The organism is Micromonospora sp. NPDC000121 (assembly GCF_042899165.1).
Lineage (GTDB): Bacteria > Actinomycetota > Actinomycetes > Mycobacteriales > Micromonosporaceae > Micromonospora.
The window spans coordinates 107,470-219,610 of the sequence record NZ_JBIAZP010000002.1 but is presented as its reverse complement, the minus strand read 5'-3'; the positions used below and the strand labels follow the sequence as shown (position 1 = coordinate 219,610).

The window sequence follows — 112,141 nt, the reverse complement described above, 5'->3', positions numbered from 1 at the left end:
TGGACCGGCGGCAGGCGGTGAGCGCGGAACGGGCCCGGATGGCCCGGGAGCTGCACGACGTGATCGCCAACCACCTGAGCGCGGTGGCCATCCACGCCACGGCCGCGCTCTCCGTGCCCGGGCTGGACCGGGCCCAGGTCCAGTCGGCGCTGCGGGTGATCCGGGAGAACAGCGTGCAGGGCCTGGCCGAGATGCGGCAGATGATCGGGCTGCTCCGGGAGCCGGCGGAGGGCGGGCCCGCCGTCGACGCCACGGACGAGACGACCCGGGCCCGGCTGAGCGAGGTCGACGGGCTGGTCGACCGGGCCCGCGCCGCCGGGCTGGCGGTCCGGGTGACCCGGCGCGGCGAGCCCCGGCCGCTGCCGGTCGGGGTGGACCTGGCCGCGTACCGGATCGTGCAGGAGTCGCTGACCAACGCGCTCAAGCACGGCGCCGGCGAGGCCGACCTGCTGGTCGCGTACGAGCCGGCGGGGGTGGTGGTGGGCGTGGAGAACGCGGTCGGCGCCGGCGGTGGCGCGCCGGCCGGCGCGGGCGCCGGCCTGATCGGGATGCGGGAGCGGACGGCGCTGCTCGACGGCCGGTTCTCCGCCGGCCCGGCGCAGGGCCGCTGGCGGGTACGGGTGGAACTGCCGACGGGCGGGGCGGCGTGAGGGGACGGGACGTGTCATGGCCGAGGTGATCCGGGTGCTGCTCGCCGACGACCAGCCGGCGGTGCGGGCCGGGCTGGCCCTGATCCTGGGCGGCGCGCCCGGCGTAACCGTGGTGGGCGAGGCCGAGGACGGCGCGGAGGCGGTCCGGCTCTGCCGCGAGCTGCGGCCCGACGTGGCGGTCATGGACGTGCGGATGCCCCGGCTGGACGGCATCTCGGCCACCCGGGAGATCGTCGCCGACCGGCTCGCCGACGTGCTCGTGCTCACCACCTTCGACCTCGACGAGTACGTCTTCGGCGCGCTGCGGGCCGGCGCGGCGGGCTTCGTGCTCAAGGACACCGACGCCGAGGGGCTGGTGGCGGCGGTGCGGACGGTCGCCCGGGGCGAGGGGTTCATCGCCCCGGCGGTGACCCGCCGGCTGATCACCGCGTTCGCGGCGACCGCCCCGGCCACCTCCGGGGCGACCCGGGCGGCGGTGGACGCGCTGACCCCCCGGGAGCGGGACGTGCTGGCCTGCCTCGGGCTCGGGCTGTCCAACCAGCAGGTCGCCGAACGGCTGGCGATGGCGGAGAGCACCACCAAGACCCACGTCAGCCGGATCCTCGCCAAGCTGGACCTGCGCAGCCGGGTGCAGGCCGCCATCCTGGCCCAGGAGCTGGGGCTCCCCGCTCCTGCGCCCGCCCGGCCCGACAGGCCGGGCCCCGACGTCCCGCCGAGCGCGGGCCGCCCGGCGTGAAGGTGCAGGTCGGGGCGTGTCAGGCTGGAGCGGTGAGCGAGCCGGGCGGTACGGAGCTGTCGGCCACCCTGCGCCGGATCGAGCGGGCGGCGGGGGCGCTGGCCAGCGCCAGCGTGGCCCGGATGGACGAGACCCTGCCCTGGTTCCGCGACCTGCCCGCCGACCACCGCTCGTGGGTGATGCTGGTGGCCCAGGCCGGCGCCCGGTCGCTGGTGCAGTGGCTGCGCGACGGCGGCGGCACGGCGGACAGCACCCAGGAGGTCTCCGACGAGGTCTTCGCCACCGCGCCGCAGGCGCTGGCCCGCTCGATCAGCCTCCAGCAGACGGTGGCCCTGATCAAGGTGATGATCGACGTCGTCGAGGAGCAGGTCTCGCACCTGGCCGCGCCGGGCGAGGAGCAGCAGTTGCGCGAGGCGGTGCTGCGGTTCTCCCGGGAGATCGCCTTCGCCGCCGCCCGCGCGTACGCCCGGGCCGCCGAGTCCCGCGGCTCGTGGGACGCCCGGCTGCAGGCGTTGCTGGTGGACGCGCTGCTGCGGGGCGACTCGCCGGACGTGCTGGCCAGCCGCGCGGCGGCGCTCGGCTGGGCGGACGCCCCGCCGGTGGCGGTGGCGGTCGGTCGCTCCCCCGGCGGCGAGGTCTCCGCCGTGCTGCACACCGTGCACCGGCAGGCCCGGCGCATCGGCGCCGAGGTGATCGGCGGGGTGCACGGCGACCGGCTCGTCATCGTGCTCGGCGGCGCCGCCGATCCCGTCGCGGCCACCGGCAAGCTGCTCGGCGCGTTCGGTGACGGGCCGGTGGTGGTCGGTCCGGCCGTGCCGAGCCTGGACGAGGCGACCGAGTCGGCCCGGGCGGCGCTGGCCGGCTTCCGGGCCGCCCCCGCCTGGCCGACCGCGCCCCGGCCGGTGCCGGCGGGCGACCTGCTGCCGGAACGCGCGCTGGCCGGTGACGCGGAGGCGCGCCGGCGGCTGCGGCACGACGTCTACGCGGCGCTGGTGCGGGCGGGTGGCGAGTTGCTGGAGACCCTCGACGCGTTCTTCGCGGCCGGCGGGACGCTGGAGAGCGCCGCCCGCGCCCTCTTCGTGCACCCGAACACGGTGCGCTACCGGCTGCGGCGGGTCGCCGACGTGACCGGCTTCTCGCCGCTCGCCGCACGGGACGCGTTCGCCCTCCAGGTGGCGCTCACCGTGGGCCGGCTCGACCCGGTGGTCCCAGTGGTCCCGACCCAGACAATGACCCCAGCCGTCAGGAAAACATCACAGTCGGGTGACGATCACCGCCGATCTTTGTAGGAACCCTCCAAAGGTCCTAGTGCGGTTTGGTCGGCAGCCGCACAGCGCTACCCGCGCGTATCCGGGAGAGTCATAGACGTGCTCGCAGTACTCTCTCCCGGCCAGGGTTCCCAGAAACCCGGCTTCCTGACCCCCTGGCTCGACCTGCCCGGCGCCGAGGCGCGGCTGCGGTGGTGGTCGGCGATGGCCGGGGTCGACCTGGTGCACCTCGGCACCGCGGCCGACGCCGACGAGATCAAGGACACCGCCCGCACCCAGCCGCTGCTGGTCGCTGCGGCGCTGCTCGCCGCCGAGCACCTGCCGATGTACGACGTCACGGTCACCGCCGGCCACAGCGTCGGCGAGCTGGGCGCGGCGGCGCTCGCCGGGGTGCTGCCGGCGGAGGCGGCGATCACCCTCGCCGGGGTACGCGGTCGCGAGATGGCCGCCGCGTGCGCGCTGGAGCCGACCGGGATGGCCGCCGTGCTCGGCGGGGACTCCGACGAGGTACTCGCCGCGATCGCCGCGCACGGGCTGCACCCGGCCAACCGCAACGGCGCCGGCCAGTTCGTCGCCGCCGGCGCGGTCGAGGGGCTGGAGAAGCTCGCCGCCGAGCCGCCGACCAAGGCCCGGGTGATCCGCCTCAAGGTGGCCGGCGCCTTCCACACCCCGTACATGGCCCCCGCCGAGGCGGCGCTCGCCGCCGTCGCCGCCGGGATCACCCCCGCCGACCCGACCCGGATCCTGCTGTCCAACATCGACGGCGCCGCGGTCAACCACGGGCGCGACATGGTGCAGCGCCTGGTCCGGCAGGTCACCGCGCCGGTGCGCTGGGACCTCTGCATGCGCACGCTGGCCGACCTCGGGGTGACCGGCGTGATCGAGCTGCCCCCGGCGGGCACCCTCGCGGGCCTGATCAAGCGGGAGCTCAAGGACAGCGGCCTCCCGGAGATCGTCACCCTGAACACCCCGGACGACCTGCCCGCCGCGCGGGACCTGACCGCCCGGCACGGAATGGCGCCGAGTCACGAGCCGACCATGCAGTTCCGCGTGGTGGTGGCCCCGTCGGCCGGCACCTTCGAGCCGGCGGAGGACCTGGCCGAGGGCGCGACGCTCGACGCCGGGCAGATCGTCGGCCACATCGCCACCCGGCAGGGCCCGGTCGAGGTGACCGCGCACGACAGCGGGGTGCTCACCGAGTGGCTCGCCCACCACGACGACCCGGTCGCGCCGGGCCAGCCGCTCGTTCGCATCGGAGGTCACGCATGACCGGCAGCCGGATCCTTGCCATGGGGCACTACCAGCCGTCCCGGGTGGTCACCAACGACGAGATCGCGCAACTGGTGGAGACCAACGACGAGTGGATCCGCGACCGGGTCGGCATCGTCACCCGGCGGATCGCCGACGGTGAGTCGGTCACCGACATGGCCGCCGCCGCCGCTGGCAAGGCGCTGGCCAACGCCGGGCTCAGCGCCGCCGACATCGACCTGGTCGTCGTGGCCACCTGCAGCGCCGTCGACCGCAGCCCGAACGTCGCCTGCCGGGTCGCCGCCAAGCTCGGCATCACCGCGCCCGGGGCGTACGACATCAACACGGCCTGCTCCGGCTTCGCCTACGCGCTCGGCACGGTGGACCACGCGATCCGGGCCGGCGCCTCGCGCAACGCCCTGGTGATCGGCGCGGAGAAGCTCTCCGACATCGTCGACTGGACGGACCGCTCGACCTGCATCATCTTCGCCGACGGCGCCGGCGCCGCCGTGGTGACGGCCACCGCCGAGGACGAGCCCGCCGGCATCGGCCCGGTGGTCTGGGGTTCCGCCCCGGAGAAGAGCGACGCGGTACGCATCGAGGGCTGGCGCCCGTACATCCAGCAGGAGGGACAGTCGGTCTTCCGCTGGGCCACCACCGAGCTGGCGCCGCTGGCCCGGCAGGCGTGCGAGCGCGCCGGGGTGGACCCGTCGGAGCTGGCCGCCTTCGTGCCGCACCAGGCCAACGCCCGGATCATCGACGGCATCGCGAAGCGGCTCGGCATCCCGAACGCGATCATCGCCAAGGACATCGTCGAGTCCGGCAACACCTCGGCGGCGAGCGTGCCGCTGGCCCTGTCCAAGCTGGTCGAGCGGCGGGAGGTGCCCTCGGGCGCCCCCGTGCTGCTCTTCGGCTTCGGCGGTGGCCTGACCTACGCCGGTCAGGTCGTCCGCTGCCCCTGAAAGCCCCTCCGGCGCGCCAGCGCCGGGGAGTGACGGCCGGCGTCGTCGGCCGTCGAGTGAAACCGATGAGAGGAACCCAACCGCAATGACCCGTGACGAGATCACCGCCGGCCTCGCCGAGATCCTCGAAGAGGTTGCCGGGGTGAACCCGGACGACGTGGCCGAGGGGAAGTCCTTCACCGACGACCTGGACGTCGACTCGCTCTCCATGGTGGAGGTCGTGGTGGCGGCCGAGGAGAAGTTCGGCGTCAAGATCCCGGACAACGAGGTGCAGAACCTGAAGACCGTCGGGGACGCCGTCAGCTACATCGAGGCGCAGTCCTGATCATGGCGCACACCGACGTCGTCGTCACCGGGCTCGGCGCGACCACTCCGCTGGGCGGGGACGTCGCGTCGACCTGGGACGCCATGCTCGCCGGCCGCTCCGGGGTGAGTGCGCTCACCCCGGAGTGGGCCGAGCAGCTGCCGGTCCGGATCGCCGCCCAGCTCGCGGTGGATCCGGCCGGCCTGCTCGACCGGGTCAAGCTGCGCCGGCTGGACCGTTCCGAGGCGATCGCGATCATCGCGGCGCAGCAGGCCTGGGCGGACGCCGGCCTGGCCGACTCCGGGCTGGACCGGGAGCGGCTGGGCGTCAGCGTCGGCTCGGGCATCGGCGGCGCGCTCACCCTGCTCGCCCAGGACGACATCCTGGAGGCGTCCGGGCCGCGGCGGGTCTCCCCGCACACCATCCCGATGCTGATGCCGAACGGCCCCGCCGCCTGGGTGGGGCTGGAGCTGGGCGCGAAGGCGGGGGTGCACTCGGTGGCCAGCGCCTGCGCGACCGGTGCGGAGGCGATCGCGCTCGGCCTGGACATGATCCGCGCCGGCCGCGCCGACGTGGTGGTGGCCGGCGGCACCGAGGCGGTCATCCACCAGCTGCCGATCGCCGGCTTCAGCTCGATGCGGGCCATGTCGACCCGCAACGACGAGCCGGAGCGGGCCTCCCGGCCGTGGGACAAGGGCCGTGACGGCTTCGTGCTCGGCGAGGGCGCGGGCATCCTGGTGCTGGAGCGCGCGGACCACGCCGCCGCCCGGGGCGCCCGGGTGTACGCGCGCCTGGCCGGGGCCGGTATCACCTCCGACGGCTACGACATCGTGCAGCCGCACCCGGAGGGGGAGGGCGCGATCCGGGCCATCGCGAAGGCCATCGCGGACGCGGACGTGGCCAAGCAGGACGTCGTGCACGTGAACGCGCACGCCACCTCGACCCCCGTCGGCGACGTGGCGGAGATCACCGCACTGCGGGCGGCGCTCGGCGACCACCCGGTGCTGACCTCCACCAAGTCGATGTCCGGTCACCTGCTGGGCGCGGCGGGCGCGCTGGAGTCGATCGCCACCATCCTGGCGATCCGCGACGGGGTCGTACCGCCGACGATCAACCTCGACGACCCGGACGACGGCCTCACCCTGGAGGTGGCCGCCAACAAGGCGCGCCACATGGACATCCCGGCCGCGCTGAACAACTCGTTCGGCTTCGGCGGGCACAACGTGGCTCTCGTCTTCACGCGGGCCTGAGACCACAGCCTTGGAGGCTCACGTGAGCACCACCGCCGTTGGCGCGGACACTTCGTCCGCCGTCGACTACCGGGATCCGGAGTTGCGGCTGCGGGCCCTGTTCGACGCCGGTTCGTTGCGGCTGATGGTGCCCCGGGACGCCTCCGGCGTCCTGTGGGCGCGGGGCGAGATCGACGGCACGCCGGCGATCGCGTACGCGACCGACGCCACCAGGATGGGCGGGGCGATGGGCACCGAGGGGTGCCGGCACGTCGTGGACGCGATCGACACCGCGGTGCGGGAGCGGGTGCCGGTGCTGGGGTTGTGGCACTCCGGTGGGGCCCGGCTGGCCGAGGGCGTGGTGGCGCTGGACGCGGTGGGTCAGGTGTTCGCCGCGATGGTGCGGGCGTCGGGCCGGGTGCCGCAGATCTCTGTGGTGCTGGGTCCGGCGGCCGGCGGCGCGGCGTACGGGCCGGCGTTGACCGACATCGTGGTGATGAGCGGGGCCGGACGGATCTTCGTGACCGGCCCGGAGGTGGTACGCAGCGTCACCGGTGAGCAGGTCGACATGGAGCGGTTGGGCGGGCCGGAGCCGCACGGCCGCCGCTCCGGGGTGGTCCACGTGACGTGCAAGGACGACGAGACGGCGCTGGTCGAGTCGCGCAAGCTCGCCGCGCTGCTCGGGCGCCAGGGCCGGCTGTCGCCCGACGACGTGGCGGTGGAGGGTGACCAGGGGCACGACCTGGCGGCGAAGATGCCGGTCGAGACGAACCGGGCCTACGACGTCAAGCCGGTGGTCAAGGCGCTGCTGGACGCCCCCGGGGTGGAGCTGCACGCCAAGTGGGCGCCGAACGTGGTGACCACGCTCGGCCGGTTCGCCGGCCGCACCGTCGGGGTGATCGCCAACAACCCGCTGCGCCTGGGCGGCTGCCTCGACGCCTCGAGCGCCGAGAAGGCGGCCCGGTTCGTGCGGATGTGCGACTCCCTCGGCGTGCCGCTGATCGTGCTGGTCGACGTGCCCGGCTACCTGCCCGGCCTCGGCCAGGAGTGGGACGGCGTGGTGCGCCGCGGCGCGAAGCTGCTGCACGCCTTCGCCGAGGCCGTCGTGCCCCGGGTGACCCTGGTTACCCGCAAGGCCTACGGCGGGGCGTACATCGCGATGAACTCCCGCTCCCTGGGGGCGACCGCCGTGTTCGCCTGGCCCCACGCCGAGGTCGCCGTCATGGGGGCCAGCGCGGCGGTGAACATCCTGCACCGCAAGAAGCTCGCCGCCGCCCCCGCCGAGGAGCGCGAGGCGCTGCGCGCGCAGCTGATCGAGGAGCAGACCCGGGTCGCGGGGGGCGTCAACCGCGCCCTGGAGATCGGCGTCGTCGACGACGTCATCACGCCCGCCGAGACCCGCCGCCGCATCGCCGAGGCCCTCGCCGCCGCCCCGGCGGCCCGGGGCGCGCACGGCAACATCCCGCTGTAGTCGCACGTACCGTCGAGGGGCCCGCGCTCGCCGAGCGCGGGCCCCTCGCGTCGGTCGGCCCCCGTTGCGAGGTGCCGGCGGGCGGTTGCCCGGCGGTGGTTGCCGGTCCACCGGGCCATCACGAGCTGCGGGTCGTCGGCGACCTTGGCCGGGCGGCGGAGTTCCTCGCCGAGTCCGTTGGCGCGTCAACGGGTACGAGCAAGTTCTTCGACTTCTGCGAAGGTCACGACCTGGTCGCACTCCTCGGGTGTCAGTTTGTTGATCAACGCTTTGCCTGCTTGGGCATGCTTCGTGGTGGGCAGGTCACCGGCGACGAGGGAGGGCAGGACCAGTTCGTAACCGACCCTCGCCCGCGCGCTGTAGCGCGTGCGGCTGCGGGCAACGGCGAAGCTGACACGGATGGCGTGCTCGTTGCCGGCCGGCACGTTCGGCCGATCCACCTCTCGGGCGGCGAAGCGCACTTCGTGGTAGTACGTGCACCGCTGACAGGAAGCCGGGCCCCTGGTCAGGGTGGATCCGCACTCCGTACACATCAGGCGGTCGAGGGCGGCATCGACGATGCGCCAGTCATGCTCTTCGGGATTGTCGATGACGAGCCAGCTCAACGCCGTCTCCTCTGGCGAACCGCAGGCGACGTCCCACTCGCCGAGCAGGCGCGCCCAGGCCAGGTCGAGTTCTGCCTCGATCTCGCCAATGGTCTGGGCCAGGGACGGGCTGCGCCATGCCCGCACGGTGTCAGCCATGTAGTCAAGCATGGTCCATCAGCGAATGCCGCGATACCGGGTTTGTTGCCCAGCCAGACGTGTGGCCCCGCCCGCGAGGACGGCGACCTGGACCGGGCCGTCGCGTTGTCCTCGCTCTACGACCCGATCGTGCTGAGCCTGAACGCCCCGGACCCGGAGGACCTGCTGCCGGCGTACCAGTTGGTGAAGCAGTCGGCCCGGATCAACCGCGAGTGAGGTGGTCAGCCGGCGCAGGTGGTGGCGGGCAGGCCGGGCACCGGCACCGGGGACCGCCCCTCCGGCCGCGCCTTGCCGGCCAGCACCCCGGCGAGGGCGGTCATCGACGCCCGGCTGGACGAGTACGTCGCCAGCAGGGTCGGTGACTTCGCCTTCGCCAGCACGTACGGGGTGTCCATGGCGACCGTGACGGCGGCGTCGGCGCGCAGGTCGCCGGCGCCGTCGCCGTACCCGACCAGGTGCACCACCGTGCCGCCGCTGGGCACCACCTTGACCCCGGCCGCGGTGAGCGCCTCGGTCAGCGCCGCCCGGGTGTGGTCGCGCCCGCCGGAGGAGGTGACGGTCACCGGGCCCCGGACCCCGCCGCCGCAGGCGCCCCGGAACACCGTCACGGCCGCCGCCGCCAGGTCCTCCGCCGCCTTGCGGTGCGCCGGGCCGCCCAGCGTGGACAGCTCCGGGGTGGGCCGGTCGGCGAGCTTGAACTTCATGGTCAGCACCCGGGTCGCGGCCTCGACGAGGCGGGCCCGGGGCAGCGAGCCGTCGCGGAGCGCGGCGAGCAGCCCGTCGTACGCCTGGCCGACGTGCGGCGTCATCAGGATCAGGTCGTTGCCCGCCTGCAGCGCGCGCACCGCCGCCTCCCCCGGCGACCAGCGCTTCGCCGGCGGCATGTTCATCCCGTCGGTGATCACCACGCCCTGGAAGCCGAGCTGGCCGCGCAACACGTCGGTGAGCAGCTTGCGCGAGAACGTCGCCGCGGTGCCGGGGTCCACCGACCGGGCGTCGAGGTGGGCGGACATGACGGCCATCGCGCCGGCGTCGATGCCGGCGGAGAACGGCGGCCAGGCGCCGGTCTCCAGCGCCTTGCGGGACTGGTCGAGCACCGGCAGGTCCTTGTGCGAGTCGGTGGCGCTGTGCCCGTGGCCCGGGAAGTGCTTGACGGTCGCGGCGACGCCCGCCGCCTGCAACCCGCGGACCGCGCCGGCCACCTGTCCCGCCGCCACCTTCGGGTCCGCCCCGTACGACCGGGAGCCGATCACGGTGCTGCGGGTGGCGAGCACGTCGGCGACCGGGGCGAAGTCGAGGTTGATCCCCATCGCGGCGAGTTCGGCGCCGGCCGCCCGCCACGCGGCCTCGGTCAGCTCCGGCTTCCCGGCCGCGCCGGCGGCGAGGGCGCTGGGCAGCAGGGTCACCCCGTCGGTGATCCGGGTGACCACGCCGTACTCCTGGTCGGTGCCGATCAGGAACGGCGCCTGGCCGGCGGGCAACCGGCCGGCCGCCTCGCGCAGGCCGGTGGTGAGTTCGCGGACCTGCTTCGGGTTGTCGACGTTGGTGGTCTCCTGGTTGCCCTGGGTCGGGTCGTCGGCGCTGAAGCCGACCAGGATCAGCCCGCCGAGCCGGTACTTCGCGATCATCTCGGCGGGGGTGTCCACCCCGGCGAGGGCCTGGTTGCCGGCCTTGGAGCCGGGTGAGACCCGGGTGGCCGAGTCGCCGTAGGCGTAGGGCATCAGCACCTGGCCGACCAGGTCCTCGTCGGCGAGCGTGCCGACCAGGGCGGCGGCGCGGGCGGCCGGGTCGGCGGCGGGCAGGCTCGCACCAGGTGTCGGGGTGGCCGGGGCGGCGCTCGTCGGCGTCGGATCGGGGCGGCGGTCCGCCGGCCCGGAGCACCCGGAGACGAGCAGCGCGGTCAGGGCGGCGAGCGCGACGCCGGCACGTCGCGGGGTAGTCGACACGCGGCCCATCCCACCAGTTCACCCCTTATCGGGGCAACTTGACCTCCCCGCCGGATCGACCGGACGTGGGGCGTCAGCCGACGCGGGTGAGCAGGGTCACCGGAGCGCCGTCGCCGGCGTGGCGGTAGGGCTCCAGCTCGGCGTCCCAGGCGGTGCCGAGCGCCTTGTCGAGCGCGTGCGCGAGGGCCTCCGGCGCCCGCGCGCCCGCCATCAGGCTGCGCAGCCGGTCCTCGCCGAGCTGGATGTCGCCGGCCGCGCCCACGGTCGCCCGGAACAGGCCCCGCCCCGGGACGTACATGAAGCGCTCGCCGTCGGCGCCGGCGCTCGGCTCCTCGGTGACCTCGAAACGGATCATGGGCCACTGCCGGAGGGCAGCAGCCAGCTCGGCGCCCGTCCCCGGGCGACCGGTCCACCCGCACTCGGCCCGGCGGGCGCCGGGGTCGACGGGCTGAGCCGTCCACTGCAGGTTGACCGGCGCGGCGAGGACGCGCGCGATCGCCCACTCGACGTGTGAGCACACGGCGAGCGGGGTCGAGTGGACGTATACGACGCCACGCGTTGGCACGGTGACCTCCCGGAGAGCGAGGTGCGTCTTCCCCTACGACCTCGTTCACCCGAGTGGTTTCTGGAAACACATGATGACTGGTGTGACGGATGGTGCGCCAGGGAATCGGAAAATTCGCCGGACGGAATAGTCGGACGGGTGACCGCCGTTGACCCCTCCAGACGCGATGACCAGCCAGGGATCGTGGTCGTGTACAGTTCCATCGGCGGCCTGTGCCGCGCACATCTTCCGCGGACCCACTCACCAGGTGCCGTCCGCACAGCCCCCGGACGTTCCGTCCTCCCGTACGTCTTGCAAGGAGTACCTCCGTGGCGAGCAACACCTCTAAGACCGCGCGCGCGTCAGTCCGGGCCGGCCAGGCTGGCCAGGGTGGCGCCCTCAGCGTGCTGGGCGAGTTCAAGTACCTCATCCCGCTCAACGGCGGTAAGCACGCCTACGTGCGGAACCTGACCAACGGCAAGACCGCGCACCTGCGCACCGACTCCGAGGCCTTCGTCGAGGAGATCCGGGCGCTGGCCGCGGCCGGCCACGCCGCCAAGATCCGGGCCGAGATCAACACTCTGAACGCCGCTCACCCGGGCGACGGCTGGGACGCCACCGAGAAGCGCCTCGTCGAGGCCGGCGTCTTCGAGGGCTGAGCCCTCCCCCACGCGACACCTGAACCGCCCGTCGGGATCACCCCGGCGGGCGGTTCTTCTCATGCGCGCGCCTAGGTGTAAGGAAGGGCCCCTTCCTAACGCCTCACCCCTCCAGCAGGGCGACCTCGCCGGTGGCCAGGTCGTAGAGGGCGCCGACCACCGCCAGCCGGCCGGCGGCGACGGGGCCGGCGAGCAGGTCGTCGGCGCGCAGCGTGGCGACCGTCCGCAGCACGTGCCGGCGGACCGCCAGCGGGTGCGCCCTGGGGTCGTCGACGCCCACCTCGGCCACCGCCGGGGCGATCTGTTCGACGAGGTGCGCCAGCGCGCCGCCCGGTGACCGCCCGCCGCGCAGCGCGTCCACGGCGGAGGCGACCGCGCCGCACCGCTCGTGCCCGAGCACCATCACCAGCGGTACGCCCAGCTCAGCGACCACGTACTCGATGGAGCCGAGCACCGCCCGGTCGAGCACGTGCCCGCCGGTACGGATCACGCAGATCGAGCCGAACGTCTGGTCGAAGATCGCCTCCAGCGGCACCCGCGAGTCGATGCAGCCGAGGAGCACCGCGTACGGCTGCTGGTCGCCGGAGGCCGCCGCGGCCGCGGCGGTGACGTCGTGGCCGTGGACCGGCTGGCCGCTGACGAATCGGCGGTTACCGGCGAGCAGTTCCGCCAGGGCGGCCCGGGGCGTGCCGCCGGCCGCACGCCCAGCCGGCGCAGGCCCCGACGACGCGGGCCGGGACGACGCGGGCCCGGACGACGCAGGCCCGGCCGGCGATGCCTGCGGCGACCCCATGTCCCCAGCTTGGCCGGCACGGCCGGCGCCCGGACCGGGTTGCCAATCTTCTCACCGGCACGGTTGCCGTGGTGTCATGACGGGTAGCCGGTGTTACCACCGGGTATCCCCGGTGTTGCGGACCAGCGCGGCCTGGGGAGGTGGCGATGCCGGAGCACGTCGAGGTACGTCTTCCCGACGACGTACGTCTGCACGTCGAGGCGACCGGGCCGGCCGACGCCGAGGTCACCGTGGTGCTGCTGCACGGCTGGACGCTGGACGGGCGGGCCTGGCACCGGCAGCTCGCCGACCTGCGGGAACAGTTCGACGCGGTACGGGTGGTGAGCTACGACGCCCGCGGGCACGGCCGGTCGAGCTGCATGGCGCTGCCCACCGCCACCCTCGCCCAGCTCGGCGACGACCTCGCCGCGGTGCTGGACGAGGTGGCCCCGAGCGGCCGGGTGGTGCTCGCCGGCCACTCGATGGGCGGCATGACGATCATGGAGTACGCGCACCGGCACCCCGAGCACTTCGCCGCCCGGGCCGCCGGGCTGGTCTTCGTCTCCACGACGGCCGAGGGGCACACGCACACCGTCTACGGCCTGTCGCCCCGGATCGCCCGGTTGATCCGGCTCGCCGAGACCACGGGGGCCGGCGTGCTGGCCCGGTGCGGGTCCTGGCGGCCGCCCCGGGCGCTGCTGCGGGCCCTGCGCCCCAGCATCCGCTGGATGCTCTTCGGCGACCGCTGCGACCCGTACGACATCCGGCTGGTCACCTCGGCGGTGGCCCGCGCCTCGCTCCGCTCGATCGGCGGGTTCCGGGCGTCGATCGGGGCGCAGCACCGGCTGGACACCCTCGCGCGGCTCGCCCACCTGCCGGCGGCCGCGCTGGTCGGCGACCGGGACCGGCTCACCCCGCCGCCGTGCGCCGAGTCGATCGCCGCCGCGCTGCCGGCGACGGAGCTGACCGTCTGCCCGGGCGCCGGGCACATGCTGATGATGGAACGCCCCGCCGAGGTCAACGCGGCGCTGGGCGGCGTGCTCCGCCAGGTGCTCGCCGGCGCCCGCTCCGCCGCTCCCGCCACCACCCGGCAGGGGTGACGCGGGCAGCCCGGAAGGGGGCACGCGGGCGAGGGCGGAAGGGGGCACCCGGGCAGCCCGGAAGGGGGCAGGCGGGCAGGGCGGGCAGGGTGACGTGGGCTCCTTTCCCGCACCTCAGGCGCGGCTGGTTGCGCGCGGGCCGTACCCTCTTGCGGTTGGCCTGGCGCGGTTCGCGCGGTTCGCGTCGCCCGCCGCCGACGTCAGGAGGAGCGACCGTTGACCGACCAGACCACCCTGGCGCAGGAGACCGCCGTCGAGCAGCGGCACCTCGACCGGGTGTACGCCCGGCTGGCCGAGCTGCGCCGGTCGGCGGTCCGCGCCGAGAAGGAGGGCTACCGGCTCGCCCGGGTCGGCAACTTCGGGGCGCTGGTCGAGCGGGACGCGATGGTGTTCCACGCCGCGCAGCGGCGGCACGTGCTGGACGCCGAGCACGAGGGGCTGGTCTTCGGCCGGCTGGACCTGCGCGACCGGCAGGTGCTGCACGTCGGGCGGCTCGGCATCCGGGACGAGGACGCGACCACCCTGGTGGTCGACTGGCGGGCCCCGGCCGCCGCCGCCTTCTACCAGGCCACCCCGGCGGAGCCGCTGGGCGTGGTGCGGCGGCGCATGATCCAGTCCTCCGGTGAGCGGGTCACCCGGATCGAGGACGACCTGCTCGATCCCGCCGCCGCGCCCGCCGACATGGCGGTGGTCGGCGACGGCGCGCTGCTCGCCACGTTGTCGAAGGCCACCGGCCGGGGCATGCGGGACATCGTCGCCACCATCCAGCGGGAGCAGGACGAGGCGATCCGGTCCCCCGGTTCCGGGGTGACGATCGTGTCCGGCGGGCCGGGTACCGGCAAGACGGCGGTCGCCCTGCACCGGGCCGCGTACCTGCTCTACTCCGACCGCAGCCGGTACGCCGGCGGCGGCATCCTGGTGGTCGGCCCGTCCTCGGTATTCGTCGAGTACATCGCCTCGGTGCTGCCCTCGCTCGGCGAGGACACCGCCACGCTGCACTCGCTGGGCGCCCTGTTCCCGGGCATGAGCGCCACCCGCACCGACCCGCCGGCCGTGGCGGCGGTCAAGGGCTCGCTGCGGATGCGCCGGGTGCTGGAACGGGCGGCCCGGGACGCGGTGCCGGACGGCCCGGCCGAGCTGCGCCTGCTCTACCGGGGCGAGCTGCTCCGGCTGGACCGCCGCGAGTTGGACGCCATCCGGGAGCGGGCGATGCCGCGGGGCGCCCGCCGCAACGAGGTGCGCCGGGCCGGCTTCGACGGCGTGTTCGCCGCGCTCTGGGCGCAGGCCCGCCGGCTGGGCATCGGCCGGCTGCCCGAGCAGCGCGCCTTCGAGGACGAGATCGCCGAGCGGCCGGAGTTCCGGGAGTTCCTCAAGGCCTGGTGGCCCCGGCTGCACCCCCGGCACGTGCTGGGCTGGCTGGCCCGCCCTGACCGGCTGCGCCGGTACGCCGGCGGGATCCTCTCCGGCGCCGAGATCCGGCTGCTGACCGACGCGTACCGGAGCCTGGACCGCGCCGGGCTGACGATCGCCGACATCGCGCTGCTGGACGAGCTGGACGCGCTGCTCGGCAAGCCGATGAAGCCGGCCCGGCCGAAGCGGGACCCGTTCCGGCTGGCCAGCGGGGTCCGCGAGCTGAGCACGTTCGCCGACCGGCAGCGCGCGGCCCGCGAGGCGGCGCGGCAGCGCCCGGAGGACTACCGGGAGTATGCGCACGTGGTGGTCGACGAGTCGCAGGACGTCTCGCCGATGCAGTGGCGCATGATCGGCCGGCGCGGGCGGCTGGCCTCGTGGACGGTGGTGGGCGACCCGGCGCAGACGGCATGGACCGGCGACCCGGAGGAGCTGGCCCGGGCCCGGGACCAGGCGCTGGGCCGGCGCAAGCGGCACCACTTCACCCTGACCACGAACTACCGCAACTCGGCGGAGATCTTCGCGGTGGCGGCGGCCGAGATCCGCCGGCTGCACCCGGATCTCCCGCTGCCCAGGGCGGTGCGTTCCACCGGCGTCGACCCGGTCGAGCTGCTGGTGTCGCCGGCGGAGCTGGAGACCACCGTGGTGGCGGCGGCCACGGCGCTGCTGGCCGAGGTCGAGGGCACCGTGGGCGTGATCACCCCGGTGCCCCGCCGGGACGAGGTGGCCGGGTGGCTGGGCGGGCTGGGCGCGCCGCGCCTGCAGGTGGTGACCAGCCTGGAGGCCAAGGGCATGGAGTACGACGGCGTGGTCCTGGTGGCCCCGGGCGAGATCCGAGCCGACCCGGGTTCGGGCGTACGGACGCTCTACGTCGCGCTGTCGCGGGCCACCCAGCGGTTGACCACCGTCGACCCGACCGGCTGACCCGTACCGGCCGCCGCCGGATTCACTTGCACATATTGCGATGTGAGCATAGATTGAACCGGGTCCGGACGGGTGACGGAGGGTGGGCGCGTGGGCGCAGGTCATGACCACCACCACGGGTCGGTCGCGAACGCCGCGCACCGCCACCGGGGCCGCCTCTGGGCGGCGTTCGCGCTGCTCGGCGCCCTGATGGTGGTGGAGGCGGTGGCCGCCTTCCGCACTGGTTCGCTGGCCCTGCTGAGCGACGCCGGGCACATGTTCACCGACGTGCTCGGCATCGGCATGGCGCTCGCGGCGATCACCGCGACCCGGCGCGCCGGCGCGGACCCGCAGCGCACCTTCGGCCTCTACCGGCTGGAGGTGCTGGCCGCCCTGGCCAACGCCGTCCTGCTCTCCGGCGTCGCGGTCTACGTGGTCGTCGAGGCCGTACGCCGGTTCGGCGACCCGCCGGAGGTGCTCGCCGGACCGATGCTCGCGGTCGCCGTGCTCGGCCTGCTCGCCAACGTGGCCGCCTTCGCCCTGCTGCGCTCCGGGGCGAAGGAGAGCATCAACCTTCAGGGCGCGTACCTGGAGGTGCTCGGCGACCTGCTGGGCTCACTCGGCGTGATCGGCGCGGCCCTGCTGATCGCCATCACCGACTGGTGGTGGGCCGACCCGCTGGTCGCGGTGGCGATCGGGCTGTTCATCCTGCCCCGCACCTGGCGGCTCGGGCGCGCCGCGCTGCGCATCCTGGTGCAGGCCGCGCCGGAGCACCTCGAGGTCACCAAGGTGCACGACCGACTGGCGGCCGTGCCCGGCGTCGCCGAGGTGCACGACCTGCACGTCTGGACGCTGACGTCCGGGATGGAGGTGGCCTCGGCGCACCTGACCATGGAGCCGGGCGCGGAAATCGGCGCGGTGCTCACCGCGGCCCGGACGGCTCTGCACGAGGACTTCCAGATCGAGCACGCGACGTTGCAGATCGAGCCGGGGGCGGCGCCCGGGGCCTGCGGGTCGATTGAGTGGTAATGAGCACAACCTTAAATCTGGGAGAGTATTGTTGCCTTATGCCGGATTTGACGGTAAGCGGGCAGACACCCTCAGTCACCTGCGCTGCACCAGTCACACCGGCACCGGTAGGCTCGGTTCCGGCCTCCGCCAGGCGGCACCCACCGGTGCCGGCGGTGGCCGCCGCCTAATCGCCCAGCGGGGCGAACCGGGGAACCATGTTCGTGGGGTGCATCCGCGTCAGCGGTAGGGATCTTCCGTCCCGAACCCGTCAGCTAACCCGGTCGGCGGCTGACGGAAGGACACGTGTATGCCAGTGATGGCACCTGTACGACGACGCGCCGCCCGGTTGGCGGCCCTGATCGCCGCGACGCTCGCCCTCGGCGCCGCGGTCGCCCCCGTCACCACCGCCCCCGCGGCGGCCGCCTCCCGGACCGGCCTGCTCGCCGCGGCCCCCGGTCAGGACGAGGAGGGCGGCACGCCCGCCCTGCGGGCCCAACTCGAGGCCGCCAGCAAGGGCTACCTGGACGCCAAGCGGGCGCTGGACACGTCGGTCAAGCGGCAGCAGCAGCTCGCCGCGCAGCTCAAGACGACCGAGGGCGAGCTGACCGAGCGGAGCGACAAGGTCGGCGAGATCGCCGGAGTGGCCTACCGGACCGGCCGGCTGGGCGTCGCGTCCGCCCTGCTCAACAGCAGCTCGCCGGACGGCTTCATGGACCGGGCCGCCGCCCTCGACGCGGTGGCCGCCAACGAGGACCGGGCGCTCCGCGAGCTCCAGGAGACCCGCGACCAGGCCGCCCGCACCAAGCTCGCCCTGGACGGCGAGATCCGGGAGCAGCGCAAGCAGGTCACGCTGATGGCCAAGCGCAAGGACCAGGCGGAGCGGGCGCTGACGGTGGCCAACCGGTCGCAGTCGAGCAGCGGGCCGGGCGGCAGCTCCACCGCGACGGCGAAGCCGGCCCCGCGTAACCCCGACGGGTCCTGGCCCTCCGAGTCGTGCAGCGTCAACGACCCCACCCCGGCCGACGGCTGCATCACCCCGCGCACCCTGCACGCGCTCAACCAGGCCAAGGCGGCCGGCTTCACCCGCTACGTCTCCTGCTACCGCCCCGGCGGCTCGGGCGAGCACCCGAAGGGCCGGGCCTGCGACTTCGCGGCGCAGAAGAGCGGGTTCGGCGGCGACGCCACCGGCGGCGACAGGACGTACGGCAACAACCTGGCGGCGTACTTCGTCAGGAACGCCGACCGGCTCGCCGTGCTCTACGTGATCTGGTACAGGCAGATCTGGCTGCCCAGCAGCGGATGGAAGTCGTACAGCGGCGCCAACGGCGACCCGTCCAGCGACCACACCAACCACGTACACCTGTCGGTCTACTGACGCCCCGGCCCCGGTGACCCGCCCCTCGCGGGTCACCGGGGCCGACCGTCTTACCGCGCCCACGCCTCCCCGGGACAGGTCACCTGACGGCCCCTGGCAACCCCGTACGGCCGCCGACGGCCGGGTACGCCGCCGGGTTCGCCGAAGCCCGGCTCAGGCGGGCGGCGACCCCGGCGGGCACCCGTCCAGGGCCGCGCCGAGCCGGGCGGCCAGGCCCAGGTGGGCGGCGCGCGCCTGGCGGAAGGCGTAGCCGAAGAGCGGAGCCGGCGCGGCGAGGGTGATCTCGACGTCGATCCGGACCACGCCGTCCGGCTCGGCCCGCAGCCGCGTCCGGTTGCGTACCGTGGTGGCCGGCCACTGCCGCGCCACGGTGAGGATCTCGTCCGGCCCGTCGACCAGGACGTCGGCCCGGTAGGTGACCGGCACGCGCAGCGGTCCGGCGGCCAGCCGGTCGGTGATGAGGTAGCTGGCCCGCGCGCCGCGACGGGGCGGCACCCGGCGGACCCGGACGATCAGCGGGTGCAGGTCCTCCTGCCGGGCCGGGTCCGCGAGCAACCCGGCGGCCTCGGCGAGCGAGCAGCGCGCCTGGACGGTGTAGCTGAAGGAATCCCGCCTGAGCACGCCGTCTCCCCACCGTCGCCGTCGCCCGATCGTCGCGCACCGGGCGGCGCGGTGGCAACGGCGCGCCGGTACGCGCGCGGATGCCGACCGACCCGCCGCCCGCCCGACTACCGTCGGCTGTTGACGGATCACGGTACGTGCCGACCGACGGAGGCGGAGCATGGACAGGTACGACGGATGAGCGGGCACGTGATGGTCTTCGCGCCCACGCCCCGGCTGACGGTGACCGTCGACCAGCCCAGCGACGCCCCGGAGCTGCATCTGCACCCCGGCGGCCAGGGCGTCTGGCAGGCCCGGATGGTGATGTCGCTCGGCGTCGACGTGGTGCTGTGCGCCGCGCTCGGGGGCGAGATCGGCCAGGTCCTGGAGCCGCTGCTGGTCAGCGAGGGGGTCGACCTCAAGGTGGTGCTGCGGGACTCCGGCAGTGGCGGATACGTGCACGACCGCCGCGAGGGGTCCCGACGCGAGATCGTGGACGTGCCCGGCCAGCCGCTCAGCCGGCACGAACTCGACGAGCTCTACAACCTGACGCTCGGTGAGGGGCTGCGCGCCCCGGTCAGCGTGCTGAGCGGACCGAACGAGCCGGCACTGGTCCCGGCCGACCTCTACCGGCGGTTCGCCGCCGACCTCGGCGCCAACGGCAGCCGGGTGGTGGTCGACCTGTCCGGCGAGCACCTCGGCGCCGTGCTGGACAGCGGCGTCTTCTTCCTCAAGGTCAGCCACGAGGAACTCGTCGCCGACGGTCGGGCCCGGGGCGAGGACGAGGAGCAGCTCACCCGGGCGATGTACGACCTGCACGCCGCCGGCGCGGAGAACGTCGTGGTGAGCCGGGCCGACAAGCCGGCCCTGGCCCTGGTCGACGGCGAGGTCTTCGAGGTGGAGATGCCCCGGTTGCAGGCCGCCGACCCGCGCGGCGCGGGCGACTCGATGACCGCCGGGGTGGCCGCCGTGGTGGCCCGGGGCGGCGACGTGCGCACCGCGATCCGGACCGGGGCGGCGGCCGGGGCGCTCAACGTGACCCGGCACGGCCTGGGCACCGGCCGGCTCGACTCGATCACCGGCCTGGTCGACCGGGTGCGCCTCGTCCCCGCCGGCAGCCGGCCGCAGGAGCGGACCACCCCCGACGAGCTGGCCGACCGGGCGGCCGAACGATGACGCTGCGCGTGCTGGTCACCAACGACGACGGCGTCGCCGCGCCGGGCATCCAGGCGCTCGCGCGGGCGGCGGCGGAGCGCGGCCTCGACGTGGTCGTCGCCGCGCCCCTGGAGGAGGCGAGCGGCACCAGCGCCGCGATGACCGCCGTGGAGCAGAACGGGCACGTGGTGGTCCGCGAGCACCCGCTGCCGGAGCTGCCGGGTGTGCCGGCGTTCGGGGTGGGTGGCTCGCCCGGCTTCATCGCGCTGATCGCGGTGCACGGCGCGTTCGGGCCGCCGCCGGCCGTGGTGCTCTCCGGCATCAACCGTGGCGCGAACGCGGGTCGCGCGGTGCTGCACTCCGGGACCGTCGGCGCCGCCTTCACCGCCGCCGCGAACGGCTGCCGGGCGATGGCCGTCTCCCTCGACGTGCTCTCGGCCGGGGAGGCGACGGCCGCCAGCGGGGGTGCCGCCGTGGCCGCCGCCGCCCGCGTACGCGACGCCGAGCGACACTGGTCGACCGCCGCCCGGGTCGCCCTGGACCTGCTGCCCCGGCTCACCGCCGGGCCGGTCGAGAGCGTGCTCAACGTCAACGCGCCGGACCTGCCGCACGGCCGGCTGCGCGGGGTACGCCGGGGCACGCTGGCCAGCTTCGGCCAGGTGCAGATGACGGTGGCGGAGTCGGGGCACGGCTTCGTGCGCACGTCCCTGGAGGAGCCCGGGCAGGCGGTGCAGCCGGGCACCGACCTGGCCCTGCTGGCCGACGGCTACGCCTCGGTGACGGCGATCCGCGCGGTCACCGAGGTGTCCGACGTCGACCTGTCAGGCCTCGGCGACGACTGACGGCAACGGGTCACCGGGGTCGGCCTCGGCGACGACCGATGCCGACGGGTGACCGGCGGGAACCCTGCCGACGGGTGACCGGCGGGAGCCCTGCCGACGGGTCAGGCGCCGGGAAGAACCTCTGGGGCGGGCGCGCCGGCGTAGTAGGGCTCGGGGGCGCCGAAGAGGCCGAGCAGGCCGGTCACCCAGAGCTGCCGGTGCACGAACCGGCTCGGCTCGGTGACGACGAGCTTGACGCCGCTCACCTCGGCGGTCTGGAAGCCGGCGACCATCGCGCTGATGCCGACGGAGTCGATGAAGGTGACGAGCCTCATGTTGAGCTCGATCCGGCTGGGGCGCCCCTTGGCCAGGACCTCGGCGATCGCCTCGCGCACCTCGTACGCGGTGTCGACGTCGATCTCGCCCCGCGGGGCGATCTCGATGACACCACCGGGCATAACCGACTTCACGATCGACAGGCTCACGCGAGCACCTCCACTCGCCCATCCGATGGGCGCCTCATCAGTACGCGGGCCGCGACCGAGAGTATTCCTCCGACGGCCTCGGTCGCCACCCCTCGGGATGAGCAATTCGCGGATGAGGGCGCACCAAGTCGCCCTTGTCCGGACTTTTCACTTCTTCTTCACCCAACGATCAGCTGCCGCTGACGCGTCGCCGACCCAGGGTAGCCGTCCCTGGCCGGCACCGCCCGGTACCCGAAATCCCTGGCGTGGCCCGCCCCGCTTCCGCCCCGCGGGTTGCCCGTCCTCCCTAGCATCGGCCCGGAGAGCGGGCACCACGACGGAAGGACGATCGATGATCAGGAGACTTGCCGCGCTGGCCGGTGTCGGCGCGCTGCTGGCCCTCGTGCTGGCCTGCGGCTTCGGCGGCGGCGGTGACGATGACGACGACGATGACGAGGACTTCGCGCGCGGCGTGACCGCGGTGGTCACGCTCCGCTGACGCACGGCGAGGAGTCGCAGCGCCGTCGGCGACCACGCGTACGACGTGACGCGGTCACCGCGCTGGCCGGCGACGTGACGCGGTCACCGCGCTGGTCGGCGACGTGGCGCGGCCACCACGCTGGCCGGCGACGTGACGCGGTCACCACGCTGGCCGGCGACGTGGCGCGGCTGGTCGCGCGTCCCGTGGCCGGGATCGCCGCCCGTTTCTGAGGAAGGCGGCGAGGGTGGCTCGGCGCGCGGTTTGCGGAGGCGTCCGGCCGGGCACAGGCGAAACGAGCGAACCATGACGCGCCGGTGAGACGTCGAAGTCCGAAGTGGCCGCCGGCTTCGGCCCGAGGAGGTTATCCACCATGTTCGGTACCAATCTGCTGGATCGCCGCAGCAAGCCCGAGCGGATCGCCGACCAGGCGTGGCAGAACCTGGTCTCGGCGGTCAGCTCCGCGGGCGACAGCGTCCGCGACACCGCCCGGTCGGCCCGCCGCGGTGGGTCCGGCTTCGCCGACGAGGCCGGCGACCTGATGGGCTCCGCGGCCGACGAGGCCCGCCGCCGGGCCACCCTGGCCTTCGACGCGCTCGCCGGCCGCCGCCCCGCGCTGCCCTGGACGCTGCTGATCGGCGCCGCGCTGGTCGGCGCGGCGATCGGCTGGGCCGCCGGCACCGCCGCGCGGGCCGCCGGCAGCCGGGGCGACCGGGCAGCGGACGACATCGAGTTCGTCGACGTGGACCGTCCCAACTCCCCCGTCGGCCTCGACGGCTGACCCACCCCGACGCACGGGCACATCGCGGGCCCCGGTCGACCCCTGAGGGGTCGGTCGGGGCCCGCGCCGTTCCTCCCGCGCCCGACACGACGTGGGCCGGGCAGGGGGGGCCGGAGCCGCCGGCCGGAGAGCCACCCGGTTCGGGTGAGGGCCGCTCACCCCCGCCCGCGCCAGGATCGGTCCCGGCGGGCCCGTGTGCACAGGCAGCTATCCCGTGAGGAGTGACAGATGGCCATCGAGACGATCAGCCGTACCGACCAGGACATCCAGTCCGCCGTCCTCGACGAGCTCACCTGGGAACCCCGGGTGCGGCCGCACGAGATCGGCGTGACCGTCTCCGAGGGTGTGGTCACGCTGACCGGTCGGGTCGACAGCTACGCCAAGAAGTGGGCCGCCGAACGGGCGGCGCACCGGGTCGCCCGCGTCCGGGCGGTCGCCAACGACCTGGCGGTACGCATAGGCACGGGCGCAGAACGCGCCGACCCGGACATCGCCGCCGCGGCCGGCCACGCGCTGGAGTGGGACGCCTTCGTCCCGCTGGAGCAGCTCGACGTGACGGTGTCGCAGGGCTGGGTGACGCTGCACGGCGAGGTGGACTGGGAGTACCAGCGCCGCGCCGCCGAACGGGCGGTGGCCCGGCTGACCGGCGTACGCGGAGTCAGCAACGGCATCACCGTTCGTCCTAGCACCCGGCCGGACGGGCACGCCCTGGCCGCCCGCATCGTCGACGCGCTGGCCCGCAACCGGGCCACCGAGGCGGAACGGATCACCGTCCGGGTGCACGGCGACACGGTGGTGCTCGGCGGGCTGGTCCACTCGATGCCGGAACGGGCCGAGGTGGAACGCACCGTCTGGCGTGCCCCGGGCATCCGCGAGGTGCAGAACCACATCGCGGTCGCCCCCGTACTGGGCTGAGCCCGCCGCGCCCCGATCGGCCCCCGACCCCGGGCGGGGACCGGCGGACGTGGTCCGACGGGCACCCGGGCCGAACCATCCGGGCGGGGTGAGCCGCCCTCACCCCACCCCGGGCCAGCCTGGGAGACATGACTGATCCGAAGGGGTCGACCCGCCCCGGGGACACAGCGCCCGGGTCACGCCCGCCGGCCATTCCGCCCGGCGCCGCACGCCTCCGGCGGGAGGCCGACGGCCGGCTGCTCGCGCCGGAGCGCCTCGGCACGGATCGGCGGGTGACGACCGGATGACGACGCCACTGCAGGTCACCGCCCGCCTGCGGACCCCGGTGACCGAGCATGACCACGTCCGCGGGCCGGTGGACGCGCCGGTGACCCTCGTCGAGTACGGCGACTTCCAGTGCCGGTTCTCCGGGGCCGCGTACCAGAACCTGCAGGAGCTGCTGCGGCAGCGGGCCGAGACGGTGCGGCTGGCGTACCGGCACTTCCCGATCACCAACATGCACCCGTACGCCGAGCACGCCGCCGAGGCCAGCGAGGCGGCCGGGCGGCGCGGGCGGTTCTGGGCGATGCACGACTGGCTCTACGAACACCAGGACCAGCTCGACCCGGTACACCTGTCGCTCGGCATCGCGCAGCTCGGCCTGCCCGCCGACGAGGTCAACGCGGAGGTGGAACGGCAGGCGCACGGCGACCGGGTGCGGCGGGACTTCGTCGGCGGCATCCGCAGCGGCGTCGGGGCCACCCCGACCCTGTTCGTCAACGGGGTCCGCCACGACGCCGGCTACGACCTCGCGGACCTCCTGGCCGCGGTCGACGCCGCCGCCACCCCCTAACTGACCCCGCCCCCGGCCTCCACCCCGCCCGCCTCCATCCCCTGCCTCGCCCTCATCCGGCCCTCATCCGGTTGATCAAGAAGTTCGCGCCACCGGGAAGCGCTCCCAGAGACGCAAACCTCTTGATCAACCCGTGCGGGGCGGGGCGCGGCACGGCGCGGGGCCGGGCGCGGCGCGGGGCCGGGCGCGGCGCGGGGCCGGGCGCGGCGCGGGGCCGGGCGCGGCGCGGGGCCGGGCGCGGCGCGGGGCCGGGCACGGGGTAAGGCGCGGCGCAGGGCCGGGCGCGGCGCGGCGCGGGGCCGCGGGCACGGGTGGGTGGGGTCAGATCAGGTGGAGGTCGCGGGCGCGGCGGACGGCTTCGCGGCGGCGGGTGGCGTCGAGCTTGCGGTAGATGTTGCGCACGTGGGTTTTGACCGTGTTGACCGACAGGGACAGTTCGGCGGCGATCTCCACGTTGGACAGGATGCTCTGCAGGTAGCGCAGGATCGTCAGCTCCCGCTCGGTCAGCGGCTCGTCCAGCGACGCCGCCCCCTGGTCCGTCGGGGCCCGCTCGGCCGGCGTGTCGGCGCCCCGGACCAGGTCGCTGACGGTCGGCCAGTGGGCGGTGCCCGCGTCGAGGTGGGCGGCGAGCAGGTCCCGGACCCCGGGTTCGGCGCGGGTGAACACCCGCCGGAACCCCTCCGGGCCGGCCAGGTCGAGGGCCCGCTCCAGCACCCGTCCGGCCCGCCGGTCGTCGCCCGCCTGCCGCGCCAGCACCGCGTCCAGCACCGCCGCCTCCAGGCGTACGGGCAGCGGCCAGTCGGCCGACCCGGACGCCTCCCAGTCCGGCAGCACGTACCCGGCGGCGCGCGGGTCGCCGGCGCGCAGTTCCACCCGGGCCAGCGCGATCGCGAGCGGCGGGTCGGCCCCGTCGCGTACCCGGTCGACGAGCAGGTTCCGGGCCGTGTCGAGGTCGCCCCGGGCCCCGCGCACGTCCGCATCGGCGGCCAGCAGCCAGGACGCCAGCTCCACCGCCCGCGGGCGGTCGGCCAACCGCTCCCGGGCCTCGGCCACCGCCCGGTGCGCACCGGGCAGGTCACCCGCGTCCCGCAGCAGGCCCGCCCGGCACAGCGCCGCCAGCGCCGCCACGGTCGGCTCACCCATGGCCGGCGCGGCCAGCGCCAGGTGCGCCTCCACCTCCTCGGGCTGGTCGCGGTGCAGCGTGACCAGGGCCAGCGCCAGGTACCCGTGCGCGCAGTCCTCCCGGCACGACCAGCCCTGGCACGGCGGCAGGGTCAGGGCGTCCCGGGCCAGCGCCTCGGCGGCCCGCAGCTCGCCCCGCACGGCGTGCAGGAGCGCCGCCCGGCTGGCGCACACCAGCTCGGTACGCGGCCGCCCCGCGTCCCGGGCCGCCGCCAGCGCCCGGTCGAAGGCGAGCCCGGCGGCGGCCAGGTCGCCGTCGGCCAGGTCGGCCAGCCCCAGCGCGGTGCCAGCGACGGCCCGCACGTCGGCGTCCTCGGCGGCGTCGCCGCGCGGCTCGACCGGCGCGGCGGGCCCCGGGGCGAGCAGCCCGGCGGCGGTTCCCAGCGGCTCCGGCCCGGTCGAAGACACGCCGGTCGGGGACGCGGCCGTCGGGGGCACGCCAGTCGGGGACGCGGCCGTCGTGAAGGCGCCGGTCGTCGTCGCGGTCGCCGGTGGCGGGGGCGTGACGGTCGAGTCGGGCGCGGGGCGGCCGGCGAGCAGCCGGGCGACGGCGGCGCGTACCGCCTCGGGGTCGCCGGCCAGCCGGGCCAGGGTGACCTCCAGCGCGGCGACCAGCCGACGGAACCGGTCCCGGCGCGGCGCCGGCAGCGACCGGGCGGCGTCCACGGCGGCGCGCAGGTGCCCGGCGGCCGCGGTCGAATCCCCGGCCCGGGCGCGCTCGGCGGCGCAGGCAAGCCCCAGCTCCGGGTCGCGCCGCACGGCCTCCGGCGGCGGGGGCGCGGGCGCCGGCCCCCCGGGCTCGTTCCGGTCGTACGGGATCAGCTCCGGCCAGCGGGCGACGAACAGCTCGGTGGCGCGGTCCCAGTCCCCGCCGGCCAGCGCGTGCCGCAGCCCGTCGGCGGGCCGCCCGTTGTCGGCGTACCAGCCGGCCGCCCGCCGGTGCAGGTCGCGCAGCTCGTCAGCGGGCAGCCGGGCCAGCTCGGCCTGCAGCAGGTCGGCCAGCAGGGGATGGCAGCGGTACCAGGGCGGGCGGCTGTCGTCGCGGCGGAGCAGCCCGCCGTCGCCGGCCAGGCCCGCCAGCGTCTGTTCGCCGTCGGCTTGCCCGGTGAGCGCGTCGACGAGCCCGGCGCAGACCGCGTCGGCCACGGCGGAGCGCCGCAGCACGTCCCGGGCCTCCGGGGCCAGCCCGGCGAGCACCTCCTCGCGCAGGTAGCCGGCGACGTCCGGCTGGTCGCCGCCGAACTGCTCGGCCCAGCGGGCCGGGTCGGGCTGCTCGCGCAGCGCCAGCGACGCGAACCGCAGCGCCGCCGGCCAGCCGCCGGTCCGCTCCCGCAGCAGGCGCACCCCGGCCGCCGGCAGCGTCACCCCGTGCGCGGTCAGCAGGTCGGCGACCTCGTCGCCGGTGAAGGCCAGTTCTTCCGGGCCGATCTCGGTCAGCTCCCCGGCCAGCCGCAGCCGGTGCACGGCCAGCGGCGGCCCGCCACGCGCGCCGACCACCAGCCGCAGCCGCTGCTCGGCGTGGCGCAGCAGAAAGTCCAGCCCGGTCAACGCCGCCGGATCGGTGATCCGGTGCAGGTCGTCCAGAACCAGCAACACCGGCCGTTCCCGGGCGGCGAGGGCCGCGGCCAGCACCTCCAGCTGGTCGGGGCGGGGTGGGCGGTCGGGCACGGGCGGGCCCGGCGCGTCGTCGGCGGGATCGGCGGCCGCGCGCAGCGCCGCCGCCAGGTAGGACCAGAGCCGGTCCCCGTCGTCGCCGGCCTCCACCGACACCCACGCCGGCAACGGCCGGGCGGGCCCCGTCGGGGCGCCCGCCGCCGCGCCGAAGTCGCCCGGGCTCGCGCCGATGGCCTCCGCGTCCCGGGCGCCCTCGGCCGCGGCGGTCACCGGCCCCTCCCCCGTCCGGCCCGGGTGGCTCCCGGCCTCCCCGGCGGCCCGGAACCAGGACGCGAGCAGCGTCGTCTTGCCCCAGCCCGCCGGAGCGCGGACCAGGGTGACCGGGCCGGCCGTCCCCGCGTCCAGCGTCCGCAGCAGCCGGGGCCGCAGCAGCAACGGCTCCGGCGGCGCGGCTGGGCTCAGCCGGGACGCCAGCAGCGGCGTCCCCGCCGGCCCGCGCGCGACCGCGACGACTCCGGTGTCCCGTACGTGCTCCGGCATCCGGCCCCACCCCCACGGACGCGTCCACTCCCCCAGGCCCTGCGGCGGGCGGTTACCCGGCCGGGACCGGTTCACCCCTTCGGGGGGAGTCTGCGTCACCCCAGCCGCGGCGACCCTGGTGGCACGCGGGCGACCGGCCGGGCCCGACGACGCGCGGCGAGGCCGGCGGGACGGAGGACACCGAGGTGGACGCGTGGGGACGGAGGGGCCGGTGCGACGCAGCGCGGGGATGGCCGGGGCCGGGCTCGCCCTCGCCACGGCGGCCGGCGCGGCGGCGCTGCGGGCGCTGGCCGTACGCCGACAGAGACGGGCCTGGCCCCGCGCGGCCGGTGCCGACCCGCGGCCCGCGCGCTGGCAGGTGGTGACCGTCGACCGCGCGCCCGGCGAGGTGCTGCCCGGCGGACGCTGGCCGGAGCCCCTGCGTCGGCTCGGCGGCGCGGTGCAGGTGGAGCTGCGCCCGGCGCCCGGTTGCCGGGGCACGGAACTGGCCGCGCGGCTGTTGGCCGGCGCGGCCCCCACCGGACTCGCCGTCCACCTCGTCGGCGACGATCCGGGCCTGCTGATCCGCCAGGCGCTGCGGGAGGTCAAGCAGCTCGCCGAGACCGGCGAGGTGCTCCGCGCGGACGGTTCCGCCGTCGACCGCCCGGCGCCGTGGGTGGCAGACTCGGCGGATGGGTGAACAGCGGGCGTACGACGTCGTCCTGTTCGGGGCCACCGGCTTCACGGGCGGGCTGACCGCCGAGTATCTCGCCCGCCACGCCCCGCCCGGGCTGCGCTGGGCCCTCGCCGGGCGCAACCCCGGCAAGCTCGCTGCCGTCCGGGACCGGCTGACCGCGATCGATCCGGCGCTGACCGGGCTGCCCCTGCTCACCGCGGACGTCACCGATGCCGCTTCGCTGCGGAGGGTGGCCGAGAGCGCCCGGGTGGTGGCCACCACCGTCGGCCCGTACGTGCGCCACGGGGAGCCGCTCGTCGCCGCGTGTGCCCGCGCCGGCACCGACTACCTGGACATCACCGGCGAACCGGAGTTCGTCGACCTGATGTACGTGCGCCACCACGGCGAGGCGGTGCGCACCGGGGCGCGGCTGGTGCACGCCTGCGGCTTCGACTCGGTCCCGCACGACCTGGGCGTCTGGTTCACGCTCAGGCACCTGCCGGCCGACGTGCCGATCACCGTCGACGGCTTCGTCCGGGCGGGCGGGCGGATCTCCGCCGGCACGTACCACTCGGCGCTGCTCGCCTTCTCCCGGCGGGCCGAGACGTCCCGGGCGGCGCGCGAGCGGCGGGGGGTCGAGCCCCGACCGGCGGGGCGGCGGGTGCGCGCGGTGCCGGGGCGGGTCGCCCGCGAGCGGGAGCTGGGCATGTGGACGGTGCCGCTGCCGACCATCGACCCGCAGGTGGTGCGCCGCTCGGCCGCCGCCCGCCCCGAGTACGGCCCGGACTTCCGCTACCGGCACTTCGCCGCCGTGAAACGGCTGCCCACCGTGCTGGCGGGCGCGGTCGGGCTGGGCGGCCTGGTCGGCCTGGCGCAACTGCCGCCGGCCCGGCGGTGGCTGCTCGGCCGGCTCGCCTCCGGTCAGGGGCCGACGCCGCAGCAGCGGGCGAGGTCCTGGTTCCGGGTCCGGTTCGTCGGCGTCGGCGGTGGCCGGCGGGTGCTGACCGAGGTGGCCGGCGGCGACCCCGGGTACGACGAGACGGCGAAGATGCTCGCCGAGGCGGCGCTCTGCCTGGCCACCGACGACCTGCCGGCCACCTCGGGCCAGGTCACCCCGGTGACCGCGATGGGCGACGCGCTGCTGGACCGGCTGGTGCGGGCCGGGATGACGTTCCGGGTCCTCGACGCGCCCCGCTGACCGTGGGCCGGATCGGTGGCTTGACCCTCGACCAGGTTGAGACGACAGGATCACCGCCGTGGAGAGCGACCTGCGCAGCATCGGCGAGCTGGCCCGGGCCAGCGGGCTGACCGTGAGCGCCCTGCGGTTCTACGACTCGGCCGGGGTGCTGACCCCGGCCCTGGTCGACCCGGCCACCGGCTACCGCTGGTACACCGGCGACCAGGTGGCGCCCGCCCGGCTGGTCGCCGGGCTGCGCCGGGTCGGCATGCCGGTGGCCGAGATCGCCGCCGCGCTGCGATCCGAGCCCGCCGAGGTGCACCGCCTGCTGGACGCGCACCTGCGCCGCCTAGAGGACGGCCTCGCCGACGCCCGCCGCGAACTCTCCCGGATCCGTACGCTGGTCGATCCCGAGGAGCGCCCCATGACCACCCGCCTCGTCCTGTCCCGCGTCGACCTGGCCGCCGCCGTGGACGCGGTCCGCTTCGCGGTCGGCACCGACCCCGACCTGCCGGTGCTGACCGGCGTGCTGTTCGACATCGACGGCGACGGCGTACGGCTGGTGGCGACCGACCGACACCGGATGGCCCTGGCCCGGGCGGCCGGCCGGGTCGACGGGCCGCCGGCGCGGGTGCTCGCCCCGGTCGCCTTCGTCGACGAGGCGCGGGCCCTGCTCGACACCGGCGCGGGAAGCACCCCCGAGGCGCGCCTGACCGTGGCCGGCGGCACGATCTCGCTCTCCGTCGCCGGCCGTACGGTCGACGCCACCGTCCTGCCGTACGACTTCCCGGACTACGCCCGCCTGCTGCGCGCCGCCCCCGGCGACGGGCCGGCGCACCGGCTGACGGTCGACGCCGCCGCGCTGCGGTCGGCCCTGACCAGCGCCGACGCCCCCGTCGTACGCCGGCGGCACGACGGCGCCCCGCTCGCCGTGACCGTGCTCGGGCCGGACGGGCACGGCGGGGTGCGGCTGCTCGGGGCGGACGAGCTGACCGGGGAAGAGGACGCGTTCCGGGTCGGCGTCAACGGCGACTACCTGCTCCAGGCCCTCGACGCCGCCGGCCGGGGGCAGTTGCTGCTGGAACTGGACGGCCCGATCGCCCCGCTGGCCGTGCGCCGCCCCGACGACGCCGACGCCTTCTCCATCCTGATGCCGATCCGGCTCTGAGGTGTGAGGAAGGGTCCCTTGCACGGGGGCGGGCACGGTCGGGCCCGCGGGTCGGGCCGCGCGGGGCGGTCACGGGGGCGGCGGGCGGTGTCCGGACCGGCCCGGGGCCGACCGGGCCGCGACGGTAGCATCGGTGGGTCCACCTGACGTCCGGACGGAGGCGTACGGAGCAGCATGCTCGACATGGAGTTGATCCGGAAGGATCGCGAGGCGGTGGAGACCGCGCTGGCGAAGCGACTGGATCCCGCCGAGGTCACCCGCGCCCTGGACGAGATCCAGCGGCTCGACCAGGAACGCCGCGCCCTGATCAGTGGAATCGACGCCGAGCGGCAGCGCCGCAAGGCCGAGGCGCGCGCGTACGCGCAGGCGAAGCGGGCCGGCACGGAGCCGCAGGTTACCGCCCCGGAGGCCGAGCGCAAGCAGCTCGCCGAGCTGGAGAGTCAGCTCGACGAGGTGCAGGCCCGGCTGCGCGAGCGGATGAGCGAGCTGCCCAACCTCCCGGCCGACGACGTGGTCGCCGGCGGCAAGGAGGCGAACCGGGTCGTCAAGACCTTCGGTGCGCCGCCGGCCATCGAGCAGGTCCGCGACCACGTGGAGCTGAGCCGCGCGCTGGGTCTGGTCGACCACGAGCGCGGCGTGAAGCTCGGCGGCTCCGGCTTCTGGATGTACACGGGCCTCGGCGCCCGGCTGGAGTGGGCGCTGGTCAACTGGTTGATCGAGCGGAACATCGAGGCCGGCTACGAGTTCCTGCTCCCGCCGCACCTGCTGCTGGACACCGCCGGCTTCGCCGCCGGCCAGTTCCCCAAGTTCTACGACGACGTCTACCACCTGGACCGGCAGTCCGCGCCGCGCGGGCAGTTCCTGCTGCCCACGGCGGAGACCGCGATCCTCGGGGCGTTCCAGGACGAGATCCTGGACACCGCGAAGCTGCCGCTGAAGGCGTTCGCGTACACGCCGTGCTACCGGCGCGAGGCCGCCGGCTCGCACTCCGACGAGCGCGGCACGGTGCGCGGCCACCAGTTCAACAAGGTGGAGATCTTCCAGTTCACCCTGCCGGAGCAGGCCGACGCCGCGCTGGAGTCGATGGTCTCCCACGTGGAGGGCTTGGTCGGCAAGCTGGGCCTGCACTTCCAGACCAGCCTGCTCGCGGCCGGCGACTCCAGCGCCGCGATGAAGAAGACCCTGGACGTCGAGGTCTGGATGCCGAGCACCGGCAAGTACAAGGAGGTCTCGTCGGTCTCCTGGGGCGGCGACTACCAGGCCCGGCGCGCGGCCATCCGCTACCGGGAGCCGGGCGGCAAGCAGACCCGCTTCGTGCACACCCTCAACGGGTCGGCGCTGGCCACCAGCCGCCTGTTCCCGGCCATCCTGGAGCAGTTCCAGCAGCCCGACGGCTCGGTGCTGGTGCCGGAGGTGCTCCGCGACCGGTTGGGCACCGACCGCCTCACGCCTAACCGCTGACCGCCTCGTCGGCGGGGGACGGGTCCACCCGCCCCCGCCGTCGGCGTTTCCGGGCCAGCGGCGGCGGGGTGACCGCCCGGACCTGACCGACGGTTGCGGCGTCCCGCTGCGGGGCTGGCCACTCCGCGACGCCGGAGTCGCTGGACCGCTTCTCGGTGCGGCGCGGCGAGCGGATCACCGTGGTGGGGAAGGTTCCGCGCCCGGCGCCGAACCGTCCGACCACGGACGCGTGTACGGCGCGGCAACGCGTCCCGGCCGCCCGGAGTTCCCACCCATTGCAGCGACACATGTCCATGCGTTGACAGTCGCTGCAACACGCTTGTAATCTTTCGGAAACTTTCAGACCGGGCTGCAATATCCCGGCAGCGCCGGGCCGCTCGCCGGCCCGCCGCCGTCCATCCCCCGCACCCCCGTCAGGAGTCCTCCGATGCAGAGACGTCGACGTCTGTCGGCGATCGTCGCCCTCGGCGTGATCGCGGGCCTGATCGTCCCCGCCGCCGCGACGGCGCCCCCGGCCGCCGCGGCCCCGGCCGGCAGCAAGAAGGTCATCGCCAACCTCTTCGAGTGGAACTGGGCCTCGGTGGCGGCCGAGTGCCAGAGCACCCTCGGGCCGAAGGGCTACGGCTGGGTCCAGGTCTCCCCGCCGCAGGAGCACGTCCGCGGCTCGCAGTGGTGGCTGGCCTACCAGCCGGTCAGCTACCGGATCGAGTCCCGCAAGGGCACCCGCGCACAGTTCAAGTCCATGGTCGACGCCTGTCACGCCGCCGGGGTGAAGGTGATCGTCGACGCGGTGGTCAACCACATGTCCGGGCAGGACAACGGTGGCACCGGCTGGGCCGGCTCGTCGTACGGGCACTACGACTACCCCGGGATCTACCAGACCCAGGACTTCCACCACTGCGGCCGCAACGGCGGCGACGACATCGCCAACTACAACGACCGGTGGGAGGTGCAGAACTGCGAACTGGTCAACCTCGCCGACCTGAAGACCGAGTCGGACTACGTCCGGACGCGGCTCGCCGGGTACCTCAACGACCTGCTCTCGCTCGGCGTCGACGGCTTCCGGATGGATGCCAGCAAGCACATGCCGGCCGCCGACATCGCCGCCATCAAGGCCAAGCTGTCCCGCCCGGCGTACATGGTGCAGGAGGTCATCCACGGGGCCGGCGAGCCGATCCAGCCGGGTGAGTACACCGGCAACGGCGACGTGCACGAGTTCCGCTACGGCAAGGACCTGGCCCGGGTCTTCCGCTCTGAGAAGCTCGCCTACCTGCGCAACTTCGGCGAGGGCTGGGGGCACCTGCCCAGCGGCTCGGCGGCGGTGTTCGTGGACAACCACGACACCCAGCGCGACGTGGGCGGCGTTCTCACCTACCGCGACCGGGGCATCTACGCGCTGGCGAACGCGTTCATGCTCGGCTGGCCGTACGGCTCCCCGACGGTCATGTCGAGCTACACGTTCAGCCAGCGCGACCAGGGCCCGCCCTCGGACGGCTCGGGCCGGACCCTGAACACCACCTGCTACTCCGGCTGGGAGTGCGAGCACCGCTGGCCGGTGATCGCCAACATGGTCGGCTTCCGCAACGCCACCGAGGGCGCCGGCGTCGCCAACTGGTACGACAACGGCAACAACCACATCGCCTTCAGCCGCGCCGGCAAGGGCTACCTGACGGTCAACGACGAGGACTACGCGATCACCGGCCGGTCCTACCACGCCGGGCTGCCGGCCGGCCGCTACTGCGACGTCATCCACGGCACCTTCACCAACGGCACGTGCAGCGGGCCGGTGATCACCGTGGACGGCAACGGCTGGTTCGCCGCGAACATCCCGGCCCACGACGCGGTCGCCATCCACGTCGGTGCCCGACTGAGCTGACCCGCCACCCCCACCGACGGAGCCCCGTCCCGGTCGACATTTCGGCCAGGGCGGGGCTTCGCCGCTCTCCACCCGTTACAGTTACTTTGTGCGTTTTGACCGAATGATCCGGCGGCGGGCCGGCGTGCTGGCCACCGCCGTGGGCGTACCCCTGCTGCTGGCGGCCGTCGGGGCCACGGGCTGGGCGCTGACCCCCGACCGCACGCCCTCCGCACCTCCGGTCGTCGCGCCGCCCACGCCGACCGCCGCCGCGCCGAGCAGCGCGGCCCCGACGCCGGAGCGCGTGCCCGTCGCCGCGCCCGCGCCCGACGACCTGCCGGTGGTCGACTACGACCCGGCGCCCACCGGGTTCCCGGCCGACCCGGACACCCTGGACACCACGCCGCTGACCGAGGGCCTGCACCCCACCCGCAAGATCGCCGCCTACACCGCACCCGGCGGCCGACCGCTGGCCTTCCTCGCCCCCACCATCAACGGCGTCGAGCTGACCATGCCGATCGCCCAGCGGCGCGCCGGCTGGACAGCGGTGCTGCTCCCCTCGGCCAACCGCACCCTCGCCTGGCTGCCGCCCGGCGGCTTCACCACCGTGCCGCTGCGCGACCAACTCATCGTGGAACGCAAGCCGCACCGGCTGACCTGGTACCGCGCCGGCCAGGCCGTCCAGTCCTGGGAGGTCAGCCTCGGCCAGCGCGGCCAGGAGACCCCGCTGGGCCGGACCTTCATCCTCGGCCGCACCCCGCCGCCGCAGGACGTGTACGGGGGCGTGGACATCTTCGCCCTCGGCGCGGTGCCCGACGACCCGGACTCGGTGCCGGCCAGCCTGCGCGGGGCGCACATCGGCGTGCACAGCTGGTACCACGACGGCGAGCTGGGCAAGAAGACCACCAACGGCTGCATCCGGCTCACGAAGAGCGGGCAGCGGAAGCTGCTGGCCGAGGTACCCCCCGGCACCGAGGTGGTGGTGGTCGACGAGCTGCCCGCCCCGCCCCCGACGGCCTGACCACACCGACGCCGCCCTCACCGCCACCTCGGCCGCCGCGAGCACTCGCCGTCGTGGTCGGGCCAGAGCAGGCACCGCCGACCGTCCGGCATGCGCCGGTCGCAGAAGACCCAGTGGCGTACGTTCTGGTCGTCCTCGGCCGACACGGTGGTGCCCGACGGGTCGGTCTGCGGCAGCACGTGCGTCCAGTGCGCCACCACCCGGGCTAGCCGCTGCGCGGCGAGCAGGTCGCCGGCGACCACGGGCAGGTGGATGACCCAGCGCCCGCTCACCAGTCGTAGCTCCGCTCGTTGCGGGCACGGGCCTGCTCCGACTGCCAGCGGCGCAGCGCGTCCTTGATCCGGTCCGTCTCCCGCCGGCTCTGGGCCAGCGCGTCGTAGACGACGGCCAGGTCCCCGGCGACATGGTCGAGGAACTCCCGCACCTCCTGCGGATCGAGCCCGCGCCGGCCGAGCGGCGTCGGCCGGAACCGCCGCTCGCGCACCTGCCACGGCCGCAACGGATGGTAGGCCGCCGAGCGGTAGCAGGTCGGCCCGTTGGCCGACCGCTGGCGACGCCGAACACGCCGGAGGAATACGCGCATGACAGGACCTGCCTCACCGTCGAGATTGACCTGTGGAAGGGGTAGGCCCGCCGGCCCGCCGCGCACCGGCGGACCCACCCCGGCACCTGCCACCGCAGCCCTCAATCAGCAGTACGGCAGCAGGGCCAGCCGACCGCCCTGAACACGAACGCGGTTCGTAACGCAGGCGATCCAGGGCCTCACTCATCGTGCATTGAGCTGCACCCTTCACGCAACTCCCGATCAGGGACAGTGCCGTTGCGATGTTCGTCCTTTTCCGGGACACTGGCGCCCATGACTGGAAGTCCGACCGTCCGCCGTCGGCGCTTGGCCGCCGCACTCCGTCGCCTCCGCGAGCAGACCGGCATGACCGCAGACCAGGCCGCCAAGGAGGTCGGCATCTCGAAGTCGGCGCTGAGCCGGATCGAGAACGCCCAGGTCTCGGTGATGCCGCCGGTCGCCCGTGGCCTCCTTGAGCTGTATGGAGTCGAGGGCGAGGAGATCGACGCGCTCGTTCAGGTCGCCCGGGACGCCCGCAAACGAGGCTGGTGGCAGGCGTACGACGATGTCCTGCCGGACTGGTTCGAGGTCTACGTCGGACTGGAGGCCGAGGCGTCGGAGATCCGAGCCTTCCAGCCGCAACTGATCCCGGGGCTTCTACAAACGGCCGACTATGCCCGCGCCGTCATCCGGGCCGAGCATCCGGACGCGCCCAGCGAGGAGGTCGACCGGCGGGTGGAGCTGCGGATGCGCCGCCAAGACTCCGACACGCCCCCGAAGCTCTGGGTGGTGCTGGACGAAGCAACCCTGTGCCGACCGGTTGGTGGGGCAGAGTCGTTCAAGGCGCAACTCCAGAAGCTGATTGAGGAGGCGGAGCGCCCTGGCCGCACGATTCAGATACTGACGTTCGACGCAGGGGAGTACGGTTCGATGGGCAGCGCCTTCAGCGTGTTGACGTTTCCCGAGCCGGCCGATCCGGGGGTCGTCTACGTCGAAACCCGCGCGGGTAGCCTCTATCTCGAAGGCCAACAGGTCAGGGAGTACAGCCGCGTCTTCGAGCACCTGGTCGCGACGGCGGCCAGCGCTCGGGAGTCGCGCGTCCTGATCGAGGGGGCGATCAACGAGCTTTGAAAGGACGGCGCGGGTGGAAGAGGTCAACCAGGCCACGGTGACCTGGCGCAAGAGCACCCGCAGCAACGGCTCTGGCGACTGTGTAGAGGTCGCGGACAACTTGGCGGGCAAGGTCGGGCTCCGGGACAGCAAGGACCCGACCGGCCCGGTGCTGACCTTCTCCCCGGCAGCCTGGGCCACCTTCGTCCGAGCTGCGAAGGCCGACTCCCTGCACCAGTGACGCGGCAAGGAGGTGGAGCCACCGGTGACGTACCTGGAGGCAGCGACCGGCGCGATCCACCTCGTCAAGCCGCACGAGACCGCCAGTCGGGTCGGGCCATCCACTAACGTCCGGATCGTGTCAGCCAAGGCAGCGGGGGCGTTTCGTCGGACGGCGATCGAGCGATCAGATCAGCGCGTTGCCTGGGAACGGACGGACCAGGCATTCTTCGCTGCCGGAGCGTGTCACATCCTCGCCTGGGTGTGCCGAGATCTCTACCCTGACCGGCTGATCGAGATAGCGGCGGTGCGACTTGCGGGCGAGTGGCAGGTCTTCCACACCTACGCGGTCTGGGATGGCTGGGCGTTCGACCACTCGGGCTGGAATCCCGAGCCGCAACTGTTGGCGGTCAACACCGACTTCGAAGGCCACCCGCTGGAGCGCGTCAAATTCGCGGACAGTCTCGTTGACTTCTGCGCGACGCACCACCATCGCTTGCCGAACCAGTATTGGGAGGATCCGCTCCCCCGTGCTCGCAACTACGTGAGCCGATACAGCCCACCTTGGACGTAGTGCCTCCGGCCTGGCAGCGGCGGCCCTTACAGATGACGCAGCCTGCACGGCCAAGCCGTCGTGAACGGGGTCAGCCGCCTCCCGTACACAGCGGCACGTCGGGGAGCGTCTGCGACCGTTTCACGATGTCCCACATCAGCTCCTTCTCCAGGTCGGCCTTGAACTTCGGTCGGCCGGGTATGAGTGCGCTGATCAGTTTCGCGAACTCACCGTCGATGTTGAGCCCCATGCCGAAGCCGCCCTTGATGATCAGGTCGACCCGGGTGCAGCGGGCCAGCGGAGCGCCGAACGCCGAGCCGTTGGTCACCCCCGCCGCGAACCGGAACTTCGCGTACGGGCCGGCGGAGGCTCCGGGCACCCCGAAGCCCAGCGAGAACTTGAACTCCGGCGCGATCACGAGCCCGCTCGGGCCGAGCGTGATGCCACCGATGGAGTCCATCATGCTCGTGATGACACTGAACGTGGGCACCAGCGGCGTACCCGACTGCACGCCGAGCGCTCCCACCAGCCCCCACTTGCCGTGGGCGGTGAGCGTCGAGTTCTTCCCGGTCAGCGCGGTCTCGATGACCAGCTTCACCTTGCCGACCAGCACCATCGGGATGCCGTTGACCATGACCGGCTTGTTGAAGATCTCGGCCGGCACCTCGAGTTTCACCTTCGCGTTGCTGTCCGTGCCGCCGCCGAGCCCGGCCTGGAGGCTGACCTCCAGCGACTCGAGCCCGTGCAGGGCGACGACCGGGTTGGTACTCATGGTCCCGCCGGTCAGGGCGACGTCCGTGGCCAGCCGCAGCGTCTTGAAGCCGAGGGTGATGTCGGCGCCGAACTTCAGGTGGCTGCCCTCCTTGCGATAGACCGAGACAGTCAGCCCCTTGGCGTCGAGCGCGGTCGTCACGCCCCAGCCGTCGAGGGTGACGTCCAGCTTGTTCTTGAGCGGCGGGAGCGGCTTGCCCGAACCGGCGAGCCGGCGCGCCGGGGCGCCCGCGCGAAGGCTCGCCTCGCGGACGACGCCTGCGCGAAGGCCGGCCTCGCGGACGACGGCCGGGCCGCCGGCCGAGGCGAGCACGGTCGTCGGCTGCCGCGCGTCGTCGTCGGGCATGCCGCTGGCCAGCCGCAGGTCGGTGTCGGCCTGATTCGGGGTCGCGACGGTGCCGGGCAGGTCCGGGATCTCCTGGATGCCGATGCTGTCGGTGCCGATGTCCGCGACGCCGACCGTGGCGTCGACCTTGATCCGGCCGTCGCGGATGACCTCCTGCGGCTGCACCGGCACGAGCGTGACCGCGACGTCGCCGCCCACCCGCTCCTTCGCCGCGACCCGGCCGACCGCCCGCGAGGTCAGGAACATGACCTCACCCACGTCGAGGTCGCCCATGCCGCGCACGTCGCCGTCGATCGTCCAGACCAACCCGTCGCCGCTCACCGACCGGACGGCCGCCGCGCCGCCGTCGATCACGACCACGTCCGGCTGATACGTGAACCCGGACGGATCCTTCGCCGGGGACTGGCCGTAGCGGGCCGCCAACTCGGGCGACTCCCCGGCGATCGAGGTGCCGCCCGGTGTGGACGAGCAGCCGACGAGCGCCACGCAGCAGACCGCGGCGAGCGCGACCCGCGCCCTGGCGCCGCCGTGACGCGGCGCGGCCGGGAACAGTCGAAGCGTCATGCCGCGACGCTAGGCGCTGCCGCGCGGCGCGTAATCGGTCGTTTCCCTATCCTTCGAACCCCGGATCAGCGGGGACGCTGCTCCCTCGCGTCTGCGGGCTGTCGGTGCCGGGCTCTCCGGCCGGGCCGCCCACTGGCGTTTCGATCGGCGGGAGCTGGCGCGGCAGGGGTTGACTCGGCCGCCCGGCCAGCTTCCGCCACAGGAACTCACACGTCAGCGCCCAGATGAAGGCGCGCTGCTCGCTGTTCGACGCCGCGCCGTGCCCGCCTTCGACGTTCTCGTAGTAGGACACGTCGTGGCCGTGCTCGCGCAGCCGGGCGGCCATCTTGCGGGCGTGCCCGGGATGCACCCGGTCGTCGCGGGTCGAGGTGACCAGCAGGACCGGCGGGTACGCCGACCCGCCGCGGACGTTGTGGTACGGCGAGTACTCCCGCAGGTAGGCCCAGTCGGCCGGCTCGTCCGGGTCGCCGTACTCGGCCATCCACGAGGCGCCGGCCAGCAGCCGGTGGTACCGCCACATGTCCAGCACCGGCACGCTCGCGACGACCGCGCCGAAGAGCGACGGGTAGCGGGTCAGCATCACGCCCATCAGCAGCCCGCCGTTGCTGCCGCCCTCGATGCCGAGCTGCGCCGGCGTGGTGATCCCGCGCGTCACCAGCTCCGCCGCCACCGCCGCGAAGTCCTCGTACGCCCGGAGCCGGTTCTCCCGCAGCGCGGCGCGGTGCCACCGCGGACCGTACTCGCCGCCGCCCCGGATGTTCGCCACCACGTAGGTGCCGCCCCTGGCCAGCCATCCCCGGCCGATGATCCCGCTGTAGTACGGGGTCCGGGAGACCTCATACCCGCCGTACCCGGTGAGCAGCGTCGGCCCGGCGGGCGCCTGCGGATCCCCCACCACGAAGTACGGCACCCGCGTGCCGTCGGCCGAGGTGGCGAAGAACTGGCGCACCGTCAGGCCCTCCGCGTCGAAGAACGCCGGCTCCCGCTTCAGGGTCTCGACCGGGCCGCCGACGTGGCCGAGCCGGAGCGTCGCCGGCCGGAGGAACCCCTCGGAGGCGAGCAGGAAGGCGTCGCTGTGGTCCGGGTCGGTCCTCACGATCTCGCTGTGGTCGAACTCCGGCACCCCCGCGAGCGGCTCCCGCCGCCACCCCGTCCCGTCCGGCGTCAGCACCTCCAGCCGGCTCCGCACGTCGGCGAGGGTGGCCAGGATCAGGTGGTTGCGCGTCCAGGAGTGGTCGCTCAGCGCCGTGCGGTCGTCCGGCCGGAAGAGCACCGTCAGCTCCCGCTCCCCGGCGAGGAACGCGTCGAACCGGGTCACCAGCAGGGCGCCCGCGGGATGGGTCGTCCCGCCGACCGTCCACGGCGAGCGCAGCCGGATCAGCAGCCACTCCCGGTGCGCGTCCCACTGCGCGTCCTCCGGCACGGAGATCCGGATCCGCTCGCCGGCCGCCGTCAGCAGGTAGTTCTCCGTACGGAAGAAGTCCAGGCTGCGGCCCACGAAGTCGCGCTCGAAGCCGGGCGTCGGGTCGTGCGAGGCGTAGACGCCGACGTCGTCCACGGATCCCTCGTAGACGACGTCGGCCTCGGACAGCGGCGTGCCTCGCCGCCACCGCTTGACGATGCGTGGGTGCCCGGAGACGGTCAGCGACCCCGGCCCGACGTCGGTGCCGACGTAGACGTGGTCCGCGTCGATCCAGCAGACGTCGCTCTTGGCCTCGGGCAGCGTGAAGCCGTCCTCGACGAAGGCGCGGCGGGCCAGGTCGAACTCGCGCACCACGACCGCGTCGGCGCCGCCGCGCGACAGGCTGATCAGGCAGCGCCGGTAGCCGGGCCGCAGGACCGTCACCCCGCCCCAGACCCAGTTCTCGCCCTCCTCGGCGGCCAACGCGTCGAGGTCGAGCAGCACATCCCACTCCGGCTCGGGCCGGCGGTACTCGTCGAGGGTGGTCCGCCGCCATACCCCGCGCGGGTGCGCCGCGTCGGTCCAGAAGCCGTAGTAGAAGCCGTCCCCGCGCCACCCGGGATAGGGAATGCGATCCTCGGCGTCGAGCACCTGCCGGAGTTCGGCCCGCAGGGCGGCGAACGCCTCGCCCCCGGTCAGCGCGGCGATGGTCTCCGCGTTGCGGTCCCGCACCCAGCGGGCCGCGTCCGCACCATCAAGATCTTCCAGCCAGAGGTACGGGTCGTCGCCCTCGTTCGTCAGCGTCGCCACCTTCGCCACTATCCCGGACCGGTGCGCCCCATCCGTGCCCGGCGCCTGTCGGCATGGCGACTCACCCCACGCCGTGCTCGTGCGGCCCGTTTCGGCACCTTCGCACGGTCGACGGCCCGCCGAGCGAACCCTCCCTCCCGCGCATGGGAGCACCTTCTCGGGGTATGACCCCGCCATGAGGGCGAGTTTCCGGCTCGGCCGGATCGCGGGTGTGCCGGTCGGGGTCAACTGGAGCGTCCTGGTCATCTTCGCGCTGATCGCCTGGGGGCTGTCGGCCAGCCAGTTCCCCCGGGCCTACCCGGACCGGCCCGTGGCCGCGTACGTCCTCGCGGGGCTCGCCGCGGCGGTCGTCTTCTTCCTCGGCCTGCTCGCCCACGAGGTCTCCCACGCGGTCGTCGCCAAGCGCAACGGGCTGAAGGTCGGCGGGATCACCCTCTGGCTCTTCGGCGGGGTGGCCGAGCTGCGCGGCGAGGCGCCCGACCCGGGCGCGGAGCTGCGCATCTCCGGGGTCGGCCCGCTGGTGAGCCTGCTGATCGGGCTCTTCTTCGGCGCGATCGCGGTGGCGCTCGCCCTGGCCGGGGCGGACGGGCTGCTGCTCGGCTCGGTGTCCTGGCTGGCGGGCATCAACGTGCTGCTCGCGGTCTTCAACGTGCTCCCCGCCGCCCCGCTGGACGGCGGACGGCTGCTGCGCGCGGCGGTCTGGAAGGCGACCGGCGACCGGACGAGGGCGTCCGTCGTCGCCGCGCGGGCCGGCTGGGTGCTCGGCGCGGTGCTGATCGGCCTGGGCCTGTGGCAGTTCCTGGCCGGGGTCGGCTTCGGTGGGCTGTGGCTGGCCCTGATCGGCTGGTTCCTGATCGGCGCCGCCGGCATGGAGGAGCGGCAGGCCCGGATGGGCAGCGCGCTGCGGGGGGTACACGTGGCCGACGTGATGACGCCGCAGCCGCAGACCGCGTCGGGGCGGATGACGGTGGCCGACTTCGTCGACCACTACCTCTTCGCGTACCGGCACACGGCGCTGCCGCTGACCGAGGACGACCGGCCCGTCGGCCTGGTCACCCTCGACCGGGTCCGCGACATCCCGGCGGACCGCCGGGCCGCCACCACGCTGGCCGAGGTGGCCTGCCGCGCCGACGAACTGGTGCTGGCGCGGCCGGAGGAGCCGCTCAACGACCTGCTGCCCCGGCTCAGCGAGTGCGCCGACGGGCGGGCGCTGGTGGTCGCCGACGGCCGGCTGGTCGGGATCGTCTCGCCGAGCGACATCAGCCGGGCGGTGCAGCGCGGCAGCCTGCGCGAGCAGTTGGCCGGCCGATCCGGCGGCTGACCGGCGAAGGCGCGGCCCGCTAACAGACCGAAGGCCCGGGCTGCATCCACTGGGCCGGCAGATTTCCGCTCCGCAACCGTGGCCCGGCTGTCTGGTCAGGTGGTCGGGGAGTCCTCCCGATGGGTCCGACCAGCCAGTATGCAAATCTCTCACCATTGTTCCGCAGGCTTCGCCCAAACCGTGACCACCCGGACACACACGGTGCGGGGATGGCTTGCTATGACCGTGGGGGAAGTTTCGTGGCGAACCTTGACGTCTCACTCAAAAGCGCGATGCAGATCGAGGGCGCGATCGGTGTCGCGGTGGTGGACTACACCAGCGGGATGACGCTGGGCGTGGCAGGAGGCACCGCCGAGCTGGACCTGACCGTCGCCGCCGCAGGCAACACCGACGTCGTCCGCGCGAAGTTGCGCACGATGGAGATGCTCAACCTCAACGAGGAGATCGAGGACATCCTCATCACGCTCGGCTCGCAGTACCACATCATCCGACCGGTCACCAGCCGCAGCGGTAAGGGCCTCTTCCTCTACCTGATGCTCAGCAAGAGCCGGGCCAACCTGGCCCTCGCCCGCCACCAGCTTCGCAGCGTCGAGGAGCACCTGGAGTTGTGAGCGCCTCCGGACCGTACGACACAGCACTCCCCCGCCGCGTCCGGCAGACCAGCACGCTGCCACCGGCGGAGCCCCTCCCGCCATCGTTGGCCGGCAACCTCACCCTTCCGTACCGGGCGATCAGCACCGAACTCTCGGAACTCCGGCTCCAGATCCCCGGTGTGCACGGCTGCGTCCTGGGCGGCGTGGACGGGCTTCTCATCACCCACAACATGCCCGAGGGCAGCCGGCCGGACGACCTGGCCGCGCTCGCCGCGAGCACGTTCGGGCTGGGACGGCAGGTCGGCCTGAGCCTCGGGCAGGGGTCGTTCCGGCAGTCCACCGTTCGCAACGCCGGCGGCTACCTGAGCGTCTACGCCGTCAACAGCCAGGCGCTGCTCGCGGTGGTCGGCGAGGACGCGGTGAACGTGGCTCGGCTCCACCTGCACGCCCCCGGCGTGGCCGAGCGTCTCGCCATCCTCCTGAGCGCAGGCATCTGAGACCTGACCGGCCGTTGTCGAGGCGTTCCTGTCACCCCCGCCTCGACAACGGCCGGACCGCTCGGCTCTCCCGCTCTCCGGCCGCCGGCACGCTCCGGCGGCGTCCCGCTCACGGGTCTGCCCGCTGGTCCCGGGGGAAATAGCGGTCCAGCAGGTCGGTGCGGAACGTGCCCGCCGGATCGAGCCGGCGCACCAGGTCGAGGAAGTCGGCGTACCGGGGCCAGGCCGCGGCGACCGCCGCCGGGGCGAGCCCGAACACCTTGCCCCAGTGCGGGCGCGGCGCGAACGGCGCGAGCCGCTCCTCCACCGCCGCCACCACCGGCAGCACCGCCGCCGGGTCGGCGATCCAGGTGAAGTGCACGGCGAGGCTGTCGCGCCCGTGGTTCGGGCTGAGCCAGAGCCCGTCGGCCGCCACCGCCCGCAGCTCGCAGACCTGGAGCACCGGCGCGATCAGGTGCGCGACCGGCGCCAGCGCGGCCAGCGCCGCCGCCCCCGCGCCGCGCGGCACGTGGTACTCCGACTGGAGTTCGTCGCCGCTGCTCGGGGTGAATCCGAGCCGGAAGTGCGGCAGCCGCTCGTGCCACGGCCCGGGCACGCCGAGCTGCGGGGTGCAGTGCTCCGCCGGCATGCCGGGCACCGGGTGCCGCGGCGCGTCGGCCGCCGTGGTGCCCAGCCAGTCCGCCGGGGGCGGGGCGGCGTCCGCGCGCTGCTTCAGCCACACCTCCCGCAGCCGCGGCCCGCGGAAGTCGGTGAAGACGCTGACGCTGTACGCCGAGGCGAACGCCGCGTCCAGCGCCTCCGGGGGCAGGCCGAGGCGGACGTACTGGCGCAGGTCGTACGCGGGCACCACGTCGAGGGTGAGCCGGGTGACCACGCCCAGCGCGCCGAGCGAGACGACCATCCCGGCGAACGTGTCCCCGTCCGCCGCCCGGTCGACGGTCAGCAGGTCGCCGTCGGCCGTCACCATCTCCAGCCCGGCGACCGCCGTGGCCAGGTTGCCGACCGTCTCGCCCGAGCCGTGGGTGCCGGTGGCGACCGCCCCGCCCACCGAGATGTGCGGCAGGGAGGCGAGGTTGGCCAGGGCGTACCCCCGCTCGTGCAGCCGGGCGGCGAGGTCCCCGTACCGCATGGCGGCCGGCACGGTGACGGTCCGGCGGTCCGGGTCGAGCGCGACGGTCGCGGGCATCCCGGCCAGCGAGACCAGGTCGCCGGCGGTGTCCCCGAGCCGGTTGAAGGAGTGCCCGGTGCCGACGGCCCGGACGCGGTCGCTGCCCGCCACCAGCCGGCGCAACTCGTCCAGCGACGACGGCCGGTGGCGGCGGTGGGCGGCGTAGCGGACGTTGCCCGCCCAGTTGGCGCACGGCACCGCCCGGCCGGACGCGTCGCCGGGCGGGGCGGCGTCGCCCCGGGGACGCGGCGGGCCGTCCGTCCGGGCCACCCCGGCGCCGTCGAGTTCCACGTCGATCCCCCTGCCCGCGGCCGTCGGGGTGGGCCGCCCGTCGGTCGGCGACGGTTACCACCGCCGTCGTCGGGGAACCCTACGCCGATGAGCAGCTACCGCGATCCCGCCCCGCGGGGCGACGTGTTCCCCTCAGAGGAGCAGATCGACCCGACCGGCACCGGGCCGGCCCCGTCGGGCGCGCCGCCGGCCGGGGCGGACCCGGCGGACACGACGCCCGGGCCCCGACCGACGCCCGCACCCCCGCCCGCGCCGCACCCGGTGCCGCACCCCGGGCCGGCGCCCCGCGCGACCGACGTGGTCCGCGCCTGACGTCCCGCCCCCCGGGCAGTCGGAGACGGGCGATCGGCCCGGCCCGCGCCTGACGTCCCGCCCCCCAGGGCAGCCGGAGACGGTGGCCGGCCCGGTCCGCGCCTGACGTCCCGCCCGGGCCGGCCGCGCCCGCGGCTCAGAGCTGGGGCATCACCTCGGCCGCGACCAGCTCCAGGTGGTCCAGGTCGGCCAGGTCGAGCACCTGGAGGTAGAGCCGCTCGCTGCCGACTTCCGCGTACCGGCCGATCTTGTCGACGACCTCGGCGGGGGTGCCGGCCAGGCCGTTGACGCGCAGCTCGTCGGGCTCCCGGCCGATGGCGGCGGCCCGCCGGGCCACCTCGGCGTCGTCCCGGCCGCAGCAGAGCACCAGCGCGTTGGACCAGCACAGCTCGCCCGGGTCCCGGCCGGCCTCCGCGCAGGCGTCCCGGACCCGCCCGAACTGGGCGGCCGAGTCCTCGACCGAGACGAACGGCAGGTTGAACTCGTCGGCGTAGCGGGCGGCCAGGCGGGGCGTCCGCTTCGGGCCCATGCCGCCGAGCAGGATCGGCGGGCGCGGGTCCTGCACCGGCTTCGGCAGGGCCGGCGAGTCGCTGACCGGGTAGTACGTCCCGGCGAAGTCGTACGTCTTGCCCGGCGGCGTCGCCCAGAGCCCCGTGATGACTTCGAGCTGCTCCTCCAGCCGGTCGAAGCGCTCCCCGAGCGAGGGGAAGGGGATCCCGTACGCGGTGTGCTCCTCGGCGTACCAGCCGGTGCCGATGCCCAGCTCGACCCGGCCGCCGCTCATCTGGTCGACCTGCGCCACGGTGATGGCCAGCGGGCCGGGCAGCCGGAAGGTGGCGGCGGTCATCAGCGTGCCCAGCCGGATCCGCCGGGTGTCCCGGGCCAGGCCGGCGAGGGTGGTCCACGCGTCCGTCGGGCCGGGGTCGCCGCTCACCGAGCCCATCTTCAGGTAGTGGTCGGAGCGGAAGAAGGCGCCGTAGCCGGCGTCCTCCGCGCAGCGGGCCACGGCGAGCAGGTCGTCGTAGGTAGCGCCCTGCTGGGGTTCGGTGAAGATCCGCAGTTCCATGCCCCGAGCATAGGTAGCGGGTCCGGCCCTGCCGCAGCTCGCGCCGCCCGTACGCCGGACGTCCGGCATCGGCCGGCACCACCAGGGAACATTCCTTTACAGGCATATACCTGATGCGGCATACTGCGAGGGTGTCCGTCGACGCCTTCACCGTCCTCGCCGAGCCGACCCGGCGGCGGATCCTCGACCAGCTCCGCCTGGCCGAGTGCAGCGTCGGCCAGCTCGTGGACACCCTCGGCGTGAGCCAGCCGGCCGTCTCCAAGCACCTGCGGGTGCTCCGCGAGGCCGGCTTCGTCTCCTGCCGCATCTCGGCCCAGCAGCGCATCTACCGGATCGACGTCCGCCCGTTCCAGGCGGTCGACGGGTGGCTCGAACCGTACCGTCGGCTGTGGGGCACGCACCTGGACGCGCTGGAGCGTCACCTCGACAGTCAGGAGCAGTGATGGACCGCGCGACGTTCCGCCCCGGCCCGCCCGCCGAGGTCGCCCTCGACCGGGCCGACGGGCACTCGACCCTGGTCTTCGTCCGCGACCTGCGGCACCCGCCCGCGACGGTCTGGGCCGCGCTGACCGACCCGGCCCGACTGCGGGAGTGGGCGCCGTTCCTCGCCGACCGGGACCTGGGCGCCCCGGGCCCCGCCGTGCTCACCCTGGTTGACGGCGACGCGGCCGAGGACCAGCCCGCGACCGTACGCCGGGCCGAGCCGCCGCACCTGCTCGAATACACCTGGGGCGAGGACGTGCTGCGCTGGGAACTGGCCGCCGCCGGCACGGGCACCCGGCTCACCCTCCGGCACACCGTCGCCGACGCCGGCACCGCCCCGATGGCCGCCGCGGGCTGGCACCTCTGCCTCGACGTGGCCGCGCACCTGCTCGACGGCGACCCGGTCGGCCCGATCCGGGGCGCGGAGGCGATGGAGTTCGGCTGGCCGGCCCTGCGCGACGCGTACGCCGCCCGCCTCGGCGGAGTTCAGAGCTGACCGAGGCCGGCCTGCCGGGCGCGCTGGATCGCCTGGCCCCGGTCGGCGACCTGGAGCTTCGTGAGCACGTTGGACAGGTGGTTGCGGACGGTCTTCGGGCTGAGCGTCAGCCGCCGCGCGATCACCACGTTGCTCAGCCCCTGGGCGACGAGGTCGAGCACCTCGCGCTCCCGGTCGGTCAGCTCCGGGAACGGCACCGGGCCGGCCGCCCGGGCACCGGCCAGGAAGCCCACCGCCCGGGCGGCGACCGCCGGGCCGAGCAGCACCTCGCCGTTGGCGACCGCCCGGACCGCCCGTTCCACCTCCCCCGGCGCGGCCCCCTTGAGCAGGTAGCCGCGGGCTCCGGCGCGCAGCGCCGCGAAGACGGAGTCGTCGTCGTCCAGCATGGTGACCACGAGCACCCCGATCCCGGGGTGCCGCCCGACGATCTCCCGGGTCGCCTCCACCCCGGACCGGCCGCCCAGGTGCAGGTCCATGACCATGACGTCCGGGCGCAGGGCGCCGGCCACCCGCAGGGCCTCGTCGGCGTCGGCGGCCTCGCCGACCACCCGCAGGCCGGCGGTGCTCGCGAGCAGCGCGGTCATGCCGAGGCGGAAGACCGGGTGGTCGTCCACCACCGCGACCCGGATCACCCCGTCGTCCGTCCCGGTCACGACTCCACCCCCACCGTCCGTCCCGGTCACCAGACCACTCCCACCGTCCGTCCCGGTCACGACGCCACCCCCACCGTCCGGCCCGAAAGCAGGTCGACGGACGCCGGGTCGCCAGGGTCCGGCGACGACGCGCCGACCGGCGGCGACGCCGCCGCCCCGCGCGACGACGCACCCTCCAGCGTCGCCGCCGCCCCGCGCGACGAGGCGCCCTCCATGTTCGATGCCGCCGCCCCGCGCGGCGAGGCGCCCTCCAGCTTCGTCGCCGCCACCTCGCGCGACGAGGCGCTCTCCTGCGGGCGCGGCGCGCGGTCCGGGGGCGGCGCCGCCGGGGCGCGGGTGGGCACGGCGCACCGGTCGGCGGGCACCCGGGCCGTGACCAGGGTGCCCCCGGCCGGCCCCGGGCCGACCGCGCACGTCCCGCCCACCCCCTCGGCCCGCTCGCGCATCGACAGCATGCCGACACCGGGCGGCACCCCCGGCGGGATCCCGGCCCCGTCGTCGGCGACGGTGACCGTGAGGCCCGCCTCGTCCACGGTCAGCGCGATGCGGCAGGTCCGGGCGGCGGCGTGCCGGTGCGCGTTACGCAGCGCCTCGGCCACGATGCCGTACACGGCGGTGGCCACCGGCTCGGGCAGCGGCAGCGGGGCCGCGTCGACCTCGACCAGGAGCGGCGCGCCGTCGTACCGTCGGGCCAGCTCGTGCACGGCCGGCACCAGGCCCCGCTCGCCGAGCACCGGCGGCAGCAGGCCCCGGGCGAGGTCGCGGACCTGCTCGACGCTCTGGTCCATCTCGTCGCGCAGCCGCTCCAGCAGCCGGCCGGCCGCGTCCGGGTCTACGACGAGCAGGTTCCGGGCGGCCTGCACGCCGAGCGCCACCCCGGCCAGCGCCGGCCCGAGGCCGTCGTGCAGGTCCCGGCGCAGCTTGCGCCGCTCGGAGTCGCGGGCCTCGGCGAGCCGGGCCCGGGACGCGGCCAGCGCGCCGCTGGTCGCGGCGAGGCTCGCCGCGGAGGAGACCAGCGGCACCAGGTCGAGCAGCGCGGCCCGGGTGCGCCCGTCCAGCCGCTCCCCCGCCCGCGCCCACGCGGTGAGCCGGCCCACCTCGCGCTCGCCCCGGCGCAGCGGCAGCACCAGCGGCGCGCCGGGCGGCCCGGCCGACTCGGCCCGCGCGGAGCAGCCCTCGGGCCCGTCCACCTCGATGGCGCAGGCGCCGAGGCGCAACTGGTCGGTCAGGCTGCGCGCCACCTCGGTGAGCACGTCGGCCGCGTCCCCGGCGGCGCTGATCCGGTGCCCGACGCGGCGCACCACGCGCAACGGCTCGGCCGCCGCACCGTGGATCAACTGGTCCACCCGGCGCTGCACCCGGATCCGGCCCGGCTGCACGCCGATCGCGACCAGCGCCGTGACGAGCACCCCGGGCACCGCCGGGGTGGCCGGCAGGAGCGCGTCCAGCACGGACACCCCCACCACGTACGCGGCGACCAGCAGGAACGTCATCAGGAACCAGACCAGCGTGCGGCGGACCGCGATCTCGATGCCCCACAGCCGCTGCCGGAGCACCACCGCCAGCACGGCCGCCGGGAAGAACGCCTGCGAGGCGAGCATCGCGACGGGGGCCGCCTCGTCGGGCACCGATCGGGCCCAGCCCTCAGGGAGGGCAACGGGGGCGAAGCTCAGGGCGAGCAGCAGCGTGCCGACGGCCAGCCAGCCCAGCCCGACGCGCTCGGCGGGCGCGCCCCGGCGACGGCGGGCGGCGACCCCGGCGGCGGTGAGCAGCCCGAGGGCGGGCACGGCCGCCAGCAGGGCCGGCTGCACCCGCTCGATGAACTCGGCCCACCCGGCGCTGGCGATCCGCAGCGGCGCGCCCGACCCGCTCGCGCCCGGCCCCGGCCAGGTGAGCTGGAACAGCACGTAGCCGGCGACCACCACGGTGCCGGCCAGCACCGCCAGCCGGGCCGGCCGTGGCAGCCGGCCCTCCCGGACCAGCCAGGGCAGCACCACGATCAGCGAGAGCATCCCCGGCGCCCAGGCCCAGTGCCGGGCGGAGGTGAGCAGCACCGGGTCCGGCAGCCCGGGGTGCACCCCGAGCAGGTCGACGTACTGGGCGCTGAGTGCGGCGAACCCGCCGCCGAGCCCCGTGGCGGCGAGCAGCCAGGCGACCGGGTGCCCCCGGCGCAGCAGGATCAGCCAGGCGACCACGCCGTAGACGGCGCAGTCGGTGAAGTCGACAAGGAAGTAGAGCTGGGACAGCCCCCAGGGCCGGCGGGCGAGCACCCAGCAGCCGGCGGTGGCGACGAACAGCAGCGCACAGCCGACGAGGACGAGCCAGGCGGCGACCGGGTGCCGGCGGTCGTCGTGGGTCGCCGCGGGCGGGGGCTGCTGAACGGACATGCCGAAATCCTGGCAGTCGCGGGGTCGGTTGGTGATCCCCCGACGTTCCAGTGCGAATGTCGGTCCGGCGACAGTCGCCCGGAGCACGGCCGGGTCGTCCCGGCCGGGCGGACATCGCGCGGCGCGGGATGTCCCGGGCATCCGGTGCCGGTGTCCCTGGCCCCCGGGCCGCCGGCCGGTCCACCGTGGATGGTGAGCGACGACGCGAGGAGGAACCATGGAGGACCAGCATCGGGGTCGGCTGATCGGGGCGGTGGACGCGCTGATCCCGGAGGTGTCCCGGCGGGCCGGGGAGATCGAGGCGGCGCGGGCTCTCCCCGCCGACCTGCTCGACGGGCTCCGGTCGGCCGGCTGCTTCCGGATGTTCGTCCCCCGCAGCCACGGCGGCTACGAGGCGGACCTGCGCACCGGGCTGCGGGTGTTGGAGACGCTGGCGCGGGCGGACGGCTCGACCGGGTGGACGGTGATGATCGGCGCGGAGACCCCGCACCTGCTAACGATGCTGCCGCGCGACCGGTTCGACAAGGTCTACGCCGACGGGCCGGACGTGGTCGTCGCGGGCGGCTTCGCCCCGCAGGGTCGGGCCGAGCTGGCCGACGGCGGCTTCCAGGTCACCGGCCGGTGGGCGTACGCGAGCGGCGCGCGGCACGCCGACTGGATCTTCGGCAACTGCGTGCTGACCGGGGACGGCGAGCCGCTGCCCGGGCCGGCGGGGGCACCGCCGGAGGTGCGTTCCATGCTCTTCCCGGCCGCCCGGTTCACGGTGCACGACACATGGCACGCGCTGGGCCTGCGCGGCACCGGCAGCCACGACGTCGAGGTGGAGGCCGCGTTCTGCCCGGTGGAGGAGAGCTTCGACCTGTTCACCGGCGCGCCCTGCGTGCCGGGGCCGGGGTTCGTGGCGCCGCTGGTGCACTTCGTCCTGCACCTCGGCGCGGTGGCGGTCGGCATCGCGCAGGGCGCGCTGGACGACATGGTCGCGCTGCTCGACGGCGGCCGGCAGCGCCTCTACGCCCGGCAGTCGCTGGCCGACTCGCCCGCCTTCCGCCTCCAGCTCGGCCGCGCCGACCTCGACGTGCGGGCGGCACGGGCGCTGCTGCGGGACCTGGCCGACGACCTCTGGGCGGCGTGCGCCACGGACCCGGCCGCGATCCCCGGGCTGCACCCGCGCATCTCCGCCGCCCTGCCGTGGGTGACCGAGCGGGCCGCCGCCGCGGTCGACACCTGCTACCGGGCGGCCGGCGGCGGGGCGGCCCGGGACTCGTCCCCGCTCCAGCGGCGGTTCCGGGACATCCACACCTTCAGCCAGCACGCGGCGGCGGCCGAGGGCTGGCTCGGCAACAACGGCGCCCGGGTGCTCGGCCGCCCGGTGGAGCTGGCCTACTGACTCCGGGCCGCATCGGAGGGAACACACAGATGCGCGCTGATCGCAGTCGCCTGACCGACGGAACGGCGGTCGGGTAGCGGACAGGACGCCGGCCGCCTCGGCGTCGCACTGTTGTAGCAGGTGAGAGGCGTAAGGATGGCGGGCCACATCCCATTCCTCGGGTCCGGCGGGGACAGCACCGTCCCCGCCGACGCCGCCATCACCCGAGCCCGGCCCCACGACGGCCCCGGCGTAACGCAGCGCCGACCGGCCCGCACCATGCGAGGCCGCGCTCCGGCAGCCACCGTCCCGGGCGCCAGGGCCGGTGCCGCCGCACCGACACCGACGTCACCACTCCGGCGGCCGTCGAGCCGCGCGGCGCCCCCCGAGCCGAGCGCGTCGACGAGTCGTACGCCGGACCGGTCCCCGGCCGCGCCGTCGCGTGCCCGGCGGACCGGTCGTCGCCCGACCCCGATCCCTCCGCAGCCGGACCGGCCGTGACCACGCGCCGGAGCCGGTCCGGCGACCGAGCCCGAGAGGAGCCGGCAATGGCCGCTCCCACCGCCACCGCATCCCTGAACGCCTCGACCTACTCGCCCGGCGACCAGATGACCCTGACGGTCACCTACGGCGACGCCGACACCAAGCCGGTGACCGTCACGATCGTGGTCACCGACGCGCAGGGCAACAGCAGCGCCCCCGTCAAGGTCACCGCCGTCATCGACCCGCTCACCGTCACCGTCACCGACGACTCCGGCCGCACCTGGACCCGGCTGTCGGACAACGGCTCGGTGGCCGTCTACCGGGCGGTGGCGTGATGCCCCGGGTCACCGTCACGGTGCGCGACAACGGTGGGCGCACCGCCACCGCCACCGCCGACTACACGATCGCCGCGCCGGTGCTGGGCGGCTACTACCTCTCCGGCAACGCCGACCCGACAACCGACATGGCCGGCGGGAACTTCCGCTCACTGACCCAGTACCGCAGCCTGGCCGACGGCTACACCTTCCCCGGCTACCAGCGCCCGTGGCTGGTGACCCTGGGCAAGGCCGGGGTGCGGGTGAACATGGTGCTGGAGCTGAAGCACTACGGCGGCGGGTCCACCTTCGGGCCGCAGTCCTTCGCGGTGGACGGCGCCACCTACACCGTCCCGGCGCCCGCGATGACCATCCAGCAGCGGCCCGGCACGACCTGGCCCCGGGCGTACGGCTACAGCCAGGTCCTCGCCGGGCACTGCGACGGGCTGCTCGCCCGCGCCCTGTCCCAGTACCGGACCCTGGGGTTCGGGGTGAACATCCAGCTCGCCTCCGAACTGGACACCGACCACGAGTTCGGCACCACCGAGGCGGGCGTCAGCTACACCTGGGCCGAGTCGGACGCCCGGGCGGTGCGGGCGATGACGTACATCGTGGACTGGTTCAAGGCGCGGCAACTGCCCGCCGGCACCACCTTCTCCGTAGGGGTGGGCGGCTTCGACCGGGCCTGCTTCCAGCGCACCCACCCCGAGGCGCTGATGGCGAAGCTCGACTTCCTCCAGTGGAACGTCTACGCCACCAGCCCCACGCACACGGCGCTGGCCCGGTTCCGCCGGGTGAAGGACTGGGCGGTGGCCGACCTCGGCCCGGTCGCGCTCTCCCGACCGGTGATCATCGCCGAGTGGGGCGTACGGGTGGCGGAGGTCCCGGACCAGGCGGCCTGGATCGCCACCGTGCCGGCCGCCATCGCCCAGCTCAACGCCGAACGGGGGCCCCGGATCGTACGGACCAACTACTTCAACTCCGGCTGGGGCACGCTGTCGCCGAAGCCGGCGGGGCTGGCCGCGCTGCGGGCCGCGTACGCCACCCGGCCGTACGTCTGACCGGCCCGGCGGCGTCGGGTCCCCACCCGGCGCCGCCGCCCGTCGGACGCCTGACGGCCGGCGGATTCGTACGGCCGCTGAACCCGCCGGCCATCCGACATCACCTCGGGTGCGGGGCGGATCGCGGAGCGTTCACCGGGCGGCGCGGGGATCGGGATCGGTCGTACAGTGTGCGGGCCATTCGATCGAGGAGGGTCCCGTGACCCAGCCGCCACCGGTACCGGAGTCCCCGGAGCCCGCCGGAAGGCCCGCGAGCACCGACGGTGAGAACCCCGGGCACGCGACGCCGTACCTGCTCGTCATGCCGCCCGTCGACGGGGCGCCACCCACCATGGTGTGGCCCGGGGCGGAGGGCACGCCCGCCTGGGCGATCCCGGTCAGCATCCCGGCGGGCACGCGCGGGTACGCCGTGTTCATCCCGCTGGTGCCGGCCGCCGCCCCGACACCGACGGGCACGGACACCGGCCCGGCCGCCGCCCCGCCGACGCCGGCCGCCCCGGACACCGGCCCGGCCGCCGCTCCGCCGACGCCGGCCCACACGGACACCCGCCCGGCCGTCGAGCCGCGGCAGGCGGGCGGGGAGGTCCGACCGGCCGTCGTGCCGCGGCAGGCGGACCCGGACACCCGACCGGCCCCGACGGCCGCTGCGGGCGCGAAGGGCTCGGGGTCGGCCGTCGAGCCGGCGCCCGTGGCCGCGCGCCCGGAGCCGGCGTCCCCGGCCGGGAACGCGTCGCCCTCCGCCGCCGGCGCGCCGCCCGCCGGCGCCGCCCCGACACCTGCGGCGAGCACGCCGCCCCAACCGGCCACCGCGCCGGCACCCGCCGCCACACCGACGCCGGTCGCCGCCCCGCCACCGCCCGCCGCCCCGCAGCAGGCGGCGTACGGGACCGGTACGCCGGCCGGGTGGCCGCCGCCGTACCGCGGCTACCAACCGCCACCGATCCGGCCGTCGTTCCTCGAGACGCGGTGGCCGGGGCCCGCAGCGGCCCGGGACCGCTCCGTGCCGGCCGCCGTCCTCGCCGGGGCGCTGGGGCTGGCGTGCTTCGTGCCGCTCACCCGCACCGGCATCGGCTGGTTCCTGGGCTGGCTCATCCTGACCGTCGCGGTGGTCATCGCGGTCCGCCGCACCGGCGCCGACCTGCCGCGCGCCGAGCGCTGGGTCCGCGCCGGCTGGGCGGGGGCCGCGCTGGCGCTGCTCTCGGTCCTGGCCTTCCGCAACGCCTGGTGGCTGGTGACGTTCTGCGTCCTCGGGGCGCTCGGCTGCGCGACCCTCGCGATCGTGGGCGGCCGGCTCGTACGCTCCATCCTGTTCAGCCTGGTGGCGGCGCCCTTCGCGGCGCTGCGCGGGCTGCCGTGGGTGGGCGGCCACCTCCGGGCCCCGGCGAGCCCGGGCCTGGCCCGCCGCGTCGTCGGGTCCGCCGCGGCCACCGTGGCCGCGCTGGTCGTCTTCGGCGCGCTCCTCTCGTCGGCCGACGGTGCCTTCTCCGTGGTGCTCGACGGGCTCATCCCGGAGGTCGACGCCGGCGCGAGGTTCCAATGGCTCTTCCTCGCCGGCATCGGTGGGCTGAGCGCGGTCGCCGCCGTCTACACGCTGGCCGCGCCTCCGGACCTGTCGACGGTGGACCGGCCCGGCACGCCCCGCCTCGGCGTCGTGGAGTGGGCACCGGTGATCACCGCACTCACGTTGCTGTTCGGCGGTTTCGTGGCGGTGCAGTTCACCGTCCTGTTCGGCGGGGAGCGGCACGTGCTGCGCACCGCCGGCCTCAGCTACGCCGAGTACGCACGCAGCGGGTTCTGGCAGCTCGTCGTCGTCACGATGCTCACGCTGGCGGTGCTCGCCGGGGTGGCCCGCTGGGCGCGGCGGGAGCGCCCGGTCGAGCGCCACCTGCTCCGGATCCTGCTCGGCCTGCTCAGCGCGTTCGGCTTCGTCATCGTGGTGTCGGCGCTGTCCCGGATGTACACGTACCAGAAGGCCTACAGCTTCACCGGGGAACGTCTCTTCGTGATGGCGTTCGAGCTGCTGCTCGGCACCGTCTTCCTGATGATCCTGGCGGCCGGGATCCGGTGGCGGGGCGCCTGGATCCCCCGGCTGACCGTGGCGCTCGCCGTGGCGATGCTGCTGAGCCTGGCCGTGCTCAACCCCGAGGACTACGCGGCGCGCCGCAACATCGCCCGCTACGAGCAGACGGGGAAGATCGACGCCTGGTACCTGCGGGCGCTCTCGGCCGACGCGACGCCCGCCCTGTCCGGCCTGCCCGATCCGGTGCGCCGCTGCACGCTGAGCTGGATCGCGGACGACCTCGACGAGCCGGACCCCTGGTACGCCTGGAACCTGGGCCGGGTCCGGGCGCGCCAGGCGCTCGACCGGGTCGGGCCGGGCGCCGTCGGCGGCAGCCGCGACTGCAAGGCCGCCGACCAGTTCGACCTGCCCAAGAGCCGCCGGTGACCCGCCCGACGCCCCCGGCCGGCCGGGGGCGTCGGGTCGGAAGGGTCACCAGGGCTCGGGGATGGTGATCGCCACGCACCGCTTGGTGCCGGGGACCGGCTGGTAGCAGGCGGACGCCTCCAGGTTGTTGGTCAGGTCGGACCGGTGGAAGGACACGCTGCCGCCGTTGACGCAGGTGCCACCGCTGGTGGTCACGCCGCCGGTGACCTTGCCGGTGGCGCAGCCGACCGTGCCGGCGGTCTTCTCCACCGTGTTCAGCGAGGAGCGCTGGTCCGCGTACTGGTGGGCGCCGTAGCCGGTCAGCCGCACGCCGGGGCGGGTCACCGTGTACTGGAACGCCGTCGAGGTGTAGTACGACCAGCTCGCGCCGGTGCCCACGGTCCGCATCTCCGGGTCGGTGGACGAGCCGGGGACGAACATGGCGAAACCCTTGTCCTGGGTGGTCGTGCCCGGGATCATCCGGTAGACGATCACCAGGAGCCCCTGGCTGTAACTACCGGTGGAGTAGGTCAGGTAGCTGCCGTTGCCGCAGGTGGTCCGGTCGGCGATGTAGCCGACGCCGTTGGCGTAGAGCATCACCCGGGCGCAGCGGGCGTCGTCGGCGGTGTCCTCGATGGTGCCGACCGTCGTGCTCGTGCCCGAGTTGTCGGTGGCGTACCCGGTCAGCCGCACGCCCGGCAGGGTGCCCGCGTACTGGTAGGCGGTGGGGTGGTAGTAGCTCCACGAGGCCGACCAGCCGCTGCCGGACGGCAGCGCGAGCGCGGGCGAGGCGGGCAGCAGGGCGGCGACCAGTGCGGTGACCAGGGCCGCGACCAGCATCGTGCCGGTCGACCGCCATCGGGGGTGGGTCCTCATCGCTCCTCCGATCACTACGACGCGCGGACACCCCGGCGTCAGGATCAGGTTGGCCGAGGGCGTCGGCCGCGAAGACGGCTCAGTCCCGAAGCGGACAGCCGGATCGACGTCAGTCGTCCGCGCTCCCCTGCCCGGCCCACCCTGACGCCCGAGCCGACTACGAAGCAGACGAACGGCAAACCCGACAGCGCAACGTAACCGCCCGCATCCGGTCCCACCTCGTAGAACAAGGTAGGGGTCAAGGTGGCTGCGGACCCGCACCGCCGAAGGTGACAGCGATGCGGGCGGAACCGTGGATTCGGACGTTCTCCTGCGCCCCTACGTCGTCCTCCTCCTCAGCTCGCAGCGACCGTCGGTGCAGGAGCGCCGCAGGCGCCCCATCGAAAGCGTCTGTACGAGGCCGATCGCCCAACACATCGGACATCCGCGGAGCGCGAGCAGGCCGACGGGGAGCAGCAGCAGGCTCACCGGGCCGACGACCGGCAGGAGTGCGATCGAGCCGATCAGCCCGCCGAACCCGACCACGCCACGGGCGAGGTGCCGTGGCAGAGACTGGCTGGCGAATGAGGGGCCGTCAGCCATCGGTCATCCCTGTCCGCAGGGTGCGGTGCACCGAGGCGCGGGCGCGGTGCAGCCGGGACTTCATCGCGGCCGTGCTGAGGCCGAGCGCGTCGGCGACGGCCCGGCCCGGGAAGCCCTGGATGTCCCGCATGATCAGCACATGACGCTGGTCGGCGGGCAACGCGGCGATCGCCTCGGCGACGCGGCCGGCCTCGAGACGTTGCAGCACCTCGTCCTCGGCCGACGCCGCGACGATGTCGGCCACCGGGGCAGGGCGATGGCCGACGAGCCGCAGCCGCCGAAGGCATTCGTTGCGCACGATCCGAAACATCCACGATGCCAGCGCCCCAGAGGCACGCAGCGTGCCAATCTTGCGGTAGAGGATGATCAACGCCTCCTGCGCCGCATCCTCGGCATCTTCGGGCGTGGCGCACAGCGTGTGCGCGAACCTCCGCACGCCCGGATACGAGCCGGAGACCAACGCGGTGATCGACGCGACGTCCCCCCGCTGGGCGCCGAGAACCAACTGCTCGCTCGGCCATGCCGTCTCAGCCACGGGAACGTCCCCTCCGCCAGCGCAGGAACACGGCGCACATGCAGACCACGAGGGCTCCGACGGCGATGGCAACCCACCATACGAGGTCCATGTCATCCTCCAGTTCTCCGCCGGCGCGTCTCGCCGGCACAGGTAAGAGGCGACGAGTCCGTCAGAGGATTCAGGTCCTGACCGACCAGATGCAACGCCGAGGTGCTCGTCCGCACCCGACGAGAAGGCTGCCACTTGCACGAAGATCGTCTGCGACAGCGACCCCGTGCGGGGCCGCTGGCCGGCGGGAGGAGTGGGGCGGGCGGGACTCGAACCCGCGACCGAGGGATTATGAGTCCCCTGCTCTAACCGGCTGAGCTACCGCCCCGGCACCGCGCCGGATCTTATCCCGCCCGGTCGATCACCGGCCAGCACGAACCGGCACCGTCGCTCATCGGCGTCCTCGGCGCGGCAGCACGATGGGCAACGCGAGGATAACAGCGAGCAGCCGAGCCGCTGAGCCCCGTACCCGCCGATCGGGGCGTCAGGAGCCCCCGCGCAGCTCCGCCAGGACGGCCCCGGCGGCGCGCCAGCCGCTGGCCAGCGCACCCTGGATGGAGGGGCTGTCCCGGTGGTCGCCGGCCACGAACAGGCCCTCCCCCAGCGCCACCGGCTTGCGCAGCCGCCCCTGTGGCGGCGGTGCGGCGGGCAACGCGTCCGGGACCGACACGGTGGTCAGGTGCGTCCAGTCCGCCGTGGACCGTCCGTAGAGCCGGGTCAGCTCGGCCCGCACGGCCGGCTCGGGCGGGGCCGACGGGCCGACCACGGAGGTGGCGATCAGGTGCTGCCCGGCCGGCGCGTACGTCGGCGCGGCCCGGCTGACCACCACCGTGTTCGCGACGATCTCCCGCCGGTCGCCGTCGACGAGCAGGATCGGCTCGTCCAGCGGCGCCTCCTGCGCGCTGTGGTAGTACGTCGTGTAGGCGTGCATGCGTACCGCCGGCAGGGCCGGCAGCAGCGTGGCCGCCGCCGGCGGGTCGACGGCGACCACGACGGCGCGGCAGCGGATGTCGCCGGCCTGGGTGCGGACCCGGCCGGGCGCCACCGCCGAGACCGGGGTGTCCAGGTCGATCAGTTCGGCCGGCAGCGGGTCGGCGACGGCGCGGGGCAGCGCCGCCATCCCCTCGGCGGGCAGGCCGATCCGGCCCCGGGCGAAGGATCGCAGCACCATCGACAGCACGCGGCTGGAGGTCTCCAGCTCCCGTTCGACGAAGACGCCGGAGAGGAACGGCCGCAGCAACTCCTCGATGATCGTGTCGGAGAGGCCGGCGCGGCGCAGCGCGGTCTCGGTGGTGGTCTCGGGCGCGGCGAGCAGCCGATTCTTCGGCAGCGTGGCGCAGCCGGTGGCGAGCGCGGCGAGGCGCAGCCGGTCGCGCAGCGACCCGACGCCGGCCAGGGCGGTGCCGGGCGCGCCGGTGGGCTCGCGGAGCGGGTTGACCAGGCGGGTGAGCCGGTCGCCCTTGCGCACCAGCACCCCTGGGGTGAAGTGGCCGAGGCGCAGCCGGTCGACGTCGAGCAGGGTGCCGAGCCGGGGGTAGGCGGTGTTGAGGACCTGGAAGCCGCGGTCGAGCAGGTAGCCGTCGACCGCGTCGGTGGCCACCCGGCCGCCGAGCCGGCCGCCGGCCTCCAGCAGCCGCCACGGCACGCCGGCCCGGTGCAGCCGCCGGGCCACGGCCAGGCCGGCCAGGCCGCCGCCGACCACGACCACGTCGGTCTCAGCGAGCATCGCGCGCCTCCCGCTCACCGTTCGTCCGGGACAGCCGGCCCGGCCACCAGATTTTCGGGCCGATGTCGTACGCCAGCGCGGGCACCAGCAGCGAGCGGACGACGACGGTGTCGAGCAGCACCCCGACCGCGACCGCGACGCCCAGCTCGACCAGCACCACCAGCGGCAGCACGGCGAGCGCGGAGAACGTCGCGGCGAGCACGACCCCGGCGGAGGTGATCACGCCGCCGGTGACGGCGAGGCCGGTGAGCACGCCGGCGCGGGTGCCCCGCCTGACCGACTCCTCGCGGACGCGGCTCATCAGGAAGATGTTGTAGTCGATGCCGAGGGCCACCAGGAAGACGAAGGCGAAGAGCGGGAACGAGGCGTCCACGCCGGGGAAGTCGAGGACGTGGCGGAAGATCAGCGCGCAGAGGCCGAGGGTGGCGGCGAAGCTGAGCAGCACGGTCGCGATCAGCAGGATCGGCGCGAGGAGCGCCCGCAGCAGCAGGGCCAGGACGATCGCGATCACCGCCAGCACGACCGGGATGATCACGTTCCGGTCCCGCGTCGAGGCGTCCGACGTGTCGACGTTGATCGCGGTGAAGCCGCCGACCACGGCGTCCGAGCCGGGCACCGCGTGCACCGCCGCCCGCAGCTCCCGGACGGCCCGCTCGGCGCCGTCGCTGTCCGGCGGGTCGGCGAGCGTCGCCTCCAGTTGCACCCGGCCGTCGACGACGACGGGCGGCGCGTTCGGGTCGGGCGGACCGGCCCGGTCGGCGGTGACGGGCCGGACGGCGGCCACCCCGGGCACGCCGCGGGCCGCGCCGGCGACCTGCTCGACGGCCTGCTGGTTGGTGAAGATGGTCGCCGGGCTGCCGGTGCCAGCCGGGTAGTGGCGGGCGATCACCTCCTGGCCGGCGACCGAGTCGGTGCGCTCGGTGAACAGGTCGGACTGCCCGAGCGTGGTCACGCCGAGCTGGGCCAGCCCCAGCGCGAGCACGGCCAGCGCGAGGGTGGTCAGCACCCAGACTGGCCGGGCCCGCCGCGCCACGAAACCGGCGATCCGGCTCCAGATGCCGTGCCCGGTGCGCGGGTCGGCCTGGTCGGGCCTGGGCCGGCGCGGCCAGAACGCCCACCGCCCGCCGAGCACCAGCAGGGCGGGCAGGAAGGTGAGCATGACCAGCAGGGTGGCGGCGATGCCGATGGCGGCGACCGGGCCGAGCGCCTGGTTGGAGTTCAGGCTGGACAGCAGCAGGCAGAGCAGGCTCAGGATCACCGTGCCGGCGGAGGCGACGATCGCCGGGGCGGCGCCCTTCCAGGCGGTCCGCATCGCGTCCCAGGGGCGCTCGTGCCGGTGCAGTTCCTCGCGGTAGCGGGCGACGAGCAGCAGCGCGTAGTCGGTGCCGGCGCCGAAGACGAGCACGGTGAGGATGCCCTGCGCCTGCCCGTTGAGCTTGATCACGTCGGCGTCGGCGAGCAGGTAGACGAAGACGGCGGCCAGCGCGAAGGACATCCCTGCGGCGAGTAGCGGGAAGACCCACAGGACGGGGCTGCGGTAGACGACGAGCAGGATGACCAGCACCACGCAGAGGGTGACGACCAGCAGGGTGCCGTCGACGGCGGAGAAGACCTCGATGAGGTCGGCGAGCAGGCCGGCGGGCCCGGCCACGTCCACGGTCAGCCCGTCGCGGTCCCCGCCGGCGATGGCGCGCAGTTCCTCGACGACCGTGCCGATCCGTTCGCCGTCGGCGTCGTCGATCGGCACCACCACCTGGAGGGCCTGCCCGTCCTCGCTGGGGATCGGCGGCGGCAGCGGGCCGACCACCCCGGGCACCTGGGCGAACCGGGCGGCGTCGGTGGCAGCCCGCCGCGTGTCGGTGTCGGTGATGCCGCTGGCGCGTTCGTAGACCACCAGGGCCGGCATGGTCTGCCGCGCGACGAACCGTCCGGACAGCTCCTGCGCCCGGGTCGCCTCCGCGCCGGCGGGCAGGAACGAGGCGTTGTCGTTCGTCGCGACCTCGCCGAGCCTGCCGGAGAACGGCCCGGCGACGGCCCCGATGACCAGCCACGCGAGCACGACCGCCACGGCGACGAGTGTGATCCTGCCGTGGCCTCCTCTTCCGGGCATCCGCACCCACCCCAAGTATCGACGCACCGATCGACGCAGCGGGAGTCCAAGTCGACACCGACCATCCTGCCGGCCGGGAGCGCCCGCGGTGGCGGAAACCGGGCGGTCGGCGGGCACGGAAACAGTGGGCGGCGACGGCCGGCCGATTCGGCGGGGCGCGGAACGACGAACGCCCGCCGGCGGGGCCGACGGGCGTCAGGTGTGGAAGCTCCCCCGTTTGGACTCGAACCAAAAACCTGCCGGTTAACAGCCGGCTGCTCTGCCAATTGAGCTACGGGGGACCGCTGCGTCGTCCGGTGCGGATCTCTCCGCGCCGTGCGACGGGGACAAGAGTACAGGACTCCGGGGGGTGTTGGTCCAGGGGGTTACCCCCGGGGTCCGTGCCCCGTCGGCACGACAATAAACCAGACAAATCGTCATCACGGCACAAGGAGGCATGAGCCGAGAGCAGGATGGGTAGTTAGCTGCGGACAGAGGAGACAGGCGCGATTTGGTCGCCTCCGGCGGGGTAAGCCGCCGGACGACGGCGCGTCAGGTACGGAAGGAGCCGCCATGCGCGGAAAGATCATGTTTCTTGGCGGGCTGGCTGCGGGCTTCGTCCTGGGCGCCCGTGCCGGTCGGGAGAAGTACGAGGAGCTGATGGTCCGGGGCCGCAAGGTGCTCGACCACCCGACCGTCCAGGAGGCGGCCGGCGTCGCGCAGGCCCAGGCGACCCGCCTCTACAGCGAGGGCAAGGACAAGCTCGGCCAGTCGAAGCTGGGCGAGAAGCTGAGCAGCAACGGCCACAAGCAGGAGCTGACCGCCGCCGACGACGCGTTCGCCGGGACGCCGGCCACGGTGGGGGCCAAGGCGGGCTCCGGCTCGTCGAGCACCGGCTCGGCCTCCGGGTCGACGTCGGCGACCACCACCCCCCGCAGCAAGCCGTCCGGCTCGGGCACCAACAACAGCGCCCTCTGATCGCACCTTCGAGCGGGCCGGTCGCCAGCTGGTGACCGGCCCGCTCGTGTGCGTACGGGACCGGACGCCCCCGTTCCGTCATCCGTCCGGACCTCGTACGCTCGACCGCTCGGGTTCCTGTTCCCGGGCCACCGCGCGGCGCACCTCCATCAACAGTTGCCGGGCGTCGTCCCGCCTGACGTTCGGAGCCAACTCGACGAAGAACCGCCGGACGGCCGCACAGGACCCGGCGTCCACCTCCCGCGCGAGGCGGGCGAGCACGGCGGCCAGTGACCGCTGCGGGTAGTGGAGACCCTTGGCGACGGCCAGAAACCGGTCCGCCAGGCCGGCGTCGACCACCCCGGCGGAGACGGCCGCCGCGATGCCGAACCGCAGGTTGATCATCGCCTCGGACATCGGGCGCAGGGACTCCCGGTCGTACGTCATGGCCACCTCGTCGTCCGCGTCGACCTCCCCCGAGGCGTACGCCTCGTACACCCGGCCCACGCCGACCATGCCGAACGGCGCGCACTCCGCCGCCCGCAGCGCGCCCATGCTCGAGGAACCGAGGACGAGCACGCCGCGGTCGACGGCCCGGAGCACCTCGTTCGGCGAGATCGCCGTGCCGTGGCGGAACACCCCGTCGACCAGGCCGACCACGGCCGGCGGGTCTCCAAGGCGAGCAGCGCGTCGAGGTCGCCCCGTTCGACGGGAGGCTGGAACTCGATGCCCGGGCCCGGCGGCACGGGCCAGCCGTGGAGCGTGGGGCCGACGAAGACGACGGCCGTCCCACCGGTCATGACGCCCTCCCCACCAACGTCGGACTCTCGTCCGCCCGGAGCGCCCGGACCGCTCGGTTCCAGGCCCGGGTGGCGCGGTGGCCGATCTTCGACCGATCGCTGCCCCACGATTCGAGGCCCGGCACGAGGACCCTGACGACGTGCACCGGAATGTCGGGCGGGGACAGGTCCACGACGAGCACCCGACGCAGGCCGCCGGCCCGGAGCCGGTCGAGCATGAAGCGGATGTCGGCCGCGACGTCGTCGCCGGGGTGGGACGGGAGGTCCCGAACGCCGCGTCGGGGGGCGTCCGGGTTCCATACCCACCGCGCGTCGTCCACGAGGGAGGACCGCCGGTGCCGGGCGCGGTGGGCGGGCACGTCGGCCCCCGGCAGTTCGAGATCCTCCCGGGTGGCCGACACGTCCACCGCGCGGGACTGCGCACACTCGGTGATCGCCCGGACGAGGGCCGTCCCGACGTCCGGATCGGCGCCGGAGCCGCCGTGCGTCTGCGCCGCGGTCGGCCCGTTGTCCTCCCGAGCGACCGCCAGGACGGTGGGGACGCCGATGTCGGAGGTGAGCAGGACGAGGTTCAGCGGTACGCCGGCCTCGGCGAACCGCCGCGCGAGTTCCCGCGCGGGTGGCGGTAGCGAATCGTTGTCGATGTGCGGGTGCTCCTGCCGTACGCGGTCGAGAGCGGCGCCGAGAAGCGCCCCGCCGTGGCGGTGCCGCAGGGTGTGGCCGAGCTGTGCGCTGGCCACTTCGGCCAGCGTCAACGCGTCCCGTTCGATCACCTCGCACAGCGCGTGGCGGACGGCCTCCTCCACCGTGTTGCCGGAGGCCAGGCCGTTGGAGGAGACCAGCGTGTGGCACGGTGGTCCGCTGACCGACCCGTACGCCACCGCCGAGTACGGGACGAGGACCTCCTCCTGGCTGAGCAGATCCCACCCGGTAACCCAGTAGATCGGTCGGTCGTCCCGGTAGTGCCGGTGCACGGAGATGCTGTGGTCGCCGGGAGCCATCGCCGGACGTCCGGCGGCGCGCAGTTCCGCGTACGAGACGACCGTGTCCGGTCGCATGGGCCGGGCGGCCACGTGCCGCTCCACCGCCTCCATGACCGCCGAGGTCCTGGCGTCGGCCGCGCGGAGCCCCTTGCCGCTGTAGATCGAGGCGAGGTCCGCGGACCGTGGGACCACCGCGTTGTAGACCGGGATGCCCAGGCGGTCCAGGCCCGTGATGTCCGCGACCCGGGTCAGCCCGATCCGTGAGAAGGACGGCCGCACCCGGTCGTACGTCTCCTCGGCGGTGCACTCCCGGTGCCGTCCGCCGCCGTCGGTCCTGGCCGCCCGCGCCCCGGGGCGGACTTCGCTTCGCACCTGATCACCCTTTCTCCACGACGGCTCCGACACGTGGGCCGCACCTCGGTTTCCCTCCCGACCTCCACGGCGAGAGAACCATCCCTCCCGTCATGCGTCAACAGGTGTGTACGCTTTCGGTGTGACCCGCACGCCACCTCCCGATCCCACCGCCGTCCGGATCTCCTCGCCCGCGCAGCACCGGGCGCTGGCGCACCCGCTGCGCCACCGGGTGCTGCTGGCCCTCGGTCGCCAGCCGGCGACCATCAGCCAACTCGCCGTCATACTCGACAGCGGCAAGGGCACCATCGCCTACCACCTGCGAGTGCTCCGCGATGCCGGCCTCGTCCGCGTCGCCGAACTGAAGCAGGTGCGCGGCGGCACCGAGGTCTACTACCGCCGCACCGCGCCCATCCAGGTCGACGCCTACGACCCGGCAGGCACCCAGGCCCTGCTGCACGCCGTGTCCGAGGAGATGACGGCCAGCCCGCGCGACCCGCTGGTGCTGCTGCGCAGCGTCCGGCTCACCGACGCTCAGGCCGAACAGCTGAGCGCCACCCTCACCGCGCTGGTCGCCGAGGTCGCAGACGGGGAGCCCGAGGCGCCCCGCCACACCCTGATGATCACGATGTACCAGGCCGACCCGGCCGGCTGACCATGACGTCGGGCGGTTGCCGGTGAGGCGCCCGGCCCGCCCCGACCCACCCCTGCGGCCACTTTCGCCGATTTGAAGCAAAAGTTCGGGCCATCCATCGAAAACTTCCGCCGCCAACCTCTTCACTTTGGTCCGAGGCGCAAATATCGTCCTGCGTAGAACCTGGCCAGGCTCTTGGTACTCCCCGCGACCTCCTCAGCGACGTCCCGGCGCTGAGGCGGACCCGCCCGACCAGAGCGAGGTTCGATGCGCAGACCGATCGGCCGAAGGGCCGCCACCTACCTCAGCCTTCTCACCCTCGTCGGCGCGACGCTCGTCGCGGCGGCCCAGCAGCAGCCGGCGCCGGCACTCGCCGCCCCGGCCCCGACCAGCAACGGCATCGAGTACAAGGTCCTCGTCTTCACCCGGTCGGCCGGTGGCAGCCACACCGCCACCGCCGCCGGCGTCGACGCGATCCGCCAGCTCGGCAACGACCGGCGCTTCACCGTCGAAGTGACCGACGACGCGCGCAAGTTCGACGAGGCGCACCTCAAGCAGTTCCGCGCCGTGGTGTTCCTGAACACCTCCGGCGACGTCCTCGCCGACGACCAGCAGGCCGCGTTCGAGCGGTACTACCGCGACGGCGGCGGCTTCGTCGGCGTCCACTCCGCGATCGAGGCCGAGCCCGGCTGGTCCTTCCTGGACGACGTGCTCGGCACCCGGGCGGTCGGCTCCGCCACGGCGGCGGCCCCGGCCACGGTCACCGTGGCCGACCGGGTGCACCCGGCCTCCGCGACCCTGCCCGAGCGCTGGGCGCACACCGACCGGTGGTACAACTTCGCGGCCAACGTCCGGGGCGTCTCGCACGTCCTGGCCACCGTCGACGAGAAGACGTACGCCGGCGGGTCGATGGGCTTCGACCACCCGGTCACCTGGTGCAAGGACCACCAGGGCGGCCGGTCCTTCTACACCGGACTCGGCGCGACGCCGGAGAGCTTCGGCAGCACCGACCTGCGGGCCCACCTCGGCGGCGCCATCCAGTGGGCGGCCGGCGTCACCAACGGCGACTGCGGCGCCACCGTCCTGGCCAACTACCAGATGACGGTGATCGGTGCGCAGCCCAACGTCAACGAGCCGATCGGCTTCGACGTGCTCCCCGACGGCCGGGTGATCCAGACCGACCGCCGTGGCGGCGTACGCCTGCACGACCCGGAGAGCAACGAGACCACCGTGCTCGCGCAGATCCCCGTCTACACGCACAGCGAGGACGGCATGTACGGGCCGGCGATCGACCGCGAGTTCGCCACCAACCGCTGGGTCTACCTTTTCTACGCGCCCCCGCTGGACACCCCCACGGGCGGCGCGCCGACCACCAGCACCGACCCGGCGGCCTGGGACCGGTGGAAGGGGTACTTCCAGCTCTCCCGGTACAAGTTCGTCGACGGCGAGACGCCCTCCCTGGACCTGGCCTCGGAGCAGAAGATCCTCCAGGTGCCGGTCGACCGGGGCGCCTGCTGCCACGTGGCCGGCGACATCGCCTTCGACTCGAAGAACAACCTCTGGCTGGTCACCGGCGACGACACCCCGGCCGGCGGCGGTGGCTCCGGCGGCTTCTCCCCGCACAACGACTCGGTGAGCGCCACCGGCGTCTACCAGGCGCCGTTCGTCGACGCCCGGCGCAGCTCGGCCAACACCAACGACCTGCGCGGCAAGATCCTGCGCATCTCGGTGCAGGCGGACGGCAGCTACACGGTGCCGGAGGGGAACATGTTCCCCGAGGCGGCGGACCCGGGTGACAAGACCCGCCCGGAGATCTACGCGATGGGCTTCCGGAACCCGTTCCGGATCACGCTCGACAAGAACGACGTCGCCTACGTCACCGACTACTCCCCCGACTCCTCGACCGCCGCGGTGGGCCGGGGACCGGCGGGCACAGGCCGGATGATGGTGGTCGACAAGCCGGCGAACTACGGCTGGCCGATGTGCGTACAGCCGAACCTGCCGTACATCGAGATGAACTGGACCACCAGCCCGATCTCCCCGGTCGCGCCCTTCGACTGCGCGGCGCCGCGGAACACCTCGCGGCACAACACCGGCCTGACCGAGCTGCCCGCGGTGGAGAAGTCGGAGCTCTGGTACTCGTTCCAGGCGCCGACGCCGTGCCCGGAGTCGTACCTGTCCACCCCGACGCGAACCTGTCCCGTGCTCTTCCCCGAACTCGGCACCGGCGGCGTGGGCCCGCACGGCGCGGCGAAATACGACTTCGACCCGGAGCTGAGGTCGGAGACGAAGTTCCCCGCGTACTTCGACGGCGCGATCTTCTTCGGCGAGTTCACCCGGGACACCCTCAAGGAGGTCCGGCTCGACGCCCAGGGCGACATCCTGAAGATCAACAACGTGTTGAACTGCGGGCAGGCGCCCACCACGCCGGCCAAGCCGTTCCTCTGCGACAACCCGATGGACATGAAGTGGGGCGCCGACGGCAACTTCTACCTGCTGACGTACGGCGACGGGTTCTTCAACGTCAACCCGGACGCGGCGATGCTGAAGTTCAGCTACGTCAAGGGCCTGCGGGCACCGAACGCCGTGCTGAACGCGACCCCGACCAACGGTCACGCCCCGCTGACCGTCGCCTTCTCCAGCGAGGGGTCGAAGGACCCGGACCCGGCGGACTCCATCTCGTTCGCCTGGGACTTCGACGGCAACGGCACGACCGACTCGGTCGACCCGAACCCGACGCACACGTACACGGTCAACGGCGTCTACACCGCACGGCTGACGGTGACCGACTCCAGCGGCAAGAGCGCGTCGGCGAACACCACCATCACGGTGGGCAACACGGCGCCGACCGTCACCGTCAACACCCCGCTCGAGGGCGGCTTCTTCCAGTGGGGTGACGGGATCCCGTGGTCGGTGACGGTCACCGACCCCGAGGACGGGCCGGTCGACTGCGCCAAGGTCGAGGTGACCTTCGTGCTCGGCCACGACGAGCACGGCCACGGCGAGGCCAACCAGTTCGGCTGCTCCGGCGTGCTGCCCACGGAGGCCGACGACGCCTCCCACGGCGGCTACATCTACGGCGTCGTCAGCGCGTCCTACACGGACGGCGGGGCGAACGGGCAGCCGGCGCTGACCACGGTGGACCAGCAGATCATCCAGGACAAGCGGCAGCAGGTCGAGTTCGCCCGGGACCAGTCCGGGACCACCGTCGGCACCAGCGCCGACACCGGCGGCGGGCAGCAGCGCGGCAGCCTCGACCCGGGCGACTGGATCGCGGTCAACAACACCGTGAACCTGACGAACATCGAGTCGGTGACGCTGCGTACCTCCGGTGGCAGCGCCGCGACCGCCGGGCAGCCGCGCTTCGGCGTCCAGTTCCGGCTCGACTCGCCCACCGGGCCGGTGGTCGCCACCGCCACGGTCAACGCGACCACCGGCAACAACGCCTTCACCAGCACCACCGTGCCGATCACCGACCCGGGCGGCACGCACCGGCTCTACCTCGTGTTCACCACCGTCCCCGGCGGCCCGGCCAGCGGTTTCGGAAACCTCAACTGGATCGAGTTCACCGGCCAGGGGATCGGCGTCACACCGTAGCCGCCGCCGTGGCCGGCCGCCGCGCGGCAGCCGGCCACGGCGACCCACCGACGTGCCCGGGTCACCGCCGGTGGCCCCGGCCCGGCTCCACCCTCCCCGCACCGAGAAAGGCAGCAGCACATGAACGACAGTCAGCACGGGATGAGCCGTCGCCGCATGCTCGGCGCCCTCGCCGGCGTCGCCGGCGCGGCGGCCGTCGGCGCCACCGGACTCGCCTCCGCCGCCGGCGCCAACGGCAACGGCGTGCTCGTCCCGCCCGGCAAGCGGGGCATCATCCTCTACAGCGTCCGGGACCGCATCGGCGCCGCCCCGGACACCAGCGGAGTGCCGTACGGCTTCGAGCGGGTGCTCGGGCGGCTCGCCGAGATCGGATACAAGGAGGTGGAGTTCGCCGGCTACAACCAGCACACCTCCATCCTCGGCCGGCAGATCACCGCCGCCGAGATCCGCAAGATCCTCGACGACAACGGGCTGCGCGCCAACGGCTCGCACGCCTCGATCCCCGGCACGGTCACCCCGGACACCATCGCCGCGTTCGAGCGGACGCTGGACACCGCCGAGATCCTCGGCATGACCCACATCGGCACTGGCAGCGACCCGACCGGCAGCAACTACAAGGCCGACTGGGACGCCGCCGTCGACCGGTGGAACACCTTCGGCGAGATGGCCGCCGCCCGCGGGCTGAAGCTGTACACGCACAACCACGACGCGGCGTACAACTTCCTGCTCGACAGCGGCCCGCTGGACGCCCTGGGCCGGCCGACCCGGTCCTCCGGGGTGCGGAAGCTGGAGTACTTCATCGCGCGCACCAACCCGGAGTGGGTCTGGTTCGAGATGGACATCTACTGGGCGCACGTGGCCCAGCACCGGTTCCGCAGCTACACCGACCCGGACGGGGTGGTGCAGACCACCGTCTTCGACCCGCTGGCCGTGGTCGCCGCCCAGCCCATCCGGTTCCCGCTGTTCCACGCCAAGGACGGCGCGTTCAACCCCGCCAGCAGCGCGGGGTACGACATGGTGCCGCTCGGCCAGGGCGACATCGACTACGGCGGGTTCTTCGCCAACATGGGCGCGAAGGGCTACCACAACCCGATGTGGGAGCAGGACAACGCGCCGGGCGGCACGACCGACCCGGGCCGGTCGCTGCGGTACGCGGAGATCAGTTTCCAGCACATGTCGGGTCTGCGGGGCTGACGGACCCGACCCGCACCAGGGGCCGCGTCCGGGACGACCGGGCGCGGCCCCTCGCGCCACACGCCGGTAACAGCGCCGTGGAAGACTCCGGGCCGGGAGGTGAGGGCGATGGTCCCCGTCCGGCCTGAGAACGCGTACCAGGCACGGCTGGTCCGGCTGCTGCGCGACGGCGGCGCCCGCTCGCGGGTGGAGCTGGGCGACGCGGTGGGCCTGTCGCGGTCCAAGCTGGCCGCGGAGGTGGACCGGCTCGTCGAGCGGGGCCTGGTCGAGACCGCGGGGCCGGCGGCGTCGCGCGGCGGTCGCCGGTCCTCGATGCTGCGCGTCGCCGGCGGCGTGCGGTTCGCCGGCGTCGTCGTCGGCGCGGACCGGATCACCGTCACGGTGACCGACGGCGAGTTGACCGTGCTCGCCGAGGTCGCCGAGCCGATCGACGTCCGGGTGGGGCCGGAGCCGGTACTCGGCCGGGCCGTCGAACTGGTCGGAAAGCTGCGGGCCGAGCTGGGTGTGGCCCAGCTCACCGGGGTCGGCGTCGGCCTGCCGGGGCCGGTCGACTTCCCCGATGGCACGCCCGCCTCACCGGCGGCCATGCCGGGCTGGCACCGGTTCCCGGTGCGCGAGACGTTCGCCGCCGAGCTGGGCTGCCCGACCCTGGTCGACAACGACGCGAACATGATGGCGCTCGGCGAGAAGCACGCCGGGGTCGGGCGCACCTTCGACGACTTCCTCTACGTCAAGCTCGGCACCGCGATCGGCTGCGGGCTGGTGCTCGGCGGCACGCCCTACCGGGGCGCGACGAGCAGCGCCGGGGACATCGCCCACCTGCCGCTCACCGAGGACGGACCGAGCTGCGCCTGCGGCGAGACCGGCTGCCTGGAGGCGTACTGCGGCGACCTCGGGCTGGTCGGCGCGGCGCTCGCGGCGGCACGCGCGGGCCGGTCCACGGCGCTGGCGGCCCGGCTGGCCGAGGCGGGCACCCTCTCCGTGGCCGACATCGCCGCGGCGGCGGGCGCGGGCGACGCTGCCGTGCAGGCCCTGGCCCGGGACGCGGCCCGCCGCCTGGGTCAGGTGCTGGTCGGCCTCGTGAGCTTCTTCAACCCGGGCATCGTCATCATCGGGGGCGCGCCGGCCGGGCTGGGCCACACGCTGCTGGCCGAGATCCGTGGGGTGGTCTACCGCCGGTCCGCCCCGCTGGCCACCGGCACCATGCCGATCGTGCTCTCCGACCTCGACGACCGCGCGGGAGTGGTGGGCGCGGCGCGGCTGGTCAGCGACCACCTCTTCTCGACCGGCTGACGGGGGCCGACCGCCGGCCGGCCCCCGGGTGTGGGCCGAGTCCCCGCTACCGCGCCCGACCGCGACCGGGCCTCGGTGCCTTGCCACCGCCAGGCTCGGCGCCTGGCCGCCGCCAGGCTCGACGCCTTGCCGCCGCCAGGCTCGACGCCATGCCGCCGCCGGGCTCGGTGTCTCGCCGCCGCCGGGCTCGGTGTCTCGCCGCCGCCGGGCTCGGTGTCTCGCCGCCGCCGGGCTCGGTGTCTCGCCGCCGCCGGGCTCGGTGTCTTGCCGCCGAACGCGGCGTCGGCCGGCTGACGGGAATCGGCCCAGCCGCTCAGTCCTTGCTGCTGAACGCGGCGTCAAACGCCGCGGCCGGGGCGTCGAAGGCGAGCCGCCGGACGAACTGCAACGCCTCGGGGGCGCCGACGAGGCGGTCCATGCCGGCGTCCTCCCACTCGATCGAGATCGGGCCGGCGTAGCCGATCGCGTTCAGCGCCCGGAAGCAGTCCTCCCAGGGCACGTCGCCGTGCCCCGTCGAGACGAAGTCCCAGCCGCGCCGCATGTCCGCCCACGGCAGGTGCGAGGCGAGCCGGCCCCGCCGCCCGTCGCCGGTGCGCACCTTCGCGTCCTTGCAGTCGACGTGGTAGATCCGGTCGGCGAAGTCGAAGATGAAGTTGACCGGGTCCAGCTCCTGCCAGACGAAGTGCGACGGGTCCCAGTTCAGCCCGAACGCGGGCCGGTGCCCGACCGCCTCCAGCGCCCGCTTCGTCGTCCAGTAGTCGTACGCGATCTCGCTCGGGTGCACCTCGTGGGCGAAGCGGACCCCGACGGAGTCGAAGACGTCGAGGATCGGGTTCCAGCGGTCGGCGAAGTCCTGGTAGCCCCGCTCGATCATCTCGGGCGGCACCGGCGGGAACATCGCCAGGGTGTGCCAGATCGACGACCCGGTGAAGCCGACGACGGTGTCCACCCCGAGTCTCGCCGCCGCCCGGGCGGTGTCCTTCATCTCCTCGGCCGCCCGGCGGCGTACGCCCTCGGGCTCGCCGTCGCCCCAGATCCGGGCCGGCAGGATGCCCTGGTGGCGCTCGTCGATGGGGTGGTCGCAGACGGCCTGGCCGACCAGGTGGTTGGAGATCGCGTAGACCTTCAGGTTGTGCTTCGCGAGGGTCTCCCGCTTCCGGTCGACGTACGAGTCGTCGGCGAGGGCCCTGTCGACCTCGAAGTGGTCGCCCCAGCAGGCGATCTCCAGCCCGTCGTAGCCCCACTCGGAGGCGAGCCGGCAAACCTCGTCGAACGGAAGGTCGGCCCACTGGCCGGTGAAGAGCGTGATGGGTCGCGCCATGGTGCTTCTCCCCTGTGGTGATGGGGATTCCGTGGGTGCGTGACCGGGGCGAGGGTGACCGGCCGGGCCGGTGCAGGGCGGTCACGGCGGGACACCGGTGGGCGCCGCGTAGGCACCTGAACCCGCCGGGTTGCGCCTCCCGCCGGATCACCGGCAACCGCCACGGTCGCCGCCCCCACTCTAGAACCGCCACGCCCCGCACGGAACCCCACCAGCCCACCCTCCCGCCGCCCTCCCCTCCCTCCTCCGCGATCTTGCGCTTTCTGCCCTCGGCTCGCGGCCTTCGGGCGGAATGCCGGGGCACGAGCTGCAAGATCGCGGGCCGGTCAGGTAGAGGCTGCGGGTGCCGGCCGCCCGGCGGCCACCCCTCAGCGGGGACGGTCGACGGCCTGGGCGGCGAGGGTGGCGAGGGCGGCGCGGGCCTCGGGGGTCACGGGGACCTCCGCCAGGGCCGCCAGGGCGGCGTCGGCGCGTACCCGGATCATCTGCTCGATCCGCTCGCGGGCGCCGGTGCGCTCGATGATGCCCCGCAGCTCGGCGGCCCCGTCGGCGTCCAGCGCCGGATTGCCGAACAGCTCCCGCAGCCTGGCCGCCTGCGCCCGGTCGGCGGCACCGCGGGCCAGCGCCATCATCACCGTCGGCTTGCCCTCCCGCAGGTCGTCGAGGACCGACTTGCCGGTGACGGCCGGATCGCCGAAGACCCCCAGCACGTCGTCGCGGAGCTGGAACGCGTCGCCCAGCGGGTCGCCGAACGCGGCCAGCGCGGCGACCGGCCCCGGGTCCGCCCCGGCCAGCGTCGCCCCGATCTGCAACGGCCGGGTCACCGTGTAGCGGGCGGCCTTCATCCGGATCACGGTCAGCGCGCTGGCCACCGATCCGTCGCCCACCCCGGAGACCAGGTCCAGGTACTCCCCCGCGATCACCTCGGTGCGCATCAACGCGAAGACGGCGTACCCCCGGTGCATCCGCGCCGCGTCCAGCCCGCACTCGTGGAACATCTGGTCCGACCAGGCGGCGCACAGGTCGCCGCAGAGCAGGGCCGTGTTGCGCCCGTACGCCTCCGGGTCGCCCCGCCAGGACGAGCGGGCGTGCAGGTCGGCGAAGAGCCGGTGCACCGACGGCTCGCCACGGCGGCGGTCGCTGCCGTCGAGGATGTCGTCGTGGATCAGCGCGAACGCGTGGAACAGCTCCAACGCGGCGGCAGCCACCACGATCGGGGTGCCGTCGGGGGCACCGGCGCCCCGCCAGCCCCAGTAGCAGAAGAGCGGGCGCAGCCGCTTCCCGCCGGCCAGCACGAACCGGTGCAGCGCGGTGAACACCCCCCGGGGTGCGCCGTCCGGCCAGTCCCGCCCCTGCCGGTCGAGGAACGCGGCCAGCTCGGCGTCGAAGCGGGCCCGCAGCCCGCCGACGTCGAGGGGCGCGACGGTGACGGTCACGACGCCTCCCCCGGTCCTCCGGCCGCCGGGGCGGGCGGCGGCGCGGCGGGGGGCGGCGGCGCGGCGGGGGGCGGCGGCGCGGCGGGGGTCAGCCCCGCCAACTCCAGCAGCAGGGCCTTCACCTCCGTCGCGGCGACCCGGTCCCGGGCGGCGGACGGGTCGGAGCAGAGCAGCACCGGCCCGTCGGCCGGGTCGGCGGGGAGCCGCCCGTGGGAGCCGCGCACCGCCCGGGCGCCGGCGTCCAGCCCGACCACGCTCATCAGGTAGCGCATTCCGAGCTTCTTGCGGGCCAGCGCCACGGCGGCGCGGCGCTTGGCGGCACCGGGGGCGGCGGGGTCGAAGAACAGCTCCGCGGGGTCGTAGCCGGGTTTGCGGTGGATCTCCACGAGGCGGGCGAAGTCCGGCGCGCGGGCGTCGTCGAGCCAGTAGTAGTAGGTGAACCAGGCGTCCGGCTCGGCGACGAGGACGAGTTCGCCGGCGCGCGGATGGTCCAGCCCGTGTGCGGCCTTGCCGTCGGCGTCGAGCACCTCGGCCACCCCGGGCAGCGCGGCGCAGAGCTTCGCCACCGCCGGCACGTCGGCGGGGTCGCGGACGTAGACGTGCGCGACCTGGTGGTCGGCGACCGCGAAGGCCCGCGAGGTCCACGGGTCCAGGTACTCCATGCCGGCCTGGGTGTGCACCCGCAGCAGCCCCTCGGCGCGCAGCAGCCGGTTGACGTCGACCGGGCGGGAGGCGTCGGTGATGCCGTACTCGGAGAGCACCACCACGGTGGCGTCCCGGGCCCGGGCGGCGTCGAGCAGCGGCCCGAGCACCCCGTCCAGCTCTGCCGCCGCCGCGGCGGCCCGCGGCGACGAGGGGCCGAAGCGTTGCAGGTCGTAGTCGAGGTGCGGGACGTACACCAGGGTCAGGTCCGGGGACTGGTCGGCGAGGATCCGCTCGGCGGCCCGGCAGATCCACGCCGACGACGCCAGCCCGGCGCCCGGCCCCCAGTAGCTGAACAGCGGGAACGTGCCCAGCGCGCCGGTGAGCGCGTCGTGCAGCTCCGGCGGGTCGGTGTAGCAGTCCGGATCCTTGCGCCCGTCGGCGTGGTAGACCGGCCGGGGAGTGACCGTCCAGTCCACGTCCGCGCCCATCGCGTACCACCAGCACACGTTGGCAACGGTGTAGTCGGGCTCGGCGCGGCGGGCGGCCTGCCAGAGTTTCTCCCCGCTGACCAGCGCGTTGTGCTGGCGCCAGAGCAGCACCTCGCCGAGATCCCGGAAGTACCAGCCGTTTCCGACGATCCCGTGCCCGGCCGGGGGCAGCCCGGTGAGGAAGGTGGACTGCACCGAGCAGGTCACCGCGGGCAGCACCGTGCCGAGCTCGGCGCGGAAGCCGGCGTCGGCGACCGCGCGCAACCGGGGCATGTGCGCCAGCAGCCGCGGGGTCAGCCCGACCACGTCCAGCACCACCAACCGCCGGCTCATGCCGACACCTCGCTTCGCTCGGCGCCGCCATGAGGCACCACGGCACCGTACCGATGATTCGCTCGCGGACGCTCGCTCATGGCCGTACCCCCGTCGTCACCGGCGCCGGACGGCCCGCCGGCGCCAGGCCGACGGCGACCAGCTCGCTGTGGGCGAAGGCCAGCTCCGCCGCGATTCCGGCGGCCAGCTCCGCGTCGGTGCGCGGCCGCCGCGCGGCCGGCAGCACCCCCCAGGTGTACGTCTCGACGTCGAGGTGGTCGCAGCCCGCCTCGGGCCCGGCGTAGAGCGCGGCCAGCGCGGCGCGCAGCACCGGCAGGGTGGAGTCGAGCGGCGGTTCGGGCGGGGCGTGCAGCGGCACGTGGTAGTGCACCCGCCACGGCCCGGGCAGCCGCGCGTCCAGGGCCGCGTCCAGGTCGTCGGCGGCGTGGGCCGGGTCGGCCGGGTCGGCCGCGCCCGCGCAGCCGGCGGCGCGCGTCTGGTGCAGGAAGCGCGGCTCCACCCAGCGGCGCAGCGCCGCCGTCGCCTCGGCGGGCGCCTCGATGGTGGCCGAGACCTGCACCTTCACCACCGGCAGGCCGGCGGCCCGCAGCCGGCGCAGCGCGTCGGCCGGCTCCTCCCAGGCGCAGGCGAGGTGGGCGAGGTCCAGGCAGACGCCGAGCCGGTCGGTGTCCACGCCGGACAGCGCCGCGGCGGCCTGTCCGCTGCTCTCCACCACGCAGCCCGGCTCCGGCTCGAAGCCGACCCGGACCGGCCGGCCGGTGTCCCGCTCGACGGCCGCGAGGCCGGCGGAGAGCTGGTCGAGCCGGCGGCGCGCGGCGTCCGCGCGGGCGGCGTCCCAGGGCCGCCGCCAGGCCAGCGGCAGCGTGGACACCGAGCCCCGGGCGGCGTCGTCGGGGAGCAGATCGGCGAGCACCCGGGCCAGGTCCAGGGTGTACGCGAGCCGCCCGCCCGTGGTCCAGTCCGGGTGGTAGACGTCGCCCTTGACCACCGGCGCCTGGAAGGCCGCGTACGGGAAGCCGTTGAGCGTGACCACCTCCAGCCCGCGCGCCGTCAACTCGGTGCGCAGCCGACGGCGGGCCGCCGGGTCGGCGGCCAGCTCGGCGGCGACCGGGGCGGCCAGCCACAGCCCGAGGCCGAGCAGGTCCGCGCCGATGGCCTCTCGGACGGGCACGGCGTAGGTGTCCAACTGGCGGAGGATGCCGGCGAGGTCCTCGGCGGGGTGCACGTTGGTGCAGTAGCCGAGGTGGACGGTGGTGCCGCCGGCGTGCCGCAGCCGCATCAGCTGCCGCCGCGCAGGATCGAGTTGCCGGCGAAGGTGCCCGCTGGCGGGTCCAGCCCGGCCAGGTCCAGGTCGGTGAGGTCGAGCCGCCCGGACTGGCCGTAGAACTCGGCCGGGTTGCGCCACAGCACCCGGTCGACGTCGTCGTCGGTGAAGCCGGCCAGCAGCATCGCCTCCCCCGTGGCCCGGGTGAGCAGCGGGTCCGAGCGTCCCCAGTCTGCCGCCGAGTTGACCAGCACCCGCTCGGTCCCGTACGCCCGCAGCAGCTCCACCATGCGCGGCGGGGACATCTTGGTGTCGGGATAGATGGAGAAGCCCAGCCAGCAGCCGGTGTCCCGGACCAGCTTCACCGTCACCTCGTTGAGGTGGTCGAGCACCACCCGGCCCGGCTCGATGCCGGACTCGGCCACGACGGCGAGGCTGCGCTCGACGCCCCGGGCCTTGTCCCGGTGCGGGGTGTGCACCAGCGCCGGCAGGTCGTGCGCCACGGCCAGGGCCAGTTGGGCGGCGAACGCGGCGTCCTCCTCCGGCGTCATCGAGTCGTAGCCGATCTCGCCGACCGCCACCACGGCGTCCTTGTCGAGGTAGCGCGGCAGCAGGTCGAGCACCGGGCGGCAGCGCGGGTCGTTGGCCTCCTTCGGGTTCAGCGCCACCGTGGCGTGGTGGCGCACCCCGAACTGCCCCGCCCGGAACGGCTCCCAGCCGATCAGCGAGTCGAAGTAGTCGGCGAAGGAGGCGGCGCTGGTGCGGGGCTGGCCGAGCCAGAACGCCGGCTCCACCACCGCCCGGACGCCGGCCGCGGCCATCCGCTCGTAGTCGTCGGTGGTCCGCGAGGTCATGTGGATGTGCGGGTCGAAGATGCGCATCACGCCTCCCTGGCGGTGATCGGGACGGAGCCGGTCGTGAGCCGGTCGAGCAGGGCGGTGGCGTCGGCGGGCATCGTGCGGCCGGCGGCCTGCCGCTCGGCGGCCAGCCCGGCGAGCATCGCGGCGAGTTCGCCGTCGGCGCGGGCGTCGAGGTCGTGCACCACGGCCAGCGGCACGCCCGTGAACACGCACTTGAGCACCGCCTGCCGCCAGGCGGCCGGATCGAGGTGCCGGGCGTACGGGCCGAGGGCGGCGGTGACCAGGCGGGTGTCGTTGGTGCGGATCGCGTCGTGCAGCAGCGGCGCCCCGGCCGCGCCGATCGGTAGCAGCGGCAGGGCCTTGAGCACCGCCCGCCTCTCGGCGGCGTCGCCGTGCCGGTAGAGCGACTCCGCGTGCGTGGCGTGGTCGGCGGGCAGCGCGGTCAGCAGCAGCACCCGGGCCGCCTCGTCGGCGCTCCAGCCGGGCGGCTCCGGCAGCGGGGCCCGGCCGCAGCGCCGGCCGGCGGCCGGGAAGAGCCGGCCGATCGCCGCCGGTTCCGCCGTCACCCGCCGCACCGCCGCGTCGAGCCAGTCGGGCTCGGGTACCCGTACCGCCCGCAGCGCGGCCCGCAGTGAATCCGGTGTCATCCCGTCTCCTCTCTCGTGCTGCCGCGCGCGTGGCCCCGTCACCGTTGCCGTCGCGCGGCTTCCTTCGTGGCGGTACGCAGGAAGTCGAGCGAGCGGGCGGCGACGGCCGGCGCGGCGTGCGAGTGCCGGGGCAGCTCCACGGCGACCAGCCCCCGGTAGCCGGCGTCGGCCAGGGCGCGCAGCACCGGCGGGAAGTCGATCTCGCCGGCGCCGAACTCCAGGTGCTCGTGCACACCCCGGCGCATGTCGTCGATCTGCACGTTGACCAGGTGCTCGGCCACCTCGTGCACGCACGCGGGGACCGGCCGCAGCTCCAGGCACCGGCAGTGTCCGATGTCGAGGGTGATGCCGAAGTGGGCCGGGTCGCCGAGCGCGCCGCGCAGCCGGCGCCAGCCGGCGATGTCCTCGACCAGCATTCCCGGCTCGGGTTCGAAGCCGAGGGTCACGCCGGCCGCGTCGGCGACGTCGACCACCGTCGCGCAGCCGGCGACCAGCCGGTCCCAGGCCGTCGGCGGCGGGACGGTGTCGGGGCGTACGCCGGCCCAGAAGGAGACGGCCTCCGCGCCGAGGTCGGCGCCGATCCGCACGGCCCGGCGCAGGAACTCGACGCGCCGCGTGGGGTCGTCGTGCAGCAGCGTCGGGGCGTGCTTGTGCCACGGGTCGAGCAGGTACCGCGCGCCGGTCTCGACGACCACGGCGAGGCCGAGCGCCGCCAGCCGGCGGGCGACGGCGGCCACCCGCCGCGCCAGCGCGGGCGCGAACGGGTCGAGGTGGTCGTGATCCAGGGTGAGCGCGACGCCCTGGTAGCCCAGGTCGGCGATGACCGCCAACGCGTCGGCCAGTCGGTGGTTGGCGAACCCGTTGGTCCCGTAGCCGAAACGTGGCTCGCCGCCGCCCCGGCCGGCCGCCCCGGCGCTCGGGAGCTCCGGGCCAGCGTGCCGGGGGCGCGGGGCGGTCATGTCGGGGAGACCTTCCGGGCCAGCCGGCGGCCCAGGGGCGCGGCCGCCGCCACCGCCAGCCCGAGCAGCCCGGCCCCGGCGCGCGCGGCCAGGGCGCCCTGCAACGCGGGCAGCCCGGTGATCCCGGCCCCCACCGCCGCGCGCACCCGGGCGGCGGAGGGCTCGGCCACGACCCGGGCCTGGGCCGCGCCGTAGCGGGCCGCGTACGCGCCGGCCAGCAGGGCCGGCAGCACGCCAGCGCCGGCCGGGCCACGCCGCCGGCGGGGCAGCGCGCGACCGGCGGACCGGGCGCGAGCCGTCGGGGCGGTGGCGGCGCTCGCGGCGACCAGGGCGGTGCCGGCGAGGGTACCCAGCGGCAGCGCCGCGTCGGCGCCGGTGACCTCGCGGCGCGAGAGTGCCGTGACCGTCCACGTGTGCGCGGCCACGGTGACCGCCGCCGGCACCGCCCGCAGCACCCGTCCGCCCGTGGCGCCGAGCAGCACGTCCAGCCCCCGGCACGCGGCCATCACGGCCGGTCCGGCGGGGGTGTTCTTCGCCGCCAGGTCGTACCCCCAGACGGCGGCGGCGAGCGGGACGGCGACCCGCGCGGCGGGCCGGCCCCCGGCGGCGGCGGCCAGCGCGACCCCGGCGGCGGTGAGCCCGGCGGCGAGGCCGAGCGCGGCCCCGGGGGTGACCCGGCCGCTGGGGATGGGCCGCTCGGGGCGCTCGACGGCGTCCAGCCGCCGGTCGGCCCAGTCGTTGGCGGCCATCCCCGCCCAGTAGAGCAGCACGGACGCGGCGGCCAGGGCGGGCGTACGCCGGTCGAGCGCGCCGGCCGCGGCCGCGCCGGCGACGACGTCCCCGGGCACCGAGAGCGCGGCCGGGGCCCGGACCAGCTCGACGAGATCAGCCGCGCGGGGCATCGGCACCTCCCGCGTGCAGCCGGCGGGTGAAGTCGCACAGCCGGGTCCACTGGTCGGCCAGCGAGTGGGTGGACGCGCCGAGCGGGTCCTTGAAGAAGAAGGCCAGGTCGTGCAGAGGGCCGGCGTGGCCGGCGGCGTGCGCGGCGGCGACGAGCCGGGCCAGGTCGAGCACGAGGGGCGCGGCCAGCGCCGAGTCGCAGCCGTGCCAGGTGAACTCCATCCGCATCCCGGTGCCGAGGAAGCCGGCGAAGGTGACCAGGTCCCACGCGGTCTTGAAGTCGCCCAACTCCTCGACGTACTCGATCCGGGTGCCGCCCTGCGGCAGGTAACCGAGTGTCTCGCCGAGCACCCGCTGCTTGCTCTCCACCTTGGCCGCGTTGGCGGCCGGGTCGGCGAGGGTGGCGCCGTCGCCGCCGCCGAGCAGGTTCATCCCCGACCAGGAGCGCACCGCCAGGTTCCGCATCGCGAACATCGGCGCGAGCACCGACTTGACCAGGGTCTCCCCCGTCTTGCCGTCGTGCCCGGCGTACGGGATCCCGCGCTCGGCGGCCAGCGCGGCCAGGGCCGGCAGCCGCAGCCCGGTGGACGGGGTGAAGTCGACGTACGGGCACCGCGCCCGCACCGCCGCGTACGCGTAGAGCGAGCTGGGCGGCAGCACCTCCTCGGGGCCGGTGAGCGCGGCCCGCAGCACGTCCGGGTCGGCGTGCGCGGGGTGCGGTCGGGCGACCGGTTCGGTGGCCGAGACGTTGACCACGACCACCCGGTCCAGCTCGTGCCGGCGCCGGAAGTCGGTGAGGTCGCGTACGGTCGCCGTGGCCCGGTCCGCCTGGGTGCCGGCGGTGGGGGCCGCGCGCAGCTCGCGCTCGACGGCGGCCAGCTCGTCGGGGAGGGCGGCGACCAGCCGGCCGGGCAGCACGCCGGCGGCGGCGAGGGCCTCGGCGCGCTTGGCCAGCGGGACGGTGGCGACGTCGTGCCCGCCGAAGACCAGGTCGGTGAAGGCCGGCAGGGCGGGCCCGCGCACGTCGGGCAGCTCGGTGACACAGCCGGTCGGAGCGGTGAGCCCGGCCCGCAGGGCGAGCGCCCCGACGATGCTGGTGGTCGCGACCGAGCCGCGCGCCCCCACCAGCCAGACACCCGTACGCATGGTGCTCCTTCCCCTCAGGAGGAACCAGCCGTGCATTGACTTACATGGATATCAGAAGTTTGTGCGGAAAGATATGGATCTGTGCGGATGGGCCCCCGTCCGCCGGCCGCACCGGGGGAGCCGACCGGCCCGGTGTCGACGTCGGCGGCGACGACGCCGGACCGACTCCCGGTGCGAGCGCGGACGGACGGGGCTGGCAGGCAGGGTCGGTCGGCGTCTCGCCCCTGCCTCCCCCGCATCCGCCGGCCGGGACGACGGCGCGCCCCGACCGGACGTCATGGGGTGACGCGGCCCGGCGGAACCGCCGGGTGGTGACGCGGCCCGGCGGAACCGCCGGGGTGGTGGCGGTCCTCCGGTGCGGCCGGGGAATCCCGGTCCGGCCGCACCGGACGACCGTCCTGCTCGTGCGCCACCGGGCCGTGGCGGCCCGGCTGCACGTCCTCCGGGGCCGGCCTCGTCCCGGCCGCGGGGCGCAACCGCGGCCGGTCCCTCGCCGGCCGGCGCCGGAGGTGTTCAGACGGCGACCGAGACCAGCGCGGGCTCCACCTCCGTCCACGAGGAGCCCAGTTCCGCCGACCGGACGACCGCGTCCAGCACGAGCTGGACCTGGAGCCCGTCGGCGAAGGAGGGGGCCGGGTCGGCGCCGGTGGCGACCGCCTCCACGAAGTCCCGCATCTGGTGCGTGAAGGAGTGCTCGTAACCGATGATGTGGCCGGGCGGCCACCACGCCGACATGTACGGGTGGTCGCCCTCGGTCACCAGGATGCGGCTGAAGCCCTGCTCGGCGGCCGGTCGCGTCGCGTCGTAGAACTCCAGCTCGTTGAGGCGTTCCAGGTCGAAGGCCACGGTCCCGAGGGAGCCGTTGATCTCGACGCGGAGCGCGTTCTTGCGGCCGGTGGCGAACCGGCTCGCCTCGTACGTGGCCAGCGCGCCGCCGTCGAGCCGGGCCACGAAGACCGCCGCGTCGTCGACGGTGACCGTGCCGGTGGCCGGGCGGTGCCCGTCGGCGCTGTTGCCGTCGACCGCGCCCCCGTCCGCCGTGGCCGCGAGCCCGCTCGACCCGCCCGGCAGCGGGCGTTCCTTGACGAAGGTCTCCGTCACGGCGCTCACCCCGCTGATCCGCTGCCCGGTGACGTACTGGGTCAGGTCGATGATGTGCGCGCCGATGTCGCCGAGCGCGCCGGAGCCCGCCCGGTCCCGCTGCAACCGCCAGACCAGGGGGAACTGCGGGTCCACGATCCAGTCCTGCAGGTACGTCGCCCGGACGTGCCGGATCACCCCGAGCCGCCCGTCGGCGACGAGCTGGCGCATCATCGTGACCGCGGGCACGCGGCGGTAGTTGAACCCGCACATCGAACGCACGCCCGACGCCCGCGCCGTGGCCGCCGCGGCGGCCATCGCCCGGGCCTCGGCGACCGTGTTCGCCAGCGGCTTCTCGCACAGCACGTGCTTGCCGGCGGCCAGCGCGGCGAGGGCGATCTCGGCGTGGCTGTCCCCGGGCGTGCAGACGTCAACCACGTCGATGTCGTCCCGGGCGATCAGGTCGCGCCAGTCGGTCGTGTACGCCTCCCAGCCGAGCCGGTCGGCGGCGTCGGCCACCTTCCCGGCGTCCCGACCGCAGATGAGCGCCATCCGGGCCCGTGCCGGCAGGTCGTACACCCGATTCACGGTGCGCCACGCCTGCGAGTGCGCGGCGCCCATGAACGCGTAGCCGACCATGCCGACCCGCAGTTGCCTGTCTGTCGTGGACAAGGTGGGTCTCCCCCCGTGTGTCAGAACCCGAGCTTCAGGTAGTTGCCCGCGTTCTCCTTGGTGATCGTCTCGGAGGCGAGGATGATCTCCTTGGGCACCTGGAGTTCCACCAGGTCGGACATGCCCCGGCCCTGGGCGATCAGCCGGGCCAGGGAGATCGCCGAGGACGCCATCGACGGGCTGTAGGTCACCGTCGCCTTGAGCACCGTGTTGTCGGCCTGGATGTCCTCCATCGCCTTCTTCGAGCCGGCGCCGCCGACCATGAAGAACTCCTTGCGGTTGGCCTGGTTGACCGCAGCCAGCACCCCGATGCCCTGGTCGTCGTCGTGGTTCCAGAGCGCGTCGATCTTCGGCAGCGCCTGGAGCAGCTGCGACGCCTCCCGCTGCCCCGAGTCGGCGGTGAACTCCGCCGCCCGGCGGTTGGCGATCCGGAAGCCGGCCGCGGTCAGGGTGTCGGCGAAGCCCTTCGACCGCTCCTGGGTCAGCTCCAGCGAGTCGATGCCGGCGATCTCGGCGATCACCGGGTTGCTGACGCCCTTCGCCTTGAACTGCGCGACCATGTAGGTGGCGGCGGCCACCCCCATGCCGTAGTTGTCGCCCTTGATCTGCAGCCGGTAGGCCCGCGCGTCGGGGAACGCCCGGTCCAGGTTGACCACCGGGATGCCGGCGGTCATCGCCTCCAGGCCGAACGCGTTGAGCTCCTTGCCGTCGTGCGGCAGCAGCACGATCACGTCCGGCTTCTGCGAGATCAGGGTGGACAGCGCCGCCCGTTGGGCCGCCGCGTCCGCCCCGGCCTCGACCGTCTTGAACTCCACGTCGGAAAACGTCGCGGCCTGCGCCTTGGCGTTGTTGGTGATGGCGGCGATCCAGCCGTGGTCGGCGGCCGGCGCGGAGAAGCCGATCGTCACCCGCTTGCCGGGCTCGCTGTTGCCGCCGGGGGCGCCCGCCGCCTTGGTCTGCGCCTCGGTGGGCTGGGCCTCGTTGCTGGTGCAGCCGGCGAGCAGCACGCCGGCGCCGACGGCGGCCCCGCCGAAGAGCAGCCGGCGGCGCGACACGTCGCGACTGTGCTGGGTCATGACGACCTCCTGGGTTCGCGGTGGTGGAGGAAACTCGCGGATCTGGACGGGACGAGGGTGTGCGGGATCCGGCCACCGTCGCTCGGGTGGCCCGGACGCTGCGCGGATCGGGTTGTGGTTGCCGGTGGTGCGGTACGGGTCAGGGGGTGGTGAGCCGGTTGCGGCCGAGGAACTGGGTGAGGCTGCGGAACTGGACCTGCTGGACCAGGACGGCGGCGACGATGATGCCGCCCTTGACCATGTTCTGGGCCTCGGTGGTGAGGCCGTTGATCGCGAAGAGGTTGGTGATCGTGGCGAAGATGATCACCCCGAGCAGGGAGCCGATGATGGTCCCCCGCCCGCCGCTGAGCAGCGTGCCGCCGATGATCGCGGCGGCGATCGCGTCCAGCTCGTAGAGGTTCGCCATCGCCGCCTGAGCCGAGTTCGCCTGGGCGGTGAGCATGATGGCCGCGATGCCGCAGCAGAGGCCGGAGAGCGCGTAGAGCAGCAGGGTGTGCCGCTTGACGTTGATGCCGGCGAGCCGGGCCGCCTCCGGGTTGCCGCCGACGGCGACCGTACGCCGGCCGAAGGTGGTGCGGTTGAGCAGCACCCAGCCGGCGGCCACCACGGCGGCGAGGATGTAGACCAGCAGCGGGATGCCGAGCAGGTTGTTGCTGGCGAGGCCGTTGATGAAGCCGTTGTCCGAGACCTGCGTCTGCTTGTCGGAGATCTCGGCGGCCAGGCCCCGGGCGGCCACCAGCATGGCCAGGGTGGCGATGAACGGCACCAGCCGGCCGTACGAGATCAGCATCCCGTTGACCAGGCCGACGGCCAGCCCGACGGTGAGCGCGCTGAAGATCATGCCGCCGGCGCCGTAGCTCTGGGTCGCCACCGTCGTGCACCAGACCCCGGCCAGCGCGACGATCGCGCCGACGGAGAGGTCGATGCCGCCGCCGATGATCACGAAGGTCATCCCGACGGTGACCACGCCGACCACGGCCGCCAGCTTGAGGATGCTGAGGATGTTGTCCCACACCCAGTCCGGGTTCGAGTACAGGTCGGATCGGGTGAGGGCGCCGATGACGACGAGCACCACCAGCACGCCGAGGAGGCCGAGGTTGCGCCGGGCGCCCTCGCCGCCGTCGCCCCGCCACCAGGAGAGCCGCCCGGCGGTGGACACCTTGTCGACGGCCGCCGCGGTCTGCGCCGGGTCCACCGGCGGGGACTGCGCCGGCAGGTGCGCCGCCCGCTCCGGCGCGTCGGTGGAAGTAGGACCCTCGGTCATGCCGGTGCGCCTTCCATCAGGGACCCCGCCATGACGAGGTCGAGCACGGTGTTCTCGTCGAGTTCGCCGGCCGGGGCCTCGCGGACGACCCGCCCCTCCCGCATCACCAGCACCCGGTCGGCCAGGCCGAGCACCTCGGGCACCTCGCTGGAGACCAGCAGCACCCCGACGCCGCGGGCGGCCAGCCCCCGGACGACCTGGTAGAGCTCCGCCCGCGCGCCGACGTCGACGCCCCGGGTGGGCTCGTCGAGCAGCAGCAGCCTGGTGTCGCCGAGCAGCCAGCGCCCGACCACCACCTTCTGCTGGTTGCCGCCGGAGAGGTTGCGCACCGGCCGGCGTACGTCGCGGGGGCGCAGCTCCAGGCTCTCGGCGATCCGGTCCGCCTCGGCGCGCTCCCGCCCGGCGTCGGTGAAGCCGGCGCGGGCGTAGCGGGCGAAGGTGGCCAGGGTGACGTTGCGGTAGATCGGCTCGCCGAGCAGCAGCGCCTGGCTCTTGCGTTCCTCGGGGGCCATCCCCATGCCGGCCCGCACCGCCGCGCCGACGCTGCCGGGGCGCAGCGGCCGGCCGGCCATCCGCACCGTGCCGGCGTCGGGCCGGCGGGCGCCGTAGATCGTCTCCAGCAGTTCCGACCGGCCGGAGCCGACCAGCCCCGCGATGCCGACGATCTCGCCGGCCCGGACGCCGAGCGAGACGTCGGCGAACTCGCCGGCCCGGGTCAGCCCCTCGACCGTGAGCAGGTCCGCCCCGCCGGTCGTGTCCGCCGGGCGGTCCGGGAAGACGTACTCGATGGTGCGGCCGGTCATCCGGCTGACCAGGTCGCGGGTCGGGGTGTCGCGGGCCGGCAGGTTCGCCGCGGTGGTCCGGCCGTCCTTGAGTACGGTCACCCGGTCGCCGATCTCGCGGATCTCCTCGAGGCGGTGCGAGATGTAGATGACGGCGATGCCCTGCGCGGTCAGCTCCCGGATGATCCGGAACAGGTTGCCCACCTCGTCGTGGGCCAGCACGGCGCTCGGCTCGTCCATGATGATCAGCCGGGCCTCGTGGGACAGCGCGCGGGCCATGCTGACCACCTGCTTGCCGGCGGCGGGCAGCGTGCGAACCATCCGTCCGGGCGGGATCTCGGCGTGCCCCAGCCGCCCGAGGATCTGCCGCGTGTGCCGGGCCATGTGTCCCCGGCGGACGAAGCCGAACCGGCGCGGCTCGTGGCCGAGGAACGCGTTCTCCGCGACCGAGAGGTCCTCGACCAGGTCGAGTTCCTGGTAGATCGTGGCGATGCCGGCGCGCATGGCGGCCTGCGGGTTGGCGAAGGCGACCGGCTGGCCGCGCCACTCGACCTGCCCCGAGTCGGGGCGGTGCACCCCGGCCAGCACCTTGATCAGGGTGGACTTGCCGGCGCCGTTCTGCCCGAGCAGGCAGTGCACCTCGCCGGCACGCACCTCCAGCTGCACCCCGTCCAGCGCGCGTACGCCCGGGAAGGTCTTGACCACGTCGGTGAGGCGCAGCACCACCTCGCCCGCGACGGCGTCGGCGGGCGCCTCGACCAGCGGAGCGTCGGCGGGGACGACATCGGCCGGCGTGGCGGCCGTCTGCTCGGGCTGGGTCACGATCTCCTCCTCGCGCTCGGTCACGACGCCTCCGCGAAGGCCACGTCGCTGGCCAGGACGGCGGCGCCGGCCACGCCGGCGCGGGGTCCCAGCTCGGACAGGACGACCGGGAGGTTGCCGGTGGCCAGCGGCAGCGACCGGCGGTAGACCACGCTGCGGATCTCGGCGAGCAGGATGTGCCCGAGCTGGGCGAGCCCGCCGCCGATCACGATCATCGACGGGTTGGTGAAGCTGACCAGCCCGGCCAGGACTCCACCGACCCGCCGACCCCCGTCGCGGATGAGCTGGATGCAGGTGACGTCGCCCTCGCCGGCGCCCTCCGCGACGTCCCGGGCGGTCACCGCGCCCCGCGCGGCGAGCCGCTCGGCCAGCGCGGGCGAGGCGCCGGTACGCGCCGCGGCGGTCGCCTCCTTGGCCAGCGCGGCACCGCTGAACAGGGCCTCCAGGCAGCCGAGGTTGCCGCACGAGCACATCGGGCCGTGCGCGTCGACCTGGATGTGGCCGATGTCCCCGGCGCAGCCGTCGGTGCCCCGGTAGACCTCGCCGCTGAGGTAGATCCCGCACCCTATTCCGGTGCCGATCTTCACGAAGAGGAAGTCGTCGACGGAGTGGGCGACGCCGCCGTGCCGCTCGCCGATCGCCATGATGTTGACGTCGTTGTCCACCACCGCCGGGCAGCCGTGCTCGCGGGTGAGCAGTTCGCGCACCGGGAAGCGGTCCCAGCCCGGCATGATCGGCGGGGAGACCGGGACGCCGTCGCGGAAGCTGACCGGGCCGGGCACCCCGATGCCGACGGCGTCGAGCCGCTCGTAGGCGCCGTCCACCCTGGCCTTGTGCAGCAGCTCGTTGACCCGCTGGAGGGTCACCTTCGGTCCGGTGCGGATGTCGGCCGGCTCGGCGTACGCGGCGACCGGCTCCAGGCGGCCGTTGACCACCTCGACGTCGATGGAGCTGGCGCCGAGGTCCACGGCGGCGAACCGCAGGTGGGGACTCAGCTCGACGAGGGTGGAGCGCCGGCCGCCCCGGGAGGCGGCCAGCCCCGCCTCGGCGACGTAGCCGAGCCCGACGAGCCGTTCCAGCTCGGCCAGCAGCCGGGGGCGGGGCATCTGCAACCGGTCGCCCAGCTCGGCCCGGGACACCGCCCCCTCGTCGCGGAGCAACCGCAGCAGCCGCACGTGCAGGGGGTCGACCGTCCGCACCGGACTCACCTCATCCCGCGACTCGTTCACATCGACGTATCACCGATGTGTTGTGTCCGACACAGTAAGAGCCTTCTGCCTCGGCTGTCCATACCTTCAGCAGATCCGGTCACAACTTTTGTCAGATCGAGCAAAAGTGTCGCCACGCGGGGAGCAGAAGCGGCGCCCCGCCGCCCGGGACGGGCGACGGGGCGCGGCAGTGCGGGGGTCGGTCAGCGCGGGCCGGCGGCGTTGCGCTTCTTCTTGAGCTTGCGGTCGTCACGCAGCTCGACGTAGGGCTCCTCGTCGGGCGAGTGGCCGGCCTCGATGGCGCGGCTGCGCTCCAGCTCGGCGTCGAACTCCGCGCCGAGGAGGATCGCGATGTTGCTCAGCCACAGCCAGATCAGGAAGATGATCACGCCCGCGAGCGCCCCGTACGTCTTGTTGTACGAGCCGAAGTTGCTGACGTAGAGGGCGAACAAACCGGAGATCACCAGCCAGATCACCACGGCCAGCACGCCGCCCGGGCTCACCCAGCGGAACCCGCCGTGCTTCGCGTTCGGGGAGGCCCAGTAGAGGATCGCGAACATCAGGCTGACCAGGAGCAGCAGCACGGGCCACTTGGCGACGTTCCAGACGGTCACCGCGGTGGAGCCGAGGCCGATCGCCTCGCCGACCTGCTCGGCGAGGCCACCCGTGAAGACCACGATCACCGCGCTGGCCAGCAGCATCACGCCGATGACCGCGGTCACCCCGACGCGGATCGGCAGCGTCTTCCAGATCGGCCTCCCCTCCGGCACGTCGTAGATCGTGTTGGAGGCGCGCATGAAGGCGGCGATGTAGCCGGAGGCCGACCAGAACGCGGCCAGCAGACCGAGGATCGCGGCGAGCCCGGCGAAGCCGCCGCTCTGCTGCGCCTGGCCGATCGCCCCCTCGATGATCTGCCGGATGTTCTCCTGCGGGACGGCCTGGTTGACGGTGTCCTTGACGCCCGCCGTCGCGCGCGGGCCGAGCAGGCCCAGGATGGAGACCAGCACCAGCAGGCCGGGGAAGATCGAGAGCACCCCGTAGTAGGTCAGGGCCGCCGCCCAGTCGGTGAGGCTGTCGTCCTGGAACTCCCGGAGCGTGCGCCGCAGCGTCGCCTTCCACCCCGTGCCCGGCAGCTCGGCCGGGCTCTCGGGGCCCTCGTCGGGCCCGACCGGGCTGCGCCCGGGGCGGTGCCGCTGCGCGCTGTGGTCGGCGCGCCCTGTCCGGCGGTCACCGCCCGCCCTGCCGGCGGCCACAGCGCCGGGATCGTCGTGGTCGCGCCCGCTGCGGGCGGAAGACTCGTCGGAAGCCATCGCCCCTCCCTCTGGTCGGCTGATGTCCCCTCGACATGCCCCGGCAGCGGCGACGATTAACCATCTACCGGTAGAGCAACCTGCCCATCCGACGCGAAGCGACCAGCAGGCCGACAGCCAGCACCGCGAGCAGGTAGAGCACGTCGAGCACCCACGCCCAGCCGGCGGTGCCCACGGTGACGCCGCGGATCAGGTGCACCGCGCGGTAGAGCGGGGTCACCTCGACCACCCAGCGCAGCAGGGACGGGTAGGCCTCGGCGGGGACGAACGTGCCGGAGAAGAGGAACAGGGTGAACTGGGCCGAGCCCATCAGGTCGAAGTCCTGCCAACTGCGCATGAAGGTGGAGATCGTCATGCCGAGCGCACCGAAGGCGAAGCCGACCAGCACCGCCGCCGGCAGGGCGACCAGGGCCCGGGCCACGGTGGTCAGGTCCATCCCCACCATCACCACGAGGAACGCGGCCGAGTAGGACCCGCCCCGCAGCATCGCCCAGCCCAGCTCCCCGAGGGCGATCTCGAACGGCTGCACCGGGGTGGCGATCACCCCGTCGTACAGCTTCATGTACTTCATCTTGCCGAAGAAGTTGAACGTCGTCTCCGACAGCGCGCCGGTCATCGCCGACGAGGCGAGCATGGCCGGCGCGACGAACGCCGCGTACGTGACGACCTGGCCGCCGGGCAGCGTGAGGTCGCCGACCAGCGCGCCCACCCCGACGCCGATGGAGAGCAGGTAGAGCAGCGGCTCCACGAAGCCGGAGACGAGCAGCAGCCAGTAGACGGACTTCAGGGCCGCGACGTTGCGCTCGGCCACCGACGCCGACCGGCGGGTCGCGGCGGCGACGTCGACCAGCCGGGGCAGGACGAGACTGACCACAGCAACCCCTCCTAGACGACGAGCCGGCGACGGAACGCGCGGCGGGCCAGCAACCAGCCGCCGACCGCCCAGGCCGCGAGGTAGAGCAGGTGGCCGACGGCCGACCACTGCGGAGCGACGCCGAGCGCCGCCGCCCGGCACAGGTCGACGCCGTGCCACAGCGGCGTCGCGTACGCCAGCCAGCGCAGCGCCGTCGGCAGTGACTCGACGGGGAAGAACACCCCCGCGAACAGCGTCATCGGGATCACCGCGAAGCGGAGCAGCATCGCCAGCCAACTGTCGCTGGACACCACCGACGCGTACGCGAAGGTCGGGGCGGCCACGGCGAGGCCGAGCAACGCCACCACCGGCAGCGTGGCCACCGCCCACGGCGAGCGCAGCGCCCCGAACAGCGCCGTCACCAGCAGGAACGCCGCGATGGTGGTGACCACCCGGAACAGCACGAACGCCAGGTGCCCGCTGAGGATGTCGCCCACCCGCAGCGGCGCCGCGCTCTGCGCGAAGTAGGTCTTGATCCACTGGAAGTTGCTGAACACCGGCCACGTCGACTCGCCGATCGCCGTCTGCAGGGCCGTCGACGCGATCAGGCCGGGCACGATCCACTCGAGGTAGCGCACCCCGCCGACACCCTGGTCGATGTAGGCCCCGACGCCGACCCCGAACCCCAGCACGGTCAGCACCGGCAGCAGGAACGACGAGAAGACCCCGCCCCGCCAGGTGCGCCGGTAGCCGACCAGGTAGTGCGCCAGCACCGCCAGCGCCGGCACCCGTGGCGGCCGCGCCCGCTCCCGCGCCTGTTGCGCCACGCTCACGCGACCACCCCCGTTCACCACGGCCTTCCTACCCAGGGGGTACGACAGGCCGTGGCCACCCTACGACCGGCGCACGCGCCTGTCGTGGCAGTTTCCGCTCCGAGCGGGGTCCCTCCGTTCCCTGGACAGGCTTAATCTACATAGGTAGCCTTGGCTTCGTGAAGCCACTCGGACGCATCGGTGCGGCGACGGTCGACGTCCTGCGGGTGCTGGTCGACAGCGACCGGCCACGCTGGGGGCTGGAGATCATCAAGGTCACCGGGCGCCCGTCCGGCAGCGTCTACCCGCTGCTGGAACGGTTGGAGCGCAACGGCTGGGTGACCTCGTACTGGGAGGACGAGACGGACCGCCGCGGCCCACGGCGGCGGATGTACCAGCTCACCGCCGACGGAGCGGTGGCCGCCCGGCGGGTCTGCGCCCAGGCCGCCGCCCGGGCGGCGCACCACCGCCCGGCCCGCCTCCGGGAGGCGTGATGATGCCCGTCCGAGCCGCGCTCGTCCTCGTGCGCTGCGCCGCCGCGCTGCTTCCCGGCTCCTCCCGCGCCCGTCATCTCGAACAGTGGCAGGCGGACGTGTACGGCGCCGCCGAACTCGACATGTCCCCCCTGCGGCTCGCCGCGGGCACCCTCGGCGCCGCCGTCCGGATCGCCGCCACCAGCCCGAAAGGACCTTCAGCCATGCAGCCCATCGGCCCGCTCGCCCTCGCCCTGAAGCTGATCGGCGGCACGCACGCCCGCCGCCGCGCCGCCACTCTCGCCGCCGTGTTCACCGCGACCCTGCTGGCCGGCGTCGGGCTGCTCATCGCCGGCTGACCGGCGGTCGCTCCGCCGCCTGCCGCCCGAACCGGCGCCCGCAGTGCGGGGTGAGCGCGGCGACGTGCGGGAACACGTCGACCAGGCTGGCCGCGGGGACCGGCAAGTGGCGGTGGTGGGTGGGCTACCGCCGGGCGACGCCCGAGACGAACGCCCGCCAGGCGGCGGGGCCGAAGGTCAGGGCCGGACCGCTCGGGTCCTTGGAGTCGCGTACGGCCACCACGCCGGGCAGGTTGTCGGCCACCTCCACGCAGGCACCGCCGCTGCCGTTGCTGCGGGTGCTCTTGCGCCACCGGGCACCGGTCAGGTCCATGTCTCCGCCACTTCCGCGATCAATTCGAGGGACTGCTGCTGCGATAGTGCCTCACCGCGGATCGACTCCCACACCTCGACCATCTGCCGCACGTACTCGGCGCGGTCGATCACCTGCCCGTGGCGCTGCCCGTCCAGGTAGACGACGTCCTCACCGGCGGGCGAGGTGGCGATCACGAAGGGACCATCGAGCCCAGCGTACGCCCCGGCAGAGAGCGGCACGACCTGGATCCGCACCCGGGGCAGCGCCCCACCAAGCTTCACCAAGTGCCGCAGTTGCTCGCGCATCACCTCCGGCCCGCCGATCTGCCGGCGCAGCACGTACTCATCGATAACCACACTGAGCAGCGGCGGTCGGTCGCGGGTGAGCACCGCCTGCCGGTCCAGCCGGGTCACCACCTGCCGCTCGATCTCGTCCGCTGCGAACAACCCGGCACCGGCCAGGATGGCGTGGGCATACTCGTCGGTCTGCAAAAGTCCAGGCACATAGAGCGGCTCGAACCAGCGCAGCGCGGTGGCCTCCTGCTCGATGCCGGCCCAGTCGCGGACCAGGGCACCACGGCCTCGCGGCTGATCCGTCGCTGGATGCGCTCGAAGCGCCCATCCGCCCCGAACACCGCGTCGCAGCGGCGGGCGAAGTCGAGGCTCGGCCGGCGCTCGCAGGTCTCCACCTTGGCGACCAGGGCGCCCGAATAGCTCAGCGCCTCGGCCAGCGCGGTCTGGGACATGCCACTGGTGGAACGGGCGAGCCGCAACTCCTCCGCGAAGTGGTCCAGCATGGACGAGCGTTCCACGGACAGCCTCCGTACATCCTCGTACCGCCAGGGACCGGCCGCCGTACGCCCTGGTCGTCGGCGCGCGGGACCTCCCACCGTAGTCGGGTCCTCACCAGACTGTCACGCAGCGGAACCGCTCACGGGATCGGACGGCGGGCGGAACCAGGCCGGGGGGCGCCCGGCGACGACGAGGTCCAGGGCGCCCCCCTTCCCACCTCGACGGAGGCTCACCGCATGCGACTCAGGTTCTGGCGCTGCCGGCGCTCGACACCACCCGCCGCGCTCCCCCGGCGTACGCCCAACACGTCACCGGCGTGGGCGACCGCGCCGACGGAGGTCTTCCCGACCGACGGCCCGGGACGCCCGGGGCGGCTGACCCGGGCGCAGGAATGGCGGGCGAACGGCGGCCGCTGGCTACCGTCGCCGCGCCGGGCCGAGGAGGACCCGCGCTGATGCCGCGCTACCGCCCGCACGTCGCGGCGCGCCCGTCCTGGCGCTGCCGGGTGTGCGGCGCCGCGTGGCCCTGCTCCCCGGCCCGGCTGGCGCTGCTCGGCGAGTACCGCGAGAACCGGACGGGCCTGCTGATCTACCTCGGCACGCTGATGTGCGAGGCCACGGGCGACCTGGCCGACCTGAACGGGCAGGTCGTGCCGGACGGGCTGGCCGACCGCTTCCTGAGCTGGGCGAGGGCGCGATGAGCAGTACGGCCGACCGGCTCTCAGCTCGGGTGGCACCGAAGGACCGGGCGCGGGCCGTTCAGCCGCGGAGGGCGCGCAGCAGCGACAGCACCGCGGCGGCGAGCAGCAGCAGCCCGGCGCCGGCGCCGACGACCAGGCCCGCCGCCACCCCGGAGGTGAGCGCGGTGACCAGACCGGCCAGCGCGACGGCGCACATGGCGACGCCGAGGGGCCGCAGCAGCGGGTCGCGCAGCACCGGCACGAGCGGGAAGAAGTGCAGCCCCACCACGGCGCAGACCAGCACCGGGATGAACTCCGACCAGCCGGCGAGACCGAGCGCGGCGGCACCCAGCCCGGCGGCGGCGAACTCGGCGACGACGATCAGCAGGTAACGGCGGTCGGCGGCGCGGCCCAGGGCGGCGGCGGCCGCCCTCCGGCTCCGGGCCACCACGACCGCTCCGGCCACCGCCGTGAGCAGCGCCGCGCCGCTGGCGACGACGAGCAGGCTCCGCACCGGTTGGTCGGCGGCCGGCACGCTGAACCAGACGGCGGCGAAGACCCCCAGGTAGAGCGCGCCCAGCCCGGCCTGGTGGCGGGACTGGAACTCCAACCTCGACATGTGACCCCCGTGCTCGTCGCCGGGCGGGCGGCGGGCCGCCGGCCCGATGCTACGGAACGAGTCGCAGGACGCTGACGGCCTTCGCGCCGCCGGTGCAGCGACTCAGTCGACCAGGGTGCGGCCGGTGAGGTGGAGGAAGACGTCCTCCAGGCTGCTGCGCCGGACCAGCACGTTGGCGGGGTGCAGACCCAGCGCGGCGACCTCGGCCACGGCCGCGTCGCCGTCGTGGACGTAGAGCAGGATCCGGTCGGGCAGCACCTCGACCCGCTCCCCCAGGCCGTCGAGCTTGCCGGCGAACGCCTCCTGCGACTCGGCGGCGAACCGCAGCTCCACCACCTCGCGGGTGGAGTGCCGCTCGATCAGCGCGCGGGGCGAGCCCTCGGCGACGATCCGGCCGCCGTCCATCACGACCAGGCGATCGCAGAGCTGCTCCGCCTCGTCCATGTAGTGCGTGGTGAGCACCAACGTGACGCCCTGCTGCTTGAGCCGGAACAGCCGCTCCCACACCAGGTGCCGGGCCTGCGGGTCGAGGCCGGTCGTCGGCTCGTCCAGCAGCACGATCTCGGGCTCGTTGACCAGCGCGCGGGCGATGGTCAACCGCCGCTTCATGCCCCCGGAGAGCGGCTCGACCTTGCTGTCGGCCCGCTCGGTGAGCTGGACGAAGTCGAGCAGCTCGGCGGAGCGGGCCCGGGCGACCCGGCGCGGGATGCCGAAGTAGCGCGCGTAGGTCGTGAGATTTTCCCGGACGGTCAGCTCCGGGTCGAGGTTGTCGAGCTGGGGGCAGACGCCGAGCCGGGCCCGGATGGCCGGCCCGTCGCGGACGGGATCCATGTCGAGGATGCGCAGCTCGCCGCCGCTGGGTGGGGAGACGCACCCGATCATCCGCATGGTGGAGGACTTGCCGGCACCGTTGGGCCCGAGGAAGCCGAACGCCTCACCGGCGCGCACCTCGACGTCGATGCCGTCGACGGCGGTGAAGTCACCGAACCTCTTCACCAGCCCCCGCGCCCGGATGAGTGGCTGAGGCGTGGTCACCGCCCGACCCTAACCGCCCGGTCCGACACGTCCCACCGGTTTGTCGGGCGGCGCGCGCCCGGCCCCGCCGCCGGCCGACCGGGGCCGCCCCGCCGTCCCGCAGCCGGAGTAGGGGGCGGCGCCGTAGGGGCGGTGGCCAGGTAGGGGACCCCCTCGGCGCCCGGGATCGGTCGACCGGGCGCACGGAGAGCGACAACACTACTCAGTGTCACGGCACTGTCGGTGAGGGTGCGCCCACACAGGCCGATGGACGGACGGAGGATCCGGAGGGCGTTGTCGGGACCATAGCGGACAAGAGGGATTCGATCGCCGTCCGACATTCCGCATTGCCACCGGTTTTCAGTTCACATTCCGATCAAAAGGCGGCCACAGCCACGGTGTCTCTGCGTAATTGAATGCCCGCCACCATTACCGGCTGCAATCACGGTCGGCAATATTCCCTAGGTTATGCAATTCGCGTATCGTGCCCCCTCGTGTCACCAGTACGTTCTTCCGGCGATCCCGCCCCACACCGACCCTCCGTGGGCTCGGGATCCACCGTGGACGACGACCCGACGCCGCTGCCGCCGGAGCCGCCCGACAGGACGGATCCCGCCGGCGCCGACCCGCGCGACCTCGCCGCCCAGTTCGAGGACGAGAAGCCGGGACGGGTCCTCTCCGGGCCGGTCGGCGTCCTGGTCACCGGCACCACGCTCGCGATCGCGCTGCTCGCCCTCTGGCAGGTGTTCAGCCCGCTCCCGCAGGGCAGCAAGTTCTATCTCATCATCTTCCTGGCCGGCGTCCTGCCGGTCGTCTTCCTGGCGTACCCGGCGAACCTGCGGCTGCCCGAGCGGCTGCGGCGCGGGGCACGACGAGCGGACGGTGAGGACCGGCCCGACACCCCCGACCGCCGCGACGGCGGGGGCCCGACCGTGGCCGACTGGGTGCTGGCCGTCGCGGCGCTGGTGAGCTGCCTCTACCCGGTGCTGCCGGTCCCCCTCGGCGACGGCGGCGGCGGGTACGACGCCTTCCTCGACCGGCAGGGCCTGCTGGTCGGGGTCGACGTGGCCATGGGCACCGCGCTGCTGCTCCTGCTGCTGGAGGCGTGCCGGCGCACCACCGGGTGGATCCTGCCGGCCGTCTGCCTGGTCTTCCTCGGCTACGGCTACTACGGCGGGCTGCTGCCCCAGTCCTGGCCGGTGGCGCACGCCGGCCTCGACTTCGGGCAGCTCGTCGACGCCTTCTACAACTCCGACAGCGGCTTCTACGGAACTCCGCTCGACGTCGCGGCGACGTACATCGTGCTGTTCACCATCTACGGGGCGGTGCTGGACCTCTCCGGGGCCGGGCGGTTCTTCGTGGAGCTCTCCGCCGCCGCCTTCCGGCGTTCCCGGACGGCGGCCGGCCGCACCGCCGTCGCCTCGGGCTTCCTGCTCGGCACCGTCTCCGGCTCGGGCGCGGCCACGACGGTCAGCATCGGCGCGGTCACCTGGCCCGTCCTGCGCCGGGCCGGCTACCCGCCGGAGCGCGCCGGCGGCATGCTCGCCGCGGCCGGCGTCGGGGCGATCCTGTCCCCGCCCACCCTCGGCGCGGCGGCCTTCATCATCGCCGAGTACCTGGGCGTGTCGTACCTCCAGGTGCTCGGCTGGGCCACCGTCCCGACGGTGCTGTACTACCTCGGCATCCTGCTCGCGGTCGAGATCGACGCCCGGCGCTCGGGGGTCCGCGCGGTCGTGCTCGACACCGCCTCCCCGTGGCGGCTGCTGGGCCGGTTCGGCTACCACTTCCTGTCGCTGTTCGCGATCGTCGTGCTGCTTGCCGTCGGCTTCTCCGCGACCCGGGCCGTCGTGGTGGCCACCATCCTGGCCGTGGTGCTGTCCTTCCTGGACCGGCGGCACCGGCTCACCCCGGCCCGGCTGCTCACCGCGCTGAGCGCCGGGGTGCGCGGCGTGCTCGCGGTGAGCGCGGTCTGCGCCGCGGCGGGCATCATCACCGCCACCACCACCAAGACCGGCCTCGGTCCGCAGGCCGCGGCGCTGCTGGTCGGCGGGGCCAGGGCCGTCAGCTCGGATCCGGCCGTGGTGCTGGCGCTCACCGCGCTGCTCGCCGCCGTCGCCCTCACCCTGCTCGGGCTGGCCGTGCCGGTCACCGCGTCGTTCGTGATCGGCTGGGTGATCATCGGTCCGGCCCTGCTGGACCTGGGCGTCACCGCGCCGGCGGCGGCGATGTTCGTCTTCTACTTCGCGGTCCTGTCCGAGGCCTCCCCGCCGACCGCGCTCGCCGCCGTGGCCGCCGCCGCCGTGACCGGCGGCCGGCTGGTGCCGACCATGTGGCAGACCCTGCGGTACGCCCTGCCGGCCTACCTCATCCCGCTCGCCTTCGTGGTCACGCCGACGGGCCTCGGGCTGCTCGGCATCGGTGGCGCGCAGCGGATCGCCGTGGCCGGGACGGTGGCCGCCCTCAGCGTCGCCGTGCTGGCGGTGGCGGCGGGCGGCTGGCTGCCCGGCGTCGGCCCGGCCGGCACGCCGGAGCGGATCCTCGGCGCGCTCGCCGGGCTGACGCTGCTCTGGCTCGAACCCGTACCCGTCGCGGTCGGCGCCGCCCTGGCCGCCGTCATGGTGGCGGGTGTGCTCGTCAGACGCGGCACCGCCGGCCCGACCGGCGTGCCGTCAGCAGGTCCAACGGTCACCCATGGGGAGGAGAAACAGTGAGACGGATCAACATGCGGATCGCCGCGGGGGTGGGCACGCTGGCACTCGTCGCGGCGGCAGCCGGCGGTTGCGGGGGCCGTCAGGACGGCGCCACCAAGGACGACGCCGCCAGCGAGGTCACCTGCAAGGTCACCGAGAGCACCCGCGTCGGCATCGCCACCGGCAACGCCACCGGCGTCTACTACCCGGTCGGCAACGCCCTCGCCGGCCAGCTCTCCGGGGCGACCGACGGCAAGCTGAGCGGCACCGCCGCCGAGACCGGCGCGTCGGTGCAGAACGTCGAGCAGCTCGTCGCCGGCCAGTACGACGTCGCCTTCTCGCTGTTCGACACGGCGGTCAACGCGGTGCAGGGCAAGGGCAGCTTCACCGCCCCGCAGCCGGTCGAGGCGCTGGCCCGCATCTACGACAACTACACGCAGGTCGTCGTCCGGGCCGACTCGGGGATCACCTCGGTCGCCGACATGAAGGGCAAGAAGATCTCGACGGGCTCCCCCAAGTCCGGCACCGAGGTCATCGCCAACCGCCTGCTGGAGGCCGCCGGCCTCGACCCGGCCAAGGACATCCAGGCGCAGCGGCTCGACCTGACCAAGACGGTCGAGGGCGTCAAGGACGGCAGCATCGACGGCCTCTTCTGGTCGGGCGGCGTGCCCACGGGCGGCCTGACCGACCTGTTCACCACGGCCGGCGACAAGGTGAAGTTCATCGACATCACCCCGCTGCTGCCCAAGATGGCCGAGATCAACCCGGCGTACCAGGCGGGGACCATCAAGGCGGACGTCTACAAGACGTCGGCGGACACTCCGACCATCGTGGTGCCGAACGTGCTGCTGGTCCGCAAGGACCTCAACGCGAACGTGGCCTGCGCGATCACCCGGACGGTGTTCGACAAGAAGGACGTCCTGGCCCAGGCCAACCCGGCGGCCAAGGGCATCAGCCTCGACACCGCCCGCAAGACCGACCCCGTGCCGCTGCACCGGGGCGCGGCCAAGGCGTTGCAGGACCTCGGCGCGAGCTGACCCGTCGGTGCCGGGTCCGGGGCGTCCCGCCCGGGCCCGGCACCCTCCCGACCCATCCCGGAAGGCCCGAGTGTCGCTTCCCGACCCCGTCCGCGTGCGCCGGCACCACCGGCCCACCGACCACACCGACCGGCTGTGGTCGGTACGCACCCAGCTGCTCGCGCCGATCCTGGTGGCCACGGTCGGCCTGGTCGTGCTGGGCGCCACCCAGACCGCGACCGCGTTGGACGCCTCCGCCGACGCGGACCGCGCCCGGGTGCTGGCCGGCACCGCGACGGCCACCGTGCGCCTGGTGCACGAGCTGGAGCGGGAACTCGGCGAGACGGCGGCCCTGCGCCAGCGGGGCGGCTCGACCGGCCGTCCCCTCGTCGACGCGCAGCGGCGGCGGGTCGACACCTCCGTGGAGCGTTACCGCAGCGCCAGTCGGGACGCCCGCCGGGCCGCCCCGGACCTCGGCCAGGTGCTCGACGGCGCCGACGCGCAGCTCGGCCAGCTCGCCCCGGCCCGCGCGGTCGCGCTGGGCGCCACCACCGCCGACCCGACCTACCTGGCGCTGGTCGAGTCGCTGCTCGCCGTCGCCGACGCGCTGCCGGCCCAGGTCCGGGACCGGGACCTGGCCAACGGGGCCCGGGAGGTGGCGGCGGTGGCCGCCCAGGAACACCTCGCCGCCCTGGAACGCGACCTGCTCCGCACCGTCTTCGTGCGGGGCGCGCTGGCGGACGGGGAACTGGTCCGCCTCGGCCAGTTGCGCGGCGCTCAGGAGCAGCGCCAGGCCGAGTTCTCCCGGATCGCCGTCGGGCGGTCGGCGGACGCGTACGCCCGGCTGGTGGCCGGCACCGACGTCTCCACGGCGCGGCGGATGCGCGACAGCGCGCTCAACGCGGAGACCGAACCGGGCGGGCTGCGGACCGACGGCGACGCCTGGTACGTGGCCCAGAGCGGCGCCATCCGCCGGTACAACCTGCTCGGCCGCGAGCTCTCCGAGGAACTCGACCGCCAGGCCGCCGGCCTGGCCCGGGACGCCCGGCGGCGGGCCCTGGTCACCGGCGGCGCGACCACCGCCGTCGCGCTGGCGTCGCTGGCCGCCGCCGCGCTGCTCGCCGTGCGCACCAGCCGCCGGCTGCGCCGGCTGCGGGTCGCCGCGCTCACCATGGCGCACCGCGAGCTGCCGGAGCGGATCACCGCGATCGCGGCCGGCGACGGTACGCAGACCGAGGGCGCGGCCACCCGGCTCACGGCCGGCATCCGGCAGGGCCGGGACGAGGTCGCCCAGGTGGCCCAGGCGTTCGACACGGTGAACCGGGCCGCGCTGCGGCTGGCCGGCGAGCAGGCCGAGCTGCGGATGGACGTGACCCGGATGGCCGAGGCGCTGGCCCGGCGGATCCGTACCCTGATCACCCGGCAGCTGCGCCTGCTCGACGAGTTCGAACGCGAGGAGACCGACCCCGACGCCCTGGCCCGGCTCTTCGCCCTGGACCACCTCGCCGCCCGGATGCGGCGCAACGGCGAGAACCTGCTGGTCCTCGCCGGCGGCGAGCCCGGCCGCACGCACGAGGGCGCCCACCTGCTGGCCGACGTGATCCGGGCGGCCGCCTCGGAGATCGAGGACTATCCCCGGGTGGAGGTCGACGTGCCCACCGCCGCCGTGCACGGCGACGCCGTGGGCAACCTGGTCCACCTCCTCGCCGAGCTGCTGGAGAACGCCACCGTCTACTCGCCGCCGGACGCGCCGGTGCACGTCGACGGCCGGCGCACCGTCGACGGGCTCACGCTGCGCGTGCGCGACCGGGGCATCGGGATCAGCGACAGCCGGCTCGCCGCGATCAACGAGCGGCTGCGCGTCCCCGCGATGCTCTCCAGCGCCGCCGCCGGCAGCATGGGCCTGCACGTGGTGTCCCACCTGGCGGCCCGGCACGGCGTGCGGGTGCACCTGTACGGCACCGGCGCGGGCACCGTCGCGCAGGTGGACATCCCGGAGTCGGCGCTGACCCGGGTCGAGGCGGTCGCCCCGCGGCCCGCCCCGGACCGGCGTACGCCGGAACCCGCCGCCGCGGCCCCCTGGTTCCGGCCGCGCTCCGCCCCGGCCGCGCCGACCGGCGCCCGGCCGGGTGAGTCGGGTGACCCGGCCGCCCTGCCCGACATGGCCGGCATCCACCGCGCGCCGACGGTCGCGCTCCCGGTGCTCGGGGCGCGGCCGACCGGCCCCGCCGCCGCGCCGCCCCCGCCGGGCCCGGTGCCGGCCCCCACCACCGGGGTCGCGCTGCCCCGCCGCACCCGGGGCGGCCAACTCCCGGCCGCGCTGCACGACGCCCCCGCGCCGTCGCCGAAGGACGACCTGCTCGACCCCGAGCTGGTGCGCTCCCGGCTGTCCGCGCTCGCCCAGGGCGTCGCCGCCGCGACGCGACGTACCCAGCAGACGACACCCCCCAGGAGAACCCCATGACCCCATCCGCGAGCACCGGCCTCGACTGGCTGCTGGCCAACTTCGCCGAGCAGGTGCCGGACGTGTCGCACGCCCTCGCCGTCTCCGGCGACGGGCTGCGGCTGGCGGCCTCCCCCGACCTCGCGCCGGACCAGGTGGACCAGCTCGCCGCCGTGATCAGCGGCCTGGCCAGCCTGACCGTCGGCGCCGCGCGGCTGATGTCCGCCGGCCGGGTACGCCAGCAGATCGTCGACATGGACGGCGGGGTGATGCTGGTGATGGCGGCGGGCGAGCGCGCGCTCGTCGGGGTGCTGGCCGCGCCCGGCTGCGACCTGGGGCAGATCGGCTACGAGACGGCCATGCTGGTCCAGCGGGTGGCGGAGGCGCTGGAGCCGGCGGTCCGGGCGTGACGGGACGGCCCCGACGGCTGCTGGCGGCCCTGCTGGCGACCCTGCTCGCCGCCGGCTGCGGCACCTCCGAGGCCGGGCCGCAGCCCTGGCACGGCGGTCGCATCTTTCTCGCCACCGGCAACACCACCGGCGTCTACTACCAGCTCGGCGGCGGCTACGCGGACGTGATCAGCCGCCACCTGCCCGGCTACGAGGCCCGGGCCGAGCCGACCGGGGCGTCGGTGGACAACATCAACCGGCTGGTCAGCGGCGACATGGAGATCGCGTTCAGTCTCGCCGACACGGCCGCGGACGCGGTGCAGGGGCGCGGGGCCTTCGAGGGCCAGCCCCAGCCCGTCCGGGCGCTGGCCCGGGTCTACAGCAACTACACCCACGTGATCGTCCGCGCCGACGCGAAGATCACCGCCCTGTCGGGGCTGCGCGGCAAGCGGGTGTCCACCGGCTCACCGAAGTCCGGCACCGACGTCATCGCCGGGCGCCTGCTGACGGCGGCCGGCCTCGACCCGGACCGGGACGTCCGCCGGGCCACGCTGTCCCTGCCGGAGACGGTCAAGCGGATGCGGGCCGGCACGCTCGACGCGATGTTCTTCTCCGGCGGCCTGCCCACCCCGGGCATCGCCGACCTGCTCTCCAGCGCCCCGGGGACGTTCGCGCTGCTGCCGATCGCCGACCTCATCGAGCCGCTCGGCACCCGGCACGGCCCCGTCTACACCACGGCCGAGCTGCCGAAGGAGGTCTACGGCACGAAGACCGCCACGCCGACCGTCACGGTGGCGAACGTGATCCTGGTCGGCGCCGACATGCCCGACCAGTTGGCGTACGACCTGACCCGGCTGCTCTTCACCTACCAGGCCGACCTGGTCGGCGTGCACCCGGAGGGCGGCAACTTCACCCGGCAGAGCGCCGCCGGCACCAACCCGATCCCGCTGCACCCCGGGGCGGCCCGCTTCTACCGGAGCGGCTGACCGGTCAGGCGTCCGCCGGGGTGGTGGCGGCGCGGGCGGCGGCGACGAGGCGGTCGGTCTCGGCGAGCACCTCGGGGTCGTCGGCCGGGGTTCCGGGGTCGAGGCGGACCGTCCAGGTGAGGCCGTCCACGCCCGGCGCCCGCCGCGCGGCGACCCGGCCGGAGCCGCCGGGCACGGGGTGGTGCTGGGTGTACGCCACGGAGCGGGTGACCCGCTCCCGTACCTGGTGCGGCAGCTCACCGGGGTCGAGCAGCAGGTAGGTCTCGGCCGGGCAGTCCGCCACCACCAGGTAGCCGTCGCGCTCCGCGACCCGCTCGGCCGGCGTGACGGTGAGTTCCCGGCCGGACCAGACCGCCTTGAGGATGTCGTGCCAGCCCAGCCGGTGCGCCCGGCCGGGCAGCCAGAGCCCGAGGTTGCTGGCCACCACCACGCCGTCGCCCTCCCCGTTGCCGGCCGCGGCCCAGGCGAGCACCCGCTCGTCGGGGGCCAGCGGCGGCCGGGCGGCCGGCGGCAGCTTCGGCCTGCGGCGGAACAGTCCCATCTACAGCCCTCCCGCGGCCTGCTCGCGCAACGCCCGGGCGTGCTGCTCCAGCGAGAGCAGCTCGCCGAAGGCGGCGAAGTACTCGTCCTTGTTGTTGACCGGGTTGATCCGCTGGATCCGGGACTTGAGGTCCCTGATCCGGCTGGTCACCGAGCCCCACTGCAACCGGGCCATCGTGACCGAGACGTAGCGCGGATCGGGTTCACCGTCGATGCGCAGCGGCTCCACGGCCAGCTCGCCGACGAGCGCCCGGGCGGCGAGGTCCTCGCAGGCGTCGCGGACCGACTCGATCCAGACCGCGCCGCCCGTCGCCGTGGCGGCCCCGCCGACGGCCGCGACGGCCGCCCGCACCGCCACGTGTACGGGGTGGCGGTACTCCGACGCCTCGACCGCGTCGAACATCGGCCCGGCCAGCACCGGCTCCTGGAGCGCGAGCTTCAGCGCCTCCCGCTCGACCATCGACTGCGGGTTGTCGACGACCGGCTCGGCCGGGGCGGGCCGGGGCGGCGGCGGGGCGTCGCGCCCGGGCGCGGCGGACGCGGCGGACGCGGCGGCCAGCACGGCCCGCTGCACCGGCTCGATCTCCATGCCGAGGTCGCCGGCGAGCTTGCGGACGTACTCCGGGCGCTTCTCCCGGTCCTTGATCTTGGCGACCAGCGGCGCGGCCCGGCGCATCGCCTCCACCCGGCCGTCGACGGTGTCGAGGTCGTACCGGTTGATGACGTGCCGCAGCGCGAAGTCGACCAGCGGCTCGCGGCGGGCGACCAGGTCGCGGACCGCCATGTCGCCCTTGGCCAGGCGCAGGTCGCACGGGTCCATGTTGTCGGGGCTGACCGCGATGAAGGTGCGCCCGACGAAGCGCTGGTCGTCCTCGAAGGCCCGCAGCGCGGCCTTCTGGCCGGCGGCGTCCCCGTCGAAGGTGAAGATGACCTCGCCGGCTCGTTCGTCGCTGTCGAAGAGCACCCGGCGCAGCACGCCGATGTGGTCCGCGCCGAACGCCGTGCCGCAGGTCGCCACCGCCGTCGGGACGTCCGCCAGGTGACAGGCCATCACGTCGGTGTAGCCCTCGACCACGACCACCTTCCCCTGCTTGGCGATCTCCCGCTTGGCCTGGTCGATGCCGTAGAGGACGTGCGACTTCTTGTAGATCGGCGTCTCGGGGGTGTTGAGGTACTTCGGGCCGTCGTCGTCCTCGAAGAGCTTGCGGGCGCCGAAGCCGATGACGTCGCCGGTGATGTCGCGGATGGGCCACATCAGCCGCCGCCGGAACCGGTCGATCAGCGTGCCGGAGCGGGACGGCCGGGACAGCCCGCCGGTGACCAGCTCGTCGTGGGTGAAGCCCTGCTGGCGCAGGTGCTTGGTGAGCAGGTCCCAGGCGTCCGGGGCGAACCCGCAGCCGTAGCGCTCGGCGGCGGCCCGGTCGAAGCCGCGGCGGGCCAGGAACTCCCGGGCCGGACGCGCGCCGGCCGTGGTGAGCTGGGCGCGGTAGAACTCGACGGCGGCGGCGTGCGCGGCGACGAGGCGCTGCCGCTGCCCCTGCTGCGGGCGGGGCCGCGGCGCGGCGGAGTCGCCCTCGACGTAGCGCAGTTGGATCCCGGCCCGGGCGGCGAGCCGCTCCACCGACTCGACGAAGCTGAGGTGCTCGGCGTCCATCAGGAACTTGATCGCGTCGCCGCCGGCGCCGCAGCCGAAGCAGTACCAGACGTTGCGGGCGGGCGAGACGTTGAACGAGGGGCTCTTCTCGTCGTGGAATGGGCACAGCCCCTTGAGGTTGCCGCCGCCGGCCGACTTCAGGGTCACCGTCTCCGAGATGACGTCCGCGATCGAGCTGCGCTCCCGGACCAGCGCGATGTCCTCGTCCCGGATCCGCCCAGCCATGTCCGCCACCCCCTCGCCGTACATCCTGCCCTGCCCGACCGGCGTCGCGCCGCCGGGGGACGCCGGGTGTGGCGACCACCGCCGCCACCTCGACGGTTCCGCCGTCGCGGCCGGGTCACCCCCGGCGGCTCCGCGCCGGTCACCGCGGGCGGCGCCGCAGGTAGCGCCGCACCGGCGGCGGGTCCTCCTCCTCGTACGACCGGGCGGCGCGGATCGCCGCGGCCAGGCCGTAGCGGCGGGCCCGCGGCGGCGGGGTGACCGCCGGGTCCCGGGCCATGTCCCGGAACAGCGCGACGGCCAGGCCGAGCATGACCACCACGAACGGCAGCGCGACGAGGATGGTCGCCTGTTGCAGCGCGTCCAGCCCGCCGACCAGCAGCAGCACCGCGGCCACCGCCCCGATCAGCACGCCCCAGACCACGACCAGCGCGCGGTGCGGGCGCAGCGCGCCCCGGGACGTCAGCGAGCCGAGCACCAGCGCGGCGGAGTCGGCGCCGGTGACGAAGAAGAGCGCGACCAGCACCATCGCCAGCAGGGTGGTCAGGCCCGCCAGGGGCAGCGCCTCGAGCAGACCGAAGAGCGCCCGCTCGGTGCCCGCGCCGACATCGGCGACCAGGTCCCGGGCGCCGGTGGCCTGCACCCGCAGGGCACTGCCGCCCATCACCGCGAACCAGACCACGCTGGCCCCGCTGGGCACCAGCAGCACGCCGGCGACGAACTGCCGGACCGTGCGCCCCCGGGAGATCCGGGCGATGAAGATGCCGACGAACGGGGCCCAGGAGATCCACCACGCCCAGTAGAAGATCGTCCAGGAGCCCAGCCAGGCCGGGTCGGAGAACGCGCCGGTACGGGTGGACATGGTGATCAGGTGGCTCAGGTAGTCGCCGACCGAGGCGGGCAGCACCTCCAGCGTGTAGATGGTCGGGCCGGCCACGAACACGAAGACCATCAGCGCGACCGCGAGCACCACGTTGGTGGTGGACAGCCACTTGATTCCCCGGTGCAGGCCGGAGAAGGCGGAGACGACGAAGGCCAGGGTGAGGGCGGCGATCACCACCAGCTCGACCGCCGTGCTGTCCGGCACGGGGGTGAGCAGGTCCAGCCCGGCGGCGACCTGGAGGGCGCCGAGGCCGAGACTGGTGGCCGAGCCGAAGACGGTGGCGAAGACGGCCAGCAGGTCGATCGCCCGGCCGACCGGGCCGTCCGCCCGCGCGCCGAGCAGCGGCTGGAAGGCCGCCGAGATGCGGTTCTCCCGCCCCTTGCGGAACGTCGAGTACGCCAGCGCGAGCGCCACCACCGCGTAGATCGCCCACGGGTGCAGGGTCCAGTGGAAGAGCGTGTACTGCATCGCCGCCGCCCCGGCCGCCCCGGTGTTCGGCGCGATGCCGGTGGCCGGCGGCGGGGCGGCGTAGTGCTCGATCGGCTCGGCGACGGCGTAGAAGACCAGGCCGATGCCCATGCCGGTGCTGAACATCATCGCCACCCAGGCGAGCGTGCTGAACTCGGGTTCGTCGTCGTCGGCGCCGAGCCGGATCCGGCCGAACTTCGTCGCGGCGATGACCACCGAGAGCACCAGGAAGGCGTCGGCGGCCACCACGAAGAACCAGCCGAAGGTGTTGATCACCCAGGCCAGGCCGGACTCGCCGAAGCCGGCCAGGGAGCCCCGGGCCAGCACGCCCCAGGCCACCACGGCCAGCACGCCGCCGACGCTGAGTGCCAGCACCACCGGATCGACCCGGCCCACCGCCCGTGGCCGGTCCCGCCCCTGCTCGCTCATGGTCACCCCCCGCCCATCCTGCTGGGCACGGGGGCGGCACACGGCGATATCGGGCGAACGCCCGCCCCCGGGTGCCCGGGGCGGCCACTCAGGCGGGGACGGCGGCGGACTCCTCGGCCTCGACCTGGCGGTTCCAGTCGGGCTTGCTGGCGCGCCAGCCCTCGTCGTCCATGCCCCGGCGCCAGTAGCCGGAGATGGAGAGCCGGTCGCGGGTGACGCCGCGCTCGACGCGGAGCAGACGGCGCAGTTCCTTCACGAAGGTGGCCTCGCCGTGGACGAAGGCGTGCACCTCGCCGGGCGGGAACTCCAGGTCGCGGACCGCCGCGACCAGGGCCTCCCCGACCGGGCGCCCGCCGCGGTGCAGCCAGGTCAGGCGCACCGCGCCCGGGCTGACCAGCCGCTGCTCCTCGGCCGGGTCGGCGACCTCGACGAACGCGACGGCCGGGGCGCCGACGGGCAACCGCTCCAGGGCGGCGGCGATCGCCGGCAGCGCGCTCTCGTCGCCGACCAGCAGGTGCCAGTCGGCGTCCGGGCTGGGGGCGTACGCCCCGCCGGGGCCGACGAAGTGCACCGGGTCGCCGGGGCGCAGCGCGGCCGCCCACGGCCCGGCGAGCCCCTCGTCGCCGTGGTGCACGACGTCGACGGTCAGCTCCCCGGCCAGCGGGTCCCAGGCCCGCACCGTGTACGCGCGCAGCCGTGGCCACTGCTCCCGGGGCAGGTCACGACGGATCGCCGCGAGGTCCATCGGGCTCGGGTAGTCGACCCCGGGCACCGGAAAAACGATCTTGATGTAGTGGTCCGTGAACTCGCCCACCGGCAGGCCGACCAGTTCCTCGCCGCCGAGCACGAGCCGGATCAGGTGGGGCGTGGGCCGCTCGGTGCGCAGTACGCGGGCGGACGTGACCTTCTTCGGGCGCTCCGTCATGCTGGTTAGGTTAGCCTAAGTAATCCGGGTCGCCCATCGGCCCTCCGTCGGCCCCGGGGCGGCGCGCCAGCCGCGCGTGCCAGGCCACGGCCGCCGGGTCGGTCAGCGAGGCGACCTGGTCGATCACCACCCGGAGCCGGGCGGCGTCGTCCGGCGCGGCCCGCCAGAGCGGGGCGAAGACCGGATCCAGCGCGTCCGGCGCCCGACCGGTGAGGGCGTGCACCAGATCAGCCAGCACCTCCCGCTGCCGCTGGTAGCGACCCTCGGCGCCGGGGCGGCGCATCACGTACCGCAGGGCGATGCCCTTGAGCAGCGCGCACCGCGCCCGGATCCGCCGGGGCACCACCAGGTCGGCGGCGTACCGGCGGTGCGGGCCGGGGCCGTACCGCTCCTCGGTGGCCGCCACGACGGTCGAGACGAACCGGCCGGTCAGCACGCTGGTGGTCGCCTTCAGCGCGGCCAGCGCGCGGTGGCTGCCGTCGTAGCCGGCCAGCGGGGCGAGCACCGGGTCGTCGAGCAGCTCCCGCAGCACCTCGTCCAGGTCGGCCGGGGACTCGCCGGAATAGGTGGCCGCGACGTCGGCGCAGAGCGCGGCCCGCTCGTCGGAGTCGTCCAGCAACGGGCGCAGCGTCACGTACCCGCCGTGGATGCCGTCCTCGACGTCGTGCACCGAGTACGCGACGTCGTCGGCCCAGTCCATCACCTGCGCCTCCAGGCAGCGCCGCCCGTCGGCGCCCGCCGTCGCGTCGCCGCCGCCCGGCGCGGCGGGCGGCCCGGCAGGGGCGCCGGCCCGCAGCCAGGCGAAGACCGGCAGGTCGTCGGCGTACGCCCCGAACTTCCGCCGACCCGGGCGGCGGGGCCACGGGTACTTGCTGACCGCGTCGAGCGAGGCGCGGGTCAGGTTGAGGCCGGCGGACGTGCCGTCCGGGGCGACCACCTTCGCCTCCAGCCGGGTCAGCACCCGCAGCGTCTGCGCGTTGCCCTCGAAGCCGCCGCACCCGGCCGCCAGCACGTCCAGCGCGTCCTCGCCGTTGTGCCCGAACGGCGGGTGTCCCAGGTCGTGGGCGAGCCCGGCGGTGTCCACCACGTCCGGGTCGCAGCCCAGCCGGGCGCCCATCTCCCGGGCGATCTGCGCGACCTCCAGCGAGTGGGTCAACCGGGTCCGCAGGAAGTCGTCGGTGCCGGCCGTGTGCACCTGGGTCTTCGCGGCGAGCCGCCGGAACGCCGCCGAGTGCAGCACCCGGGCCCGGTCCCGCTCGTACGCCGACCGCCCGTACCCGGTGTCCTTCGGCGGCTCGCCGACCCAGCGGGCCGTGTCCGGGTCGTCCGGCCCGGGACGCTCAGTCCCCACGCTGCCGCAGCACGCAGAACTCGTTGCCCTCCGGGTCGGCGAGCACGATCCACTCGACGCCGCCCTGCCCGATGTCGACGTGCCGGGCGCCCATGTCGACCAGCCGCTCGACCTCGGCCTCCTGGTCGTCGGGGCGCAGGTCCATGTGCAGCCGGTTCTTGGTCTCCTTGTCGTCGGCGACGGGCACGAAGGTGATGCCCGGCAGCCGGTCGGCGGACCGCCGGATCTCCACCCCGTCCGGCTGCTCGGCCACCACCTGGTAGCCCAGTGCCTCGGCCCACCAGCGGGCGAGCCGGGCCGGGTCCCGGGCGTCGACGGTCAGGCTCTCCCAGGCGCTGCTCATGCCGATCAGGTTACGCCCGGGCGGCCCGAACGGCTCGTCGCCGGCGCGCGCCGGACGGACCGCAACCTCCGTTCAGGCGAGAGTTGTCAGCCGATCGCCGACCGTTACGGGACCTCGGTCCGGCATGGCCGGCGGTAGCGTTCCCGGAGCGGAACGTGACCAGACTGAGGGCCCGACGGTGGGAGAGAAACCCGTGAACGCGGACACGATGATGGGAACGGAGTTGCAGGGGCTGCGCCGACGCCGCCCCGAGGTGGCGGGCACGGTGCTGGCCGGCACCGACGGCCTGCTGATCTCCAGCGACCTGCCGACGACGGACGCCACCCACCTGGCGGCGCTCGCGGCGGCGAGTTTCGGCCTCGGCCACCGGGTGGCCGACACCGTGCGGCAAGGGGAGTTCCGGGAGTCGGTGCTGCGCACCGCGGACGGCGCGGTGGTCACCTACCCCGCCGGGCGCAGCGCCCTGCTGACGCTGGTCGCCGACGGCGCCGCCGACCTCGAGGCGCTGCACGCCGACGCCCGGGCGGTGGCCCGGCGCACCGGCTCGGTGCTGGACACCCGCCGGCCGGTCGGGGGGACGCCGACGCCGGAGGCGCACGCCTCGCTCGCGGCCCGCCCCACCAGGGGCGCCCTGCCCCGCCGCGCCACCCACCACGCCTGGCGCCGCCCGCCGATCTGAGCCACCCGGGAGTCGACCGACGGTCGCGCCGGCACGGGCGCACCGCACGGCATCGGCGGCGGACCCGCTCCCCCGGGCCCGCCGCCGATCTGCCGAACTGTCGGCCTCAGCGGCTGTCGGAGCCGTCCGTCTCCACCGCGGCGCGGCCGGCTTCGAGCCGGGCGACGGGCACCCGGAAGGGCGAGCAGGACACGTAGTCCAGGCCCACCTCGTGGAAGAAGTGCACCGAGTCGGGGTCGCCGCCGTGCTCGCCGCAGACGCCGAGCTTCAGCTCCGGCCGGGCCGCCCGGCCCTCCTGCGCGGCGATGCGGACCAGCCGACCCACGCCGTCCCGGTCGATCGACTCGAACGGCGAGATGCCGAAGATGCCCAGCTCCAGGTAGCGCCAGAAGAACGCGCCCTCGACGTCGTCCCGGGAGAAGCCCCAGGCCATCTGGGTCAGGTCGTTGGTGCCAAAGGAGAAGAACTGCGCCGCCTCGGCGATCTGCCCGGCGGTCAGCGCCGCCCGCGGCACCTCGATCATGGTGCCGATCAGCACGTCGACCGCCTTCTCCCGGGTCACCTCCTCGATGATCTTCTCCGCCTCGGCGCGTACCGTCTCCAGCTCCTGCACCGCGCCGACCAGCGGGACCATGATCTCCGGCCGGGGGTCGCCGCCACGCTGGGCACACGCGACCGCCGCCTCGACGATCGCCCGGACCTGCATCGCGAAGAGTCCGGGGATGACCAGGCCGAGGCGGACCCCACGCAGGCCCAGCATCGGGTTCTCCTCGTGCATCCGGCGGACGGCGGCGAGCAGGGCCTCCTCCTGGGCCACGTCCTCGCCGCGCTCCTGGGCGACCGCGACGTTGACCGCGAGTTGTTCCAGCGGCGGCAGGAACTCGTGCAGCGGCGGGTCGATCAGCCGGACGGTGACCGGCAGCCCGTCCATCTCCCGGAAGATCTCCACGAAGTCGTCCCGCTGCAACGGCAGCAGCGCGGCGAGCGCCTCGTCCCGCTCGTCGTCGGTGCGGGCCAGGATCAGCCGCTCGACCAGCTCACGACGGTCGCCGAGGAACATGTGCT

General features: G+C 74.5%; 106 protein-coding genes, 2 tRNA genes and 1 riboswitch (2 of these 109 running past the window's edge). Of the genes, 54 read left to right on the top strand and 54 right to left on the bottom strand.

Features of this window, described 5'->3' with window-relative positions; translation table 11 throughout:
• From ACFY23_RS07040 to ACFY23_RS07005, 8 genes are all read left to right on the top strand, one after another.
• On the top strand, positions 1-650 hold the 3' portion of the coding sequence (locus ACFY23_RS07040) for a histidine kinase (protein WP_350683078.1). 541 nt of this gene lie to the left of the window's left edge; the window shows 650 of its 1,191 coding nt (coding positions 542-1,191); its start codon lies off the left edge, out of view; its stop codon occupies positions 648-650.
• A gap of 16 nt (positions 651-666) precedes the next feature.
• Entirely contained in the window at positions 667-1,386 is a 720-nt protein-coding gene (locus tag ACFY23_RS07035; protein WP_350683076.1) for a response regulator transcription factor, read from the top strand.
• Entirely contained in the window at positions 1,383-2,675 is a 1,293-nt protein-coding gene (locus tag ACFY23_RS07030) for a PucR family transcriptional regulator (protein WP_387036660.1), read from the top strand. The genes ACFY23_RS07035 and ACFY23_RS07030 overlap by 4 nt, the downstream gene beginning before the upstream one ends.
• 78 nt (positions 2,676-2,753) lie before the next feature.
• Positions 2,754-3,923: an acyltransferase domain-containing protein gene (locus ACFY23_RS07025; RefSeq protein WP_350683074.1), complete on the top strand. Its 1,170-nt coding sequence runs from the start codon at positions 2,754-2,756 to the stop codon at positions 3,921-3,923.
• Positions 3,920-4,864 (top strand): beta-ketoacyl-ACP synthase III, encoded by a 945-nt coding sequence (locus tag ACFY23_RS07020; protein WP_350683072.1) that lies wholly within the window; start codon positions 3,920-3,922, stop codon positions 4,862-4,864. The genes ACFY23_RS07025 and ACFY23_RS07020 overlap by 4 nt, the downstream gene beginning before the upstream one ends.
• A gap of 85 nt (positions 4,865-4,949) precedes the next feature.
• Complete coding sequence (locus ACFY23_RS07015; RefSeq protein ID WP_007072348.1) at positions 4,950-5,189, top strand: acyl carrier protein; 240 nt, start codon at positions 4,950-4,952, stop codon at positions 5,187-5,189.
• A 2-nt stretch (positions 5,190-5,191) separates the two neighbouring features.
• A complete protein-coding gene (fabF, locus tag ACFY23_RS07010; protein ID WP_350683070.1) occupies positions 5,192-6,418 on the top strand; it encodes a beta-ketoacyl-ACP synthase II in 1,227 nt (408 codons plus the stop codon).
• A 22-nt stretch (positions 6,419-6,440) separates the two neighbouring features.
• Positions 6,441-7,868: a carboxyl transferase domain-containing protein gene (locus ACFY23_RS07005; RefSeq protein ID WP_350683069.1), complete on the top strand. Its 1,428-nt coding sequence runs from the start codon at positions 6,441-6,443 to the stop codon at positions 7,866-7,868.
• A 185-nt stretch (positions 7,869-8,053) separates the two neighbouring features.
• On the opposite strand, the gene ACFY23_RS07000 is transcribed toward ACFY23_RS07005, so the two are convergent.
• Complete coding sequence (locus ACFY23_RS07000) at positions 8,054-8,611, bottom strand: hypothetical protein (RefSeq protein ID WP_350683067.1); 558 nt, start codon at positions 8,609-8,611, stop codon at positions 8,054-8,056.
• 45 nt (positions 8,612-8,656) lie between these two features.
• Between ACFY23_RS07000 and ACFY23_RS06995 the strand changes: the two genes are divergently transcribed.
• Positions 8,657-8,827 carry a hypothetical protein gene (locus tag ACFY23_RS06995; RefSeq protein WP_350683065.1) on the top strand — a complete coding sequence of 57 codons (171 nt, stop codon included), beginning with the start codon at positions 8,657-8,659 and terminating at the stop codon, positions 8,825-8,827.
• A 5-nt stretch (positions 8,828-8,832) separates the two neighbouring features.
• On the opposite strand, the gene ACFY23_RS06990 is transcribed toward ACFY23_RS06995, so the two are convergent.
• Positions 8,833-10,566, bottom strand: a complete 1,734-nt coding sequence (locus tag ACFY23_RS06990; RefSeq protein WP_350683063.1) for a glycoside hydrolase family 3 N-terminal domain-containing protein — start codon at positions 10,564-10,566, stop codon at positions 8,833-8,835.
• A 64-nt stretch (positions 10,567-10,630) separates the two neighbouring features.
• On the bottom strand, positions 10,631-11,122 hold the full coding sequence (locus tag ACFY23_RS06985; RefSeq protein ID WP_350683062.1) for a DUF3145 domain-containing protein: 492 nt from the start codon (positions 11,120-11,122) through the stop codon (positions 10,631-10,633).
• A 308-nt stretch (positions 11,123-11,430) separates the two neighbouring features.
• Between ACFY23_RS06985 and ACFY23_RS06980 the strand changes: the two genes are divergently transcribed.
• Positions 11,431-11,760 carry a hypothetical protein gene (locus ACFY23_RS06980; RefSeq protein WP_350683060.1) on the top strand — a complete coding sequence of 110 codons (330 nt, stop codon included), beginning with the start codon at positions 11,431-11,433 and terminating at the stop codon, positions 11,758-11,760.
• 103 nt (positions 11,761-11,863) lie between these two features.
• Here ACFY23_RS06980 and ACFY23_RS06975 read toward each other — a convergent pair whose 3' ends face one another.
• On the bottom strand, positions 11,864-12,553 hold the full coding sequence (locus tag ACFY23_RS06975; protein ID WP_350683058.1) for a carbonic anhydrase: 690 nt from the start codon (positions 12,551-12,553) through the stop codon (positions 11,864-11,866).
• Between the two features lie 146 nt (positions 12,554-12,699).
• On the opposite strand from ACFY23_RS06975, the gene ACFY23_RS06970 reads away from it, so the two are divergent.
• The 4 genes from ACFY23_RS06970 to ACFY23_RS06955 all read left to right on the top strand — a co-directional run bounded on the left by ACFY23_RS06970 (position 12,700) and on the right by ACFY23_RS06955 (position 18,331).
• Entirely contained in the window at positions 12,700-13,632 is a 933-nt protein-coding gene (locus tag ACFY23_RS06970; RefSeq protein ID WP_350683056.1) for an alpha/beta hydrolase, read from the top strand.
• A gap of 216 nt (positions 13,633-13,848) precedes the next feature.
• Positions 13,849-15,966: an AAA family ATPase gene (locus tag ACFY23_RS06965; RefSeq protein ID WP_350683054.1), complete on the top strand. Its 2,118-nt coding sequence runs from the start codon at positions 13,849-13,851 to the stop codon at positions 15,964-15,966.
• A gap of 90 nt (positions 15,967-16,056) precedes the next feature.
• Entirely contained in the window at positions 16,057-16,974 is a 918-nt protein-coding gene (locus tag ACFY23_RS06960; protein ID WP_350683052.1) for a cation diffusion facilitator family transporter, read from the top strand.
• A 153-nt stretch (positions 16,975-17,127) separates the two neighbouring features.
• Positions 17,128-17,259: riboswitch (cyclic di-AMP (ydaO/yuaA leader) on the top strand.
• A gap of 13 nt (positions 17,260-17,272) precedes the next feature.
• A complete protein-coding gene (locus ACFY23_RS06955; RefSeq protein ID WP_350683092.1) occupies positions 17,273-18,331 on the top strand; it encodes a hypothetical protein in 1,059 nt (352 codons plus the stop codon).
• 153 nt (positions 18,332-18,484) lie between these two features.
• Here ACFY23_RS06955 and ACFY23_RS06950 read toward each other — a convergent pair whose 3' ends face one another.
• On the bottom strand, positions 18,485-18,952 hold the full coding sequence (locus tag ACFY23_RS06950) for an SRPBCC family protein (protein ID WP_350683050.1): 468 nt from the start codon (positions 18,950-18,952) through the stop codon (positions 18,485-18,487).
• Between the two features lie 177 nt (positions 18,953-19,129).
• Between ACFY23_RS06950 and ACFY23_RS06945 the strand changes: the two genes are divergently transcribed.
• Both ACFY23_RS06945 and surE read left to right on the top strand, forming a co-directional pair.
• Positions 19,130-20,107, top strand: coding sequence for a PfkB family carbohydrate kinase (locus tag ACFY23_RS06945; RefSeq protein WP_350683048.1), 978 nt, complete (start codon positions 19,130-19,132; stop codon positions 20,105-20,107).
• A complete protein-coding gene (gene surE / locus ACFY23_RS06940) occupies positions 20,104-20,928 on the top strand; it encodes a 5'/3'-nucleotidase SurE (protein WP_350683046.1) in 825 nt (274 codons plus the stop codon). Before ACFY23_RS06945 ends, surE begins: the two co-directional genes overlap by 4 nt.
• Positions 20,929-21,029: 101 nt before the next feature.
• Here surE and ACFY23_RS06935 read toward each other — a convergent pair whose 3' ends face one another.
• A complete protein-coding gene (locus ACFY23_RS06935; protein WP_350683044.1) occupies positions 21,030-21,392 on the bottom strand; it encodes an STAS domain-containing protein in 363 nt (120 codons plus the stop codon).
• A gap of 331 nt (positions 21,393-21,723) precedes the next feature.
• Between ACFY23_RS06935 and ACFY23_RS06930 the strand changes: the two genes are divergently transcribed.
• The 4 genes from ACFY23_RS06930 (at position 21,724) to ACFY23_RS06915 (ending at position 24,377) form a co-directional block, all read left to right on the top strand.
• Positions 21,724-21,870 (top strand): hypothetical protein, encoded by a 147-nt coding sequence (locus ACFY23_RS06930; protein WP_350683042.1) that lies wholly within the window; start codon positions 21,724-21,726, stop codon positions 21,868-21,870.
• A gap of 352 nt (positions 21,871-22,222) precedes the next feature.
• Complete coding sequence (locus ACFY23_RS06925) at positions 22,223-22,630, top strand: hypothetical protein (RefSeq protein ID WP_350683040.1); 408 nt, start codon at positions 22,223-22,225, stop codon at positions 22,628-22,630.
• A gap of 228 nt (positions 22,631-22,858) precedes the next feature.
• Positions 22,859-23,545, top strand: coding sequence for a BON domain-containing protein (locus tag ACFY23_RS06920; protein WP_350683039.1), 687 nt, complete (start codon positions 22,859-22,861; stop codon positions 23,543-23,545).
• 283 nt (positions 23,546-23,828) lie between these two features.
• On the top strand, positions 23,829-24,377 hold the full coding sequence (locus ACFY23_RS06915; protein WP_350683038.1) for a thioredoxin domain-containing protein: 549 nt from the start codon (positions 23,829-23,831) through the stop codon (positions 24,375-24,377).
• 321 nt (positions 24,378-24,698) lie between these two features.
• On the opposite strand, the gene ACFY23_RS06910 is transcribed toward ACFY23_RS06915, so the two are convergent.
• Positions 24,699-27,788, bottom strand: a complete 3,090-nt coding sequence (locus ACFY23_RS06910) for a LuxR C-terminal-related transcriptional regulator (protein ID WP_387036802.1) — start codon at positions 27,786-27,788, stop codon at positions 24,699-24,701.
• Positions 27,789-27,924: 136 nt separating this feature from the next.
• Between ACFY23_RS06910 and ACFY23_RS06905 the strand changes: the two genes are divergently transcribed.
• From ACFY23_RS06905 to serS, 4 genes are all read left to right on the top strand, one after another.
• Complete coding sequence (locus tag ACFY23_RS06905; RefSeq protein WP_387036675.1) at positions 27,925-28,392, top strand: hypothetical protein; 468 nt, start codon at positions 27,925-27,927, stop codon at positions 28,390-28,392.
• Positions 28,385-29,566: a saccharopine dehydrogenase NADP-binding domain-containing protein gene (locus tag ACFY23_RS06900; RefSeq protein WP_350684359.1), complete on the top strand. Its 1,182-nt coding sequence runs from the start codon at positions 28,385-28,387 to the stop codon at positions 29,564-29,566. The genes ACFY23_RS06905 and ACFY23_RS06900 overlap by 8 nt, the downstream gene beginning before the upstream one ends.
• Before the next feature lie 70 nt (positions 29,567-29,636).
• Positions 29,637-30,713, top strand: coding sequence for a MerR family transcriptional regulator (locus ACFY23_RS06895; RefSeq protein ID WP_350684374.1), 1,077 nt, complete (start codon positions 29,637-29,639; stop codon positions 30,711-30,713).
• 174 nt (positions 30,714-30,887) lie between these two features.
• A complete protein-coding gene (serS, locus tag ACFY23_RS06890) occupies positions 30,888-32,174 on the top strand; it encodes a serine--tRNA ligase (RefSeq protein ID WP_350684360.1) in 1,287 nt (428 codons plus the stop codon).
• Here serS and ACFY23_RS06885 read toward each other — a convergent pair.
• Positions 32,164-32,397, bottom strand: coding sequence for a hypothetical protein (locus ACFY23_RS06885; RefSeq protein ID WP_350684361.1), 234 nt, complete (start codon positions 32,395-32,397; stop codon positions 32,164-32,166). The genes serS and ACFY23_RS06885 overlap by 11 nt on opposite strands.
• 204 nt (positions 32,398-32,601) lie before the next feature.
• Between ACFY23_RS06885 and ACFY23_RS06880 the strand changes: the two genes are divergently transcribed.
• Both ACFY23_RS06880 and ACFY23_RS06875 read left to right on the top strand, forming a co-directional pair.
• Positions 32,602-34,050: an alpha-amylase family glycosyl hydrolase gene (locus tag ACFY23_RS06880; RefSeq protein ID WP_350684362.1), complete on the top strand. Its 1,449-nt coding sequence runs from the start codon at positions 32,602-32,604 to the stop codon at positions 34,048-34,050.
• 88 nt (positions 34,051-34,138) lie between these two features.
• Positions 34,139-35,050, top strand: coding sequence for a L,D-transpeptidase (locus tag ACFY23_RS06875; RefSeq protein WP_350684363.1), 912 nt, complete (start codon positions 34,139-34,141; stop codon positions 35,048-35,050).
• Between the two features lie 17 nt (positions 35,051-35,067).
• Here the strand turns inward: ACFY23_RS06875 and ACFY23_RS06870 are convergent, their stop codons facing one another.
• Together ACFY23_RS06870 and ACFY23_RS06865 are read right to left on the bottom strand one after the other, a co-directional pair.
• Positions 35,068-35,322 (bottom strand): hypothetical protein, encoded by a 255-nt coding sequence (locus tag ACFY23_RS06870; RefSeq protein WP_350684364.1) that lies wholly within the window; start codon positions 35,320-35,322, stop codon positions 35,068-35,070.
• Positions 35,319-35,633, bottom strand: a complete 315-nt coding sequence (locus tag ACFY23_RS06865; RefSeq protein WP_350684365.1) for a DivIVA domain-containing protein — start codon at positions 35,631-35,633, stop codon at positions 35,319-35,321. The genes ACFY23_RS06870 and ACFY23_RS06865 overlap by 4 nt, the downstream gene beginning before the upstream one ends.
• Positions 35,634-35,906: 273 nt before the next feature.
• On the opposite strand from ACFY23_RS06865, the gene ACFY23_RS06860 reads away from it, so the two are divergent.
• The 3 genes from ACFY23_RS06860 to ACFY23_RS06850 all read left to right on the top strand — a co-directional run bounded on the left by ACFY23_RS06860 (position 35,907) and on the right by ACFY23_RS06850 (position 37,515).
• A complete protein-coding gene (locus ACFY23_RS06860; protein ID WP_350684366.1) occupies positions 35,907-36,743 on the top strand; it encodes a helix-turn-helix transcriptional regulator in 837 nt (278 codons plus the stop codon).
• Positions 36,744-36,756: 13 nt separating this feature from the next.
• Positions 36,757-36,963, top strand: coding sequence for a DUF397 domain-containing protein (locus ACFY23_RS06855; protein ID WP_350684367.1), 207 nt, complete (start codon positions 36,757-36,759; stop codon positions 36,961-36,963).
• 117 nt (positions 36,964-37,080) lie between these two features.
• Positions 37,081-37,515: a hypothetical protein gene (locus ACFY23_RS06850; RefSeq protein WP_350684375.1), complete on the top strand. Its 435-nt coding sequence runs from the start codon at positions 37,081-37,083 to the stop codon at positions 37,513-37,515.
• 70 nt (positions 37,516-37,585) lie between these two features.
• Here the strand turns inward: ACFY23_RS06850 and ACFY23_RS06845 are convergent, their stop codons facing one another.
• Both ACFY23_RS06845 and ACFY23_RS06840 read right to left on the bottom strand, forming a co-directional pair.
• Positions 37,586-39,175, bottom strand: coding sequence for a hypothetical protein (locus tag ACFY23_RS06845; protein ID WP_350684368.1), 1,590 nt, complete (start codon positions 39,173-39,175; stop codon positions 37,586-37,588).
• Positions 39,176-39,221: 46 nt separating this feature from the next.
• Positions 39,222-41,387: a prolyl oligopeptidase family serine peptidase gene (locus ACFY23_RS06840; RefSeq protein WP_350684369.1), complete on the bottom strand. Its 2,166-nt coding sequence runs from the start codon at positions 41,385-41,387 to the stop codon at positions 39,222-39,224.
• 175 nt (positions 41,388-41,562) lie between these two features.
• Here ACFY23_RS06840 and ACFY23_RS06835 point away from each other — a divergent pair, with 175 nt between their 5' ends.
• From ACFY23_RS06835 to ACFY23_RS06825, 3 genes are all read left to right on the top strand, one after another.
• Positions 41,563-42,708 carry a site-2 protease family protein gene (locus ACFY23_RS06835; RefSeq protein ID WP_350819076.1) on the top strand — a complete coding sequence of 382 codons (1,146 nt, stop codon included), beginning with the start codon at positions 41,563-41,565 and terminating at the stop codon, positions 42,706-42,708.
• Between the two features lie 272 nt (positions 42,709-42,980).
• Positions 42,981-43,319 (top strand): hypothetical protein, encoded by a 339-nt coding sequence (locus ACFY23_RS06830; protein WP_387036686.1) that lies wholly within the window; start codon positions 42,981-42,983, stop codon positions 43,317-43,319.
• Positions 43,316-43,798, top strand: coding sequence for a roadblock/LC7 domain-containing protein (locus ACFY23_RS06825; protein ID WP_350684372.1), 483 nt, complete (start codon positions 43,316-43,318; stop codon positions 43,796-43,798). Before ACFY23_RS06830 ends, ACFY23_RS06825 begins: the two co-directional genes overlap by 4 nt.
• 109 nt (positions 43,799-43,907) lie before the next feature.
• Here ACFY23_RS06825 and ACFY23_RS06820 read toward each other — a convergent pair whose 3' ends face one another.
• Positions 43,908-45,164 carry an FAD-binding protein gene (locus ACFY23_RS06820; RefSeq protein ID WP_350684376.1) on the bottom strand — a complete coding sequence of 419 codons (1,257 nt, stop codon included), beginning with the start codon at positions 45,162-45,164 and terminating at the stop codon, positions 43,908-43,910.
• 180 nt (positions 45,165-45,344) lie between these two features.
• Here ACFY23_RS06820 and ACFY23_RS06815 point away from each other — a divergent pair, with 180 nt between their 5' ends.
• A complete protein-coding gene (locus tag ACFY23_RS06815; RefSeq protein WP_350686316.1) occupies positions 45,345-45,569 on the top strand; it encodes a hypothetical protein in 225 nt (74 codons plus the stop codon).
• 136 nt (positions 45,570-45,705) lie between these two features.
• Here ACFY23_RS06815 and ACFY23_RS06810 read toward each other — a convergent pair whose 3' ends face one another.
• Positions 45,706-46,635 (bottom strand): LLM class F420-dependent oxidoreductase, encoded by a 930-nt coding sequence (locus ACFY23_RS06810; RefSeq protein ID WP_350686317.1) that lies wholly within the window; start codon positions 46,633-46,635, stop codon positions 45,706-45,708.
• Between the two features lie 131 nt (positions 46,636-46,766).
• On the opposite strand from ACFY23_RS06810, the gene ACFY23_RS06805 reads away from it, so the two are divergent.
• Positions 46,767-47,078, top strand: a complete 312-nt coding sequence (locus ACFY23_RS06805) for a metalloregulator ArsR/SmtB family transcription factor (protein WP_350686319.1) — start codon at positions 46,767-46,769, stop codon at positions 47,076-47,078.
• Complete coding sequence (locus ACFY23_RS06800) at positions 47,078-47,614, top strand: SRPBCC family protein (RefSeq protein ID WP_350686321.1); 537 nt, start codon at positions 47,078-47,080, stop codon at positions 47,612-47,614. The genes ACFY23_RS06805 and ACFY23_RS06800 overlap by 1 nt, the downstream gene beginning before the upstream one ends.
• Here ACFY23_RS06800 and ACFY23_RS06795 read toward each other — a convergent pair.
• On the bottom strand, positions 47,605-48,267 hold the full coding sequence (locus ACFY23_RS06795) for a response regulator transcription factor (protein WP_350686323.1): 663 nt from the start codon (positions 48,265-48,267) through the stop codon (positions 47,605-47,607). The two genes, ACFY23_RS06800 and ACFY23_RS06795, sit on opposite strands and share 10 nt — an antisense overlap.
• A 56-nt stretch (positions 48,268-48,323) precedes the next feature.
• The gene (locus ACFY23_RS06790; RefSeq protein WP_350686324.1) at positions 48,324-50,654 is read right to left on the bottom strand and encodes a sensor histidine kinase; all 2,331 of its coding nucleotides are present in this window, start codon (positions 50,652-50,654) and stop codon (positions 48,324-48,326) included.
• A 217-nt stretch (positions 50,655-50,871) separates the two neighbouring features.
• Between ACFY23_RS06790 and ACFY23_RS06785 the strand changes: the two genes are divergently transcribed.
• From ACFY23_RS06785 to ACFY23_RS06770, 4 genes are all read left to right on the top strand, one after another.
• On the top strand, positions 50,872-52,041 hold the full coding sequence (locus ACFY23_RS06785; protein WP_350686326.1) for an acyl-CoA dehydrogenase family protein: 1,170 nt from the start codon (positions 50,872-50,874) through the stop codon (positions 52,039-52,041).
• 527 nt (positions 52,042-52,568) lie between these two features.
• On the top strand, positions 52,569-52,838 hold the full coding sequence (locus ACFY23_RS06780; RefSeq protein WP_350686327.1) for a hypothetical protein: 270 nt from the start codon (positions 52,569-52,571) through the stop codon (positions 52,836-52,838).
• Complete coding sequence (locus ACFY23_RS06775) at positions 52,838-53,878, top strand: hypothetical protein (RefSeq protein ID WP_350686329.1); 1,041 nt, start codon at positions 52,838-52,840, stop codon at positions 53,876-53,878. Before ACFY23_RS06780 ends, ACFY23_RS06775 begins: the two co-directional genes overlap by 1 nt.
• A gap of 199 nt (positions 53,879-54,077) precedes the next feature.
• Complete coding sequence (locus ACFY23_RS06770) at positions 54,078-56,324, top strand: DUF4153 domain-containing protein (RefSeq protein WP_387036699.1); 2,247 nt, start codon at positions 54,078-54,080, stop codon at positions 56,322-56,324.
• A gap of 45 nt (positions 56,325-56,369) precedes the next feature.
• Here the strand turns inward: ACFY23_RS06770 and ACFY23_RS06765 are convergent, their stop codons facing one another.
• The 7 genes from ACFY23_RS06765 to ACFY23_RS06735 form a co-directional block, all read right to left on the bottom strand.
• Positions 56,370-57,179 (bottom strand): hypothetical protein, encoded by an 810-nt coding sequence (locus tag ACFY23_RS06765; RefSeq protein WP_350684865.1) that lies wholly within the window; start codon positions 57,177-57,179, stop codon positions 56,370-56,372.
• Positions 57,180-57,497: 318 nt separating this feature from the next.
• On the bottom strand, positions 57,498-57,761 hold the full coding sequence (locus tag ACFY23_RS06760) for a hypothetical protein (protein ID WP_350684866.1): 264 nt from the start codon (positions 57,759-57,761) through the stop codon (positions 57,498-57,500).
• Positions 57,754-58,296, bottom strand: coding sequence for a sigma-70 family RNA polymerase sigma factor (locus ACFY23_RS06755; RefSeq protein WP_350684867.1), 543 nt, complete (start codon positions 58,294-58,296; stop codon positions 57,754-57,756). The genes ACFY23_RS06760 and ACFY23_RS06755 overlap by 8 nt, the downstream gene beginning before the upstream one ends.
• 284 nt (positions 58,297-58,580) lie before the next feature.
• A tRNA-Ile gene (locus tag ACFY23_RS06750) sits at positions 58,581-58,654 on the bottom strand.
• Positions 58,655-58,810: 156 nt separating this feature from the next.
• The gene (locus ACFY23_RS06745; RefSeq protein ID WP_350684868.1) at positions 58,811-60,052 is read right to left on the bottom strand and encodes an NAD(P)/FAD-dependent oxidoreductase; all 1,242 of its coding nucleotides are present in this window, start codon (positions 60,050-60,052) and stop codon (positions 58,811-58,813) included.
• Positions 60,042-62,162 carry an MMPL family transporter gene (locus tag ACFY23_RS06740; protein ID WP_350684869.1) on the bottom strand — a complete coding sequence of 707 codons (2,121 nt, stop codon included), beginning with the start codon at positions 62,160-62,162 and terminating at the stop codon, positions 60,042-60,044. The genes ACFY23_RS06745 and ACFY23_RS06740 overlap by 11 nt, the downstream gene beginning before the upstream one ends.
• Before the next feature lie 208 nt (positions 62,163-62,370).
• Positions 62,371-62,443, bottom strand: a tRNA-Asn gene (locus ACFY23_RS06735).
• Positions 62,444-62,714: 271 nt separating this feature from the next.
• Here ACFY23_RS06735 and ACFY23_RS06730 point away from each other — a divergent pair.
• Positions 62,715-63,119: a hypothetical protein gene (locus ACFY23_RS06730; protein WP_350684870.1), complete on the top strand. Its 405-nt coding sequence runs from the start codon at positions 62,715-62,717 to the stop codon at positions 63,117-63,119.
• A 78-nt stretch (positions 63,120-63,197) separates the two neighbouring features.
• Here ACFY23_RS06730 and ACFY23_RS06725 read toward each other — a convergent pair whose 3' ends face one another.
• Positions 63,198-63,758, bottom strand: coding sequence for a TfuA-like protein (locus tag ACFY23_RS06725; protein ID WP_350684871.1), 561 nt, complete (start codon positions 63,756-63,758; stop codon positions 63,198-63,200).
• 136 nt (positions 63,759-63,894) lie between these two features.
• On the bottom strand, positions 63,895-65,253 hold the full coding sequence (locus ACFY23_RS06720; RefSeq protein ID WP_350684872.1) for a YcaO-like family protein: 1,359 nt from the start codon (positions 65,251-65,253) through the stop codon (positions 63,895-63,897).
• Positions 65,254-65,374: 121 nt separating this feature from the next.
• Here ACFY23_RS06720 and ACFY23_RS06715 point away from each other — a divergent pair, with 121 nt between their 5' ends.
• The 4 genes from ACFY23_RS06715 to ACFY23_RS06700 all read left to right on the top strand — a co-directional run bounded on the left by ACFY23_RS06715 (position 65,375) and on the right by ACFY23_RS06700 (position 71,950).
• On the top strand, positions 65,375-65,887 hold the full coding sequence (locus ACFY23_RS06715) for a helix-turn-helix domain-containing protein (RefSeq protein WP_350684873.1): 513 nt from the start codon (positions 65,375-65,377) through the stop codon (positions 65,885-65,887).
• A 246-nt stretch (positions 65,888-66,133) separates the two neighbouring features.
• Complete coding sequence (locus ACFY23_RS06710; protein WP_350684874.1) at positions 66,134-69,463, top strand: ThuA domain-containing protein; 3,330 nt, start codon at positions 66,134-66,136, stop codon at positions 69,461-69,463.
• 120 nt (positions 69,464-69,583) lie between these two features.
• A complete protein-coding gene (locus ACFY23_RS06705; RefSeq protein ID WP_350684875.1) occupies positions 69,584-70,657 on the top strand; it encodes a sugar phosphate isomerase/epimerase family protein in 1,074 nt (357 codons plus the stop codon).
• 108 nt (positions 70,658-70,765) lie between these two features.
• Complete coding sequence (locus ACFY23_RS06700; protein ID WP_350819679.1) at positions 70,766-71,950, top strand: ROK family transcriptional regulator; 1,185 nt, start codon at positions 70,766-70,768, stop codon at positions 71,948-71,950.
• Positions 71,951-72,263: 313 nt separating this feature from the next.
• Here ACFY23_RS06700 and ACFY23_RS06695 read toward each other — a convergent pair whose 3' ends face one another.
• From ACFY23_RS06695 to ACFY23_RS06615, 17 genes are all read right to left on the bottom strand, one after another.
• Complete coding sequence (locus tag ACFY23_RS06695) at positions 72,264-73,271, bottom strand: sugar phosphate isomerase/epimerase family protein (RefSeq protein ID WP_350686718.1); 1,008 nt, start codon at positions 73,269-73,271, stop codon at positions 72,264-72,266.
• A 368-nt stretch (positions 73,272-73,639) separates the two neighbouring features.
• Positions 73,640-74,707 carry a polyprenyl synthetase family protein gene (locus ACFY23_RS06690; protein ID WP_350686720.1) on the bottom strand — a complete coding sequence of 356 codons (1,068 nt, stop codon included), beginning with the start codon at positions 74,705-74,707 and terminating at the stop codon, positions 73,640-73,642.
• Positions 74,704-76,173 (bottom strand): nucleotide pyrophosphatase/phosphodiesterase family protein, encoded by a 1,470-nt coding sequence (locus tag ACFY23_RS06685; RefSeq protein WP_350686721.1) that lies wholly within the window; start codon positions 76,171-76,173, stop codon positions 74,704-74,706. Before ACFY23_RS06685 ends, ACFY23_RS06690 begins: the two co-directional genes overlap by 4 nt.
• Before the next feature lie 76 nt (positions 76,174-76,249).
• On the bottom strand, positions 76,250-77,452 hold the full coding sequence (eboE, locus tag ACFY23_RS06680) for a metabolite traffic protein EboE (RefSeq protein WP_350686722.1): 1,203 nt from the start codon (positions 77,450-77,452) through the stop codon (positions 76,250-76,252).
• A complete protein-coding gene (locus ACFY23_RS06675) occupies positions 77,452-78,318 on the bottom strand; it encodes a TatD family hydrolase (RefSeq protein WP_350686723.1) in 867 nt (288 codons plus the stop codon). The genes eboE and ACFY23_RS06675 overlap by 1 nt, the downstream gene beginning before the upstream one ends.
• The gene (locus ACFY23_RS06670) at positions 78,318-78,944 is read right to left on the bottom strand and encodes an EboA domain-containing protein (protein ID WP_350819681.1); all 627 of its coding nucleotides are present in this window, start codon (positions 78,942-78,944) and stop codon (positions 78,318-78,320) included. Before ACFY23_RS06670 ends, ACFY23_RS06675 begins: the two co-directional genes overlap by 1 nt.
• 38 nt (positions 78,945-78,982) lie before the next feature.
• Positions 78,983-79,903 (bottom strand): sugar phosphate isomerase/epimerase family protein, encoded by a 921-nt coding sequence (locus ACFY23_RS06665; protein WP_350684613.1) that lies wholly within the window; start codon positions 79,901-79,903, stop codon positions 78,983-78,985.
• A complete protein-coding gene (locus ACFY23_RS06660; protein WP_350684614.1) occupies positions 79,900-80,805 on the bottom strand; it encodes an SCO3242 family prenyltransferase in 906 nt (301 codons plus the stop codon). Before ACFY23_RS06660 ends, ACFY23_RS06665 begins: the two co-directional genes overlap by 4 nt.
• Positions 80,789-81,949, bottom strand: a complete 1,161-nt coding sequence (locus ACFY23_RS06655; protein WP_350684615.1) for an inositol-3-phosphate synthase — start codon at positions 81,947-81,949, stop codon at positions 80,789-80,791. Before ACFY23_RS06655 ends, ACFY23_RS06660 begins: the two co-directional genes overlap by 17 nt.
• Before the next feature lie 513 nt (positions 81,950-82,462).
• The gene (locus tag ACFY23_RS06650) at positions 82,463-83,668 is read right to left on the bottom strand and encodes a Gfo/Idh/MocA family protein (protein ID WP_387036807.1); all 1,206 of its coding nucleotides are present in this window, start codon (positions 83,666-83,668) and stop codon (positions 82,463-82,465) included.
• Positions 83,669-83,721: 53 nt separating this feature from the next.
• Positions 83,722-84,777, bottom strand: a complete 1,056-nt coding sequence (locus ACFY23_RS06645; RefSeq protein WP_350684617.1) for a substrate-binding domain-containing protein — start codon at positions 84,775-84,777, stop codon at positions 83,722-83,724.
• A 139-nt stretch (positions 84,778-84,916) separates the two neighbouring features.
• Positions 84,917-86,041 (bottom strand): ABC transporter permease, encoded by a 1,125-nt coding sequence (locus ACFY23_RS06640; protein ID WP_350684618.1) that lies wholly within the window; start codon positions 86,039-86,041, stop codon positions 84,917-84,919.
• Complete coding sequence (locus ACFY23_RS06635) at positions 86,038-87,549, bottom strand: sugar ABC transporter ATP-binding protein (protein WP_350684630.1); 1,512 nt, start codon at positions 87,547-87,549, stop codon at positions 86,038-86,040. The genes ACFY23_RS06640 and ACFY23_RS06635 overlap by 4 nt, the downstream gene beginning before the upstream one ends.
• Positions 87,550-87,665: 116 nt before the next feature.
• The gene (locus ACFY23_RS06630) at positions 87,666-88,844 is read right to left on the bottom strand and encodes an ROK family protein (protein ID WP_350684619.1); all 1,179 of its coding nucleotides are present in this window, start codon (positions 88,842-88,844) and stop codon (positions 87,666-87,668) included.
• A 212-nt stretch (positions 88,845-89,056) separates the two neighbouring features.
• Positions 89,057-90,163: a YihY/virulence factor BrkB family protein gene (locus tag ACFY23_RS06625; protein WP_350684620.1), complete on the bottom strand. Its 1,107-nt coding sequence runs from the start codon at positions 90,161-90,163 to the stop codon at positions 89,057-89,059.
• 64 nt (positions 90,164-90,227) lie between these two features.
• Positions 90,228-91,037: an ABC transporter permease gene (locus tag ACFY23_RS06620; protein ID WP_350684621.1), complete on the bottom strand. Its 810-nt coding sequence runs from the start codon at positions 91,035-91,037 to the stop codon at positions 90,228-90,230.
• Positions 91,038-91,048: 11 nt separating this feature from the next.
• Entirely contained in the window at positions 91,049-91,843 is a 795-nt protein-coding gene (locus ACFY23_RS06615; RefSeq protein ID WP_350684631.1) for an ABC transporter permease, read from the bottom strand.
• Between the two features lie 164 nt (positions 91,844-92,007).
• On the opposite strand from ACFY23_RS06615, the gene ACFY23_RS06610 reads away from it, so the two are divergent.
• Together ACFY23_RS06610 and ACFY23_RS06605 are read left to right on the top strand one after the other, a co-directional pair.
• On the top strand, positions 92,008-92,322 hold the full coding sequence (locus ACFY23_RS06610) for a PadR family transcriptional regulator (RefSeq protein WP_350684622.1): 315 nt from the start codon (positions 92,008-92,010) through the stop codon (positions 92,320-92,322).
• Positions 92,322-92,660, top strand: a complete 339-nt coding sequence (locus ACFY23_RS06605) for a hypothetical protein (protein ID WP_350684623.1) — start codon at positions 92,322-92,324, stop codon at positions 92,658-92,660. Before ACFY23_RS06610 ends, ACFY23_RS06605 begins: the two co-directional genes overlap by 1 nt.
• A 124-nt stretch (positions 92,661-92,784) precedes the next feature.
• Here ACFY23_RS06605 and ACFY23_RS06600 read toward each other — a convergent pair whose 3' ends face one another.
• From ACFY23_RS06600 to ACFY23_RS06590, 3 genes are read right to left on the bottom strand one after another with little or no spacing between them, the layout of a single operon-like run.
• Positions 92,785-92,973, bottom strand: a complete 189-nt coding sequence (locus ACFY23_RS06600) for a DUF397 domain-containing protein (RefSeq protein ID WP_350684624.1) — start codon at positions 92,971-92,973, stop codon at positions 92,785-92,787.
• Positions 92,964-93,458 (bottom strand): DUF5753 domain-containing protein, encoded by a 495-nt coding sequence (locus ACFY23_RS06595; RefSeq protein WP_350684625.1) that lies wholly within the window; start codon positions 93,456-93,458, stop codon positions 92,964-92,966. The genes ACFY23_RS06600 and ACFY23_RS06595 overlap by 10 nt, the downstream gene beginning before the upstream one ends.
• On the bottom strand, positions 93,365-93,700 hold the full coding sequence (locus ACFY23_RS06590; protein WP_387051202.1) for a multiprotein-bridging factor 1 family protein: 336 nt from the start codon (positions 93,698-93,700) through the stop codon (positions 93,365-93,367). The genes ACFY23_RS06595 and ACFY23_RS06590 overlap by 94 nt, the downstream gene beginning before the upstream one ends.
• A 282-nt stretch (positions 93,701-93,982) precedes the next feature.
• Here ACFY23_RS06590 and ACFY23_RS06585 point away from each other — a divergent pair, with 282 nt between their 5' ends.
• Together ACFY23_RS06585 and ACFY23_RS06580 are read left to right on the top strand one after the other, a co-directional pair.
• A complete protein-coding gene (locus tag ACFY23_RS06585; RefSeq protein WP_350684626.1) occupies positions 93,983-94,201 on the top strand; it encodes a hypothetical protein in 219 nt (72 codons plus the stop codon).
• Positions 94,201-94,446, top strand: coding sequence for a flavin reductase (locus tag ACFY23_RS06580; RefSeq protein WP_350684627.1), 246 nt, complete (start codon positions 94,201-94,203; stop codon positions 94,444-94,446). Before ACFY23_RS06585 ends, ACFY23_RS06580 begins: the two co-directional genes overlap by 1 nt.
• Positions 94,447-94,504: 58 nt before the next feature.
• On the opposite strand, the gene ACFY23_RS06575 is transcribed toward ACFY23_RS06580, so the two are convergent.
• A complete protein-coding gene (locus ACFY23_RS06575; protein ID WP_350684628.1) occupies positions 94,505-95,044 on the bottom strand; it encodes a hypothetical protein in 540 nt (179 codons plus the stop codon).
• A 102-nt stretch (positions 95,045-95,146) separates the two neighbouring features.
• Positions 95,147-96,079 carry an ABC transporter ATP-binding protein gene (locus ACFY23_RS06570; RefSeq protein WP_350684629.1) on the bottom strand — a complete coding sequence of 311 codons (933 nt, stop codon included), beginning with the start codon at positions 96,077-96,079 and terminating at the stop codon, positions 95,147-95,149.
• 539 nt (positions 96,080-96,618) lie between these two features.
• Here ACFY23_RS06570 and ACFY23_RS06565 point away from each other — a divergent pair.
• The 5 genes from ACFY23_RS06565 (at position 96,619) to ACFY23_RS06545 (ending at position 103,582) form a co-directional block, all read left to right on the top strand.
• Positions 96,619-98,769 (top strand): TRAP transporter permease, encoded by a 2,151-nt coding sequence (locus ACFY23_RS06565; protein ID WP_387036720.1) that lies wholly within the window; start codon positions 96,619-96,621, stop codon positions 98,767-98,769.
• Positions 98,766-99,785 (top strand): TAXI family TRAP transporter solute-binding subunit, encoded by a 1,020-nt coding sequence (locus ACFY23_RS06560; protein ID WP_350684524.1) that lies wholly within the window; start codon positions 98,766-98,768, stop codon positions 99,783-99,785. Before ACFY23_RS06565 ends, ACFY23_RS06560 begins: the two co-directional genes overlap by 4 nt.
• Before the next feature lie 70 nt (positions 99,786-99,855).
• Positions 99,856-102,228 carry a nitrate- and nitrite sensing domain-containing protein gene (locus ACFY23_RS06555; RefSeq protein WP_350684523.1) on the top strand — a complete coding sequence of 791 codons (2,373 nt, stop codon included), beginning with the start codon at positions 99,856-99,858 and terminating at the stop codon, positions 102,226-102,228.
• The gene (locus tag ACFY23_RS06550; RefSeq protein ID WP_350684522.1) at positions 102,225-102,617 is read left to right on the top strand and encodes a roadblock/LC7 domain-containing protein; all 393 of its coding nucleotides are present in this window, start codon (positions 102,225-102,227) and stop codon (positions 102,615-102,617) included. The genes ACFY23_RS06555 and ACFY23_RS06550 overlap by 4 nt, the downstream gene beginning before the upstream one ends.
• Complete coding sequence (locus tag ACFY23_RS06545; RefSeq protein WP_350684521.1) at positions 102,614-103,582, top strand: TAXI family TRAP transporter solute-binding subunit; 969 nt, start codon at positions 102,614-102,616, stop codon at positions 103,580-103,582. The genes ACFY23_RS06550 and ACFY23_RS06545 overlap by 4 nt, the downstream gene beginning before the upstream one ends.
• A gap of 4 nt (positions 103,583-103,586) precedes the next feature.
• Here the strand turns inward: ACFY23_RS06545 and ACFY23_RS06540 are convergent, their stop codons facing one another.
• The 6 genes from ACFY23_RS06540 to ACFY23_RS06515 form a co-directional block, all read right to left on the bottom strand.
• Entirely contained in the window at positions 103,587-104,123 is a 537-nt protein-coding gene (locus ACFY23_RS06540; protein ID WP_350684520.1) for a hypothetical protein, read from the bottom strand.
• A complete protein-coding gene (dnaG, locus tag ACFY23_RS06535) occupies positions 104,124-106,025 on the bottom strand; it encodes a DNA primase (RefSeq protein WP_350684519.1) in 1,902 nt (633 codons plus the stop codon).
• A 115-nt stretch (positions 106,026-106,140) separates the two neighbouring features.
• Complete coding sequence (locus ACFY23_RS06530) at positions 106,141-107,778, bottom strand: BCCT family transporter (protein ID WP_350684518.1); 1,638 nt, start codon at positions 107,776-107,778, stop codon at positions 106,141-106,143.
• An 88-nt stretch (positions 107,779-107,866) separates the two neighbouring features.
• Positions 107,867-108,703 carry a siderophore-interacting protein gene (locus tag ACFY23_RS06525; protein ID WP_350684517.1) on the bottom strand — a complete coding sequence of 279 codons (837 nt, stop codon included), beginning with the start codon at positions 108,701-108,703 and terminating at the stop codon, positions 107,867-107,869.
• A 10-nt stretch (positions 108,704-108,713) separates the two neighbouring features.
• Positions 108,714-110,054 carry a deoxyguanosinetriphosphate triphosphohydrolase gene (locus ACFY23_RS06520; RefSeq protein ID WP_350684516.1) on the bottom strand — a complete coding sequence of 447 codons (1,341 nt, stop codon included), beginning with the start codon at positions 110,052-110,054 and terminating at the stop codon, positions 108,714-108,716.
• Positions 110,044-110,397 (bottom strand): VOC family protein, encoded by a 354-nt coding sequence (locus tag ACFY23_RS06515; protein ID WP_350684515.1) that lies wholly within the window; start codon positions 110,395-110,397, stop codon positions 110,044-110,046. Before ACFY23_RS06515 ends, ACFY23_RS06520 begins: the two co-directional genes overlap by 11 nt.
• 193 nt (positions 110,398-110,590) lie before the next feature.
• Here ACFY23_RS06515 and ACFY23_RS06510 point away from each other — a divergent pair, with 193 nt between their 5' ends.
• Entirely contained in the window at positions 110,591-111,076 is a 486-nt protein-coding gene (locus ACFY23_RS06510) for a roadblock/LC7 domain-containing protein (protein ID WP_350684514.1), read from the top strand.
• A 106-nt stretch (positions 111,077-111,182) separates the two neighbouring features.
• Here the strand turns inward: ACFY23_RS06510 and ppdK are convergent, their stop codons facing one another.
• Positions 111,183-112,141: the 3' end of a pyruvate, phosphate dikinase gene (gene ppdK / locus ACFY23_RS06505; protein WP_350684513.1), read on the bottom strand. 1,777 nt of this gene lie beyond the right edge of the window; the window shows 959 of its 2,736 coding nt (coding positions 1,778-2,736); the start codon falls outside the window, past its right edge; the stop codon is at positions 111,183-111,185.

What these genes read in the sequence shown, in the direction of transcription:
- ACFY23_RS06990 (WP_350683063.1), bottom strand. Translation starts at nt 10,566, where the DNA reads ATGGGCCGCGTGTCGACTACCCCGCGACGTGCCGGCGTCGCGCTCGCC.
- ACFY23_RS06760 (WP_350684866.1), bottom strand. Translation starts at nt 57,761, where the DNA reads ATGGCTGACGGCCCCTCATTCGCCAGCCAGTCTCTGCCACGGCACCTC.
- ACFY23_RS06780 (WP_350686327.1), top strand. Translation starts at nt 52,569, where the DNA reads ATGGCCGCTCCCACCGCCACCGCATCCCTGAACGCCTCGACCTACTCG.
- serS (WP_350684360.1), top strand. Translation starts at nt 30,888, where the DNA reads ATGCTCGACATGGAGTTGATCCGGAAGGATCGCGAGGCGGTGGAGACC.
- ACFY23_RS06650 (WP_387036807.1), bottom strand. Translation starts at nt 83,668, where the DNA reads ATGGTCGGCTACGCGTTCATGGGCGCCGCGCACTCGCAGGCGTGGCGC.
- ACFY23_RS06705 (WP_350684875.1), top strand. Translation starts at nt 69,584, where the DNA reads ATGAACGACAGTCAGCACGGGATGAGCCGTCGCCGCATGCTCGGCGCC.
- ACFY23_RS06785 (WP_350686326.1), top strand. Translation starts at nt 50,872, where the DNA reads ATGGAGGACCAGCATCGGGGTCGGCTGATCGGGGCGGTGGACGCGCTG.
- ACFY23_RS06660 (WP_350684614.1), bottom strand. Translation starts at nt 80,805, where the DNA reads ATGCCCCGCGCGGCTGATCTCGTCGAGCTGGTCCGGGCCCCGGCCGCG.
- ACFY23_RS06525 (WP_350684517.1), bottom strand. Translation starts at nt 108,703, where the DNA reads ATGACGGAGCGCCCGAAGAAGGTCACGTCCGCCCGCGTACTGCGCACC.
- ACFY23_RS06575 (WP_350684628.1), bottom strand. Translation starts at nt 95,044, where the DNA reads ATGTCGAGGTTGGAGTTCCAGTCCCGCCACCAGGCCGGGCTGGGCGCG.
- ACFY23_RS06745 (WP_350684868.1), bottom strand. Translation starts at nt 60,052, where the DNA reads ATGCTCGCTGAGACCGACGTGGTCGTGGTCGGCGGCGGCCTGGCCGGC.
- ACFY23_RS06700 (WP_350819679.1), top strand. Translation starts at nt 70,766, where the DNA reads ATGGTCCCCGTCCGGCCTGAGAACGCGTACCAGGCACGGCTGGTCCGG.
- ACFY23_RS06580 (WP_350684627.1), top strand. Translation starts at nt 94,201, where the DNA reads ATGCCGCGCTACCGCCCGCACGTCGCGGCGCGCCCGTCCTGGCGCTGC.
- ACFY23_RS06930 (WP_350683042.1), top strand. Translation starts at nt 21,724, where the DNA reads ATGATCAGGAGACTTGCCGCGCTGGCCGGTGTCGGCGCGCTGCTGGCC.
- ACFY23_RS06835 (WP_350819076.1), top strand. Translation starts at nt 41,563, where the DNA reads ATGAGGGCGAGTTTCCGGCTCGGCCGGATCGCGGGTGTGCCGGTCGGG.
- ACFY23_RS06830 (WP_387036686.1), top strand. Translation starts at nt 42,981, where the DNA reads ATGCAGATCGAGGGCGCGATCGGTGTCGCGGTGGTGGACTACACCAGC.
- ACFY23_RS06540 (WP_350684520.1), bottom strand. Translation starts at nt 104,123, where the DNA reads ATGGGACTGTTCCGCCGCAGGCCGAAGCTGCCGCCGGCCGCCCGGCCG.
- ACFY23_RS06765 (WP_350684865.1), bottom strand. Translation starts at nt 57,179, where the DNA reads ATGAGGACCCACCCCCGATGGCGGTCGACCGGCACGATGCTGGTCGCG.
- ACFY23_RS06685 (WP_350686721.1), bottom strand. Translation starts at nt 76,173, where the DNA reads ATGAGCCGGCGGTTGGTGGTGCTGGACGTGGTCGGGCTGACCCCGCGG.
- ACFY23_RS07000 (WP_350683067.1), bottom strand. Translation starts at nt 8,611, where the DNA reads ATGGCTGACACCGTGCGGGCATGGCGCAGCCCGTCCCTGGCCCAGACC.
- ACFY23_RS06945 (WP_350683048.1), top strand. Translation starts at nt 19,130, where the DNA reads ATGAGCGGGCACGTGATGGTCTTCGCGCCCACGCCCCGGCTGACGGTG.
- ACFY23_RS06645 (WP_350684617.1), bottom strand. Translation starts at nt 84,777, where the DNA reads ATGACCCAGCACAGTCGCGACGTGTCGCGCCGCCGGCTGCTCTTCGGC.
- ACFY23_RS06530 (WP_350684518.1), bottom strand. Translation starts at nt 107,778, where the DNA reads ATGAGCGAGCAGGGGCGGGACCGGCCACGGGCGGTGGGCCGGGTCGAT.
- ACFY23_RS06640 (WP_350684618.1), bottom strand. Translation starts at nt 86,041, where the DNA reads ATGACCGAGGGTCCTACTTCCACCGACGCGCCGGAGCGGGCGGCGCAC.
- ACFY23_RS06975 (WP_350683058.1), bottom strand. Translation starts at nt 12,553, where the DNA reads ATGGGGTCGCCGCAGGCATCGCCGGCCGGGCCTGCGTCGTCCGGGCCC.
- ACFY23_RS06800 (WP_350686321.1), top strand. Translation starts at nt 47,078, where the DNA reads ATGGACCGCGCGACGTTCCGCCCCGGCCCGCCCGCCGAGGTCGCCCTC.
- ACFY23_RS06695 (WP_350686718.1), bottom strand. Translation starts at nt 73,271, where the DNA reads ATGGCGCGACCCATCACGCTCTTCACCGGCCAGTGGGCCGACCTTCCG.
- ACFY23_RS06740 (WP_350684869.1), bottom strand. Translation starts at nt 62,162, where the DNA reads ATGCCCGGAAGAGGAGGCCACGGCAGGATCACACTCGTCGCCGTGGCG.
- ACFY23_RS06605 (WP_350684623.1), top strand. Translation starts at nt 92,322, where the DNA reads ATGATGCCCGTCCGAGCCGCGCTCGTCCTCGTGCGCTGCGCCGCCGCG.
- ACFY23_RS06550 (WP_350684522.1), top strand. Translation starts at nt 102,225, where the DNA reads ATGACCCCATCCGCGAGCACCGGCCTCGACTGGCTGCTGGCCAACTTC.
- dnaG (WP_350684519.1), bottom strand. Translation starts at nt 106,025, where the DNA reads ATGTACGGCGAGGGGGTGGCGGACATGGCTGGGCGGATCCGGGACGAG.
- ACFY23_RS06655 (WP_350684615.1), bottom strand. Translation starts at nt 81,949, where the DNA reads ATGCGTACGGGTGTCTGGCTGGTGGGGGCGCGCGGCTCGGTCGCGACC.
- ACFY23_RS06970 (WP_350683056.1), top strand. Translation starts at nt 12,700, where the DNA reads ATGCCGGAGCACGTCGAGGTACGTCTTCCCGACGACGTACGTCTGCAC.
- ACFY23_RS07035 (WP_350683076.1), top strand. Translation starts at nt 667, where the DNA reads ATGGCCGAGGTGATCCGGGTGCTGCTCGCCGACGACCAGCCGGCGGTG.
- ACFY23_RS06625 (WP_350684620.1), bottom strand. Translation starts at nt 90,163, where the DNA reads ATGGCTTCCGACGAGTCTTCCGCCCGCAGCGGGCGCGACCACGACGAT.
- ACFY23_RS06900 (WP_350684359.1), top strand. Translation starts at nt 28,385, where the DNA reads ATGGGTGAACAGCGGGCGTACGACGTCGTCCTGTTCGGGGCCACCGGC.
- ACFY23_RS06790 (WP_350686324.1), bottom strand. Translation starts at nt 50,654, where the DNA reads ATGTCCGTTCAGCAGCCCCCGCCCGCGGCGACCCACGACGACCGCCGG.
- ACFY23_RS06600 (WP_350684624.1), bottom strand. Translation starts at nt 92,973, where the DNA reads ATGGACCTGACCGGTGCCCGGTGGCGCAAGAGCACCCGCAGCAACGGC.
- ACFY23_RS06860 (WP_350684366.1), top strand. Translation starts at nt 35,907, where the DNA reads ATGACTGGAAGTCCGACCGTCCGCCGTCGGCGCTTGGCCGCCGCACTC.
- fabF (WP_350683070.1), top strand. Translation starts at nt 5,192, where the DNA reads ATGGCGCACACCGACGTCGTCGTCACCGGGCTCGGCGCGACCACTCCG.
- ACFY23_RS06810 (WP_350686317.1), bottom strand. Translation starts at nt 46,635, where the DNA reads ATGGAACTGCGGATCTTCACCGAACCCCAGCAGGGCGCTACCTACGAC.
- ACFY23_RS07020 (WP_350683072.1), top strand. Translation starts at nt 3,920, where the DNA reads ATGACCGGCAGCCGGATCCTTGCCATGGGGCACTACCAGCCGTCCCGG.
- ACFY23_RS06590 (WP_387051202.1), bottom strand. Translation starts at nt 93,700, where the DNA reads ATGTCCCAGACCGCGCTGGCCGAGGCGCTGAGCTATTCGGGCGCCCTG.
- ACFY23_RS07015 (WP_007072348.1), top strand. Translation starts at nt 4,950, where the DNA reads ATGACCCGTGACGAGATCACCGCCGGCCTCGCCGAGATCCTCGAAGAG.
- ACFY23_RS06845 (WP_350684368.1), bottom strand. Translation starts at nt 39,175, where the DNA reads ATGACGCTTCGACTGTTCCCGGCCGCGCCGCGTCACGGCGGCGCCAGG.
- ACFY23_RS06710 (WP_350684874.1), top strand. Translation starts at nt 66,134, where the DNA reads ATGCGCAGACCGATCGGCCGAAGGGCCGCCACCTACCTCAGCCTTCTC.
- ACFY23_RS06585 (WP_350684626.1), top strand. Translation starts at nt 93,983, where the DNA reads ATGCGACTCAGGTTCTGGCGCTGCCGGCGCTCGACACCACCCGCCGCG.
- ACFY23_RS06920 (WP_350683039.1), top strand. Translation starts at nt 22,859, where the DNA reads ATGGCCATCGAGACGATCAGCCGTACCGACCAGGACATCCAGTCCGCC.
- ACFY23_RS06775 (WP_350686329.1), top strand. Translation starts at nt 52,838, where the DNA reads ATGCCCCGGGTCACCGTCACGGTGCGCGACAACGGTGGGCGCACCGCC.
- ACFY23_RS06515 (WP_350684515.1), bottom strand. Translation starts at nt 110,397, where the DNA reads ATGAGCAGCGCCTGGGAGAGCCTGACCGTCGACGCCCGGGACCCGGCC.
- ACFY23_RS06730 (WP_350684870.1), top strand. Translation starts at nt 62,715, where the DNA reads ATGCGCGGAAAGATCATGTTTCTTGGCGGGCTGGCTGCGGGCTTCGTC.
- surE (WP_350683046.1), top strand. Translation starts at nt 20,104, where the DNA reads ATGACGCTGCGCGTGCTGGTCACCAACGACGACGGCGTCGCCGCGCCG.
- ACFY23_RS06955 (WP_350683092.1), top strand. Translation starts at nt 17,273, where the DNA reads ATGGCACCTGTACGACGACGCGCCGCCCGGTTGGCGGCCCTGATCGCC.
- ACFY23_RS06815 (WP_350686316.1), top strand. Translation starts at nt 45,345, where the DNA reads ATGAGCAGCTACCGCGATCCCGCCCCGCGGGGCGACGTGTTCCCCTCA.
- ACFY23_RS06915 (WP_350683038.1), top strand. Translation starts at nt 23,829, where the DNA reads ATGACGACGCCACTGCAGGTCACCGCCCGCCTGCGGACCCCGGTGACC.
- eboE (WP_350686722.1), bottom strand. Translation starts at nt 77,452, where the DNA reads ATGCGGCTGCGGCACGCCGGCGGCACCACCGTCCACCTCGGCTACTGC.
- ACFY23_RS06665 (WP_350684613.1), bottom strand. Translation starts at nt 79,903, where the DNA reads ATGACCGCCCCGCGCCCCCGGCACGCTGGCCCGGAGCTCCCGAGCGCC.
- ACFY23_RS06880 (WP_350684362.1), top strand. Translation starts at nt 32,602, where the DNA reads ATGCAGAGACGTCGACGTCTGTCGGCGATCGTCGCCCTCGGCGTGATC.
- ACFY23_RS06670 (WP_350819681.1), bottom strand. Translation starts at nt 78,944, where the DNA reads ATGACACCGGATTCACTGCGGGCCGCGCTGCGGGCGGTACGGGTACCC.
- ACFY23_RS06675 (WP_350686723.1), bottom strand. Translation starts at nt 78,318, where the DNA reads ATGCGCATCTTCGACCCGCACATCCACATGACCTCGCGGACCACCGAC.
- ACFY23_RS06925 (WP_350683040.1), top strand. Translation starts at nt 22,223, where the DNA reads ATGTTCGGTACCAATCTGCTGGATCGCCGCAGCAAGCCCGAGCGGATC.
- ACFY23_RS06865 (WP_350684365.1), bottom strand. Translation starts at nt 35,633, where the DNA reads ATGCGCGTATTCCTCCGGCGTGTTCGGCGTCGCCAGCGGTCGGCCAAC.